Origin of the sequence: uncultured Streptococcus sp., from assembly GCF_901875575.1 — a bacterium.
Taxonomy (GTDB): Bacteria; Bacillota; Bacilli; order Lactobacillales; family Streptococcaceae; genus Streptococcus.
This window is the reverse complement of record NZ_CABFMF010000033.1, coordinates 1-115343: the sequence shown is the minus strand read 5'-3', so window position 1 is coordinate 115343 and position 115343 is coordinate 1. Positions and strand designations below refer to the sequence as shown.

Annotated in this window: 116 protein-coding genes and 6 pseudogenes (1 of these 122 running past the window's edge); 32 read left to right on the top strand and 90 right to left on the bottom strand. The window is 40.0% G+C overall.

Annotated elements, in window-relative coordinates; all coding sequences use genetic code 11:
* The 12 genes from QZ114_RS07570 to QZ114_RS07515 all read right to left on the bottom strand — a co-directional run.
* Positions 1-120 carry the 5' end (the start) of a TrlF family AAA-like ATPase gene (locus QZ114_RS07570; RefSeq protein WP_295501673.1) on the bottom strand. 2433 nt of this gene lie to the left of the window's left edge, so 120 of the gene's 2553 nt are visible here — the first part of the coding sequence; its start codon is at positions 118-120; its stop codon lies beyond the left edge, outside the window.
* Between the two features lie 67 nt (positions 121-187).
* Positions 188-439: an AAA family ATPase gene (locus QZ114_RS07565; protein WP_295501672.1), complete on the bottom strand. Its 252-nt coding sequence runs from the start codon at positions 437-439 to the stop codon at positions 188-190.
* Between the two features lie 451 nt (positions 440-890).
* Complete coding sequence (locus QZ114_RS07560; RefSeq protein ID WP_001284806.1) at positions 891-1070, bottom strand: hypothetical protein; 180 nt, start codon at positions 1068-1070, stop codon at positions 891-893.
* A gap of 1 nt (position 1071) precedes the next feature.
* Entirely contained in the window at positions 1072-1404 is a 333-nt protein-coding gene (locus QZ114_RS07555; RefSeq protein ID WP_295501669.1) for a hypothetical protein, read from the bottom strand.
* 18 nt (positions 1405-1422) lie between these two features.
* Positions 1423-1809, bottom strand: a complete 387-nt coding sequence (locus tag QZ114_RS07550; protein ID WP_295501668.1) for a hypothetical protein — start codon at positions 1807-1809, stop codon at positions 1423-1425.
* A gap of 2 nt (positions 1810-1811) precedes the next feature.
* Positions 1812-2267 (bottom strand): hypothetical protein, encoded by a 456-nt coding sequence (locus QZ114_RS07545; protein ID WP_261048515.1) that lies wholly within the window; start codon positions 2265-2267, stop codon positions 1812-1814.
* A gap of 19 nt (positions 2268-2286) precedes the next feature.
* Complete coding sequence (locus QZ114_RS07540) at positions 2287-2457, bottom strand: hypothetical protein (RefSeq protein ID WP_295501664.1); 171 nt, start codon at positions 2455-2457, stop codon at positions 2287-2289.
* 18 nt (positions 2458-2475) lie between these two features.
* A complete protein-coding gene (locus QZ114_RS07535) occupies positions 2476-2868 on the bottom strand; it encodes a hypothetical protein (protein WP_265477181.1) in 393 nt (130 codons plus the stop codon).
* A 251-nt stretch (positions 2869-3119) separates the two neighbouring features.
* Entirely contained in the window at positions 3120-3761 is a 642-nt protein-coding gene (locus QZ114_RS07530) for a recombinase family protein (RefSeq protein ID WP_295501660.1), read from the bottom strand.
* An 89-nt stretch (positions 3762-3850) separates the two neighbouring features.
* A complete protein-coding gene (locus QZ114_RS07525) occupies positions 3851-4096 on the bottom strand; it encodes a hypothetical protein (protein WP_295501658.1) in 246 nt (81 codons plus the stop codon).
* Between the two features lie 432 nt (positions 4097-4528).
* Positions 4529-4921 (bottom strand): hypothetical protein, encoded by a 393-nt coding sequence (locus QZ114_RS07520; protein ID WP_295501657.1) that lies wholly within the window; start codon positions 4919-4921, stop codon positions 4529-4531.
* Between the two features lie 139 nt (positions 4922-5060).
* Positions 5061-5981: a hypothetical protein gene (locus QZ114_RS07515; protein ID WP_295501656.1), complete on the bottom strand. Its 921-nt coding sequence runs from the start codon at positions 5979-5981 to the stop codon at positions 5061-5063.
* Positions 5982-6295: 314 nt separating this feature from the next.
* On the opposite strand from QZ114_RS07515, the gene QZ114_RS07510 reads away from it, so the two are divergent.
* The 7 genes from QZ114_RS07510 (at position 6296) to QZ114_RS07480 (ending at position 11086) form a co-directional block, all read left to right on the top strand.
* Positions 6296-6556, top strand: a complete 261-nt coding sequence (locus QZ114_RS07510) for a hypothetical protein (protein WP_295501654.1) — start codon at positions 6296-6298, stop codon at positions 6554-6556.
* 10 nt (positions 6557-6566) lie between these two features.
* Complete coding sequence (locus tag QZ114_RS07505; RefSeq protein ID WP_295501652.1) at positions 6567-6812, top strand: hypothetical protein; 246 nt, start codon at positions 6567-6569, stop codon at positions 6810-6812.
* Between the two features lie 155 nt (positions 6813-6967).
* On the top strand, positions 6968-7573 hold the full coding sequence (locus tag QZ114_RS07500; RefSeq protein ID WP_295501650.1) for an MT-A70 family methyltransferase: 606 nt from the start codon (positions 6968-6970) through the stop codon (positions 7571-7573).
* A 161-nt stretch (positions 7574-7734) separates the two neighbouring features.
* Entirely contained in the window at positions 7735-9885 is a 2151-nt protein-coding gene (locus tag QZ114_RS07495; RefSeq protein ID WP_295501648.1) for a type IV secretory system conjugative DNA transfer family protein, read from the top strand.
* Positions 9872-10642, top strand: a complete 771-nt coding sequence (locus QZ114_RS07490) for a replication-relaxation family protein (RefSeq protein ID WP_295501646.1) — start codon at positions 9872-9874, stop codon at positions 10640-10642. The genes QZ114_RS07495 and QZ114_RS07490 overlap by 14 nt, the downstream gene beginning before the upstream one ends.
* Positions 10635-10757, top strand: a complete 123-nt coding sequence (locus QZ114_RS07485) for a hypothetical protein (RefSeq protein ID WP_295501645.1) — start codon at positions 10635-10637, stop codon at positions 10755-10757. The genes QZ114_RS07490 and QZ114_RS07485 overlap by 8 nt, the downstream gene beginning before the upstream one ends.
* Before the next feature lie 134 nt (positions 10758-10891).
* Positions 10892-11086 carry a hypothetical protein gene (locus tag QZ114_RS07480; RefSeq protein ID WP_000511383.1) on the top strand — a complete coding sequence of 65 codons (195 nt, stop codon included), beginning with the start codon at positions 10892-10894 and terminating at the stop codon, positions 11084-11086.
* On the opposite strand, the gene QZ114_RS07475 is transcribed toward QZ114_RS07480, so the two are convergent.
* The gene (locus QZ114_RS07475; RefSeq protein WP_295501641.1) at positions 11081-12010 is read right to left on the bottom strand and encodes a DUF2806 domain-containing protein; all 930 of its coding nucleotides are present in this window, start codon (positions 12008-12010) and stop codon (positions 11081-11083) included. The two genes, QZ114_RS07480 and QZ114_RS07475, sit on opposite strands and share 6 nt — an antisense overlap.
* 125 nt (positions 12011-12135) lie before the next feature.
* Between QZ114_RS07475 and QZ114_RS07470 the strand changes: the two genes are divergently transcribed.
* The 4 genes from QZ114_RS07470 (at position 12136) to QZ114_RS07455 (ending at position 17236) form a co-directional block, all read left to right on the top strand.
* Positions 12136-13821, top strand: a complete 1686-nt coding sequence (locus QZ114_RS07470) for a recombinase family protein (protein ID WP_295501639.1) — start codon at positions 12136-12138, stop codon at positions 13819-13821.
* A gap of 80 nt (positions 13822-13901) precedes the next feature.
* Positions 13902-15245 (top strand): lipid II isoglutaminyl synthase subunit MurT, encoded by a 1344-nt coding sequence (gene murT, locus QZ114_RS07465; protein ID WP_295501636.1) that lies wholly within the window; start codon positions 13902-13904, stop codon positions 15243-15245.
* A complete protein-coding gene (gatD, locus tag QZ114_RS07460; protein WP_295501633.1) occupies positions 15245-16027 on the top strand; it encodes a lipid II isoglutaminyl synthase subunit GatD in 783 nt (260 codons plus the stop codon). The genes murT and gatD overlap by 1 nt, the downstream gene beginning before the upstream one ends.
* A gap of 126 nt (positions 16028-16153) precedes the next feature.
* Entirely contained in the window at positions 16154-17236 is a 1083-nt protein-coding gene (locus QZ114_RS07455; RefSeq protein WP_295501630.1) for a Xaa-Pro peptidase family protein, read from the top strand.
* 36 nt (positions 17237-17272) lie between these two features.
* Here the strand turns inward: QZ114_RS07455 and QZ114_RS07450 are convergent, their stop codons facing one another.
* The 3 genes from QZ114_RS07450 to truA are packed head-to-tail and all read right to left on the bottom strand — an operon-like array spanning position 17273 to position 19224.
* Entirely contained in the window at positions 17273-17734 is a 462-nt protein-coding gene (locus tag QZ114_RS07450) for an ECF transporter S component (RefSeq protein WP_295501626.1), read from the bottom strand.
* On the bottom strand, positions 17712-18485 hold the full coding sequence (locus QZ114_RS07445) for a bifunctional hydroxymethylpyrimidine kinase/phosphomethylpyrimidine kinase (protein ID WP_295501623.1): 774 nt from the start codon (positions 18483-18485) through the stop codon (positions 17712-17714). Before QZ114_RS07445 ends, QZ114_RS07450 begins: the two co-directional genes overlap by 23 nt.
* Complete coding sequence (gene truA / locus QZ114_RS07440; RefSeq protein WP_295501621.1) at positions 18475-19224, bottom strand: tRNA pseudouridine(38-40) synthase TruA; 750 nt, start codon at positions 19222-19224, stop codon at positions 18475-18477. The genes QZ114_RS07445 and truA overlap by 11 nt, the downstream gene beginning before the upstream one ends.
* A gap of 134 nt (positions 19225-19358) precedes the next feature.
* Between truA and QZ114_RS07435 the strand changes: the two genes are divergently transcribed.
* Entirely contained in the window at positions 19359-19523 is a 165-nt protein-coding gene (locus QZ114_RS07435) for a hypothetical protein (protein ID WP_295501619.1), read from the top strand.
* Positions 19524-19608: 85 nt separating this feature from the next.
* Here QZ114_RS07435 and QZ114_RS07430 read toward each other — a convergent pair whose 3' ends face one another.
* Positions 19609-20760: an MFS transporter gene (locus QZ114_RS07430; RefSeq protein WP_295501617.1), complete on the bottom strand. Its 1152-nt coding sequence runs from the start codon at positions 20758-20760 to the stop codon at positions 19609-19611.
* Positions 20761-20890: 130 nt separating this feature from the next.
* Between QZ114_RS07430 and QZ114_RS07425 the strand changes: the two genes are divergently transcribed.
* Entirely contained in the window at positions 20891-21037 is a 147-nt protein-coding gene (locus QZ114_RS07425; RefSeq protein ID WP_295501615.1) for a hypothetical protein, read from the top strand.
* Here QZ114_RS07425 and QZ114_RS07420 read toward each other — a convergent pair.
* From QZ114_RS07420 to QZ114_RS07405, 4 genes are all read right to left on the bottom strand, one after another.
* The gene (locus QZ114_RS07420; RefSeq protein WP_295501613.1) at positions 21034-21663 is read right to left on the bottom strand and encodes a Pr6Pr family membrane protein; all 630 of its coding nucleotides are present in this window, start codon (positions 21661-21663) and stop codon (positions 21034-21036) included. The genes QZ114_RS07425 and QZ114_RS07420 overlap by 4 nt on opposite strands.
* 2 nt (positions 21664-21665) lie before the next feature.
* Positions 21666-22004, bottom strand: coding sequence for a zinc ribbon domain-containing protein YjdM (locus QZ114_RS07415; protein ID WP_295501611.1), 339 nt, complete (start codon positions 22002-22004; stop codon positions 21666-21668).
* A 128-nt stretch (positions 22005-22132) separates the two neighbouring features.
* On the bottom strand, positions 22133-22804 hold the full coding sequence (cmk, locus tag QZ114_RS07410) for a (d)CMP kinase (RefSeq protein WP_295501609.1): 672 nt from the start codon (positions 22802-22804) through the stop codon (positions 22133-22135).
* Positions 22805-22813: 9 nt separating this feature from the next.
* Positions 22814-23278 (bottom strand): SAG1386/EF1546 family surface-associated protein, encoded by a 465-nt coding sequence (locus QZ114_RS07405; protein WP_295501607.1) that lies wholly within the window; start codon positions 23276-23278, stop codon positions 22814-22816.
* A 45-nt stretch (positions 23279-23323) separates the two neighbouring features.
* Between QZ114_RS07405 and QZ114_RS07400 the strand changes: the two genes are divergently transcribed.
* Positions 23324-23527, top strand: coding sequence for a ferredoxin (locus QZ114_RS07400; RefSeq protein WP_295501605.1), 204 nt, complete (start codon positions 23324-23326; stop codon positions 23525-23527).
* A gap of 63 nt (positions 23528-23590) precedes the next feature.
* Here QZ114_RS07400 and QZ114_RS07395 read toward each other — a convergent pair whose 3' ends face one another.
* The 6 genes from QZ114_RS07395 to QZ114_RS07370 all read right to left on the bottom strand — a co-directional run bounded on the left by QZ114_RS07395 (position 23591) and on the right by QZ114_RS07370 (position 30700).
* On the bottom strand, positions 23591-24559 hold the full coding sequence (locus QZ114_RS07395) for a glycosyltransferase family 2 protein (RefSeq protein WP_295501698.1): 969 nt from the start codon (positions 24557-24559) through the stop codon (positions 23591-23593).
* A gap of 1 nt (position 24560) precedes the next feature.
* The gene (gene galE, locus QZ114_RS07390) at positions 24561-25580 is read right to left on the bottom strand and encodes a UDP-glucose 4-epimerase GalE (protein WP_295501603.1); all 1020 of its coding nucleotides are present in this window, start codon (positions 25578-25580) and stop codon (positions 24561-24563) included.
* 87 nt (positions 25581-25667) lie between these two features.
* On the bottom strand, positions 25668-26783 hold the full coding sequence (locus QZ114_RS07385; protein ID WP_295501601.1) for an FAD-binding oxidoreductase: 1116 nt from the start codon (positions 26781-26783) through the stop codon (positions 25668-25670).
* A 16-nt stretch (positions 26784-26799) separates the two neighbouring features.
* Positions 26800-27597, bottom strand: a complete 798-nt coding sequence (locus QZ114_RS07380; RefSeq protein WP_295501599.1) for a Nif3-like dinuclear metal center hexameric protein — start codon at positions 27595-27597, stop codon at positions 26800-26802.
* Positions 27584-28261, bottom strand: coding sequence for a tRNA (adenine(22)-N(1))-methyltransferase TrmK (locus QZ114_RS07375; RefSeq protein WP_295501597.1), 678 nt, complete (start codon positions 28259-28261; stop codon positions 27584-27586). The genes QZ114_RS07380 and QZ114_RS07375 overlap by 14 nt, the downstream gene beginning before the upstream one ends.
* A 102-nt stretch (positions 28262-28363) precedes the next feature.
* Positions 28364-30700, bottom strand: coding sequence for a cation-translocating P-type ATPase (locus QZ114_RS07370; RefSeq protein WP_295501595.1), 2337 nt, complete (start codon positions 30698-30700; stop codon positions 28364-28366).
* A 132-nt stretch (positions 30701-30832) separates the two neighbouring features.
* On the opposite strand from QZ114_RS07370, the gene QZ114_RS07365 reads away from it, so the two are divergent.
* A complete protein-coding gene (locus QZ114_RS07365) occupies positions 30833-31582 on the top strand; it encodes a 1-acyl-sn-glycerol-3-phosphate acyltransferase (protein WP_295501593.1) in 750 nt (249 codons plus the stop codon).
* A 43-nt stretch (positions 31583-31625) separates the two neighbouring features.
* On the opposite strand, the gene QZ114_RS07360 is transcribed toward QZ114_RS07365, so the two are convergent.
* The 6 genes from QZ114_RS07360 to rpsO form a co-directional block, all read right to left on the bottom strand.
* On the bottom strand, positions 31626-32318 hold the full coding sequence (locus tag QZ114_RS07360; RefSeq protein ID WP_295501591.1) for an alpha/beta hydrolase-fold protein: 693 nt from the start codon (positions 32316-32318) through the stop codon (positions 31626-31628).
* Positions 32299-33309 (bottom strand): ABC transporter substrate-binding protein, encoded by a 1011-nt coding sequence (locus tag QZ114_RS07355; protein WP_295501589.1) that lies wholly within the window; start codon positions 33307-33309, stop codon positions 32299-32301. Before QZ114_RS07355 ends, QZ114_RS07360 begins: the two co-directional genes overlap by 20 nt.
* A gap of 19 nt (positions 33310-33328) precedes the next feature.
* Positions 33329-34084, bottom strand: a complete 756-nt coding sequence (locus QZ114_RS07350) for an ABC transporter ATP-binding protein (protein WP_295501587.1) — start codon at positions 34082-34084, stop codon at positions 33329-33331.
* Between the two features lies 1 nt (position 34085).
* The gene (locus tag QZ114_RS07345) at positions 34086-35132 is read right to left on the bottom strand and encodes an iron ABC transporter permease (protein WP_295501584.1); all 1047 of its coding nucleotides are present in this window, start codon (positions 35130-35132) and stop codon (positions 34086-34088) included.
* Between the two features lie 257 nt (positions 35133-35389).
* A complete protein-coding gene (locus tag QZ114_RS07340; protein WP_045611205.1) occupies positions 35390-36010 on the bottom strand; it encodes a CadD family cadmium resistance transporter in 621 nt (206 codons plus the stop codon).
* An 878-nt stretch (positions 36011-36888) separates the two neighbouring features.
* A complete protein-coding gene (gene rpsO, locus QZ114_RS07335; protein WP_001018251.1) occupies positions 36889-37158 on the bottom strand; it encodes a 30S ribosomal protein S15 in 270 nt (89 codons plus the stop codon).
* A 203-nt stretch (positions 37159-37361) separates the two neighbouring features.
* Here rpsO and QZ114_RS07330 point away from each other — a divergent pair, with 203 nt between their 5' ends.
* From QZ114_RS07330 to thrS, 3 genes and pseudogenes are all read left to right on the top strand, one after another.
* Positions 37362-37733 (top strand): hypothetical protein, encoded by a 372-nt coding sequence (locus QZ114_RS07330; RefSeq protein ID WP_295501580.1) that lies wholly within the window; start codon positions 37362-37364, stop codon positions 37731-37733.
* Positions 37734-37806: 73 nt separating this feature from the next.
* Positions 37807-38000 (top strand): annotated as a pseudogene (locus tag QZ114_RS07325) (hypothetical protein).
* A gap of 51 nt (positions 38001-38051) precedes the next feature.
* Positions 38052-39995 (top strand): threonine--tRNA ligase, encoded by a 1944-nt coding sequence (gene thrS, locus QZ114_RS07320; RefSeq protein ID WP_295501577.1) that lies wholly within the window; start codon positions 38052-38054, stop codon positions 39993-39995.
* A gap of 139 nt (positions 39996-40134) precedes the next feature.
* Here the strand turns inward: thrS and QZ114_RS07315 are convergent, their stop codons facing one another.
* Positions 40135-41184 (bottom strand): DUF389 domain-containing protein, encoded by a 1050-nt coding sequence (locus QZ114_RS07315; protein WP_295501575.1) that lies wholly within the window; start codon positions 41182-41184, stop codon positions 40135-40137.
* 330 nt (positions 41185-41514) lie between these two features.
* On the opposite strand from QZ114_RS07315, the pseudogene QZ114_RS07310 reads away from it, so the two are divergent.
* Positions 41515-41902, top strand: a pseudogene (locus QZ114_RS07310) (tyrosine-type recombinase/integrase).
* Between the two features lie 511 nt (positions 41903-42413).
* Here QZ114_RS07310 and QZ114_RS07305 read toward each other — a convergent pair.
* The 3 genes from QZ114_RS07305 to QZ114_RS07295 all read right to left on the bottom strand — a co-directional run bounded on the left by QZ114_RS07305 (position 42414) and on the right by QZ114_RS07295 (position 45519).
* Entirely contained in the window at positions 42414-43847 is a 1434-nt protein-coding gene (locus tag QZ114_RS07305) for an ATP-binding protein (RefSeq protein WP_295501573.1), read from the bottom strand.
* Positions 43848-44033: 186 nt separating this feature from the next.
* Positions 44034-45104 (bottom strand): PD-(D/E)XK nuclease family protein, encoded by a 1071-nt coding sequence (locus tag QZ114_RS07300; protein WP_295501570.1) that lies wholly within the window; start codon positions 45102-45104, stop codon positions 44034-44036.
* A gap of 145 nt (positions 45105-45249) precedes the next feature.
* Entirely contained in the window at positions 45250-45519 is a 270-nt protein-coding gene (locus QZ114_RS07295) for a type ISP restriction/modification enzyme (RefSeq protein ID WP_366926346.1), read from the bottom strand.
* A gap of 311 nt (positions 45520-45830) precedes the next feature.
* Between QZ114_RS07295 and QZ114_RS07290 the strand changes: the two genes are divergently transcribed.
* Complete coding sequence (locus QZ114_RS07290) at positions 45831-46298, top strand: 8-oxo-dGTP diphosphatase (RefSeq protein WP_295501696.1); 468 nt, start codon at positions 45831-45833, stop codon at positions 46296-46298.
* Between the two features lie 397 nt (positions 46299-46695).
* Positions 46696-48153, top strand: a pseudogene (locus tag QZ114_RS07285) (IS1182 family transposase).
* A 305-nt stretch (positions 48154-48458) separates the two neighbouring features.
* Here the strand turns inward: QZ114_RS07285 and QZ114_RS07280 are convergent.
* From QZ114_RS07280 to QZ114_RS07270, 3 genes are all read right to left on the bottom strand, one after another.
* Positions 48459-49970: an ABC transporter ATP-binding protein gene (locus QZ114_RS07280; RefSeq protein WP_295501567.1), complete on the bottom strand. Its 1512-nt coding sequence runs from the start codon at positions 49968-49970 to the stop codon at positions 48459-48461.
* An 800-nt stretch (positions 49971-50770) separates the two neighbouring features.
* The gene (locus tag QZ114_RS07275) at positions 50771-51745 is read right to left on the bottom strand and encodes a sensor histidine kinase (protein WP_295501565.1); all 975 of its coding nucleotides are present in this window, start codon (positions 51743-51745) and stop codon (positions 50771-50773) included.
* Positions 51738-52415: a response regulator transcription factor gene (locus tag QZ114_RS07270; protein WP_295501562.1), complete on the bottom strand. Its 678-nt coding sequence runs from the start codon at positions 52413-52415 to the stop codon at positions 51738-51740. Before QZ114_RS07270 ends, QZ114_RS07275 begins: the two co-directional genes overlap by 8 nt.
* A 155-nt stretch (positions 52416-52570) precedes the next feature.
* On the opposite strand from QZ114_RS07270, the gene QZ114_RS07265 reads away from it, so the two are divergent.
* The gene (locus QZ114_RS07265; protein ID WP_295501559.1) at positions 52571-53644 is read left to right on the top strand and encodes a DUF2974 domain-containing protein; all 1074 of its coding nucleotides are present in this window, start codon (positions 52571-52573) and stop codon (positions 53642-53644) included.
* A gap of 85 nt (positions 53645-53729) precedes the next feature.
* Here QZ114_RS07265 and QZ114_RS07260 read toward each other — a convergent pair whose 3' ends face one another.
* Entirely contained in the window at positions 53730-54167 is a 438-nt protein-coding gene (locus QZ114_RS07260; protein WP_295501557.1) for an Rrf2 family transcriptional regulator, read from the bottom strand.
* A gap of 74 nt (positions 54168-54241) precedes the next feature.
* Entirely contained in the window at positions 54242-55084 is an 843-nt protein-coding gene (locus QZ114_RS07255; protein WP_295501554.1) for a metallophosphoesterase, read from the bottom strand.
* Between the two features lie 111 nt (positions 55085-55195).
* Here QZ114_RS07255 and QZ114_RS07250 point away from each other — a divergent pair, with 111 nt between their 5' ends.
* The 3 genes from QZ114_RS07250 (at position 55196) to QZ114_RS07240 (ending at position 56799) form a co-directional block, all read left to right on the top strand.
* Complete coding sequence (locus QZ114_RS07250) at positions 55196-55846, top strand: metal-dependent transcriptional regulator (RefSeq protein ID WP_295501551.1); 651 nt, start codon at positions 55196-55198, stop codon at positions 55844-55846.
* Between the two features lie 107 nt (positions 55847-55953).
* Complete coding sequence (locus tag QZ114_RS07245) at positions 55954-56367, top strand: hypothetical protein (RefSeq protein WP_295501548.1); 414 nt, start codon at positions 55954-55956, stop codon at positions 56365-56367.
* Positions 56368-56385: 18 nt separating this feature from the next.
* A complete protein-coding gene (locus tag QZ114_RS07240) occupies positions 56386-56799 on the top strand; it encodes a hypothetical protein (RefSeq protein WP_295501545.1) in 414 nt (137 codons plus the stop codon).
* 38 nt (positions 56800-56837) lie between these two features.
* Here the strand turns inward: QZ114_RS07240 and dtd are convergent, their stop codons facing one another.
* The 23 genes and pseudogenes from dtd to QZ114_RS07125 form a co-directional block, all read right to left on the bottom strand.
* Complete coding sequence (dtd, locus tag QZ114_RS07235; RefSeq protein WP_261076834.1) at positions 56838-57281, bottom strand: D-aminoacyl-tRNA deacylase; 444 nt, start codon at positions 57279-57281, stop codon at positions 56838-56840.
* Positions 57282-57311: 30 nt separating this feature from the next.
* Positions 57312-59534 carry a bifunctional (p)ppGpp synthetase/guanosine-3',5'-bis(diphosphate) 3'-pyrophosphohydrolase gene (locus tag QZ114_RS07230; RefSeq protein WP_295501539.1) on the bottom strand — a complete coding sequence of 741 codons (2223 nt, stop codon included), beginning with the start codon at positions 59532-59534 and terminating at the stop codon, positions 57312-57314.
* Between the two features lie 134 nt (positions 59535-59668).
* The gene (ugpC, locus tag QZ114_RS07225) at positions 59669-60799 is read right to left on the bottom strand and encodes an ABC transporter ATP-binding protein (RefSeq protein WP_295501536.1); all 1131 of its coding nucleotides are present in this window, start codon (positions 60797-60799) and stop codon (positions 59669-59671) included.
* Positions 60800-60911: 112 nt separating this feature from the next.
* Entirely contained in the window at positions 60912-61781 is an 870-nt protein-coding gene (locus QZ114_RS07220) for a PucR family transcriptional regulator (protein ID WP_295501534.1), read from the bottom strand.
* Positions 61782-61784: 3 nt separating this feature from the next.
* Entirely contained in the window at positions 61785-62171 is a 387-nt protein-coding gene (locus QZ114_RS07215; protein WP_295501530.1) for a Mini-ribonuclease 3, read from the bottom strand.
* Positions 62164-63507, bottom strand: a complete 1344-nt coding sequence (cysS, locus tag QZ114_RS07210; RefSeq protein ID WP_295501526.1) for a cysteine--tRNA ligase — start codon at positions 63505-63507, stop codon at positions 62164-62166. The genes QZ114_RS07215 and cysS overlap by 8 nt, the downstream gene beginning before the upstream one ends.
* A gap of 236 nt (positions 63508-63743) precedes the next feature.
* The gene (cysE, locus tag QZ114_RS07205) at positions 63744-64361 is read right to left on the bottom strand and encodes a serine O-acetyltransferase (protein WP_000539976.1); all 618 of its coding nucleotides are present in this window, start codon (positions 64359-64361) and stop codon (positions 63744-63746) included.
* A gap of 15 nt (positions 64362-64376) precedes the next feature.
* Entirely contained in the window at positions 64377-66590 is a 2214-nt protein-coding gene (gene pnp, locus QZ114_RS07200; protein ID WP_295501521.1) for a polyribonucleotide nucleotidyltransferase, read from the bottom strand.
* Positions 66591-67069: 479 nt separating this feature from the next.
* Positions 67070-67936 carry a methylenetetrahydrofolate reductase [NAD(P)H] gene (gene metF, locus QZ114_RS07195; protein ID WP_070481880.1) on the bottom strand — a complete coding sequence of 289 codons (867 nt, stop codon included), beginning with the start codon at positions 67934-67936 and terminating at the stop codon, positions 67070-67072.
* 103 nt (positions 67937-68039) lie between these two features.
* Positions 68040-70289 carry a 5-methyltetrahydropteroyltriglutamate--homocysteine S-methyltransferase gene (metE, locus tag QZ114_RS07190; RefSeq protein WP_295501516.1) on the bottom strand — a complete coding sequence of 750 codons (2250 nt, stop codon included), beginning with the start codon at positions 70287-70289 and terminating at the stop codon, positions 68040-68042.
* A gap of 367 nt (positions 70290-70656) precedes the next feature.
* Positions 70657-70950, bottom strand: a complete 294-nt coding sequence (locus QZ114_RS07185) for a helix-turn-helix domain-containing protein (RefSeq protein ID WP_295501513.1) — start codon at positions 70948-70950, stop codon at positions 70657-70659.
* Positions 70940-71224, bottom strand: a pseudogene (locus QZ114_RS07180) (type II toxin-antitoxin system RelE/ParE family toxin); the annotation flags it as partial. The pseudogene QZ114_RS07180 and the gene QZ114_RS07185, both read right to left, overlap by 11 nt.
* A gap of 1 nt (position 71225) precedes the next feature.
* Positions 71226-71591, bottom strand: coding sequence for a TIGR02328 family protein (locus tag QZ114_RS07175; RefSeq protein ID WP_295501510.1), 366 nt, complete (start codon positions 71589-71591; stop codon positions 71226-71228).
* Positions 71575-71979 (bottom strand): YbgA family protein, encoded by a 405-nt coding sequence (locus QZ114_RS07170; RefSeq protein ID WP_295501507.1) that lies wholly within the window; start codon positions 71977-71979, stop codon positions 71575-71577. The genes QZ114_RS07175 and QZ114_RS07170 overlap by 17 nt, the downstream gene beginning before the upstream one ends.
* Before the next feature lie 139 nt (positions 71980-72118).
* A complete protein-coding gene (locus tag QZ114_RS07165) occupies positions 72119-73204 on the bottom strand; it encodes a HigA family addiction module antitoxin (protein ID WP_295501504.1) in 1086 nt (361 codons plus the stop codon).
* On the bottom strand, positions 73197-73535 hold the full coding sequence (locus QZ114_RS07160) for a type II toxin-antitoxin system RelE/ParE family toxin (RefSeq protein WP_077805449.1): 339 nt from the start codon (positions 73533-73535) through the stop codon (positions 73197-73199). The genes QZ114_RS07165 and QZ114_RS07160 overlap by 8 nt, the downstream gene beginning before the upstream one ends.
* Before the next feature lie 130 nt (positions 73536-73665).
* Positions 73666-75267: a type I restriction-modification system subunit M gene (locus QZ114_RS07155; protein ID WP_295501499.1), complete on the bottom strand. Its 1602-nt coding sequence runs from the start codon at positions 75265-75267 to the stop codon at positions 73666-73668.
* 11 nt (positions 75268-75278) lie between these two features.
* Positions 75279-77159: a P-loop NTPase fold protein gene (locus tag QZ114_RS07150; protein WP_295501496.1), complete on the bottom strand. Its 1881-nt coding sequence runs from the start codon at positions 77157-77159 to the stop codon at positions 75279-75281.
* 11 nt (positions 77160-77170) lie between these two features.
* The gene (locus tag QZ114_RS07145) at positions 77171-78391 is read right to left on the bottom strand and encodes a restriction endonuclease subunit S (RefSeq protein WP_295501492.1); all 1221 of its coding nucleotides are present in this window, start codon (positions 78389-78391) and stop codon (positions 77171-77173) included.
* A gap of 125 nt (positions 78392-78516) precedes the next feature.
* Positions 78517-79371 (bottom strand): hypothetical protein, encoded by an 855-nt coding sequence (locus QZ114_RS07140; RefSeq protein ID WP_261074423.1) that lies wholly within the window; start codon positions 79369-79371, stop codon positions 78517-78519.
* Between the two features lie 522 nt (positions 79372-79893).
* The gene (locus tag QZ114_RS07135; RefSeq protein WP_295501487.1) at positions 79894-80655 is read right to left on the bottom strand and encodes a DUF6261 family protein; all 762 of its coding nucleotides are present in this window, start codon (positions 80653-80655) and stop codon (positions 79894-79896) included.
* 25 nt (positions 80656-80680) lie between these two features.
* Positions 80681-80896: a hypothetical protein gene (locus QZ114_RS07130; protein WP_295501485.1), complete on the bottom strand. Its 216-nt coding sequence runs from the start codon at positions 80894-80896 to the stop codon at positions 80681-80683.
* 387 nt (positions 80897-81283) lie between these two features.
* Positions 81284-84274 carry a type I restriction endonuclease subunit R gene (locus QZ114_RS07125; RefSeq protein ID WP_295501483.1) on the bottom strand — a complete coding sequence of 997 codons (2991 nt, stop codon included), beginning with the start codon at positions 84272-84274 and terminating at the stop codon, positions 81284-81286.
* 149 nt (positions 84275-84423) lie between these two features.
* Between QZ114_RS07125 and QZ114_RS07120 the strand changes: the two genes are divergently transcribed.
* Entirely contained in the window at positions 84424-85041 is a 618-nt protein-coding gene (locus QZ114_RS07120) for a TVP38/TMEM64 family protein (RefSeq protein WP_295501481.1), read from the top strand.
* A 42-nt stretch (positions 85042-85083) separates the two neighbouring features.
* Here QZ114_RS07120 and scrK read toward each other — a convergent pair whose 3' ends face one another.
* Positions 85084-85971 carry a fructokinase ScrK gene (gene scrK, locus QZ114_RS07115; protein ID WP_295501479.1) on the bottom strand — a complete coding sequence of 296 codons (888 nt, stop codon included), beginning with the start codon at positions 85969-85971 and terminating at the stop codon, positions 85084-85086.
* A gap of 254 nt (positions 85972-86225) precedes the next feature.
* On the bottom strand, positions 86226-88109 hold the full coding sequence (locus QZ114_RS07110; RefSeq protein ID WP_295501477.1) for a sucrose-specific PTS transporter subunit IIBC: 1884 nt from the start codon (positions 88107-88109) through the stop codon (positions 86226-86228).
* A gap of 379 nt (positions 88110-88488) precedes the next feature.
* Between QZ114_RS07110 and QZ114_RS07105 the strand changes: the two genes are divergently transcribed.
* Together QZ114_RS07105 and QZ114_RS07100 are read left to right on the top strand one after the other, a co-directional pair.
* Positions 88489-89943 carry a glycoside hydrolase family 32 protein gene (locus QZ114_RS07105; protein ID WP_295501475.1) on the top strand — a complete coding sequence of 485 codons (1455 nt, stop codon included), beginning with the start codon at positions 88489-88491 and terminating at the stop codon, positions 89941-89943.
* Positions 89924-90889: a LacI family DNA-binding transcriptional regulator gene (locus QZ114_RS07100; protein WP_295501472.1), complete on the top strand. Its 966-nt coding sequence runs from the start codon at positions 89924-89926 to the stop codon at positions 90887-90889. Before QZ114_RS07105 ends, QZ114_RS07100 begins: the two co-directional genes overlap by 20 nt.
* 34 nt (positions 90890-90923) lie before the next feature.
* Here QZ114_RS07100 and QZ114_RS07095 read toward each other — a convergent pair whose 3' ends face one another.
* From QZ114_RS07095 to QZ114_RS06985, 23 genes and pseudogenes are all read right to left on the bottom strand, one after another.
* On the bottom strand, positions 90924-92198 hold the full coding sequence (locus QZ114_RS07095; RefSeq protein WP_295501469.1) for a hydroxymethylglutaryl-CoA reductase, degradative: 1275 nt from the start codon (positions 92196-92198) through the stop codon (positions 90924-90926).
* Positions 92195-93370, bottom strand: coding sequence for a hydroxymethylglutaryl-CoA synthase (locus QZ114_RS07090; protein ID WP_295501694.1), 1176 nt, complete (start codon positions 93368-93370; stop codon positions 92195-92197). Before QZ114_RS07090 ends, QZ114_RS07095 begins: the two co-directional genes overlap by 4 nt.
* A 124-nt stretch (positions 93371-93494) precedes the next feature.
* Positions 93495-93941, bottom strand: coding sequence for a threonine/serine exporter family protein (locus QZ114_RS07085; RefSeq protein ID WP_295501465.1), 447 nt, complete (start codon positions 93939-93941; stop codon positions 93495-93497).
* Between the two features lies 1 nt (position 93942).
* Positions 93943-94701, bottom strand: a complete 759-nt coding sequence (locus QZ114_RS07080; RefSeq protein ID WP_295501462.1) for a threonine/serine exporter family protein — start codon at positions 94699-94701, stop codon at positions 93943-93945.
* A gap of 93 nt (positions 94702-94794) precedes the next feature.
* Positions 94795-96684: a Stk1 family PASTA domain-containing Ser/Thr kinase gene (pknB, locus tag QZ114_RS07075; protein ID WP_295501458.1), complete on the bottom strand. Its 1890-nt coding sequence runs from the start codon at positions 96682-96684 to the stop codon at positions 94795-94797.
* A complete protein-coding gene (locus QZ114_RS07070; RefSeq protein WP_295501455.1) occupies positions 96681-97421 on the bottom strand; it encodes a Stp1/IreP family PP2C-type Ser/Thr phosphatase in 741 nt (246 codons plus the stop codon). The genes pknB and QZ114_RS07070 overlap by 4 nt, the downstream gene beginning before the upstream one ends.
* Positions 97422-97435: 14 nt before the next feature.
* Positions 97436-98749 (bottom strand): 16S rRNA (cytosine(967)-C(5))-methyltransferase RsmB, encoded by a 1314-nt coding sequence (gene rsmB, locus QZ114_RS07065; RefSeq protein WP_295501453.1) that lies wholly within the window; start codon positions 98747-98749, stop codon positions 97436-97438.
* Entirely contained in the window at positions 98742-99677 is a 936-nt protein-coding gene (gene fmt / locus QZ114_RS07060; protein WP_295501451.1) for a methionyl-tRNA formyltransferase, read from the bottom strand. The genes rsmB and fmt overlap by 8 nt, the downstream gene beginning before the upstream one ends.
* Before the next feature lie 12 nt (positions 99678-99689).
* Positions 99690-102086 carry a primosomal protein N' gene (locus QZ114_RS07055; protein WP_295501692.1) on the bottom strand — a complete coding sequence of 799 codons (2397 nt, stop codon included), beginning with the start codon at positions 102084-102086 and terminating at the stop codon, positions 99690-99692.
* Between the two features lie 64 nt (positions 102087-102150).
* Positions 102151-102465: a DNA-directed RNA polymerase subunit omega gene (gene rpoZ, locus QZ114_RS07050; protein ID WP_000979235.1), complete on the bottom strand. Its 315-nt coding sequence runs from the start codon at positions 102463-102465 to the stop codon at positions 102151-102153.
* 24 nt (positions 102466-102489) lie between these two features.
* Complete coding sequence (gmk, locus tag QZ114_RS07045; protein WP_000775041.1) at positions 102490-103116, bottom strand: guanylate kinase; 627 nt, start codon at positions 103114-103116, stop codon at positions 102490-102492.
* Positions 103117-103254: 138 nt separating this feature from the next.
* Positions 103255-104868, bottom strand: a complete 1614-nt coding sequence (locus tag QZ114_RS07040) for a ribonuclease Y (protein WP_295501432.1) — start codon at positions 104866-104868, stop codon at positions 103255-103257.
* A 200-nt stretch (positions 104869-105068) separates the two neighbouring features.
* Positions 105069-106166: a nucleotidyltransferase gene (locus QZ114_RS07035; RefSeq protein WP_295501430.1), complete on the bottom strand. Its 1098-nt coding sequence runs from the start codon at positions 106164-106166 to the stop codon at positions 105069-105071.
* Between the two features lie 9 nt (positions 106167-106175).
* Positions 106176-106916 (bottom strand): class I SAM-dependent methyltransferase, encoded by a 741-nt coding sequence (locus tag QZ114_RS07030; protein WP_295501427.1) that lies wholly within the window; start codon positions 106914-106916, stop codon positions 106176-106178.
* A 309-nt stretch (positions 106917-107225) separates the two neighbouring features.
* Positions 107226-107576, bottom strand: coding sequence for a ribosome silencing factor (rsfS, locus tag QZ114_RS07025; RefSeq protein WP_050390624.1), 351 nt, complete (start codon positions 107574-107576; stop codon positions 107226-107228).
* Positions 107577-107587: 11 nt separating this feature from the next.
* Positions 107588-108088, bottom strand: coding sequence for a cysteine hydrolase family protein (locus QZ114_RS07020; RefSeq protein WP_295501422.1), 501 nt, complete (start codon positions 108086-108088; stop codon positions 107588-107590).
* Entirely contained in the window at positions 108089-108682 is a 594-nt protein-coding gene (gene yqeK, locus QZ114_RS07015; RefSeq protein WP_295501419.1) for a bis(5'-nucleosyl)-tetraphosphatase (symmetrical) YqeK, read from the bottom strand.
* On the bottom strand, positions 108682-109311 hold the full coding sequence (locus QZ114_RS07010) for a nicotinate-nucleotide adenylyltransferase (RefSeq protein ID WP_295501416.1): 630 nt from the start codon (positions 109309-109311) through the stop codon (positions 108682-108684). Before QZ114_RS07010 ends, yqeK begins: the two co-directional genes overlap by 1 nt.
* Positions 109312-109361: 50 nt before the next feature.
* Positions 109362-109673 (bottom strand): ribosome assembly RNA-binding protein YhbY, encoded by a 312-nt coding sequence (gene yhbY / locus QZ114_RS07005; RefSeq protein ID WP_118833274.1) that lies wholly within the window; start codon positions 109671-109673, stop codon positions 109362-109364.
* A 213-nt stretch (positions 109674-109886) separates the two neighbouring features.
* Positions 109887-110993, bottom strand: coding sequence for a ribosome biogenesis GTPase YqeH (gene yqeH, locus QZ114_RS07000; protein ID WP_295501409.1), 1107 nt, complete (start codon positions 110991-110993; stop codon positions 109887-109889).
* Positions 110994-110995: 2 nt separating this feature from the next.
* Positions 110996-111523, bottom strand: coding sequence for a YqeG family HAD IIIA-type phosphatase (locus tag QZ114_RS06995; RefSeq protein WP_125450862.1), 528 nt, complete (start codon positions 111521-111523; stop codon positions 110996-110998).
* Positions 111513-112010, bottom strand: a pseudogene (locus QZ114_RS06990) (CorA family divalent cation transporter). Before QZ114_RS06990 ends, QZ114_RS06995 begins: the two are co-directional and overlap by 11 nt.
* Positions 112011-112071: 61 nt before the next feature.
* Positions 112072-112632, bottom strand: a complete 561-nt coding sequence (locus QZ114_RS06985; protein WP_295501404.1) for a mechanosensitive ion channel family protein — start codon at positions 112630-112632, stop codon at positions 112072-112074.
* A 151-nt stretch (positions 112633-112783) separates the two neighbouring features.
* Between QZ114_RS06985 and sstT the strand changes: the two genes are divergently transcribed.
* From sstT to QZ114_RS06965, 4 genes and pseudogenes are all read left to right on the top strand, one after another.
* Positions 112784-113989 carry a serine/threonine transporter SstT gene (gene sstT / locus QZ114_RS06980; protein WP_295501400.1) on the top strand — a complete coding sequence of 402 codons (1206 nt, stop codon included), beginning with the start codon at positions 112784-112786 and terminating at the stop codon, positions 113987-113989.
* A 68-nt stretch (positions 113990-114057) separates the two neighbouring features.
* A complete protein-coding gene (locus QZ114_RS06975) occupies positions 114058-115011 on the top strand; it encodes an aromatic acid exporter family protein (protein ID WP_295501397.1) in 954 nt (317 codons plus the stop codon).
* A 126-nt stretch (positions 115012-115137) separates the two neighbouring features.
* Positions 115138-115215, top strand: a pseudogene (locus QZ114_RS06970) (transposase); the annotation flags it as partial.
* Positions 115216-115262: 47 nt separating this feature from the next.
* On the top strand, positions 115263-115343 hold an 81-nt coding region (locus tag QZ114_RS06965; RefSeq protein WP_295501690.1), incomplete at its 3' end, for an IS630 transposase-related protein.

Sequence of the window (115343 nt, the reverse complement as noted above, 5' to 3'; positions counted from 1 at the left end):
AATGAATTTGTCTACATCTGGACTTCCATCGGACAGCTTATCAAACTGATTATTTAACACTGTATAGGGAGAATGAATATGTAAATCCCATTTTCTAAACTCTGAACCTCTTTGAATCATTGAATACAAACCTTTCTACATCAATTATCTTATGCAAATTCCTATAATTACTCGCATTTCCTACAGGCTATGCTAAAATTTCAGATACTATCTCTTCACGCCATCCATTTTCTATCCTATCCTCTTTATTCAAATATCTATCAAGCGATGAAGCTGCACGATTGAAAACAGATTGGTTTAGAGCTATATCCAACGCTAACAATAAGCTGGATTTTCCACTTTTATTTTCTCCTACAATAACCGAAATTTCATCATTGAATTTTACTTCCAATTCTCTAAATTTTTTAAAACCTTTAATTTGAAGAGCTTTTATTATCACGATAAATTACCTCTTTTGTTTAGCTATCTATACATTTATTATACCACTTTAAAGCCTACATTTGCTTCATACCAAAAATTTTCGAAAAAAGTATTGGAAGTCTAAATTTTTTACTATCGTTCGACATCACACCTATTATATCCAAACTTATTCTTTATTAGGGACATTTTTAAACGCAGTTTTTCTTTAGATTTTGAAAAATATTGTGCAAATACAAAATAAGTCGTATACCAAAGTGGAGCTGAAAAACGCCCCACGCACAGAACTCGAAAATAATCTGAGTTCATACATCTTATGAGTGAATTAAAAGACGGTTCAAAAAATGAGCCGTCTTTTTTCTATTATTCGTCAAATATATATTGATTTTTGGGGGATTAGATACCTTAGATTTGAATAAGAGAAGATAATCTTAGTTTTATCTGGCAGTATAACTAGACTGTAACTCCTTAACTTATTTTTCTTCTTTTTCCGCCTTACGTTTTTCTTCATGCTTATCCAGACTTTTTGAAAAGAATTGCTCAGTTAAATCTGTCAGCCAATCCGCAAAACGCTCGCCTGCGAATTGAATAGCGATAAGAATTCCAGTTACTACGATAAAAACCAAAATCAAGTAATTATCCAAATTGGCCATTTTAATTATTTTCTCCTTGTTTTCTTTCTTCTACTAAAATATCTTTAAAATCGTCATCTTGCCAAAGTGTGAAAAAAGTGATTCCACCAACTATAACAGAGACCATCACACCTGTAAGGCTACTTCCACGCTTTTTCGAAACCAGTTTGTTTATCTCTTTGCCTGCGGATTTAAATAGCCCAGCTGAGAGATACGAATCAGGATTAAATACGGAACCTGCTGTATAGCTTTGCCCGTAATAAATCACTGAACCATTATCTCTAAATCCATAAAATAGAAACCCAATTATGGCTATTGTTATAATTGCCAACCGAATTTTAATGCTATTTTTCATATTACTTTACCTTTTACGTTACTTATAATCGATACCTTTTCTTGTAATTGCAACGACCTTTCCTTTACTAAGAAAAGCAATCACTGATTTACCATCTTTTAATTTGTAGACGTAGTAGTCTGTGATGATTCCATTTATTCCCACAGTCCAATTTGATTTATGAGACAGGATTGATTCACTACTAGATAAGTCCATTTTTAGTAATTCTCCATATAACTGGGTAACATCGCTAAGAGAAGAGGACTTCTCGTGTGGTGCTCCAACCGCCTTAAGCAAGTCTTTTTCGGTTAGCTCATTCTGAATACTTGGAAAATCCGATAAAACTAAATCATTTCTCTTATTTGCGCAAGAAACAAGTAACAGAATCATCACTAAACATGTAATCACCATTCCTAATTTTTTCATCATTATTCTACCTTTTTAAATTCAAACTTTAATGAATTTTCTCCAATCATAAAACCATTCTGGTTATCAGAATTATCATTCAATGGCTTATTTTCGAAATATAAAGTCTTTTGGTCATCGGACAGGGTTGCAATTCCGGAAATATTTTTTCCTTCAATTATAATTTTGTCGCCTTTTTGATGCCATTTGGCGGAGAAAGTTTCGCCGTTATCCATTGTTAAAGTTCCGTCTTTTTTTATCTCCATAGTAGCATTCCAGTGAATATATTTAGAGATAATTGAAGCAAGGTCGGCTTGTCCAGTTGCTTTACCTGCAATTTTTGCACCATCTTCTCTAACACTTCCTTGGTCGAAGATATCGGTCTTCCACTTGCCTGTGAAGTTCTTAGGGGAACTACAACCTAAAAGCATAATACATGACAGTAAAATTATAAATGAGAAAAATAGCTTTCTTTTCATCGACACTTTTCCTAATAAATTACCAATATCTATCAAAGGCACTAAGAATATAGCTTAGGTCTTTGGATTGTTCTTTAATCTTCCCACCAACGACTAATTGATATTCAATTCCGCCAAGAAAACCACCTGAGCTTTCAATAATCTCAACCAATTCACCACGAACAACTTTTTGATTTAAACGAGCATTCATTTTAAACCTCTTTCTATTCTATCTAGAACTATATTGCATAATTCGTTCTACAATGGCATCACGGCGTTTAATGCTTTCAGACAGTTTTATCGCGCCATTAAGACCATACCACATTTTCGAAAATCCAGAATCACCCAACGCTATTAGTTGAAGTCCACATTCATCTTCGAGTTGATAAACATAAACCTGAACTGCATAAAATTGCGGAGAGAATAAGCCAGCTTTACCTTTAATGACGATTTCTATATCAGCTCTATCATCAAAATCAGCTAATGCACCCGAACTACTCTGAATAGCTTCTGGGGTTGTTTTCCATTCGGCGCAAATTTCTTGAAGAATCACGCCAATATCAGAAACCGAAAGTTTGGTTGTCACCTCAACTGAGTCGGCTTTTAAGTCGTTAAGTCCCATAAAGAACCTCCATTTTTTATTTTTCACTCAAAAAATCCCTGCCACAATAGGGGTTGAGCTTGTTTTAGTTAACGGTCGTCAACTAAAACAATGAAAAATCAAAAAATGCCAAGTCAACAAGGTAACTAAAACCTTATTAAATCAGCATTTTGAATATTTTTATTGATAACTTTGATTGTTTTAACAAACGACCGTTTACTAAAACTGTTGATAGGTTTAATGTACTATTTTTCTAAGGATTTGTCAATCAATTATAGGTGATTTTTTCTATTTATTTGAATACTATTGCGCCTTAGCACATTATATATGGTTGCCGTGGAAATATTCAGCTGATTAGCAATATTTCGGACGGATATTTCTTTTTGCTGGTATTGTGCAATAATTTGCTTTTCTTTATCTTTCGCTATTCCTTTATTGCCAAGTTTCACACCTTTTTCTTTCGCTTTACGGAGTCCGTCTTTAGTACGCTCAGAAATCGCTTGAAGCTCCCATTCTGCCACATAACCCAACATTAAACAAAAGAATTTTCCAGTTAAAGAATCTGTTTCAATATTTTCATGAATTGATTGAAGATGAATACCATGTTTAGTTAAATCTTCAATAATAGCAGATAGGTGAAGCATCTTTCTTGTAAGCCTATCTAATTTATATACGACAAAATTTGTTTTAACCCCTTGTTTAGCATAATTTTTGGCTAATTTTAATGCCTTATCAAGCTTCGGTCGTTCCTGATTTCCGCCTGAATCTTTTTCGATATAGAGCTTGTCGCAAAAGCTGAGCGCCTCTTTTTGAACAGATAAACCCAATTCTTGCCGATTATCTGTTGAGCTAACGCGAGCATATCCGATAGTAATTGAATCTTTATTTTGATATTGTTCAATATTTTTCTTCACATTTTTCTCCTTACTTTACTATTGTAGCAGGGTAGTTATATTTTAGAGAAAAATTAACGAAATGAAAAAGACCCACGAGGGTCTTGAGATTAAAATATAGGTTCTCCAAAGTTAGCATTATTATATCTAAACATCTTTAGCATTTCATCATATACTTCAATATCCATTCCAATGGTTTGAGAAACAGCATCATCAATTCCACCCACACCAATTAGCATAAGTTCATCTTTTGGGATAGCTTCAAGCTCTTTTTTTAGGTTTATTGCAAAATATTTCATCTTGTTAGATAAAGCTGTATTCATGTTGCGCAATTCTTCTATTCGTTCGATAGGCATATCAAGAACTCTTGAAATTATCTCGTCTTCAACGCATAATATTGCCAATCTTCTTGCAATAGAATCATCTGAATATGGGTCAGAAAGTGTGTCAAGCCAAACAAATGTGCTATTAATTATCTTTTGGTAAATCCATACTTTTCCCTCCTTAAAAAATACTAAACCTACCGTTCACCCACGGTAGGTTTTACCGTAAATGAACGCATAAATTCTTTTTTTTTCAAAGAAGAACGCAAGTTACATAAAACAAAGATGTTTTACTTGCTTATTATACAATACATAAAAATATATGTCGATTCCATTTTTGGTTTTCTTCTATCTCTTCTTCACTACAACTAACAATTTTAATACTATCTTGTTGATTCAGGGGGATATTTTACTATGGATTGAGGGACGAGAAAAGACCTCTCATTCAGAGAGGTCTCAAAAAAATCAAATGTTACTATCTTTCAACCCTTCTTTTAAAATCAAATATTGATCATTCGTCAACCCAAGAATTTCCTGCATAATATGCTCAATAGTATCTTGGAGTTCTTGTTGTTTAACAGATCCACTTTCATACAAAAGTTTAGACGAACCATCTGTTTTAGATATATACCTCATTACATTGTTAATTGTTTTTTCATTCTTTTCAGATAACTTAACTTGTTGTTTTAAAGTATATCCTGTAATTTTTTCAACAATTTCTCGACCATTAGACATAAACGGCATGTAATCAAAGTAAACTAATAATCTTCTTGCCACACTCTCTTTTGAATATGGGTCATTAGCGGTATCGTTCCAGATTATTTGCTTAATTCTGTCAGGAACACGATTTTGAAACATATATTTTACCTCCAAATTTTACCTACCGCTTGCTCGGTAGGTATACTTATTTCCTACCAAGTGCAAGGGCTACAATTCAGAAGTAAAATCCGAAAAGTGCGAAAATATTAAATTTTATAGCTTAATTATACACTAATATTTATGTTTTGTCAATAGAACCTATAAACTCTTGGAATCGAGTGGTGTAAGTATCATTAGTTAATTTACTCATATACTTAATTGCCTGTGTTTTAAAATTATTCTCATATAAAAATTTCAAAATATCAAATAGATACTTATTATTAGCAATTTGATGAATATGCCTGTCGATAAATTGAATCTTATCGTCATTTGATATTTCTTCTTTAGACAAATATGTTTTAAAAATTCTATCTAAATAAACATTATTACTTATTTTAGAAATCATTTTATCAATAAAGTCTTGCATAATTTCATCATTGTGGAATCCACTTTCAACAGCATACTCAATCACTCTACTTATATGAACAGAGTTGGTCATTTTTTCGAAACACAAGTTCATAGCACTTTCGTTTTTCATATCAAAAGCTACCAAACATAATTTTTCAAGTTTAGCGTTATTATCAGTGTTAATAATAGCTTTTTGCAAATCTTCAAGAGTTTTAATTTTTAAGTCAATATTGACAGTATTTTCTACAGCAAAGTAAAATACCTCTTTTAAAAAGTTATATGTAGTGTCATTATCGATAATATTTATTAGTTTATCCTTATCATCCTTGCTGATATTTTCCGAATTATTTATTAAGTTGATTATACTCGCTTTAACTTTTCCACTATCTTCAACTAATCGTTTTTTAGCAAAGTAATTTACATTATCTGTTGAGTTTTCCATTTTTCCAACCTTTAATTTTTTCATTAATATTTTAGACGGATTCCTACTACGGCTCATTAAATAACCAATAACATTTTTCGAATAGTCTCCAAGACTGTCTTCAAAACATACCAAAAATTCTCTTACGAAAGTCGTCCTACCAATATAACTTCTATGGTTTTGATTTAACATGAGCATATCCATAAAAGTCGCAAAACATAGATGATACATGATTTTGTCTCCATTCTGTTGTTTTTGTTGTTTTTAGGTAATAGATTCAAAACATATTTAGCGATATACTAAAACCATCAAAGGAACAAGTCGACTTCCCCTCTGATAAACCTTTTACTTTTATTATACTCTTTTAAGGAGGAAAATTCTCTTGCTAACATTACTTATCTTTTTACCGTATCTTCTAACCTCAGCTGTTGCGATATATTTCACAAAGAAAAGGTCTAGAAAATAATTGACTACAGGTTTATATTAGGTTGTGTAAGCCCCACTAATATAAATCTGCCTCTATGGGGCTATTAGGGAGAAAAACTATGCTTCCACAAAATACTCAAAACCAAACAGATGTAACTCCTCAACTGGCGAATCCATTTCAGCTTGAAGTCGCAAAAACTCTATCCAAAGATATGGCTATTCTTCAGAAGAATCAGCTTCTGACGGCAGACATTCTTAACAAAGTAGGCGACCTTTCGAAGCTCGAGGCGGATATTCTGGCAAAAACTCCCCACGCCAAGGAACGCACAGACTTCATCATTAAGACTTTTACCTTAGTCGCTTCCCAGCAGATAAGATAGGAGGTTCCCTATGAACGAATTTATCTTACCCATAATTTTTGCCGTTTCTCTTGGCTTTGTGGCTGGCGTTATTGCCTTGTTGGTATATCTTGATTCTCAATCTAAAAAACAACCCGTCAAAGAGAAAAATAAAAATCTTCCTCCTATTTACACTGAAGAAGAAATTGAACTAGCTCAATTTCTCGAGAGTAGGCAAGCCGTCAACGAGGCATTCCTCTCAGCTCAGGTGGAACTACTCAAAGAACTTCGAAAGTGAGGTAATTTTTACATCACCGAACAAAACAGCAATATTTTAGCACTTTAACAGATTTAGTCCCATTCGCATCGCTCCCAATCCATAAACTGCTTACGCTCCCTTTTGCCAGCGGTTTCTGGTATGCTCGGAGCGTCACAAACAGAAAGGATTTTAAAATGACACAACCAACTAAACCAAAGAAATTCAAAACCATCCTCGCTGATGTTCCCTATATGAAGAACCAAACAGGTAGCTACGGAGCCTGCAAGCATTACAACCTGATGAGCCACGAAGAAATCCGCAATATGCCCATCAAGGACATCGCTGCAGACAACGCCCATCTCTGGTTTTGGACTTCCAACTCTTATATGGAAGAATCTTACGATATTATTCGGGCGTGGGGCTTTGAGCCAAAAAGCATTTTTACTTGGGTTAAACCAACTCTGGGCTTAGGAACTTATCTTCGAAATTCCACCGAGCATGTCATTTTCGCAACTCGAGGAAAAGCTCCCATCAAGTTCAAGGGGCAGATGAATTGGGGTTTCTTCCCCAAACAAGACCATAGCCACAAGCCCGAGGAACTCTTTGCTATCATCGAACGCTGTTCTGAACCAGATTATTTGGAGCTCTTTGCAAGGCGACCTGTGTCTTCTAATAAAAAATGGGCTATATGGGGTAATGAAGTTGAGAGCGACATTATCATCTCTCACTATCCCGTTCCTCAATATTCTAAAAATCCCATTGACTACAGAAAGGCAGATGATGACTCGTGCGAAAAATAGTTGGCTACACCTTGCTTTTCGTTCTACTGGCATATTTAGTCAATCGGGCGATTTACTGGCTAATCGAAATTGCCCTACCCTTAAGCCTGCTTGCCATATTACTTGGTGGCGGAATGCTTGCTTTTCGCTACTGGAAAAACAAAAGAGATTGGAGGTGACCAATGAAACGCCCAACAAATTTTGAAATTTATGAAATGGATTACACTCGCCCTGTGGAATTTCAAGACATACTAGATTTGATGGTGCGACTCTCAGGCTACACCAGACGCCAACCCTTCGTTTTGGAGATTCGTTTAACGAAAAACGAGGTGCGATATTTGCTTCTCAGTAGCCCACTGGACACGCCCTATTTACACAAAATGATGCAGGTTTCCAATGACATTCAGTTTTCGAAACTTCGCCCTAAAGAGCGAAAAACATCTGAAAAAGCGTGGCGTGTAGCTATCAAACGCAACCATCTTAGTCTCAAAACAGATGGCGTTGAAAACTTCACTCGTTCCTTTTTGGCACTGAGTCATCACCTAAAACCGCAGGAAGAAATTTGTGTACAGGTTGTGGTGGGCAAGTCGCGTCCGCCACAACCGCTGGCTCGTGATTTGTCGCACCTTAACGCCACTTGGTGGCAGTGGATTTCAGGGAATATCCCAAAGCTTTCCAAAGACGCCGACAAGCTAATTCGGGAAAAACTCCGCCACGCCCAGTTTCAAGCAGATGTACGGATTGGTGTGCGAAGTGATAGTCATTTTCGCAAGAATGAGCTATACCATACCGTTTTAGGATCCTTTCGAATGTTAGAATCTAGCGGTGTCGAACTTTTTCTCGACCCGATTTCAAGCGAGAAAGTGAATAAGGTTCAAATTCCGTGGGCTTTTCCGCTCACCCTTTCTTCGCAGGAGCTTGCCAGCTTTTGGCTTGCCCCTATTGGCGAAGGCAAGCTGGCTGGGATTGCCAATATTCACCCCAAAATTCTCCGTCTGCCTTTGGGCTATAAAGTTCCAGATGTACCTGTTCGAAAATTTGGTGAAAGTATCAAAAACGAACCGCTCCAGATTTTGCCTCGAGACGCCACTCAGCATCTCTTGGTGTTAGGCGGAACGGGCGTTGGAAAATCTACCTTGCTTGCCCAGCTCATTTTGGCAGATATTCAAGCAGGCAGAAGCACGCTGTTAATTGACCCCAAAGGCGACTTGGTGCGAGAAGTGTTGGCTCATTTCCCAAAAGAACGGCGAGCAGATTTGGTTATCATTGATCCCAGCTCCAGCAGCAAAATTATCGGTCTCAACCCCTTTGACCTGACTCGCTACACCTCGCCTGAGCTGGTGGCGGATATGTTACTTAATCTTTTTCAAGAACTTTTCAGCGACAACTGGGGTATTCGCACGGTTGATGTGCTCAGCCACGCCTTAACCGTGATGGCACAAGTTGAAAATTCTAATTTACCCCAATTACCTCAGTTTTTAACCAATCCCGTCTTTCGAAATCAACTATTAAGTCAGATTTCCGACCCTTTTCTCTTGGATTTCTGGCAGGGCTACAACCAGCTAAGCGATGCCAACCGTGAGGTGTTAATCTCGCCAGTGTTAAACAAAATCCGTCAGCTTTTGCTTCGAAAAGAACTGCGAGCCATACTTGCCTCTACTTCGAAAAAATTTAACCTGATGGAGCTCTTCACCAGTAAAAAAGTAGTCTTAGTTAACCTCAACCGAGGGCAAATCGGGGGGACAAACGCCAAATTTATCGGTTCGCTTATCACCAACTACATCTACCAGCTAACCCTCCACCAAGCTCATCTCGCCCCTGAAAATCGCCCTTTCCTACCCATTTACATTGATGAGCTGGGGCAATTCCTTAAGCTCCCTGTGGATTTGGAGGATGCCCTCGCAGTGTCTCGTTCGATGAAAGTGGGCTACATTCTCGCCAGCCAGCACCTGACGCAACTGCCATCTACTCTGCGTACCAGCGTTTTGAGTAATTGTCGCAGTAAAATCATTTTCACGCTGGAACACCACGAAGCCAAGGAACTCGCCAGCCAAGCTCCAGAACTCACTTTCGAAGATTTTATGACCCTTGCACCTTTTCACTTTTATGCCCAAATGCCGATTTTTTACAATCACTTCAAGTGGGTCTCAGGGCGAAGTCTACCTCTTTCGAAAAATGCTCAGCCAATTGATGAACTTTATGCCGAAAGTTTGGAATACTATGGCGACGATTTAGCCAATTTCGAAAATACACCACTTCAAAACAAGAAAGATGAAATTCCACCCGAAAATTTAGGACGGAAGAAGCGAGGAGGACAAAATGGAGAAAATTGAACTAACGAAAAAAGAACGAGAGATTTTAACCCTACTCGCCCGGTGTCGTTATGCGACCACCAAGCAGATTGTTGCCCTCTATTTTCAGGATAGCCAGCATTCGCGAACTGCTTTCCGAAGAGCTAACTTGCTTTTAAACCAGATCAAAAATCGCCAACTCATCAATCACCTCGAACGGCGAATCGGTGGCGTACGAGCAGGTTCAGGCAGTTTCGTTTGGCACATCACGATAAAAGGGTTGAAAGCATTACACCGTCCACAACGCTTTAAAAATAAGTATGAACCCACCGCCCACCACTTGGAACACACGCTGGCGGTGACACAAGCGTATGTTTTTCTGAAATTGTTGGAAGAAGCTGGCAAAATCCAGCTGGAACGGTTCAATTTTGAACCCACCTGCTACCGCACCTACGCCACCTTTTCGGGCAAGAAGATTTTTCTCAAGCCCGATGCTTTTGCCCAGCTAGTTTTGGGCGAATATGAGGACAGTTATTTTTATGAAATTGATATGGCGACCGAAAGCCTAAATCGAGTGGCTAACCAGTGTAAAAAATACATCGCCTACTACCAAACAGGCATCGAGCAGCGAGAGCAAGATGGTGTGTTTCCACTGGTTCTATGGATTGTGCCACACGACAAACGAAAAGAAGCGATTGCGAAGAAAATAGAAAGCGAGCTAAACAACTTTCACCCAATGTTTCAGGTGGTGACGCTGGAGGAATTTAGTGAATGGATTGGAGGACGAACAGATGAATAATGAAAAAGAACGAATTGTCAAAATTGGGCGAGCAACTTTTAAGATTGACCGAAAATTTGGTGGTTCGAAAAGTTTGAAAGAGCTGCTGGAAAAGCTGATTTTGCAGGAAAAATAAAGAATTGTTCTACGTATTGACAAAACATTTATTTTATAGTATAATTCGAACATACTTAAAAACGAAGTAGAACTTTACAGACCTGTGGATTGTAATTGTTCTATTTCGTTTTTTCTTTTTGAGGAGGAGGTAAGATGGGAATAATTAAATTTTTTAAAGATAGAGCACTCGAACGCCGAGTTAGGGCTTTCGAGGAACTTCTAATGTTTTCCCGAAGAGCAGATAATGGAGAGATAACACTCCCTAAAGGAGAATACATTCCGATTTTGAAATCAACAAGACAGGTCAAAAAATACAATCGTAAAATTAAAAAATTGAACGGTTTATGATTTATGAGTCCTGTTTGGGACTCTTTTTTTAAGAATATTAATGTCAGTATCTACAATAACATCCCCATCTTCAATTTCTAAAATAGGATGAACTTCAACAACTAAATCTACTTCTAACGATTCCTTAATATTATTCGCTAAATCCAAAACAAATCCTTTACAACTAACATCTTCGATGAGATTATAAATTTGTTGACCAAATCTTGTTAAAGGATAGCTTTCGAATTTAAACACCATCTCATCTGATAAAGTTTCTGAATAAAATCTAACAAATAAATTCCCATTAGAGAATCCGTTGCAAGTTTCGACATCTAATTCAATATCATGGTTTTGGGTCACACCCATATTAATCAGACCGCACTCTTCCATGAGCAAAAAATCATAGTCATTAATTCCATACTTTTCATATATTTCTATTTGTGAATCTGATGGAGCATAAATATATATATCCCCATCGGGTTCTGACAATGCTAATTTTGCCAGTTTTGAAAATGTTTCTGCTTCATATTGGCTAAGTAATTTCATAGATTCAATAAATCGAAAAGAATATTTTCCCTTGTTGTTAGCTTCCTCACTCAGAATTTTCGCCCAAATTGCTTTCATATCATCATCTGATACTCTTGATGCGGCATCAAAAAATCTATCAAACCACTCAAAGGAAAACTCAACGCCTGAACTATTCTCTATTTTTCGATATGTTTGAGCAAGTTTACCAATATCCATAGCATTCTTACATTTAGCTAACTCTAAAGGAGAAAATCTTGGGTTATTTGTATCAATCATTTCATATAGTTTTGCAACACTTCCACTCTTTATGACTTCCTTTATCCCAAGTCTATAACCTATATAAGAAACTACAGCTCCAGAAATAGTAGGAAATATTAAATTTGGAAGAGTTTCATTTAGAATAACAGGCAATTCCATACTAACACCTCAATATTTTTATTAACCTCATTCTACCATAAATTACCTAAAAAATCGCTTACAACCCATAAACCGCTGGACTTCTTCGCCCTTTCGAGGTATCCTGTCCATGGGTTAGAGTGTAATTGAAAGGAGAGACTATGACAAACAGCACATTAACAAGGCAGATTCCAGATTGGACGGAGGTTGAGTTTGAAGGTTTGAGCGAGATTAGCGTTTTGTATTGTAGACTTTCCGCAGAAGACGCAAACGAAGGTGAATCTAACTCAATTTCCAACCAACGCTTGATTTTAAGTAAACTGGTGGAGCGAGAGAATTTGAGCAACCCAATTGTATTTTACGATGATGGCTACTCAGGTTCAAACGCCCAGCGTCCAGCTTTCCAACAAGCTCTGGCATTGGTTAAAAACAACCAAGTTTCGAATTTTGTGGTAAAGGATTTGAGCCGTGTTTCAAGAGATTATCTGCTTTCAGGAAATCTTTTGGAGGTGGTTTTCCCTTCGAAAAACATTCGCTTCATTTCCCTACAAGAAAATATAGATAGCAACAAGAAATCCAGCCAAGATGCCTATCTCACACCGTTAGTTTCCCTGTTTAACAACTGGTATAGTATGCAGTGTAGCGAGAAAATTAAGCTTTCGAAACATACCAAAGCCAAAAATGGCGAAAAAATCGGTTGGATTACCCCTTATGGATATCTCAATAATCCAGAAAATCGTAAGGAGTGGTTGGTAGATGAATATGCTTCAGAAATCGTTAAACGAATATTTTCGGAGTATATTTCAGGCAGAACGCCAACTGAGATAGCTCAAGGTTTAAGGAGTGACAAAATTCTCACTCCTGCTCGCTACAAAATAAATCTGGGCATTGCGAACTATCGGATTTTAGAGAGCGACCCTTGTTATTGGAAAACTCAGATGATTTGGCAAATATTAGAAAAAGAGGAGTATATCGGCTCAACCATTAACTTGAAAACCGCAAAAATTTCCTATAAACAGCGGAATTGTCGCATGCGACCTCGTGAAGATTGGCTAATTTTCCCAGATAGCCACGAAGCGATTATTTCGAAGGAAGATTTTGAAATTGCAAGAAAAATGATGGGACACAAGCGAGTCATTCAAAGGCAGAACTGGAAAAACAAAATAGGACACGAAAATTTGTTTGCAGGCTTGCTTTATTGCGAAAACGAACATAAATTAAGTTTTTGCCCACAAGAAAAAGATGGTGTGAACCTCGACCATTATAAATGTTACCATTTTAAGCGAGCTGGCGATACTTGTTCGGGCGGTCACTATCTTCGTAAAGAAGTACTGGAAAATCTAATTTTAAACGAGCTTCAAGAACTGATAAACTCGTTTCAGATTAACGAAGCAGATTTTTTACAACGCTTGAAAGACAAGTTTGAGATTAAGGAAACTAAAAAGTTTAGTAAATTACAAAAGCAACTTTCAAAAGATGAACAGCGGATAGCGGAGCTCGACACCATTATCCAGAAACTTTACGAAAAGCAACTGTTGGGTGAGATTGCGGATGACCGCTTCAAAAAATTGTGCGACAGCTATGAGGCGGAACAAGCTGAGTTGAAGGAAAAAGTCCAAACTGCCACCACAACTCTTGGGGTAAAAATGAAATCTGCCCACAACATTGAAAAATTTATGACAGCCATTCGAAAATATACTCAGCTTGAGAAGTTGACACCAAAAATTATCAACGAATTGATTGATAAAATTATTGTCCACCAACCGATTGGTAGAGGCAAGAATAGGCAAATTAAACTGGAAATACACTACCGATTTATTGGTGATATTTAAGTATTTAAAAGAGCGAGTTATAGATCGCTGCCCTATATATAATAATAGGACTGCTGAGCGAGTTGTGGTATAATAGAAACATGAATTTAAAAACGATTTTCGGGCTCCTTGCTGGGCGTTCTTCTCACTTGATCTTGAGCCGTCTTGGCCGTGGGAGTACCCTTCCAGGAAAACTCGCCCTTCAATTTGATAAAGATATTTTACAAAACCTAGCTAAGAACTACGAGATTGTCGTGGTAACTGGAACCAACGGAAAAACCTTGACAACTGCCCTCACTGTCGGCATTTTAAAAGAGGTTTATGGTCAAGTTCTGACCAATCCAAGCGGTGCCAACATGATTACAGGGATTGCGACAACCTTCTTAACAGCCAAATCTTCTAAAACTGGGAAAAATATTGCCGTCCTAGAAATTGACGAAGCCAGCCTTTCTCGTATCTGTGACTATATCCAGCCAAGCCTTTTTGTCATCACCAATATCTTCCGTGATCAGATGGATCGCTATGGTGAAATTTACACGACTTATAAGATGATTTTGGATGCCATTCGTAAGGTGCCTACGGCTACTGTTCTCCTTAATGGAGATAGTCCACTTTTCTACAAGCCAGCTATTCCAAATCCTGTAGAGTATTTTGGTTTTGACTTGGAGAAAGGGCCAGCCCAACTGGCTCACTACAATACCGAAGGGATTCTCTGCCCTGACTGTCAAGGTATCCTCAAATATGAACACAATACCTATGCAAACTTGGGTGCCTATATCTGTGAAGGTTGTGGATGTAAACGTCCTGATCTCGACTATCGCTTGACAGAACTAGTTGAGTTGACCAACAATCGCTCTCGCTTTGTCATTGACGGCCAAGAATATGGTATCCAAATCGGTGGACTCTACAATATCTACAACGCCCTAGCTGCGGTTGCCATCGCCCGTTTCCTTGGTGCAGATTCACAACTGATCAAGCAAGGATTTGACAAGAGCCGTGCAGTCTTTGGACGCCAAGAAACCTTCCATATCGGTGACAAGGAATGTACCCTCGTCTTGATTAAAAATCCAGTAGGTGCGACCCAAGCTATCGAAATGATTAAACTAGCTCCTTATCCATTTAGCCTGTCTGTCCTCCTCAATGCCAACTATGCAGACGGTATTGATACCAGCTGGATCTGGGATGCTGATTTTGAACAAATCACTGACATGGACATTCCTGAAATCAACGCTGGAGGTGTTCGCCATTCTGAAATCGCACGTCGCCTTCGAGTGACTGGCTATCCGGCTGAGAAAATCACTGAAACAAGTAGTCTGGAGCAAGTTCTTAAGACCATCGAGAATCAGGACTGCAAGCATGCCTATATCCTGGCTACCTATACTGCTATGCTTGAATTCCGCGAATTGCTGGCTAGTCGTCAGATTGTTAGAAAGGAGATGAACTAATGGTTTATACTTCACTTTCCTCAAAAGCTGGCAATTACCCTTATCAGCTCAACATTGCCCACCTCTACGGAAACCTCATGAATACCTACGGGGACAATGGAAACATCCTCATGCTCAAGTATGTAGCTGAAAAACTAGGAGCCCATGTGACAGTTGACATCGTTTCTCTCCATGATGACTTTGACGAAAAGCACTACGACATTGCCTTTTTCGGTGGGGGTCAAGACTTTGAACAGAGTATCATTGCAGACGACCTACCTGCTAAAAAAGAGAGCATTGACAACTACATTCAAAATGACGGAGTAGTTTTAGCCATCTGCGGTGGTTTCCAACTACTAGGTCAATATTATGTTGAAGCTTCAGGCAAACGCATCGAAGGACTAGGGGTCATGGGTCACTATACCCTCAACCAGACCAATAATCGCTTTATCGGGGACATCAAGATTCACAATAAAGATTTCAATGAAACCTACTATGGATTTGAAAACCACCAGGGCCGTACCTTCCTCTCAGATGACCAAAAACCGCTTGGCCATATTGTTTACGGAAATGGGAATAATGAAGAAAAAGTCGGAGAAGGGGTTCATTATAAAAATGTCTTTGGTTCTTACTTCCACGGGCCTATCCTCTCTCGTAATGCCAATCTGGCTTATAGACTAGTCACTACTGCCCTCAAGAAGAAATATGGTCAGGACATTCAACTCCCTGCTTATGAGGACATTCTCAGCCAAGAAATCGCTGAAGAATACAGCGACGTCAAAAGCAAGGCTGACTTTTCATAAATACAAAGCCATACTCAAAAGAACTCCACTAAAGTATTGGGGTTCTTTTTACCTATTCTTTTACCCTTCTCCCTTGCATTTTCTCTCATTTTTTGCCAAAATAGAGGGGTAGAAAGAAGGTAGCATATGTCTAAATTACAACAAATCGTAACATATCTTGAAACAGAAAAACTAGACGTCGCTGTCGTATCTGACCCCGTCACAATCAATTACCTCACTGGCTTTTACAGTGATCCCCATGAACGCCAAATGTTCCTTTTTGTCCTAGCAGATCAGGAATCTCTCCTCTTTGTCCCAGCCCTTGAAGTGGAGCGTGCAAGTAGCACTGTTTCCTTCCCAGTTGTGGGCTATGTGGACTCTGAAAATCCATGGCAAAAAATGAAACATGCTCTTCCACAACTTGACTTCAAACGTGTCGCTGTCGAGTTTGACAATCTCATCTTAACCAAATATCATGGTTTAAAAACTGTCTTTGAAACTGCTGAGTTTGACAACCTCACTCCCCGTATCCAACGCATGCGCCTTATCAAATCAGCTGATGAAGTGCAAAAAATGATGGTTGCAGGTCTTTATGCTGATAAGGCTGTTAAGGTTGGTTTCGATAATATCTCTCTTGATAAGACGGAGACAGATATTATCGCTCAAATCGACTTTGCCATGAAACGTGAAGGTTATGAAATGAGCTTTGATACCATGGTCTTGACTGGCGATAATGCTGCGAATCCACACGGCATTCCAGCAGCTAATAAGGTTGAAAATAATGCTCTTCTCCTCTTTGACCTAGGGGTTCTGGTCAACGGCTATGCGTCTGACATGACTCGTACAGTCGCTGTCGGTAAACCAGATCAGTTCAAGAAAGATATTTACAACTTGACTCTTGAAGCCCAACAAGCTGCTCTTGACTTTATCAAACCAGGTGTGACTGCCCATGAAGTGGACCGTGCTGCCCGTGAGGTTATCGAAAAAGCTGGTTACGGTGAATACTTCAACCACCGTCTCGGTCATGGTATCGGTATGGATGTCCACGAATTCCCATCTATCATGGAAGGAAACGACTTGGTTATCGAAGAAGGCATGTGCTTCTCTGTTGAACCTGGTATCTATATCCCTGGCAAGGTTGGTGTCCGTATCGAAGACTGCGGTGTTGTTACTAAGAATGGTTTTGACCTCTTTACAAGCACCAGCAAAGACTTGCTTTATTTTGATTAAATTTATACAAAAAAGTTAGCTCGAACAGCTAACTTTTTACTTTATCTTCTTGATGCTTTGGTTCAAAATAAATCCGACAATCATCCCCACTGTATTTTGGAAAAAGTTGGGAAGAATTTCAGGTAGGGCTGCTGCCCAGCCATTCATCAAAGTTGAACCCAAAACATAGCCCCCAACCATGGCAAAAGTTGCTAAGACAAGACCTAGCCACTGGCCTTTTCCTTTGAAACCTGCAAAAAATCCCTGCAAACCATGGTTAATTAAACTAAAGAACATCCACTGAGGATAGCCTGATAAGAGGTCAATGAGGAATCCAGCCAATCCTCCAACAATAGCACCTTCTCGACTACCAAAATAGAAGGCTGCAAAGAAGACACCCGCATCTAAAAGAGTTAGAATACCTGTCGGCGTTGGAATTTTTAAGAAATAACCTAGAACCACAGAAAGGGCGGTTAATAGGGATATAAGGGCAATTTTAGTTGTTTTTGTTTGCTTCATATTGTCTTACTCCATATTGATCTGCTTGTGCAATGGCACGGTAAACGAATGCTTTTGAACTTTCAATTGCTGCTGATAGTTCTTGTCCTTGGACTAGGTGACTGGCAATGCTTGAAGCAAAGGTACATCCTGCACCCGCATTTTGTCCTTGGATAACGGGATTTTCTAACACTGTAAAGGTTTGTCCATCATAAAAGATATCCATAGCCTTATCTTGTCTGAGACGATTGCCTCCCTTAACAACTACTGCTGGCGCACCTAAATCATACAATTTTTGCGCAACTGCTTTCATATCTTCCAAATTCTTAATCTCTTGACCTGCTAGCAATTCTGCTTCAGGAAGATTAGGCGTAATCACACTGACATGAGGGAAAAAGCGAATCAACTCTTGGCAAAGTTCACTTACAGCTACGTCGTGTGTTTCCTTACAGACTAAGACGGGATCCAGTACCACAGGAACTCCTGGGCGTTGTTTGATAAAGTCCAAAGCCTTCTCAGCCACACTGACAGTAGGAAGAAGACCAATCTTAATTCCCCCAAACTCCACATCACGCAAGCTATCCAATTCATGTTGAAAAATGGTATCGTCAGTTGGAAAGACTTCAAATCCTTTTTCTGTCAAGGCTGTCAAACAAGTCACTGCCACAAAGCCATGCAAACCGTTCAAGGTATAGGTAGCCAAATCAGCGGACAAACCACCCCCACTAAAAATATCATTTCCTGAAAGTGCTAAAATACGATTATTCTTCATAAGTAATCTCCTTCAAATATAGACCGTTAGATGCTGCAGTGGGCCCTGCAAGCTGTCTGTCTTTTTTCTCCAAAATCAAGTCAATTTGCTCTACTGGCATGCGATTGTTCCCAATTTTCAGCAGGGTTCCAACCATATTTCTGATTTGTTTATACAGAAAGCCATTTCCAGAAAAGCTAAAGGTTAAAAACTGTCCTGTCTCATCGACTGAAAGACTGGCTTCTGTAATGGTCCTGACCTTATCCTCCACACTGGTACCAGATGCTGTAAACCCTGTGAAATCATGAGTTCCTTTTAATTTTTTTATCGCTTCTTGCATCCTTGCCACATCTAGCGGATAAGGAAAATGCGTTGCATAATAGCGTTTCATAGGATTTTTTGGACGCCCTCTATCTACGATAAACTCATAAGTCTTGCTGTGCTTGGCATAACGACAATGAAAATCATCCGCCACAAGCTCAATCGAAATCACATCGATATCTTCAGGAGACTGAGTGTCCAAAGCAAAACGGAGTTTTTCCTCATCCATTTGATAGGGCAGGTCAAAATGAATGACCTGTCCCAGGGCATGAACCCCACTATCCGTTCTCCCTGCTCCATGAACAGTAATAGCTTGGCCCTTATTCAATCTAGTCAAGGTTTTTTCAAGTTCCTCCTGAACGCTACGCGCATGAGGCTGGCGCTGAAAACCAGCAAAGGCGTAACCATCATAGGAAATAGTTGCTTTATATCTCGTCATAGCTTCTATTTTATCAAGAAAAGGCAGAGTAAACAAGCTAGAGTAGCAAAAATTAATTAGGGACAGATAAAAAGTCTATGAAAACTAAGTTCCCACATCTTAGTCATTTTGGGTTAGCAACTTGTTTATACTCAATGAAAATCAAAAAGCAAACTAGGAAACTAGTCGCAGGTGGCTCAAAACACTGTTTTGAGGTTGCAGATAGAACTGACGAAGTCAGCTCAAAGCACTGCTTTGAGGTTGTAAATAGAACTGACGAAATCAGTCACCATACCTACGGTAAGGCGACGCTGACGTGATTTGAAGAGATTTTCGAAGAGTATTAGTTTTGACCAAAGTTTATTCTTGTAGCTTCATATAGAAAAAAAACTTGGGAAAGAATTCCTAAGCTTTCTTTTGTAGTACATACATGACTAAAATAGAAGTCACAATTAACCATCCACCTAGAAGAGCAAAAACAATCATACTATTTTGTGTTATGAAGCCAATAAGAGCTAAAACAATCGGTGTTGTAAAAGCCCCAAAACTACAACCCAATACTGCAAAAGAGGTTGCTTGGTTCAATAATTTAGATGGAATGCGGACTGATAACAGCTGAAAGACAGTCGTTAAGGCCACGCTATAAGCAAAGCCAGCTACAAGACTTCCTACTACAATCACCCATAAGGATGGAGAAATGGCAATCACAATTTGCCCTAAGCCGAAGGTAATACCAGACCAGAGAAGCAATCTTTCTTTAAAGACTGAGATTAGGAAGGAAAAACTGATACCTGCTACAATACCAATAAGCTGCATAACACTTAAGACAAAGCTAGATAACTGGGCATCTCCTAGTCCTCTTTCCACCATCAAGCTTGGAATCCGAATCGTGATTGCTGTATTGGTACACACTACAACTGCGGCTTCAATGGCTAAAAGGAAAATCAACCCTTTCATTTCACGGCTTAAGCTGTTTGTTCCCATCTCTTTTTGCTTAACTTCTTTCTTTTCCTTGCCATAAGGAACAAAGAGGAGATAGAGAATCAAGACTAAGAATCCAGCACTATAGGCTAGGAAAGTAGCTGTCCAACCAAACACTATAAGTTGGCCAACTGCCAATGTGATAAGAGAAGCTCCAACTACTTCTGCCGATCCTCTTAAGCCCAACATCTGAATTCGGGGTTTTCCATGATAGCGTTCGCTGATAATGGAAATAGCCTTGGCGTTAATCATTCCTACTCCAAGACCAAAAAGAATTCGCATTCCAAAGACAAAAGCATAGCCTTGATACCAGAAAGGTGCGATTCCACTGAGAGATAATATCAGCAGCCCCAAACTAATCTGTAACCTCTCAGCAAACATTTTTTCAAGAACTCCATTCAACAATAGCATGATCATAATGCCAAAAGAAGGAAGACTGACCAGGAGTTCAATTTGTTCCTTAGGATATCCTTGGTAATAGTCAAACATTGCTGGTAAGGCACTCGAAATGGAAAAGGAAGTAATTAAAACGAGGGATAGGGCGAGAATACTAGCCCTTTCTAAAAATTGTTTCATGAAATCTCTTTCTATATTTTCTCTTAATATCTTTCTCTGTTGATAATTCTCAAGCAAGAAAAGAAGAAGTCTCTTTAGTGTACAGACTCCTTCTTAAACTCGAAAATGAATCCCTTGTGTCTTATACTCAATGAAAATCAAAGAGCAAACTAGGAAGCTAGCCGCAGGCTCCTCAAAACACTGTTTTGAGGTTGTAGATGAAACTGACGAAGTCAGTCACATATATACCCTTAAGGCGAAACTGACGTGGTTTGAAGAGATTTTCGAAGAGTATTAGGATGACTTTCTCTTGATTTGCTTAATAAAGTAAAAGACAAATCCTGCCAACATATAAGCTACAAAGATAATGGCACACCACTTGATAACCACGTCCCATCCTTTAGCTACATTCAAAAAGAAATAAGGGAAGGGGCTGACCTTAGAATTTGGGATATCCAGTTTCAATACCAAGCCATTAAAAAGAGCAAAAATCATATAAAGCAGGGGTAAAATTGTCCACACAATGGGATCCCAAATCTTATATTGACCCTGCTTATCAAAGAAAAGAGTATCTGCTAAAAACCAGAGAGGTACAATATAATGGCAAAGGAAATTTTCTAGCGTATAGAAATTGGTTGCGATAGGTGCCAAGAGAAAATGATAAATCACACAGGTAATCATAATACTCATGGTGACACCACCCTTTAAACGTAAAAGAGTTGGACCTTGCCAGTTTTCACCATCCCGCTTCATAACCCTTAACAGATAGAGGGTAAAAATTGCTACTAAAAGGTTAGATAGAACCGTATAATAGAGAAGCATCCCAAAACCACCACGATTGACGATTTCAAGATAGACGCCAGTAAAAGCTGTTAGAAACAAAAAGATACGGCTATAAAAAATAAATTTAAGTTTATTCGACATGATTAAATCTTCTTCACAAATTCTGACTTGAGTTTCATAGCACCAAATCCATCAATCTTACAGTCAATATTATGGTCGCCTTCTACAATGCGGATATTCTTGACGCGCGTACCTTGTTTTAAATCTTTAGGCGCACCTTTAACTTTTAAATCCTTGATCAAAGTGACTGTATCGCCATCTGTCAATTTATTTCCATTGGCATCAATAGCTACAAGACCCTCCTCCACTTCGGCAACTTCAGCAGGATTCCACTCATAAGCACACTCAGGGCAAACTAGCATAGCTCCATCTTCGTAAACATATTCTGAATCGCATTCTTTACAATTTGGTAAATTGTTCATAACATCTCCTTATAAGGTTTCACTATTCTTTGAAAATCAAATTTTCTCGAACAGCAACTATTATACCCTAAAAATAGGTTTTTGACAAATAGAGAAAAAACCGATATCCAAGAATCGGTTTCATCATTCTACATTTTCTTTTTAGCTTCTTCCTTGATTTTATCAACCACTTCTTCAATAGTTAAACCAGTTGTATCGAGGTAGATTGCATCCTCTGCTTGTTTAAGAGGTGAAGTTTCACGATGACTATCTTTATAATCACGTGCAGCAATCTCCTCTTTAAGTTTTTCGAGGTCTGTTTCAATACCTTTGGCCATATTTTCCTCGTAACGTCGTTTTGCTCTTTCATCAACAGAAGCTACAAGAAAAACTTTTAATTCTGCTTGTGGCAATACAACAGTCCCAATATCACGGCCATCCATGACAATGCCACCTTTTTGGGCAATTTCCTGTTGGAGAGCCACCAACTTTTCACGGATAACTGGTATCGCTGCAATGGTAGATACACGATTTGTCACTTCATTTTCACGAATCGGATGAGTGATATCTACATCCCCTACAAAAACAAGCTGTTCCCCTGCTTCTGAACGCCCAAAACTAATGGGATGCTGTTCAAGAAGTCCAAGTAGTTGCTCTACATTGTCTTCGTTCAATTGGTGTTTCAATGCGATGTAAGTAGCAGCTCGATACATAGCACCTGTATCTAAATATGTGTAACCAAACTCCTTAGCAATAATCTTCGCTACTGTACTTTTGCCACTTGAGGCAGGACCATCAATTGCAATTTGAATTGTTTTCATTTCTGACTCCTATCTAGTCTTAACAACATCACCAGGATCAGCATACCATGATCCTGTCGACATGTGAGAAGGATTCAAGGTTTCCAATTGAGCTATCGAAATACCAACACGAGCTGCAATGGCAGCTTCTCCTTCTCCTGGTAAAACTTTCGTAGTCCCTTCTTGATTCTCAGAATTAGATGCTTCTTTTTTGTCTGTAGCAGAAGCTTCTTGTTCAGTACTTGTAGAAGAAGATACCTGTTCGACATTTGTGCTAGAGTCGTGAAAGTCTTTTAAGGCTAGTGTACGATTGCTCCCTCCAGATGAAAGATAAACTAAAACAATAATCATTACTAAAACAATTACAAAGAAAATACTCGCTAGAATTGTCAAAACACGATTAGCTGTTATTTCTCCAAGTTCAGTTCTACGTCGTTCAGATCTTGTTTCTTCTTTTTCTTCATAAATATCTTCTTTCCACGGTTCTTTTCCCATACCTTACTCCTTGTGTTTTTTTGCTTTTCTTATTACAATATAAATATGAAAATCACACTTATACCTGAACGCTGCATTGCCTGTGGGCTCTGTCAAACTTACTCTGATCTTTTTGATTATCACGATAATGGTATCGTGCGCTTTTACGATGATCCAAATCAACTAGAAAAAGAAATTTGTCCCAATCAAGACATTTTAGAAGCAGTCAAAAATTGCCCTACACGTGCCTTGATTAAAGATCAATCTTAAAATAAAATCTTAAATTTAGGATGTCTTTTCATCTCTTCTAGTCTATCATATTTTCAAGTAAAATTATAGTCTTTTAACCTTATTTTTTTCTTTAATAACAACAGGAAGAGCACTTCTTTCTTTGATGAGATAAAGTGGTCTTTTTTTGGTCTCTAAATAAATCTTACTGATATATTTTCCGAGAATCCCAATTGTTAAAAGTTGAATTCCTCCTAGAAATAGAATCACTGCCATAAGTGAAGTCCAACCAGATGTAGGATTCCCTAAAATGAGAGTTCGAACCACCACAAAAAAGGTCATAAGCAAAGAAATAAAACAAGATAGGAGACCCGCTACGAAGGCTATAATTAGGGGAAAATCTGAAAAATTAACAATCCCTTCAAGAGAGTAGAAAAAGAGTTGCCTAAAACTCCAACTGGTCTTGCCAGCCTGTCTTTCAATATTTGGATAGTCCAGATAGTGGGTTTTAAAGCCGACCCAGGCAAAGAGCCCCTTAGAAAAACGATTGGACTCCGTCAAGCTTAAAATGGCATCAACTACGGATCTTCTCATCATGCGAAAATCACGGACACCTGACGGCAGGGCTACTGGACTAATTTTTTTCATGAGGCGATAAAAGAGATTAGCACAGAGACTACGTAAAACTGGTTCTCCCCCTCGACTAGTTCTCCGTGTTCCTACACAATCCAAATCTGCATTTTGCTCTAGTAAATTTTTCATCTCTAACAACATACTAGGAGGATCTTGGAGATCTGCATCCATCACCACCACCAGATTTCCTGTCGCATACTGCAAACCTGCATAAAGAGCAGCTTCTTTGCCAAAATTTCGCGAGAACGAAATATAATGTACTGCTGAATTTTGCTCCCGATAGGACTTTAAGAGTTCCAAGGTTCCATCACTTGATCCATCATCGACAAAGAGATACTCGATTTCTGCTTCCAAGTCAGGAACTATAGCTTCTACAGACTGATAAAAAAGAGGAAGTACTTCCTCTTCGTTTAAACAGGGGACAATGATTGACATCACCATCTTAATCGTCAAATCCATTTGGATGTTTACTTTGCCAACGCCATGCGTCTTCACACATTTGGGTGATGCCTAGTTCTGCTTCCCAACCGAGTTCTGCTTTGGCTTTTGCAGGGTCTGAATAGCAGGCTGCGATATCACCTGGGCGACGTTCTACGATACGGTAAGGAATTGGACGTCCCACCGCTTTTTCCATATTTTGGATAATCTCAAGAACAGAGTAGCCTTTACCTGTTCCAAGGTTGTAAACGTTCAGTCCTGAACCTTTTTGGATTTTTTTAAGGGCTGCGACGTGACCTTTAGCCAAATCGACAACGTGGATATAGTCACGAACACCAGTTCCGTCTTCTGTTTCATAGTCATCACCGAAAACCTGAACTTGCTCCAGTTTTCCAACTGCAACTTGAGTCACATATGGCAAGAGGTTGTTTGGAATACCGTTTGGATTTTCACCCAAATCGCCACTTTCATGAGCTCCGATTGGGTTAAAGTAACGAAGTAAGACCACATTCCATTCTGAGTCTGCCTTGTAAATATCCGTCAAAATTTCCTCTAACATGAGTTTAGTACGACCGTATGGATTGGTCACTGAAAGTGGGAAATCTTCCAAGATTGGTACTGTATGAGGATCTCCGTAAACTGTCGCAGAAGAACTGAAGATGATGTTTTTACAGTTGTTTTCTTCCATAACTTTCAAAAGGCTGACAGTTCCAGCAATATTGTTGTCATAGTAGGCCAGAGGGATACGTGTTGATTCTCCTACAGCCTTCAAACCAGCAAAGTGAATAACACCTGTCGGTTCTTCCTGCTTGAAAATATCTCTGAGAGTATCAGTGTCACGGATATCTGCCTCATAGAAAGGCACTTCAACTCCTGTAATTCTCTCAACAACTTCTAAACTTTTTCTATTACTATTAACAAGGTTATCCACCACAACAACCTGATGGCCTGCTTGGATTAACTCAATTACAGTGTGGGTTCCGATAAAACCGGCACCGCCGGTTACCAAGATCTTTTCTTGCATCTGTTTTCCTCGATTCTCAGATTTTTTCTTATTTTACCATTTTTGATAGGGAATGTCATTTACCATACTAAAGCCTTTAGTGAAAATTTAGTAAAAAAATGATTCATTTTCTATTTGCTTTACATACTTCTCAATTGGATAATCAGAACTTTCTAATGTTACAGTTTTTCCTTGAAGTAATCGAGCTAAATGGTAGCCAATAATAGGTCCAGTTGTGAGACCTGAAGAACCCAATCCACTAGCCGCATAGACACCTGTTAAATCTGGCACTTGCCCAAAAAAGGAAGAGAAATCACTAGTATAGGCGCGAATTCCCACACGTTCACCAGCTCTGGTAGCTTCTACTAAACTAGGATAGCAAGGCAGGGCTGCATCTTCCATTTGTTGGAGCAAGATTTCATCTACCGTCAAATCAAATCCCATGTCATTTTCATGGGTAGCACCTAATGATAATTTCCCACCTGCAAAGGGAATCAAATCCCACTCCCCTTCTGGCATAACAACAGGATAGTTTACCATGTCTTGCTCTACGTGATAATCTCGGAGTTGCCCCTTTTGGGGACGAACATCCACCTGATAACCTAGCGGTTCCAATATTTGTCCCAACCAAGCACCTGTCGCTAAAATAACCTGATCAAAAATGCGGTCTCCAATCTGGTAGCCTGCTGATAAAGGATTTAGACCCACCTCTTCTCTCACCACTTCAACCTTACTAGCTTCTAGTAAACGAGTGACCAAGAGCTGACCATCTACTCTCGCTCCACCAGAAGCATAGAGTAGGCGGTCAAATCCCTGTAACCCAGGAAAGAACTCACTAGCAGAGACTTTATCTAAAATAGCCAAGTCTCCTATCAAGGGAGACTCATCTCTACGCTCTAAGGCTAGTTGATAGAGTTCTTCTAGCTTTGTTTCATCCTTTTTCAAGAGAAAGACTCCCGAGCGCTGATAAAAGTCGATTTCTTGCCCTGATTTCTCTAAATCAGCTAATAAATCCACATAAAAGTCAGCCCCCAAGCGCGCCATTTTGTACCAGGCTTTATTACGGCGTTTGGAAAACCAAGGACTGATAATTCCCGCCGCCGCCTTGGTGGCTTGACCTTTTCCATAGTCAAAAACGGTCACCTCTAGGTCACTTTCTTTCGAGAGGTAGTAGGCAGCTGTTGCTCCCACAATTCCTGCTCCAATAATGGCAACTTTTTTCATTGTTTTCACTTTCTAACTAGATATGGTGGAAAGGGTTGGTCGATGCTTGACTAGGTACAATATCAATAGTCCAGTCTTTTTCCTTTTTCCATTGATTAAGAAGTTCTGCGATTTTTTCCACAAAGAGCACTTCGATATAGTGACCAGGGTCCAGTGCTAGCAACCCATCTGACAGCATGTCCTGGGCTGTGTGGTAATAGATATCACCAGTGATGTAGACATGGGCTCCCTTAGTTAGGGCATCCTTATAGAATGACTGCCCACTTCCACCACAGATGGCCACTCTTGAAATAGGCTTCTGCAAATCACTTTCTTGATAATGCACCATTCGAAGGCTATCTAGGCCAAAGACTTGCTTGACATGTTGGGCAAAATCTCCAAAGGTCTGAGGTTGAATATTCCCAATACGACCAATTCCACGTTCTGGACCTGTCTCCTGTAGATAAGTCGTTTCCTCGATGCCCAGCATCTGACAGAACCAGTCATTGAGGCCATTTTCAACAATGTCAATATTGGTATGGCTAACATAAACTGCGATGTCATGTTTGATGAGATCGATATAAATCTGATTTTGCGGACGGCTAGCTACCAAATCCTTGATAGGACGGAAAATCGGTGCATGCTTGACAATAATCAAATCCACACCCTTTTCAATAGCTTCAGCCACCGTTTCTTCACGAATATCGAGAGCAATCATGACTCTTTGGATATCCTTGTCCAAAGTGCCAATTTGCAAGCCGCGACTGTCTCCTTCCATAGAAAATTCCTGAGGGCAAAAGGCTTCATACGCTTTAATCACTTCACTTGCTAGCATGGAGAACCTCCTTGATGGCTTGAATTTTATCTACTAGAACTTGACGTTCCTCCAGATTTTTTTCTGGAATTTGTCTGAGGGCGAACTCTAGCTTCTCAGCTTCTTTTTGCCATTTTTGTACAAAAACCGGACTGACTTCTTTGGACAAGAAAGGTCCAAAGCGAACATCACTGGCTGATAGCTTCATTTTGCCTGCTTCCACCACCAAAATCTCGTAAAACTTGCCAGCCTCTTCTACGATGCTTTCAGCTACAATCTGAAATCCGTTCTCTTGTAGCCAGATACGCAAGTCGTCTTCACGATTATTGGGCTGGAGAATCAAACGCTCTACATGAGCTAACTTGTCCAAGCCTTCTTCTAAAATCCTAGCAATCAAACGACCACCCATACCAGCAATGGTAATGACAGATACTTGGTCTGCCTCTTCAAAAGCTGCCAAGCCATTGGCTAAACGAACCTGGATTTTCTCCTTTAGGTCGTGAGCCTCAACATTTTTGACTGCAGATTGGTATGGACCTTCCACCACCTCACCCGCAATGGCACTTTTGATTTGTCCTCTTTCGACCAAGTTGATAGGCAGATAAGCATGGTCACTTCCCACATCTAGTAAAATGGCTCCCTGTGGCACAAAGGAAGCTACCAATTCTAATCTCTTTGAAATCATCTTCTCTCACTTTCCAAAACTCTATTCCCTCTTATTATACCACATTTCAGCTAACTATCTTGCAGCTAAAAAAGACCACAATCCACAGATTGCAGTCTGTCTTTATTTTCTAGCTTGATAGCGATTGGTCAGGATGAAAATCACCGTAAAGACCAACATCATGACACCATAAACAGGTAGCGTTTGTCCTGTCAAGGTCGAAATTTCAAGTAGTTTTTGAATCCTTGGGAAGAGAGCTGTAGCTAGGAAGCCTCCTACTGACCAGACAATCAAGAGGACACGCCAAAGAGTGAATGGCATGCAGGCTCTAAATACAGATAAGAAGCCAATTGACCCCAAGAGATAATAGAGGAGGGTTGAGATTTCTATTTCAGACCAACCTTGGCTACTTCCAAATAGTTTCACAAAGAGAACGCTGAAGACGACCATGAGAGCACTTGGTAGGGCACGAAGCATGGATTTTCTGAGGAAGTTTGGCTCAACAGGTTTGATATTTCGCTCAAAAGTTAGAACAAATGGCGGGAAACCTTCCACGAATTGGTCGATTATGGTAATTTGAATCGGAATGAAAGGGAAAATCAAAATCCATTCAGACCGACCTAGTAAAGCACTGGCAATACAGATGACTGCTAACAGGAAAGAATAGATGGTCTTTATCAAGAAAATCGGTGCAATGTGAGCAATGTTATTGACCACGCGACGACCTTCAAAGAGAATCTCAGGAACATCATTAAAGTCAGAGTTCAAGAGAACCAGATTGGCAATCTGACGTGTTGCCGGGTCTCCCTCCGCCATTACGATAGAGCAATCCGCCTCACGAAGGGCCAGAATATCATTGACCCCGTCCCCTGTCATAGCTGTTGTATGACCCGCTTTTTTCAACGTTTGGATAATGAGTTTCTTTTGATGGGGAGAAACACGTCCAAAAATCGCAGTCTCCTCCGCCATAGCAACCAATTCCTCATCCGTGATTTTCGAACAATCTACATAACTGTCATAGTCCGCAAAACCAGCCTTCTGGGCAATGCTGGATACCGTAACTGGATTGTCACCAGAGATAATCTTGAGTCCTACTTCCTGAGAACGGAGATAGTCCAGCGTCTCAGCTGCTCCCTCTCGAATGGGGTCCAAGATTTCCAGCAAGGCTAGAGCCTGAATATCAGATGGTTTCTGTGGCTTGTGATGGTCTAATTTCTCCTGACTGAGAGCTAAGACCAAGACACGTGAACCTCTCTCCAAGGCCTCTCTGGCTTCTGGTACCTCAGAATCCAGCAACATCTCAGGCGCCCCTAAGAAAACTGTTCCCAAACCTTCTAACTCCATGGCTCCCCACTTGCGGTCGCTTGAGAAAGGAAGATTGGAAATCATAGGATAAGTAACTTCTCCCACAAAACGCTTTCGAATAGCTTGGGCAGTTGGATTTTTATCCTCACTATGGGCCATATAGCTTGTCAGGATGCTGGCAATAGCCTCTTCACCGTAAGTTTCCGTCAGTGGAAGAACAGCCTCCACTTGCATCTTTCCTTGGGTGATGGTGCCCGTCTTGTCCAAACAGAGCATATCCACGCGCGCCAAGGTCTCAACAGAATACATCTCCTGCACCAAGACCTTTTTCAAGCCCAACTTAATCACCGCAGTCAAGAGCGAAGTAATGGTCAAAAGGGCAATTCCCTTAGGCAACATCCCCAAAAGGGCTGTTGACGAATTTACAACGGATGACTTAAGAGGCAAGCCTTTTAAAAGCAAGGCTTCTAGCAAGAGAGCCAGACCAAAAGGAATGATAATCTTTCCAGTAAAACCTGCTAACTTGTCCAGCGATTTCATGATACGAGAGTTGATTGGTTTCACAGTCTTGGCTTCCAGCATGAGTTTGGCAGCATAGTTGTCTGCACCGACATGGTGAACTTGAGCTAAAACTGACCCACTAGCTAGGAAACTTCCTGACAAAAGCAAGGCGTCCACTTCCTTTTGCACCAAATCACTTTCTCCCGTTAGCATGGCTTCATTGACTTCCGCAAAGCCTTCCAAAACCAAGGCATCACTGGGAATCTGCTCCCCTGCAGACAAACGAATGACATCTCCTAAAACCAATTCTTCAGGATTAAGAGCAACTTCCTGGCCATCACGAATAGTCTTGACCTTTTCCTTGGTCATGAGATTGAGCTTGTCCACCATGTGTTTAGCTCGCAGCTCGGTCACAATTCCAGAAAAAGCGTTAAAGCAGATAACGGCAAAGAAGACCAGATTGCTCCAAGCCTGCACAAAGGCTAGTGCCAAAGCAATGGCAAAGTTCAAAGCGTTAAAAAGGGTAAAGACATTTCGTTTAACGATTTGCCAAGTGCTAGTACTGGCCGATGCAGTAAAATCATTGACCAAGCCCTTAGCCTGTCTTTCCTTGACTTCTCTTTGGGTTAATCCCATAATCTTATTTTTATCCATAAATTCTATCATATCATTTTTTTTAACAGAATTCTAATCTCACCCCAAATATGCACCTAGTCAAGGGAAAAGTTTGCCAGCCCTCCTTTGATAAGGTATAATAATAACAAGAAAATAATTGAAGGAGATCGCATGTTTTATACTTATTTACGTGGATTGGTTGTCTTGCTCCTATGGTCCATCAATGGCAATGCCCACTATCATAATACTGATAAAATTCCTAATCAAGATGAAAATTATATTTTAGTTGCGCCTCACCGTACCTGGTGGGATCCTGTTTACATGGCCTTTGCGACCAAGCCAAAACAATTTATCTTTATGGCAAAAAAAGAACTCTTTACCAACCGTATCTTTGGTTGGTGGATCCGTATGTGTGGCGCCTTTCCTATCGACCGTGAAAATCCTAGCGCTTCTGCCATCAAATACCCTATCAATGTTCTTAAAAAAAGTGAGCGCTCTCTCATCATGTTTCCAAGTGGGAGCCGTCACTCAAACGATGTCAAGGGTGGAGTTGCTCTGATTGCCAAAATGGCCAAGGTCCGTATTATGCCGGTTACCTACACAGGTCCTATGACCTTGAAAGGCTTGGTTAGCCGTGAGCGTGTCGATATGAACTTTGGAAATCCAATCGATATCTCAGATATCAAGAAAATGAATGATGAAGGCATTGAAACAGTCGCCAATCGTATCCAAACAGAATTCCAACGTCTGGACCAAGAAACGAAACAATGGCACAATGATAAAAAACCAAACCCACTCTGGTGGTTTATCCGCATTCCTGCCCTCATCCTTGCCATTATCCTCGCTATCCTAACTATCATCTTTAGCTTTATCGCAAGCTTCATCTGGAATCCAGATAAGAAAAGAGAAAAACTTGGTTAAATAAATACAACAATCCCTTGGCTTCTGCCAAGGGATAATTCTTTTATTCGATTTTCCATTTTTGGACCAACCAGCTGGAAAAGGCCAGAAAGCGTTCAGCCACTTGTTCATGATGCCCATAAGAATCAAAGACAAACTGACCGGTCGGATAGCTTTTCTGAAGACTAGTATGAATCTTCTCGGCATAGACTGGTGCTTGAGCCAAGCGATTAGTATGATAGGCTCCTTCTGTTTGACCATTCTGTAAATACAGCAAACAGTTTAGATTTTTCACTGACTCTTCCTTGCAGTAAGCCACAAAATCAGGATACCAAAAGGAACCGCAGATCGAAAAGACATAGGAAACCTTGTCAAAGCTGAAAAGACTGTAGACTGCCGCCAAACCACCTAGTGAATAACCTCCGTAGGCAAGGCGTGCTTCATCCAGTCGATAAAGCGACTGCAACTTATCTAAAAGACCTCTAAATAAATGATCATGATAGACGTTGGCCTGACCCCCAAAATCTGGAGCTCCATCTCTCAGAGCAGCTGCCCTCCAGGGAGTGTAGTCGTCTAGGCGATTTTTAGAGATCAAGCCCACTAAAATCACAGATTCGGAAAGGGACGATAGGAAATCCAAGTTTCCATCATTCAATAAAATAGCCGGATAGGTTTGATTGGGGTCGTAGTTAGAAGGAAGGCTGATTTTGACTTGAATTCCTTCCCAATCAAACTCATTATTTATTGATAAAGTCATTGATTTTCTCAAGAGAATCAATCACTGCTGGACCATAGTCCATCAACTCATCGTAAGAGATGGTCATGATTTTTTGATTCTTAATAGCAGGAACGCTTTCCAAAACAGCATTTGCCTTCATCAACTCTACTGCTTTTTCATCCAATTTTTTATTACGATCGCTGGTTACATAGATAATCAATTCAGGATCCATTGACACGAGATTTTCCAAGGTCAAGCCTGATGTCCCCGTAGCAACGTTTGTATAACCAAGTTGGTTCAGCAAACTTTCTTGCAAAGCAGACTTGTAGGCACCGAAGGTTTCATCATTATAAGCAACCATAATCAAAGCCTTTTTCTTTTCACCTTGGCTTGCTGGATTTGCTTTCTTAACAGCGTCAATTTTAGCTTGTAATTGGGCTGCGTATTCATTAGCTTTATCCTGAACATTAAAAATCATTCCAAGATTTTTGACATCTTCTACGATATTCCCCAAATCTTGCTGAATTGTTGAGAGAGAAGCTTTTTGCGTATAAACTGGGATTTTGTTTTCATTCCAAGTGCTAACTGTCCCCAAGGATTTTTCAGAAAACATCATGTTTCGACCCATCACAGAGTCTGGCTCATAAGAAAGGACTGTCTCTTGTGAGGCTGTTTTTTTATCCCCAATTTGAGGAATAGTCGCAATCGCGTCCTTGTATTTGTCCGTCACAGCATTGTCTGGATTGAGCATGCCAACAATTTTATCCTTCAAGCCTAACTCCAATAAGATTTCAGTGGTTGAAAGATTGTTTGTAATAACTTTTTCAGGTGCCTTGTCAAAAACTTGTTCGACTTCATTTCCTTTCGCGTCATAGGTTTTGACCGTTAGTGGATAAGTCGTCTCTGCGTTTGCCTTTTGACTTGTCTCTGTGCTAGATTGTGTGGTAGCTTTTTCTGTAGTAGTATTGCCACAAGCTGCCATGGTTAGGGTAGCTACTGTTACGAGTAAAATGCTTAGTGTTTTTTTCATCTTGTTTTCCTTTTCATTCTTATAAATAGTGAATCATAGCTTGCTGATCCTCGGTCCAATTCACCTGACTTTGAACTCCGTATACAGTTTGCAATGACTCAGGGGTGATGGTCTCCTTTGGAGTCCCTTGGTAAAGGATTTCCCCCTCTTTCATCAGATAGAGATAATCCGAATAGCGACAAGCAAGTTGAATATCATGTAGGACAGCTAGAACATTGACCTTGAGATTTTTCACAATGGCCAACAAGTCTAGCTGATACTTGATATCCAAGTGATTGGTTGGTTCGTCCAGGAGCAAGAGAGTCGGTTCTTGCGCCAAGGCTCGGGCTAATAAGACTCGTTGTTTCTCTCCCCCTGACAGAGACGAATAGAGACGAGTTTTCTTCTCAAGCATATCCACCTTAACAAGGGCATCTTGAACGAGTGTAAAATCTCTTTCCCTTTCCTTCTGTAAAAAAGAGAGGTGGGGAGTTCTTCCCAGCAAGACGATTTCCTCAACTGTACAATCAAACTGCAGCTGATTAAACTGGGTGACAACTGCCATTTGCTTGGCTGTTTCTTTGATTGTCCATTGTTCAAGAGGTTTCCCATCTAGACTTATCAAGCCTTTGTCCGCCTTTTCCTGACGATAGAGAAGTTTAAGTAGACTGGTTTTCCCGCTTCCATTTGGTCCTAATATCGTGTGAAATTGATTCCCTTCAACCTTAAGAGAGACTCCTTTGAGGATTTTTTTCTCCCCTAGTCCAAAATGGATGTCCTGACAAATCAAGTCCATATCAGACCCTCACCTCCCTTCGCCTACCTCCAACAATGTAGATAAAGAAGGGAGCACCTACTAAGGCTGTGAAAATACCAATAGGCAACTCAGCATTTGGAATGATGATACGAGAGAGTACGTCTGCCCAGACGACAAAAAGGGCACCTAGCAAGGTTGCAACAGGAAAAAGCCTCTTGTAATTCGTTCCTACTAACCCTCGAGCTAAATGTGGAGTAATCAGGCCGACAAATCCAATAATCCCACAGGTTGCCACTAATACTGCTGTCAGCACAGCCACCATTGTCACATAAAGATACCAATAAAAGCGTAAGGGAATCCCCAAAGTTAAAGCAGCCTCATCTCCCATCATCATCGCATTGAAAACACGATACTGGGTAGAGAAAAATAGAAAGGCCATTCCTACTACTATAGTTGGCAGGACCAAGTCTGCCCAGGAAGTCCCCGCGAGCGAGCCCATGGTCCAAAACTTAATGGTCATCACACTATCCGCATTAGCGCCGACTGAGATAATAAAGTTGGAAAAAGCCAGAAAGAGAGCGTTGACCACCGTTCCTGATAAAATCAGACTGGAAGTCGTCATCCTTCCCTGCATAGAGGCAATGATGAGAACAGCAATTGTTGCCAAAATAGCTCCAAGAAAAGCTCCAAGGCTAATCATCACTTTTAAACCAAGAATGATGCTTAGAGTTGCTCCTAGAGTTGCACCCGCAGATATTCCTAAGACATAAGGCTCTGCGATGGGATTGTTCACTGTAGACTGCATCACGCTACCACACATAGAAAGACCAGCCCCCACTATCAGACCTAACAATACTCGGGGGAATCTCATGTTCCATACAATGGCAAGAGTCGACTTGGAAACCTCTCCTATCTCAAGAGGAAATCCCAACCTACTCAAAATAATCCGATAGGTATCTCCTAGATCAATCGCAACAGATCCCATTGAAACTGCTAGAAAGAGAGAAATCCCTAAAATACCTAGCAAAATAACTAAAAGTAACACAAATTGCTGGTCTTGTCGGCTTCCAGAAAATTTGGAAAGCATGAAAACCTCCTTTGATAGAATCTTAAAAATTTAGAAAATTCTCATGAAAAGTATACCATATTTTCAACTGTGTAACAAGCTATGGAAAAAATACAATTAAAACCAGAAAAATTATGGTTGATTTTTCCATACAGTGCCAGAAAGCATAAGCAAAGATAATGCTTGAGCATAGCAAGGTAAGATAACAATGTAAAAAGCCCTCTGAAGTCAGAGAGCTGATTTGAGCTCGGGCTAAAATCCTAGTGAAACAAAAAAAACTACACGATCAGAAAAGTCTCTATCGTGCCATTTTCATACATGATGTATAGTCCAAGTAGAATGAATACTAAGGGCACAATGATTCGCTCGTATTTTTCAATTGTCTCGAATATTAACGGAATAGAGGATAACACCCGACTAATCTCGCATAAGATAATTATGCCGATTACAAACACAAGCAACGCCACGAGGGTCTGTGACCAATCTAACGAAGCAAAATAAGGTATATAGATACCTAAATTATCTCCGCCAGACGCAATTGTCAGCAATGTAACTGTCCAAAACAGTTGATTGGCCTTGCTTTGTTCTAATCTTTCAATAATTTCTTCCTCTTCTTCCTCTTCTTCCTCACCTTCTCCAACAATTGCAAAGCGAATCCCTAAATAGATAGGGATTAAACCAAGCAATCCAACCATCCATTCTTCAGGCACGAAATTAACGACATAAGCAGCAACTAAACTCGCCCCTACAAGTAAGCCTGTGCCTAGATATTGCCCCGCATAAATATGCCATTTTTGTTTATTCTGTGATAGCTGTGCAAATAAAATAAATAAAATAATTAAATAATCGATACTGGTGGAAATATAAACACCAATAGCAGATATGATTGTCTGTCCCATAAAAAACCTCCTGTATTGGTCAGTAATAAATCAGCAGATTTTAGGAGAGCACAGACACATTAATTTAGCTATCGCTAGTGGGTAATGTCGAACATAGGAAAGCATTTTACTCCTCCTCAAAACGTAGTTACAAAGTAATTTCTAACTGGAATTCGGTGACTACTTCCATGTAAAGTATAACATACTATACTTTACTTCGTAAAGTGTGGGCTTTCCGAAGGGGCTTGCAGACAGCTACTCGGCTTGAAAAGCCGAGTAGCTACGCACCTTTATGGTGTCATTAGCTGATACCATTTGAGGTTTTTGTAGTCTCCAAAATTGTGACCGATAAAACAAGCACAACTAATAGCTAACAAAGTGATTGGTTTTTGCAGTCTCCAAAATTGTGACCGATAAAACCTTAATGAAAAAGCCCTCTGAAAATCAGAGAGCTGATTTGAGCCCGGGCTAAAATCCTAGTGAAAAAGATGAAACTCCTTGTGTTCATCGAACACGGTATCCTTTCCCTATTTTCATACGGATTTTTGACGCCCTTAGCATCATGATTCTTGCTGGATAAAACGTTTATAGACTAGGCAACGAGGCGAAGGTTGTACAAAATTTTTAGTGAAACAAAAAAATCTCCCCGAAGGGAGATCATTCTGGTTTATTTTACCTTACAGTGCTAGGAACCGTAACCGAAGATAATACTTGAGTATATCGAGGTAAGGTGACAATGTAAAAAAGCTACCCAATTTAGAGTAGCTTCATTATCAAGATATGCTCAATTGAACACGGCCTAAGTACTTGGCAAAAAAGATAAAATCTCCTAGAAACTGAAGTTTCTAGGAGATTTTATCTTTTTTGCTTTGTGCTTTTGACGGCCTTTGTATCTTGAATTAGCGACGAAGTCCTAGAGAGTTGATCAACTCACGGTAACGGTTAACGTCGTTTTTACGCAAGTATGCAAGCAAGTTACGACGGCGACCGATTTTCTTCATCAATCCACGGTAAGTAGCGTGGTCTTTTTTGTGTTGTTTGATGTGTTCGTTAAGGTGGTTGATTTCCCAAGTAAGGACAGCAACTTGAACCTCTACTGAACCTGTATCACCTTCGTGACGTGCATATTGTGCGATGATTTCATTTTTTTTCTCTTTTGAGATTGCCATGATTTTTCTCCTTTTTATTTGGCTTCATCCGAGTGACAGGTCGGCATGCCTGTAACCAAGAAGAAGTTATTTGTCTTTACGACAATCCTTATTCTACCAATAACTAACTTCTTTGTCAACAAATTTACTTTCTTGTTTTAAATATGCTATAATAATTATAGCAATAGACCTAAGTTGTCTGTTTTTTAAACGAGGTGATTATCATGCGTCGATTCTATTCCCATCTCCCCTACTATCTGGTCATATTTTTCTTTTATTGGCCACTTTATGAGTTATTTTCATTACTCTCATCCGACTCCAATCTCCTAGGACTCTATATTCTAAATATCTTTATTTTTTCTCCTTTAGTAACCTTCATCGTTTCTCTGCTTTACGGCTACCATTTTCATTTTTCCCTTCGGTGGTTACTCAATATTTTATTACTCTTTTGTTTTACTATCATTCCTTTCCAAGATTTTAGCATTATCTACTTTCTAGCCTATGAAATCTTTGCCATAATAGGTATGGCTTCCGGTATTGGTATCAAGCGTATTCTACAAAAAATGAAAAACAAAAAACTTTCACAAAATCCTTGAAAAATCTCACAATCATGCTATAATAATCCATAGAGACAAGTCACTTAGCCCCTTTCTACTAGAGAGTGCGTGGTTGCTGAAAACGCATAGAAAGTCTAAATTGATACTACTCTACTTACTTTTATGAAAACATAAAACGGTGGCTACGTTAGAGCCAATCAGAGGTGTCAACAGTTTTTGTTGTACATAAATGAAGGTGGAACCACGTTGCGACGTCCTTTCGAGGATGTCGCTTTTTGTTTTTCTTTATTTAAGACTGCGAAATAGGGAAACACTTCTGCTTTAGAAATAATGGATAACCAATATAAGGAGAAAATCATGATTAACATTACTTTCCCAGATGGCGCTATTCGTGAATTCGAATCTGGCGTAACAACTTTTGAAATTGCCCAATCTATCAGCAATTCCCTAGCTAAAAAGGCCTTGGCTGGTAAATTCAACGGCAAACTCATCGACACTACTCGTGCTATCACTGAAGATGGTAGCCTTGAAATCGTGACACCTGACCACGAAGATGCCCTTCCAATCTTGCGTCACTCCGCTGCCCACTTGTTTGCCCAAGCAGCTCGTCGTCTTTTCCCAGACATTCACTTGGGAGTTGGTCCAGCCATCGAAGACGGCTTCTATTACGATACAGATAATACTGCTGGTCAAATCTCTAACGAAGACCTTCCACGTATCGAAGAAGAAATGCAAAAAATCGTCAAAGAAAACTTCACATCTATTCGTGAAGAAGTGACTAAAGATGAGGCACGTGAAATCTTCAAGAACGACCCTTACAAGTTGGAATTGATTGAAGAACACTCAGAAGACGAAGGCGGTTTGACTATCTATCGTCAGGGTGAGTATGTAGACCTCTGCCGTGGCCCTCACGTCCCATCAACAGGTCGCATCCAAATCTTCCACCTTCTCCATGTAGCAGGTGCATACTGGCGTGGAAATAGCGACAACGCTATGATGCAACGTATCTACGGTACAGCTTGGTTTGACAAGAAAGACTTGAAAAACTACCTTCAAATGCGTGAAGAAGCTAAGGAACGTGACCACCGTAAACTTGGTAAAGAGCTTGACCTCTTCATGATTTCTCAAGAGGTTGGTCAAGGACTTCCATTCTGGTTGCCAAATGGTGCAACTATCCGTCGTGAATTGGAACGCTACATCGTAGACAAAGAGTTGGCTTCTGGTTACCAACACGTCTACACTCCACCACTTGCTTCTGTTGAACTTTACAAGACTTCTGGTCACTGGGATCATTACCAAGAAGACATGTTCCCAACTATGGACATGGGTGACGGGGAAGAATTTGTCCTTCGTCCAATGAACTGCCCGCACCACATCCAAGTCTTCAAACACCATGTTCACTCTTACCGTGAATTGCCAATCCGTATCGCTGAAATCGGTATGATGCACCGTTATGAAAAATCTGGTGCCCTCACTGGTCTTCAACGTGTACGTGAAATGTCACTCAACGACGGTCACCTCTTCGTTACTCCAGAACAAATCCAAGAAGAATTTCAACGTGCCCTTCAGTTGATTATCGATGTTTATGAAGATTTCAACTTGAATGAATACCGCTTCCGCCTCTCTCTTCGTGACCCAGAGGACAAAGAAAAATACTTCGACAACGACCAAATGTGGGAAAATGCCCAAACCATGCTTCGTGCAGCCCTTGATGAAATGGGTGTTGACTACTTTGAAGCCGAAGGTGAAGCAGCCTTCTACGGACCAAAATTGGATATCCAGGTTAAGACTGCCCTTGGCAAAGAAGAAACCCTTTCTACTATCCAGCTTGACTTCTTGCTTCCAGAACGCTTCGACCTCAAATACATCGGAGCTGATGGCGAAGAGCACCGTCCAGTTATGATTCACCGTGGGGTTATCTCAACTATGGAACGCTTCACTGCTATCTTGATTGAAAACTACAAGGGTGCCTTCCCAACATGGCTTGCACCACACCAAGTAACCCTCATCCCAGTATCTAACGAAAAACACGTGGACTACGCATGGGAAGTGGCTAAGAAACTCCGCGACCGTAGTGTCCGTGCAGATGTCGATGAGCGCAATGAAAAAATGCAGTTCAAGATCCGTGCTTCACAAACCAGCAAGATTCCTTACCAATTAATCGTTGGGGACAAGGAAATGGAAGACGGAACTGTTAACGTTCGCCGCTATGGCCAAAAAGAAACACAAACTGTCTCAGTAGATGATTTTGTTCAAGCTATCCTAGCTGATATCGCTAACAAATCACGAGTTGAGAAATAAGAGATAAAATCCTAGCTACCTAAAAAGCAACAACTAAAACAGCTGTTGCTTTTTTATATTTTATTTAATCTGAGCTAGTAGTGATTGGTCAAACCACCACACAAGATTTGCTTTCATGGGTTTGATAAGGTCAATATCCTCATTCCTTGTCTGCTTCATTTTCTTTTACGAGATCTTTTTGTGAATCTTTTTCGGAGAGTTTTTGATCGATATACTTGTTAATGGTTTCATAAAATTCTTTGGTCGTATCACTGTCTAATTTTGTCGAATTATGGACTTGATTGACTTTCAATTGAACAGATTGAATACCGTAAGAGGCTTGTTTTTGGTGGAGCGTTTCTAATTCTTCTTCTGAAATCGGATCTCCAACAACCGTTAAGACCAATTCATTGTTCCTTGACTTGTAGACTTGATTAATAACCGTGTGATTGGCGAACTCTTTTCCTACAAACTGTTTAATTCCTTCTTTTCGCGCTTGCTCTATCGTCAGAGTAACTGCTGAATAGCTGGCTGGAAGAATCAATAATACAATCAAGGATGTCAACCCAATTCTCATTTTAATATTTAGCTCTTTAAATGAACTTAAGGGAGATTTTCTCATCAAAATTCTTGTTCCAACAATGTTGATTAGCATGATAAATACACAGTTGATCAAGAAAAGATAGAGAGCTCCAAATAAAAATCGTACATTTCCATTAGCTAAACCATAGCCTGCAGTACAGATAGGTGGCATCAGAGCTGTTGCAATGGCTACTCCTGGCACGATATTATTTGCTTCTTTTTTCCTTGAACCAATGACACCTGCTATTCCACCAGCAATAGCAATGAGAACATCCCAAATGGTTGGAGAGGTTCGTGCAATCAATTCGCTACTTGCATAAGATAAGGGAGAAATCCAGAAATACAGAGTCGACACAAGCAAGCTGACCAATACTTGGGTGAATAAAACCTCTAGAGATTGCTTGATTAAACGCGTATCAAAAATAGCTAAACCAAATCCGAGTCCAACAATCGGTGTCATAAGAGGGGAAATCAGCATGGCTCCAATAATGACAGCTGTTGAATTCATATTTAGGCCGATAGAGGCAATAAAAATCGCACACATCAAAATCACTGTATCTCTTAATCGAACATGAAGATCATCATATAATTTCTCACGGTATTCACGTGTTGAATAGTTTCCGGTCATTGGTTACTTCCTTTATTTCATATAATCTTGTTTCTGCATGGATGATGGTAGAGAGACTTCTATCCAATCTTACATATTTTTCTTCTCACCTGTTATTCTTTTGAAAATTATCCTTTAAATATCCGTCAGTCCATCCTTAACATTATATCAAAAATGTTACAGTCTTTCTCTGAAGAAATCTATCAATTGAACAGATAGAGAAAGCAAGAAATTTTAGATTCCTTATTAGAAAAAGAAAAACCGGTATCTCCTCTGAAAGATTGCGTTTTATTATAGAAATATTTGCTTCATTTTCTCCTGAAATAGAGCTTTTTCTATCCTATTTTCTCTATTTCTAATGACTTACTTCAGCTTCTTATCTCTTGGAAAGAACAACAAAGATATGAACTAGCAAAGTTTGGCATCATCAGTAATCCAGAACAATTTGTTTTTACATATATCGACACAAAAGGAAACATCAACAAGCCTTTACATGCTAACTATCTAAACAATAAAATGAAAAGCATCAGGAAGCGACATAAAGAGCTGACACACGCTACACCTCATTAAACTGCGACATACGGGAGCGACACTTGCAAAACAAGCAGGAATGAGTTTAGAAGCCATTTCTGAAGCATTGACTCATAGCGATACAGGTACAACTCAGACTTATGTCAACACTTCTAATGTAGTTCCTATGACAGTAGGTGAATTTGCTTTAAAGTCTCTAAAACAATAAGGTGAACTTTGAGGTAAACTTTTCAAAAAAACACGAAAAAAGCACCCATAAGGTAAACTTTTGAGTGCTTTGAAACGTTGATATAATCGTATTGATTAACGTTTTGAGAACTGGCTAGCTTTACGAGCTTTCTTAAGACCTGGTTTTTTCTACATCATGATATTTATGGTAAATTATCACTAAAATCAAGTAATTTTGAGAGATAAATCCTCAATTTTTACATATATAATTCTTTTGAAAATCAAGAGGTTATCAAAGGGTTATCACTTTTTAGTTCTCGGAGCTTATGTAGTTGAGAAATAACGATTTATTTTTCTTCGTTTTTCTTCGTTTTTCTTCGTTTTTCTTCGTTTCGTTACTTGTTGTGAAACGATGGATAATACAAATCACATTCCCATACAAACAACTGAATTGCAAATCTATAAAGCGAATAAATTTCATGAATTTAAAAGTGAGCTTACTTTATAAATTCACTAATTAGTAACTATGTTTTCTTCGTTTTTCTTCGTTTTTATTTCATTTCTAATTTATAGTATTGACTGCGATCTTTCGTACTTGTCCCATACCATGTTAAAATGCCTTTTGCTCTCAACGTTTTCAATAATTTTGACGAGTAAGAAACACTCCTACCTAAGAACTCTGCTACTTTTTTAGTTGTCATAGGTTCTGCTGTATTGTACATATACTGTATCAATAGTTTTTCATCAACACTTAAATCACTATAATCTCTAAGTTTACTTTCCAAAGAATCACGCGTTCTCAATGTTCTACTTGTAATACTGTTTTCTAATATTAAAACTACTTTGTTACCTGGTTCAGAGTAACACGGTTCATGGAGAAAAGCAGATTCCATTTCAGAATAGATTCGTTTTACTCCCTCATTCATTTCTCGGACCCATCCAAATTCAGTTAAGGTACGAGCTATACGCGGATTTCTAGAAAAACGTTCATGTCTTATATTCTCAACAGTTACAATATTCGGTAGTTTTCCTGGGCTATGAATCTCTAAACGATTATCAAACATCAATACCCTGATATGATCTCCGTATACTGAATAATTCCTGTGGGTTACTGCATTTACAATTCCTTCAAACCAAGCAAATTCAGGATATTCTGGAAGTATCTGAAATCTACCATCACTATCTAGATACTGAAACTCTCGTAGCTGGGTTCGAATAAAATCTCTAACTTTAACAATTAATTTAGGCAATGCATCATCAAATGTTACTTCCTTAATAACATTAAATTCACTTCCTGTACCTACATCTACCCCATCAAATCGTTGAAAACGAACACGTGCTTGAGGGAAAAATGCTGAAGGATACTTACCAAAGATAAGAATAGCTGCCTTTGTTAATTTACCATTGATAAGAAACCGTCTTGCCTTTAATATCTCCTCAGTTGAACGTTCTGAAATATCAAAATGGTCCTTAAAATCCTGAACCAATAGTTCATCAATATCATCTAATGTGGCATCTTCAATGATTTCATCTTCAAAGAAACGCTGTCCCTTATCATAACTAAGTTGTATACGTTGCTCATAACTCAACCTGACTGATTCATCTCCCTGTCGTAGATAAACTTCATCATTTGGAGCAGCAATCACTCGGTTCGATGATAATTCAACTGAGATAACCAAAATCAGGTCGTCTTCTCCCTTATGATTAACCACAGGTATTTCCTCAAAAGATAAGTCCAACGGTGTATCCCGCATCTCTCGGTCTATCTTTTTGAAATCATCAATTGGATAGGCTTTCCCATCCTTGAAACCAGTGATAATATTATCCTGCTTTTCATCTTCAATCCCGATAATCAACTGACCTCCGTCAGCATTAGCAAAGGCAATCAGATGCTTTAACAATTCCGATGGTTTTTTCCTAGCTGATTTCCTATCCAAATATTGATTTTCTGGCGAAAATTGCCAGTAATTAAAATCATATTTCATTTATTTTCTCCTAATTTTTGGTTAAATAATGATGATTATTCTGTATTACTTACTGAATCTGTTTTTCTTAAAATAATAGGCTAGGTGTTTCATTATGATGAGGGCGAGCACACTTTTCAACCTTAATATATAAATCCTTTAGAAGATTGATACTTATCAATACTGCTTCACCAGCATTTAATTTTTTTATTTAGTTGTTGATTTAATATTTTCTAAAATAATATCTTTAACAATTTTCAGATCCGCTTCAATTTTCTTGATATCCGTTCTTATATAATTAATCAACTCTTTACTAGATACATGTTTTTTTATATGAGCATAATCATAATAATCTTTTTTACCATATGTTTTCCATTTTTTTATTGAAGATGATTTTTCTAAAATTGGATTATCCTCTAGATTGAAATTATACAAACAAGTTTTCTCTTTTATACTATCACATATTCTTTCTAAATCACCTAATTTTGCTTTATCTTCAAGAGAAAAATTAACCTTATGTCTATACTGTTTTCCTTGTATCTGAATATCAAATGATGACGTAGTACCTTCGATAGGAAGATAAATCCCAAAATGATGAGCTCCTCTTATCCTACCAGAGTATGTTTTATATTCTAAATCAGAAATCTTATTCTCTAAATTCGCATAATGAATCTTCTCGACAACCGACCTTAATCTCATACCTTCAAGTACTTTATTATTACACTCTTCTAAAAAGTATGATTCGCCATAACTTATCTTTTCAATAAACTCTTTCACATTCTTCATATATTCAACATAATCTGTTAAGAATAATCTAAAACTCTCATCTACTTTATCAAGTAAATCACTATAATACTCAATTAGCTCACCATAACTTCTTCTAAACCAACTATCAGGTAGTTCAAATTCAGGTTTAACTAAACTAAGAAGTATCCCTTTAGCATTAGAATCTTTTTCAGAATAACGAATTAATTGACTTTTGTCTGGTAAAGACTTAACCTTATTTTCTATAAAAATAACATGAGTCCTTCTATCCTCATCAATAACCTCGATAGTTAAATCAATCGAATTTTTTTCTCTGTAAACCTTTAAATCTGTATATTTTTTATTAATATCAATAACATTACTAAAAAACTTATGATTAATAAATTCAGACTTCTCCAGAACAACAGCAAATAGATTGCTGTGATATAATTCTAAATTGCTTAGTGACAGTTGATAATTCAGTGTATTTTCTATTTTATTCCTAAGTGTTAGTAACTCATTATAATTTTCCATTTAACAACTCCTTTACTATGATAATTAATGTAATGTACTTGTTTTTATTATATCATAAGATAAATTAATCAGTTTATTGAAAATTAAATTTAAATAAAAGAAGACAAATACACTTTAGACAACGTATTCATCTCCTTATTAAAAGCTATTCAACAACTTCGAATTTAGGTAAACTATTTATTAAATCAACCGTTTGGATAGTTACATTAATAATTCTCAATAGCAACTTGAAGATATACTTTTCATCATCACTATAATCATTTGAATCATCAGTGATTACAGATTTTTTATCAGTTTTAACTTGATACCGATCTATAATCCATCCAATAGCAAAGCTCCCATTTACAACATATTCATAGGCTTTTTCAGGAATGTTACTAATTCTGATATAAATTACATAACCTATACCATCCATTTCTTAAAATCCTTCAGATATCTTGATTTTATTATCAACTTTTCTTAAAGGTAAAACAAGACCCACATATATCCCATTTGAATCAATAGAAAATATATACAGAAAATCAATGAAATTCTATTTTTTGCCACAGTATAATAAGGTTAACTAGTCTTGTAAAAATTATTTTATCGTCATATCTGAGAGTTAATCAGCTATTTCATAAAAATCATCAATCTTTGGCTGAGACACATTTGTCACAATCATAAATAGCATATAGTTCTTGACATATAGTATAATATATGAAAAAATACTTATTGAAGGTTGATAATATGACTGAAAAAATCAAAAACTGGGTTAATATTTGCGTTTTGAAAAATCAAGAAATTTTATTACTTAATAGACAGCACGATAATTTTCCTGGCTGGATTCCACCAGGGGGAAAAGTTGAATTCCCTGAAAGTTTTTTTGAAGCTGCACTACGGGAGCTTAAGGAAGAAACTGGACTCACTGCATTAAATCTTGAATTAAAGGGAATTTCAGGCTTTACTAATTCAATTGGTAATGAGAGATTTGTCTTCTATGACTTTTTATGTACTCAGTTTACTGGTGAACTAAGCACATCTGATGAAGGTGAGCCAAAATGGTGGAATCTAAAAGATATTGATAAAATACCAATGCAAAATGATATAAGAAAAAGGATACCGCTTTATTTAAGAAAAGGAAGCTTTGAAAGTATTAACTACTGGGATAATAATAAGAAATGCATTAGTGAAAACAAAACAATTTTATTTGACTAATATTCTCTACGGTATAATCAAATACAAAAGTCTCAATCCATTAGTAATTTTTGTATACTTTAGTACTCAATTTTATTGGTACTGAAGTATCGTTCAATTGATAACTTTTTCTCCCCTTTCCCTTTAGCCCAGTTCAACAACACTAATATAATTTTCGTTTCTCATATTTATAACTAATTAGTGTGTGTACATATATTCATAAAATATCATTAATGTACTCTTACTTTTCAGCAATTCTAATTTTTCCAAATTAGAAGCTTTCAAAAAGCTCAGCATTTATTTTATAATGATAAATTGTAAAATATAGTGCAACAAAAAACTCATAGCGTTTCATGAGCCCACTGAAAAAGTCATCAAATTGATGGCTTTTTTGTTAAACTAGAGATGAGGTGAAATGATGCTTGATAATCAGTTAACTATGGATGTCAGTCCTTATTCTAGTTTGTATGATATCGTGGTTCCTAAAATCCACTTTTTTCGTCAGCTAACTGAACTCTGTGATTTTAGCTTTATTCATGATGAACTAGAAAAGAATTATCGTCCCTATTTTGGGTGTAAAGCTTATTCACCGATTATGATGTTCAAATATCTCTTGTTAGAAGATATTTATAAGTTATCAGATGTCGATGTGGGGGGACGTTCCTTGTCAGATATGACCTTTAAATTTTTTCTTGGTCTAGCTCCTGAGGATTCTGTTATCGAGCCATCCTCACTGACAAGATTTAGAAAGCTAAGAATTAAAGATTACAAACTGCTTGATGTATTGATTCAGAAGTCTGTTCAAATTGCACTCGAACACAACTTGATTAAGAGTAAAATCCTCATTGTGGATGCCACTCACACCAAATCTCATTATAATCCTAAGAAACCCCAAGAAATTCTTAGGAAGCGTTCAAAAGCTTTACGTAAAACGATTTATCAACATTCAGAAGATATCAAAATAGAATTTCCAAAGAAACCTCAAGAAGATAAACTCGAAGCAGAATTGACATATACAGAGGAGTCAATGGCTATGGTTAAAAAACATGAGGAACTCTTAGCCCTACCGGCTGTCTCTCAAAAGTTCAATTACCTAAAAGAGGCTGTTGAGGACGACTTAGAATACTTGGAAGCTTCTGTTAAGGAGGATACTAGGCTCGGACATAAGACAGCCGACAGCTCTTTCTATGGATATAAAAGTCATATCGCTATAACGGATGAACGGATTATTACTGCTTGTGTGGTCACTTCTGGCGAACAAAGTGATAGGAAATATTTACCTGAGTTATATGCTAAAACAAAGGAAAATAGTCTGGACATCGAGACTATTATTGGTGATGCGGCTTATTCAGGAAAGGACAATATTCAACTAGCTCGCAAAGAAAAGATTCATTTGGTGTCAAAACTGAACCCTTCTGTTTCAAAAGGTTACCGTAAAGAAGAGGATGCGTTTGAATTTAATAAAGATGCAGAGCTATTTGTCTGTCCAGAATAACACATGGCTATTCGCAAAGCAAGGACAGGGAAAAAATATCAAAATAAGAATTAAGTTGTCACTCATTACTTTGACAAAGATAAGTGCAAGAGTTGCCTTTCCAAGGAAGGTTATTATAAGAAGGGGACAAAGTCTAAGACTTATTCATTAGCTATTAAGAGTAACGACCATCTTTTCCAGAAGAAATTTCAGGAAACACCTTATTTTAAAGAAATTACCAGACATCGCTATAAAATCGAAGCGAAGAATACCGAACTAAAACAGAGACATGTCTTTGATGTCGCAAGGGCATCGGGTCTTTTCAGCATGGAGTTACAGACAGCCACAATCATCTTCTTGGTCAATATGAAACGAATTATGACCTTTATAAATACAAAATAACTGAGGAATTCGCTCAAATTGATGAGAGATTCCTCGATTTTCCTTTCATTAAAAGTAAGCTCCTTATTTTTTCAGTGTGCTCGTCCTTCTACAACTGTATTATCCTCAACTTTTTACCTAAAAGCTCTGATAGAGGCTGGGAAGAAACTCAATTTAAGGAGAAAATGAAGTAAATCTTCCCACAATAAAACGCATAGTACCAAGGTTTTGAACTGCACCCCAAAAGTTAGACAGAAAAAATCTAACTTTTGGGGTGCGGTTCAGATGAACTCCTGATAATATGCGTTTTATTCTTTATAATTTAGCTATTTCAAAATTACAAGTTCTCCATTCTTAATTTCCCAAACTTGGTCAAACTTACTTAATAATTCGTTTTGGCGATGTAAAGTAACAATGACGGCACTTGGTAGTTCCAGAACTCTTTCCAATTCCATTTTAAACTGATTAGTATCCAAGGCAGAGAAAGGTTCGTCTAGGATAAGCAATGGATTTTTACGATTTTTCTCACGATTTAAATACATTCGTTGTTGCTGACCACCTGACAGGGTTTGTGGTGGAATTTTTTCAAAATCTTCTTCTCTGAATTTTTCATTGAAACTATTGAATAGCGTTACATTATTTTCATAACTCGAAATAAATGTATGTTCTTGTTGCAGAATCATACCGAATCTTCCCCAAAGATGATCCAAAACAAGCCCATCTAGCACAATTTGTCCTTCAAAATCTTCATCTGTTCCATTTAAAATGTTGAGAAGACTACTTTTTCCAGACCCATTCTTACCAATAAGCGCAATTTTATCCCCTTTTTGAATCGTAGCGGAAGTAATTATCAATTTTGATTCTCCCAGTTGTTTGGAAATGTTTTTCAAAGTAATCGTATCAAAAGAATGTTGAGGTGCTTGAACTGAAACGGGTCTCCCAACAATGTTTTGAAAACTCTTGATTACAGGCTTTACGGACTCTAACATTTGTAAATCATAAAGGATTTCCTGTATTGGTTCAGAAAAAGCATTAATATATCCGAAACTCGCCACCACCTCAGGAATACCGAGTTGCTGGTGAGATAGAGAGTAGGCTAAATAAATAAACAGAACAAGACTAATGAATTCAAAAGAAACACCTGTCAATAAGATGCCTGTAATTTTTGTCAAACCATACTTAAAATACTTATCCTGCAAATTCTTTAGAGAACTCTTTTGTTGATTCAAAAAATGCGACATAGTTAGTTTATTTACCAAATGATGTCCCATGAGCAAATCCTCCAAAGTTCGATAGTAATCTCCTTGTTTTTTCAAGTAAACCTGTCTACGATTAGCGGTCAACTTCCCAACGATTTTAGGAATTTGAATACTAATTCCAGTAGAAAAGATTAAAATCAGTGATACAATAGGATTAATTGTTCTGCTAATAATGAAAGCGTAAATGATGATACGTAAAATTTGTTTGATAAAACTCATCAATGGAGGAAGGTAATCCTTTTCCAACGAATCTAGGTCATTAGATTGATAGGAAATATACTCTGCTACTGTTTTCTGCTTGAAATCGTAGTGACTGAGTCCCAGAAGTGAACGAAACCACTCATTTTTCAAAGTAGTCGAAAAGATAATCCCCTGCTTCCAATCAAGTATCATTTGGATATAGTTACAACTCAAATAACCTGCCACTGACATAGAGTAACCATATAGAGCTACTTGATAATCCCCTTTGATTAATGCCTGCGTGAAATACGGTAACAAAGCTGTGCAGATATTCGATACTACACCAAAAAGAAAATTAAAAAAGAGATACCATCTAATAGTTTTAAGATATGGTAGCATATACGATACTCCTTGCTAATGCGTTTTTTTTTACATATCGCAGAACAATCTCTACTATTCCTTATTTCAGATAGTGCGATACTCGGACATTGAGTGCAATAATTGTAAATCACACAAGTACTGCAGTTTTTACTATCATTCAAAATATAATTTGCTATTTTGTAAAATATAGGTCTATCCCATGTTTCTTTGATAGATGTAAAATGAATATTTCCAATACTTCTATTGAAAGTAAGCTTTTTCAGTTTTTCTAACGATTTAGGCTATTTCGTGACACACCCACAATCCGTGAAAATTCTGGTTATATCAGATTATGTGATTTTCGTAAGAATTTTATATTGTCTCCAATCATGGCAGTCTCCTTTTACTTGATAAAACTATTACAACATTTAGAAATTAAAAACTGGTTCAAAATCAATAGAATGTGTGTATTCGATACATTCAATAATTCTTTGGAAACAGTTCTACACCAGTTACACAAATCTATATACACCTATCTCATTCAAAATAAAAAGAAAGCTGCAGTTCTTTTAATCCAGTATCAACGATTCATTCTGAAATCGAATAGGAGACATTCCCCAAGTCTACAATTCACTTCATCTCAAATTAATTTTTGTAATTCACCCTTAGTTTATAGATTTTATACTCAACAAAAGTATAAAGCATACAAAACTTCACTTTGAACCAGTATTTATACTATATTCCGTATTAAAAATTCTATTATTGGTTTTGTAAAAAACAGTCTTCAAATATCCTGAAATATAGCAAAAAGAGATTGGGTAAAAACTCATTGTCTCTTCTCACTCAAGGACTAAGTTCACTTGAGCAAACTGAATCCGCACTATCGTTCCTTTTCCAACCTCAGACTCGATGCGAATCTGGTGACCCAGTTCTTCAGAAATTTTCTTAGATAGATAGAGGCCAAGTCCAGATGACTGCTGAGTTAGGCGGCCATTATATCCTGAAAAGCCACGTTCAAAGACTCGGAGGACGTCACTGTTTTTTATCCCGATTCCTGTATCCTTGATACAAAGCTCTTGCCCGTCCATATAAATCTCCAGGCCACCTTCCTTAGTGTACTTGAGACTGTTTGAGATAATTTGTTCAATAACCACTAGCAACCACTTTTTATCCGTCACGATTTCTTTATCAAGGTCATGTAGATTGACATTTAAGCCTTTTTGAATAAAGAAAAGAGCGTATTTACGAATTATTTCCTTGACCAAGTCCTCAATTTGCACCTGCTTTAAGACCAAATCATCATGGAAACTTTCTAAACGCAGGTACTGTAAAACTAGATTGGTATAGGAGTCGATTTTGAAAATTTCCTGTTCCAGTTGCTGCTTTAGTTGGCGATCAGCTACTTCTGCAACTAAGAGTTGACTAGCTGCAATGGGGGTCTTAATCTGATGGACCCACAAGGTATAGTAATCCAGCAAATCCGTCAGTTTTCTTTCTGAATCTGACTTCTGCTGATAAAGTGCCATCTCACGCGCTTCTAATTTCTCAGCCAAGGCTATTTCCAAGGGAGATTGGGCTTCCCTCTCTCCATAGAGAAGTTCCTGACGATAGACCTGCATTTCCACCAATATGTCCCAAGTGAAAAATAAGATGGTTACAAAGCAACATAGCAGGAAAAAGTAGAGAAAGTAAATTCCCAAACTGGCAAATAAAAACTGAAAGAGCAAGACCAGAAATGCCAAAGAAAGCAGATAGATGAAAAGACGACTACGGGAGCGCAGATAGGCTAGAAAAAATGGTTTCCAATCAAGCATGCTTTAATCCGTACCCTATCCCTTTCTTGGTCTCGATAAATCCTACCAAACCCTGCTCTTCCAATTTTTTACGCAAGCGAGCCACATTAACTGAGAGGGTATTGTCATCAATGAAAAAGTCACTGTTCCAAAGTTCCCGCATCAGGTCGTCACGCGCTACGATATTTCCTGCGTGTTCAAATAAAACGCGTAAAATCTGGAATTCATTCTTGGTCAAATTCAAGACTTGCCCTTGATAATGTAAATCCATGGATTTGGTATTGAGGATAACACCAGCATATTCTAGTAAACTCTCGTCACGCCCAAACTCATAGGAACGGCGCAATAAACCCTGAACCTTGGCTAAAAGAACCTGCTGGTCAAACGGCTTGGTCACAAAGTCATCCGCCCCCATATTGATTGCCATGACGATGTCCATAGCCTGATCCCTCGAAGAGAGAAACATGATAGGTACCTGGGAAATCTTGCGAATCTCCTGACACCAGTGATAGCCATTAAACAAGGGCAGGCCAATATCCATGAGGACTAGATGAGGCTCCGACTGGACAAAAAGGCTCAAAACTTCCATAAAGTCTTCTACCAAGACAACTTCAAATCCCCATTCAGAGAGCATTTTCCCGACTTGTTGACGAATGACCAAATCATCTTCCACTAGTAAAATCTTGTGCATGCGCTCCTCCTTTTCTATTATTATAACAGATTTTTCCATGCTAGAAAATCTGAAACTGAATTTGAAATAGCTTGTTTTCAGCCAACAGAGTGAGGCAACCCTACTAGCTAATTTGAGGGAAATTTGATAAGATAAATAAAAAGAAAGGAGCTCTTATGGCCAATATTTTTGACTATCTGAAAGATGTCGCACACGATTCCTTTTACGACTTACCTTTGAATGAGTTAGACGTTCTAGCCTTAACAGAAGCTACCTACCTCACCTTTGATAATCTGGTCTCCACAGCTCCTCAGCGACTTTTAGACCTGACACCTCAGGTTCCAAGGGAGCCTAACATGTTGACCAGTAAAAATCGCCTCCAGTTATTGGATGAATTAGCTCGACACAAACGCTTCAAAAATTGCAAACTCTCCCATTTTATCAACGACATCGACCCTGAACTGCAAAAGCAATTTGCGGCTATGACCTACCGCCTCACTCTCGATACCTATCTGATTGTCTTTCGTGGGACTGATGACAGTATCATTGGCTGGAAGGAAGATTTCCACCTGACCTATATGAAGGAAATTCCTGCTCAAAAGCACGCCCTTCGCTATTTAAAGAACTTTTTTGCCCACCATCCTAAGCAAAAGGTCATTCTGGCTGGGCATTCCAAGGGAGGAAATCTAGCCATCTATGCGGCTAGTCAAATTGAGCAAAGCTTGCAAAATCAAATTACAGCAGTTTATACCTTTGATGCGCCTGGTCTCCACAAAGAATTGACACAAACCGAGGGCTATCAAAGGATAATGGATAGAACCAAGGTCTTCATCCCACAAGGTTCCATTATCGGTATGATGCTGGAAATCCCTAACCACCAAATCATCGTGCACAGTACTGCCTTAGGTGGTATCGCCCAGCACGATACCTTTAGTTGGCAGATTGAGGACAAGCACTTCGTCCAACTGGATGATACCAACAGTGATAGCCGACAAGTCGACACAACCTTCAAGGAGTGGGTGGCCACAGTTCCTGATGAGGAACTCCAGCTCTACTTCGACCTCTTCTTTGGCACCATTCTTGATTCTGGTATTACTTCTATCAATGACTTGGCTTCCTTCAAGGCTATCGAACACATCCATCATCTCTTCGTCCAAGCGCAATTCCTCACTCCAGAAGAAAGAGAAATCTTGGGACGCCTTACCCAGTTATTGATTGATACCCGTTACCAAACCTGGAAGAATAGATAAAGAAAAAGCTTATGATAATATTCTTAATCATAAGCTTTTTTCTGTTTTGAAAGTTGTTAATGAATAGAAAAAAGTCTTGCTTTTTTTAACTTCTCATACTTTCTTCTGCATCAGCCACGACTTGCTCTAAACTGGTCTGACCAAGTTCAACCTCCATAGCCAGCTGGATTCTCTCCAATTTTTGATCCAAAACATCATGAATATGAGCTCCAACTGGGCAATTTGGATTGGGATTGTCATGAAAACTAAAGAGTTGACCTGTCTTACCAAGACACTCAACTGCCTGATAAACATCTAAGAGACTAATGTCCTTAAGGTCCTTGACAATCTCTGTTCCCCCTGTTCCACGCGCTACTGAAATCAGCTCTGCTTTCTTCAACTGGGACAAGGTTTTTCTGATAATGACAGGATTGACCCCGACACTAGCAGCTAAAAAATCACTGGTCACCTTGCTTTCCTTCCCCTTGAGGGCAATGATTATCAGCATATGAGTCGCAATGGTAAATCTACTTGGAATTTGCATCCTTTTCTCCTTTTACGAGGCTACCCTACCTCTACTCTTCTTTTTCTTTTATTATACCCTATTTAGTTGTAATGTCAATCATTACCACCTTTTAACCAGGCATCTAACTCCCTATCATAGCCCTCTTTCTGGGCCAATTCTCTCAGAAATTCTTGATTGTGGGTATGGTGAATACCATTAACCAGACTTTCATAGTAAACCTCAAAATAGGGAAGTTTCAGGTCTTTAGCCAACTGCAATTCAGCTGCCACATCGTAGTCTACCCGTCGGAAGTCCATGTCTACCAAGCCCTTGTTATCAAACTCCAAAATCATATACTGAGCTCGCAAGTCCTTCCGCAACTGGGCATCTAGAAAGAATGGTTGCCCAATCGAACCCGGATTGACAATCAATTGCCCACCAGTCCCGTAACGAAGCAACTGCTGGTGAATATGACCATAAACAGCAATATCACAAGGCGGATTGGTCACCAAGCGGTCAAAATCCTCTTGTGCTCCCGTATGAATCAACTCTCGACCCCAGTTCTTATCAGGCAGATGATGGCTAATTCCCACCGTCAAATCCCCAAACTGACGATGGAGCTGGAGAGGTTGATTGTGGAGTGTTTCAATTTCTTCTAGGGAAATTTCCTCTAAAACATACTGGCACTGGCGCAAGAGATAGCGTTGACTAGGACGAGTCTTATCCAATTCCTTGCGGACACCATGCCACAGACTGTCTTCCCAGTTTCCCAAAACTCTAGCTGTAATCGGTAGTTCATTCAACAAGTCCAAAATCCTTCTACGACCAGTTCCCGGCATAAGAATATCTCCCAAAAGCCAGTATTCATCCACTCCTAGCTGCCGAGTATCTGCCAAAACAGCTTCCAAGGCTGTAGTATTTCCGTGAATATCAGAAAGAAGAGCAATTTTCGTCATATCCATCTCCTCGTTTTTTCTCTTGCAATAAGTATAACATAAAAAGTCACAGCTAGAGAAATCTAGCTTTTTTTGATATACTAGATAAAGAGATTAGACAAGGGGAAATCAATGACTCCAAATAAAGAAGATTATCTAAAATGTATATATGAAATCGGCACAGACCTGCATAAAATCACCAACAAGGAAATTGCGGCTCGCATGCAAGTTTCTCCACCTGCCGTAACAGAAATGATCAAACGGATGAAAAGTGAGAACCTCATCCTGAAAGACAAAGAACGTGGCTATCAATTAACCGAAATTGGACTCCAGTTGGTCTCTGAACTCTATCGCAAACACCGCTTGATTGAGGTCTTCCTAGTCCATCATTTAGACTATACGAGTGACCAGATTCACGAGGAAGCTGAGGTTTTGGAGCATACAGTGTCTGATTTATTTGTAGAGAGACTAGATAAATTGCTAGGCTTCCCCAAAACCTGCCCACATGGAGGGACCATCCCAGCCAAGGGAAAACTCTTGGTTGAAATCAATAACCTGCCACTAGCAGATATTAAAGAAAGTGGTAACTACCGTCTGACCCGAGTTCATGATAGCTTTGACATTCTCAATTATCTAGACAAACATGAACTTGCGATAGGCGACCAACTGCAAGTCAAACAATACGATGGTTTTAGTAATACATTTACCATCATGAGTAAAGATAAAGACCTCCAAGTTAGTATGGAGATCGCCAAACAACTTTATGTAGAAAAAATAAGCTAAGAAATTACCCCTAAAAGAACTCTCTTTTAGGGGGTTTTTATCATTTTACTTGTAACTCCCATTCTTTTGGAGTAGAATGAAGCTAGATAAAAGAGGGAGGTCATCTTATGAAAAAACTCTTTAGAATCCATTATACAGCAATTGCAGTCATCGATTTGCTACTACTTGCATTTTTTAGTACTAGACCCGAGACAGCTTTCGACTGGCTCTTGCTCTCTGGTTTTATTTTCCTCCTTACTCAGGTACTCCTGCTATTTCGCTTGGTTGTCCGACTCAAACATCAATTCGCTGAGATTTATCCTCAAATCAATAAAATGATTCGCTTCTACTATTTAGGGGTGCTCATCAGCGACTTTCTATTATTTGTCCTCTTAGCCTTCACTAGTTCTCAGCGTTTTTTCTCTCTTATGCCAATCATCACTGCTTGTCATTATACTTTATATTATATGACGACTGACTACCTAAGAGAAAACTATCCAGACTTTTACGACAAACACATCTCTTTATGGGAGTGTCTCTAAGGAAAAGGAGGTTTTAGCATGAAAAAAATCATCTACATCAAAACCATTGAGCTCCTTGTCATTGATGGAATCATGATTGGATTTTTGGAATTTAAAGAAGGGCTTACTTGGGATTGGATTTTAATTTATAGCGGTTGGCTCATTTTCTTTCATCCTGTGCTATTGACCTATCTGTCTAACCAACTTTGTGACCACTTTAGCCAACTCTATTCCCAGATTAGACCGATATTCTGGCGTTTTGCCTTACAAATTCTCCTATGGAATAGCCTGATCATTCTCTCCTTGATATGTTTGAGTGGTATGCCACTTCTCCTTCAGGGAACTCTCCTCATCCTAGGACACCTTATCCCTTCCTATCGCACTTGCCAAAGCCTGAAACAAGACTTCCCAAAAGCCTATCAAGAACCGATTTCTTTTTGGAGTATTTTATGATAGATAAGAAAAACCAAGCCGGCTGGGCTTGGTCTTTCTTATCTATTTTTAGTATCAAGGATAATGGTGACTGGTCCGTCATTGACCAGCTCAACCTGCATATCCGCTCCAAAAATGCCTGTCTGAACGGGCACTTCTTGTGCTAATTTTTGATTGAAAGCATCATAGAAGTCTGATGCCATATCTGGTTTGGCTGCCCCTGTAAAGGCTGGACGATTGCCTTTCTTGGTATCCGCAAAGAGGGTAAACTGAGAAATAGAGAGGATTTCTCCTTCAATATCTTTGACAGACAGGTTCATCTTGCCTTCTGCGTCTGAAAAAATCCGCATATTGACAAGCTTTCTCACAGCATAGTCCAAATCTTCCTCTTGGTCCTCTGGCCCAACACCAACCAGCAATAAGAGCCCCTGATTTATTTTTCCATGAACCTGACCTTCGATACTCACTTGGGCTTTTGTAACCCGTTGGATAATGATTTTCATAATAGCCTTTCTAGTAAAGAGCTAGGACAATTAACCGTTGGTCCGTTTGACCGAATAGACCTCTGGCACACTCTTAATCTTGTCCACAACCGTGGTTAGCGTCGAGAGATTGGCAATACCAAAGGACACATGGATATTGGCAAATTTCATATCCTTGGTTGGCTGAGCGTTGACTGTTGAGATATTCTTGGTTGTATTTGAGAGGACTTGCAGCACATCGTTTAAGAGACCTGTACGGTTGAGACCATAAATATCGATATGGGCCATATACTCCTTATTTGAGTTTGCATACTGGTCTTCCCATTCTACATCTAGAAGACGTTGCTCATAGTTTTCTTGGGCACGCAGGTTCATACAGTCCACACGGTGAATAGCCACACCACGACCCTTAGTGATATAGCCGACAATAGCGTCACCAGGAACTGGATTACAACACTTGGCAATCCGCACTAGGAGGCCTGAGGCACCTTCAATGACCACACCACCCTCATGCTTGACCTTGAGGGTTTCTTTGTTTTCAACCTTGACTTCGCCACCTTTTACAAGTTCTTCTGCCTCCGCCTTGGCCTTGGCACGTTCTTCCTCACGGCGTTCCTTTTCAGTCAGACGGTTAAAGACGGTAATAGCACCGATTTCGCCAAAACCAATGGCCGCAAAGAGGGATTCTTCTGTCTTGTAGCTGGTCTTTTGCAGAACTTGGTCCATATGACGCTTGTCCATGAATTTATTGGCCACATAGCCGTTTTCTTGGAACTGGGCCATCAGCATTTCACGACCCTTGTTGACAGACAATTCCTTATCTTGGTTTTTAAAGAACTGGCGAATCTTATTACGTGCCTTGCTGGTTTTGACCATATTGAGCCAATCACGGCTAGGTCCAAAGGAGTTGGGGTTGGTGACAATTTCAACCTGATCCCCTGTCTTGAGCTTGGTTGTCAATGGAACCATACGGCCATTGACCTTGGCACCAGTTGCTTTTTCACCAACCTTGGTATGGATTTCATAGGCAAAGTCAATCGGTCCTGAATCTTTTGGAAGAGAGCGGACAGCTCCATCCGGAGTAAAGACGTAAATCTCCTCAGCCAGGTAATTTTCTTTAACAGAATCCACAAATTCCTTAGCATCATCTGCCTGGTCTTGGAGCTCCATCATCTCCTTAATCCAGTTCATTCCAATAGCAGATTCCTTGCTGTTAACCTGACCTTTGATACCTTTTTTATAGGCCCAGTGAGCCGCAACCCCGTACTCAGCTACCTCGTGCATTTCCTTAGTTCGAATCTGGAACTCAATCGGTCCTTTTGGTCCATAAACTGTTGTATGGATAGACTGATACCCATTGGCCTTACGGTTAGCGATATAGTCCTTAAAACGACCTGGCATAGGTTTCCAAAGTTCATGAACATAACCAAGCATAGCATAAACATCACTCTGGGTATCCAAAATACAACGAATGGCAATCAAGTCATAAATTTCCTCAAAACGCTTCTTTTTATCCTGCATTTTACGGAAAATCGAGTAGATATGCTTGGGACGACCATAAATCTTCCCTTTCAAGTGACGATCCGTCGTATAGTCTTCTAATTTTGTAACTACCTCATCCACCAAGGCCTCACGCTCTCTGCGCTTTTCCTTCATCATATGGGTAATCTTGTAAAACTCCGTTGGGTTGAGATAACGGAAAGATAAATCTTCTAATTCCCATTTAACACTAGAAATCCCCAAACGATGAGCTAGTGGAGCATAGATTTCCATAGTTTCTTTGGAAATGCGCTCCTGCTTATCTTTTCGAAGATGTTTGAGAGTCCGCATATTGTGGAGGCGGTCAGATAGCTTAACCAAGATAACACGGATATCTTCTGACATGGCCATGAGCATCTTGCGATGGTTTTCAGCCAATTGCTCTTCAAGAGACTTGTATTCAACCTTACCTAGTTTCGTCACTCCATCAACGATAACACGAACATCATGACCAAATACACGCTCAAGGTCATCTAATGAAGCATCCGTATCTTCAACAACATCATGCAAGAAACCACAAGCAACCGTAACAGCATCTAGCTTAAGTTTGGCCAAGATTCCAGCTACTTGGATAGGATGAATAATATAGGGTTCTCCAGATTTCCGATACTGGCCACTGTGACATTCAACAGCATAGACCAAGGCCTTATGAACAAAAGCTACATCTTCTTCTGATAAATATTTTTGTGTTAAAGCGACGACTTCATCGCCTCTCAAATTTTCTTCTTTTGGCATGTGTATTCTCCAATTCTTCCTACCATTTTATCACTTTTTTACTAATAAGAAAACTAGAACATCCTATTCCCATGCATACTGAAACAGTAAAACACACTGTCAGAAACACTGACAGTGTGTTGAAATATTTAATCCTAGTAAACTGTTCTTTCAGTTTCTACATCGAAGAAGTGTGCTTTGTTCAAGTCAAATCCAAGTTCAACTGTTGCACCTGTTTGCAAGTAGTCACGAGCATCAACTTTAGCAACAAATTCGTCTTTCCCAACTTGGCAGTATAGGTGAGATTCTGAACCAAGCAATTCTGATACAGAGATAGTAGCTTTTACTACTGAATCTGGGAATGTTTCAAGGAATGCTTCTTCTGCATTCACATCCTCTGGACGGATACCAAAGATCAATTCTTTGCCTTCATATCCTTTTTCACGAAGAACTTTCAAAGCTCCTTCTGGAACTTTCAAGCGGAAACCATCTGAAACAATTTCGCTACCAACCAATTTCACATTGATGAAGTTCATTGCTGGACTTCCTATGAATCCTGCAACGAATTTGTTCACTGGGTTTTTGTAAACTTCTTGAGGAGAACCAATTTGTTCTACACGTCCGATAGTACCTGTGCCAGCAGGGTTCTTAGTTGCTGACATGATAACGATACGGTCTGCAAGTGTCATCGCTTCTGTTTGGTCGTGAGTTACGTAGATAGTTGTAGCCCCGATACGACGGTGAATTTTAGCGATTTCAGCACGCATTGATACACGAAGTTTAGCATCCAAGTTTGACAAAGGTTCGTCCATCAAGAATACTTTTGCATCACGGACAATCGCACGACCCATGGCAACACGTTGACGTTGACCACCTGAAAGGTCAGCAGGCTTACGTTCCAAGAATTCTTTCAATCCAAGGATTTCAGCTGCTTCTTGCACACGTTTGTCGATGTCTTCTTTGCTGTATTTACGCAATTTCAAACCGAAAGCCATGTTGTCATAAACAGTCATGTGTGGATAAAGAGCGTAGTTTTGGAATACCATGGCGATATCACGGTCTTTTGGAGCTACGTCGTTGACAACCACGCCATCAATAGATGCAGTACCTTCTGTGATGTCTTCAAGACCTGCAATCATACGAAGAGTAGTTGATTTACCACATCCTGAAGGACCTACGAAAACGATAAATTCTTTGTCTTTAATGTCCAAGTTGAAGTCTTCAACTGAGTAGTGTTCGCTGTTTGGATATTTTTTGTAAATATTTTTAAGATTTAATTCTACCATGAGGTGAACTCCTTTTGTATTTTGATAGTTTCATTATAAATGAAAACGCTTAACTTTTCTATGGCAAGATGACCAAAAAAACAAAAAAGTTCTGTGCAACTTGCACAAAACTTTAGAGAATATCTGGTAAAATCAATTGATAACACAGAGTCAGGTCGGTCAATTCCTTCAACTGAAGCCCAGTCAATTCTTCCCATTTATCAATCTTGTATTGGAGAGAATTGCGGTGTAGATAGAGTTGCTGGGCTGTTTTTGTTAGGACAGCACTATTTTCCCAAAGAGAGAGAATGATTTCCTGAATCTGGTCTTGATCCAAGATCATCTGGTGCAAGCATTCCTTGATTGCTCTCAGGTTCACAAGTCTTTCTCCCATACTCCAAAGATAGAGTTGTGAAAAAGTGTGAACACCTTGGTGACCCTGACGCCACCAAGTCTTAAACAAATCCCGCTCTGCTTTGATCAAGTCTGATAGGGCTTGATGCCCCGTCTGAGACCAAACCTGACCTAACATAATAGATAGACGCAGTCCAAAGTCATACTCAACTGCTTCAATCGTATCACTTAAAATAGCTCGTACAGAGGTGTATTTATCTTGTTGAAGCACGAAAACATAATCCTGAGCTCCAACCTGAAGCACCGTCTGACAATTCGGAAAAAGAGTCCGCATCATATCTAGCCAAGAAGCTAGATTTTCCTGCTGAAAATAGGACAGATGACAATAAACCAACTGAATCTTTTTAAAAGCTTGCGGTGCCTGTCCCTTGCCCTCAATCAAATAGGAATACCAAGGATTGAGCGAACTAGCTTGCTCCTGCTGGGTCAAAAGGGCAACCAACTGCTTTTCACGCTCGCTGAGCCCAGCTTTCTCCAGCAAAATCCACTGCTGAGAAACTAAAGGGAGAGTGAGATAGCCTTCTTTCTCTACTGGTTGATCTAAAATCTGAGCCTCAGGAAACCAGTCTTGTAGTTCTTTTGCAATCATGCCCTAACCCTCCACTTTTTGGATGCACCATGAAATCAAGCTCTCAAGACGTTCCAGATTTTCAGTCATATGGAGATAGCCTATCACGGCTTCAAAACCTGTGGACATACGGTAAGTCACTACATCAGTATTTTTAGCCTTAGTGTGACTATTGGTATTACGACCACGTTTATAGATTTCTTCCTCTTTTTCCGTAAGGACTTGCTCTTCCAACATGAGGGCAATCAGGCGAGCTTGTGCCTTGGCTGACACATACTTGGTCGCTTCTTGATGAAGTTTATTGGGTTTGGTCATACCTTTGAGGATGAGGTGACGGCGAATATACATGGAATATACCGCATCCCCTTCAAAAGCTAGAGCAATCCCGTTAATGAGATTGACATCAATCACGAGTCCACCTCACTCCATCCTTGGTGTCAAGGAGCTTAATTCCTTGAGCAGCCAATTGGTCACGGATCTGGTCTGCTGTCGCAAAGTCACGATTGGCACGCGCTTCTTGGCGTTTTTGGATTAAGGCTTCAATCTCAGCGTCCAAAACTTCCTCAACAAAGACAATTCCAAAGACTTCCAACATATCTGCAAGAGCTTGCTTAACACTTGTATCATAGTTGCCTGAGTTGATCCATTTGGCCATTTCAAAGACTACTGTGATTCCGTTGGCAGCGTTGAAATCTTCGTCCATAGCCGCTACAAACTTATCTTTAAAGATTTGTAACTCTTGGGCGTCCACATTTCCTGTAAATGGTTGCTCATAAGTGTTCTTTAGATACTTGAGATTAGTCTCCGCATCCCGCACTGCCTTTTCCGTAAAGTTGATAGGTTTGCGATAGTGTTGTGTTGCAAAGAAGAAACGAAGCACTTGCCCATCAAGAGTTTTGAGGGCATCATGAACAGTGATAAAGTTCCCCAAGGACTTGGACATCTTGACATTATCGATATTGACAAAGCCATTGTGCATCCAGTAGTTGGCAAAAATCTTGCCTGTTTTAGCTTCAGACTGGGCAATCTCGTTGGTATGGTGAGGAAACTCAAGATCGGCTCCACCACCATGAATATCAATGGTATCGCCCAAAATCTCTGTCGACATGACCGAACACTCGATATGCCAGCCTGGACGACCAGAACCCCAAGGACTATCCCAAGAAATCTCTCCTGGTTTGGCAGATTTCCATAGGGCAAAGTCCACAGGATTTTCCTTGCGAGCCGTTTCTTCATCAGTACGACCTGAAGCACCTAGCTCCAAATCTTCCAAGGTTTTATTGGCTAACTTGGCATAGTTATGGGATTTTTCCACACGGAAATAGACATCCCCTTGACTCTCGTAGGCAAAGCCTTTTTCAATCAAGTCTTCCACAAAGCGGATGATATCAGCCATAAACTCCACCACACGAGGATGGCGGGTCGCAGGTTTGACACCCAAGGCCGTCACATCCTCACGAAAGGCAGCGATGTACTTGTCCGCAACCTCCTGAGGCGTGATACCTTCTTCCTTGGCACGGTTGATAATCTTATCATCCACATCTGTAAAATTGGAAATATAGGCAACCTCATAACCACGATACTCAAAATAGCGACGAATGGTATCAAAAGCCACCGTCGAACGGGCATTCCCCACGTGGATATAGTTATACACTGTTGGCCCACAAACATACATCTTAACCTTGCCGTCCTCTATTGGGACAAATTCTCGCAAATCACGAGACATGGTGTCGTAAATTTTAATCATAATCAAATTAGTCAGGAAAACTAAAATCCAAGAACAATTAGTTTCATCACTAAGAGTTCAATTGAATTTCAGTCCGAGTATCTCTACACTTCGGAATCCCTTGCTCCTTTCTAAAAAGTAAAAGAAGAATCAAATAAATGCAAGAAAAGGGCTGACAGTCGCCCTTTTGCTTTACGACCTACTCAGTCGAATATCGTCTTTTAAAAAATGTTAATAGATAAAAGAATCATCATAAATTAGAGCCCCGACGATCTGTGACTGGCTTCTTTAGCCTGCTCGAGTTTATTAACGTAGTACTCTCGTTTTTCTTCGACTTCGTGAATAACAGGCTCATCCTTCTTACCATGAAGGCGGACAATCTTGGCTGGAATACCGACAACCGTCACATCACTAGGTACGTCTGCCACAACGACTGCTGCTGCACCAACCTTGGCATTTTCACCGATTTCCACTGGACCGATAACTTGGGCATGAGCGGATATCAGAGCTCCCTTTCGTACAGTCGGATGGCGTTTGCCAACATCCTTACCAGTCCCACCAAGAGTCACCCCGTGATAAAGGAGAACACCTTTTTCAACAATCGCTGTCTCCCCAATCACCAGACCAGAGCCGTGGTCGATGAAAACACCTGAATCAATCTGAGCTCCTGGATGAATCTCAATCTGAGTCCAAAAGCGCCAAAACTGACTGTGCATACGAGCCAGGAGTTTGAAGCCGTGCTTCCAGAGAAAATGTGAGAGACGGTGGGCCGCCAAGGCCTTGACACCTGGATAAGTCAGCAAAACCTCCAAAGTGGTGCGGGCCGCTGGATCATTTTCTTTTACGATATCAATGGTTTCGCGCCACCATCCCATACATTTCTCCTTTTCTTATTCTGAATCTTTTGGTGTTTCTGTAAATTCTTTCTTAGGTTTGTGGTCCTTGTGATGACGTGGTCGGTGAGGACGTTCTGATTTTTCACCTTTTTCATCACGTTCAGGTTTTGGAGGACGAGGAAGAAGGGCTTTCATAGAAGCATCCACACGTCCTTTTTCATCAATCTTGATAACCTTAACATCAACTTCATCCCCGATTGCTACCAAGTCTTCGACATTATTGGTACGCGTCCATGCCATCTCAGAGATATGAACAAGGGCATCTGTCTTATCAAAGAGGTTAACAAAGGCACCAAATTTCTCGATACGAACGACTTTAGCACGATAAACTTCGTCCACCTTAGCTTCACGAACCAAACCAGCAATGATTTCTTTGGCACGGTTGATAGCATCTTGGTCGCTAGAGTAGATAGACACATTTCCTTCTTCGTCAATATCAATCTTAACGCCTGTTTCAGCGATAATCTTGTCGATGGTTTCTCCACCCTTACCGATAACAATCTTAATCTTGTCCACATCAATCTTGATGGTATCGATTTTCGGAGCAGTTGGAGCCAATTCTGGACGAACTTCTGGAATGGTTGCTTCAATCACATCAAGGATTTCAAAACGCGCTTTCTTGGCTTGAGCAAGAGCTTCTGTCAAGATTTCTGCAGTAATCCCTTGGATCTTGATATCCATTTGTAGGGCTGTAATCCCGTCACGAGTACCTGCAACCTTAAAGTCCATGTCACCAAAGTGGTCTTCCAAACCTTGAATATCTGTCAAGACTGTGTAGTTATTCCCATCTGAGATAAGTCCCATAGCAATACCAGCTACTGGCGCCTTGATTGGCACACCACCAGCCATAAGGGCAAGAGTTCCCGCACAGATAGAAGCCTGAGATGAAGAACCGTTTGATTCCAAAACTTCTGCTACCAAACGGATAGCATATGGGAATTCCTCCAAACTTGGCAAGACTTGAGCCAGGGCACGCTCACCGAGAGCACCGTGACCAATCTCACGACGACCTGGCGCACCGTAACGACCAGTTTCCCCTACAGAGTATTGAGGGAAGTTATAGTGATGCATAAAGCGTTTCTTGTACTCTGGATCCAAACCATCGATGATTTGAGTTTCCCCCATCGGAGCCAAGGTCAAGACTGAAAGAGCCTGAGTTTGTCCACGAGTGAAGAGACCAGAGCCGTGCACACGAGGAAGGAAGTCAACAACCGCATCCAAAGGACGGATTTCATCGACCTTACGACCGTCAGGACGCACCTTGTCTTCTGTAATCAAGCGGCGCACTTCAGCGTGTTCCATTTGTTCCAAGATTTCAGCCACATCACGCATGATGCGGTCAAATTCTTCATGATCTGCATATTTTTCTTCGTAAACAGCAGTTACTTGATCCTTAACTGCTTGTGTTGCAGCTTCACGTGCCAATTTTTCTTCTACTTGAACTGCCTTTTGAAGGTCGCTGTTGTAGGCTGCGATGATTTCAGCTTGCAATTCAGCGTCCACATGAAGCAATTCTACTTCTGCTTTTTCCTTACCAACTGCTGCAACGATTTCTTCTTGGAAGGCAATCAATTCTTTGACAGCTTCGTGCCCTTTAAGAAGGGCTTCCAACATGATTTCTTCTGACAATTCTTTGGCACCAGATTCTACCATGTTGATGGCGTGCTTGGTACCTGCTACTGTCAATTCAAGGAGAGATTGCTCTGCTTGTTCTTGACTTGGATTGATGATGATTTGACCATCTACATAGCCCACTTGCACCCCAGCGATTGGTCCGTCGAATGGAATATCCGAGATAGAAAGTGCCACGGATGAACCAAACATAGCTGCCATCGGTGCAGAAGCATTTTCATCATAAGAAAGCACAGTGTTAATCACTTGTACTTCATTACGGAAACCTTCCGCAAACATAGGACGAATTGGACGGTCAATCAAACGCGCTGTCAAAGTCGCATCCGTTGAAGGACGTCCTTCACGTTTCATAAAACCACCAGGAAACTTCCCAGCTGCATACATTTTTTCTTCGTAGTTGACTTGGAGTGGGAAGAAATCCCCAGTTGCCATTTTCTTAGACATAACGGCAGCAGTCAATACAGTTGACTCACCGTAACGCACGACAACAGAGCCATTGGCTTGCTTAGCAACCTGACCAGTCTCTACAATTAACTCACGACCCGCAAAAGTCGTTTGAAACACTTGTTTTGTCATTTTAATCCCCTTTGGATTGATAATATTATACGTCTTGCCTACAAAAATCAAGATACTAAGCCGTTAAGCAACTCAAAGGAAAATAGGAAATCGGACGATGGAGCGACTGCTCCTAGGCAGATTTATCTTTTTCCACAGAGTTGTAGGCGAGTTCAGTTACACAAGATACTAAGGACGTGAAGAATCCCGTATGAAAATAGGAGATTGACGCAGTGTGCGATGCACACTAGGAAATCTATCTTTTTCACTAGGGATTTAGCCCGTGTTCAACTATTAGATACTTTGAAAAGTTTAAAAATATTATTCTTTAGTATTTTTCCTTTTTATAGCAGATTTGAATAGTTAAAAATCTGTTTATACCCTCATCTTTGTATCAAGTACGTACAGAGTCTATTTTATCATATTTTTCTTAAAAAGTGCGGTCTTTACCATTAAAAAGGAACCATTCCCCTCACTTGAGAAGAATGGTTTGCTTTTTATTATCCTAAAGACTGATGATTAAACAAGGCATGGGTTGCTTGGTGGATATATTTTGCTGTTTCAGCATTGTTCATAGTGTAGAGATGCACACCTGCAACATCCTGAGTTACCAAGTCCACGATTTGGTCCACTGCATAGGCAAGTCCTGCTGCTCTGAGCGACTCAGGGTCATGCTCATACTTGTCTAAGATGGCTTTAAATTTGCGTGGAAGATGGATATTCTCACAAGTTTTCAAGAGGCGGAGAGCCTGATTTCGGTTCAGAATTGGCATAATCCCTGCATGAATAGGAACATCAATCCCAGCCAAGATGCACTTGTCTTGGAAATCGTAGAAGCGCTCATTGTCAAAGAAAAGCTGAGTTACAAGGCTCGAACAACCTGCATCCACTTTCTTCTTAAGATTTTGAATATCTGAAATCTGATTTGGTGAATCTGGATGGCCTTCTGGATAACAAGCACCAACAATATCAAAGTGAGGGGCTTGTTCCTTGATGAACTCAATCAAGTCAGTTGCGTAGCGGAAATCCTTTTGTGGTTCCACATCTGGAATAATATCCCCACGAAGAGCCAAGATTTTCTGCACCCCAACCTTGTCCAAGTCTGCAATAGTTTCAGCAACCTTGTTCTTAGTCAAATAGATGGCTGGCAAGTGAGCAATGGTCGGAATCGCCAAATCATTTTGGATAAAGTCAGCCAAACGAACCGTCGTTTCCTTGATATTAAATTTATTATTGCTGGCAGTCACACTGATAAAGTGGGGAGCCAACTCCTGCATATCTTGAAGAGCAGAAATAATTTTATCATTACCCACGGCTGGGTTTGGAGGGAACACTTCAAATGAGAGTGACGGTGTTTGGCGTGACATAGTCCTTATCCTTTTCTAGTTGATTTTTTTCGTTAGCTGAATTCCTAGAATCCAAGTGAAACAGGCAGATTGACCAAACAGCGCTTCTTGAGAAATCCTTATCTTACAATTTCTCACGCGCAGCTTTAGCTGCTTCAACAAGGCGGATCAAGCTTTCTTTTGTTTCTGGAATACCACGTGTTTTCAAACCACAGTCAGGGTTGATCCAAACTTTCTTGCTTGGCACTTTAGCAAGGATGGCTTCGATTGTATTGTCGATTTCGCCTTCATTTGGCACACGAGGAGAGTGGATATCGTAAACCCCAGGTCCCACTTCTGTTTGGAAGTTTTTCGCTTTGAGTTCGTCCAAGATTTCAAGGTTTGAACGGCTAGCTTCAAAGGAAATAACGTCTGCATCCATGTTATCGATAGCTGGGATGATATCTGTAAATTCTGAGTAACACATGTGAGTGTGGATTTGTGTGTCTGATGCTACTGTTGAGTGTACCAAGCGGAAGGCAGGAATAGCCCAGTCAAGGTAGTCTTCGTACCAGTCGCTACGACGGAGTGGCAATTTTTCACGAAGAGCAGCCTCGTCGATTTGGATGATTTTCACACCAGCAGCTTCAAGGTCAAGCACTTCATCCTTGATAGCAAGGGCGATTTGAAGAGTTGAATCCTTGATAGAGATGTCTTCACGTGGGAATGACCAGTTGAGGATGGTAACAGGCCCAGTCAACATACCTTTAACAGGTTTGTTTGTACGACTTTGTGCATAGCTAGACCATTTAACAGTGATAGGGTTGAGACGAGTGACATCACCCCAGATGATTGGCGGTTTCACCCCACGCATACCGTATGATTGTACCCAACCATTTTTAGAGAAGAGGTAACCTGACAAGTTTTGACCGAAGTACTCAACCATGTCATTACGCTCAAATTCACCGTGAACAAGGACATCAAAGTCGATGTCTTCTTGCCATTTGATCCATTCATCGATCGTTTCAGCAAGGAAAGCGTCGTACTCTTCTTGAGACAATTCACCTTTACGGTAAGCCAAACGCTTCGCACGAACTTCTTTTGTTTGAGGGAATGAACCGATAGTTGTTGTTGGAAGAGCTGGAAGTTTGAAAGCTTCTTCTTGGATAGCTTCACGTTCTGCAAAGGCTGGCAGACGAGTGTAGTCTGCGTCTGTCAAACCAGCGATACGCGCACGAAGTTCAGCATTAACACCAACACGCTCAGTCGCAAAGAGTTCTTTGTTGGCTGCAAGTGCTTCTTCACCTTGACCATTGCGGATAGCATCCAAATCACGAATCTCATCTAATTTTTCAACTGCAAAGGCAAAGTGGTTCAAGATAGCTGGTTCAAATTCTTCATTAGCTGTTGTAAATGGCACATGAAGAAGTGAGCATGAGCTTGTCAAGACAATGTTTTCAGCTGGAATTTGCTCAAGAACAGCCAAGCTCTTTTCGTAGTTGTTGCGCCAGATGTTTTTACCATTGACAATACCTGCATAAAGAGTCTTATCAGCTGGGAAACCACCTTTAACCAATTCAAGAGTTTTCTTACCTTCAACGAAGTCAAGACCGATAGCATCTACTGGCAAGTTTACAAGGTCAGCGTAAACGTCACGAACATCTCCGAAGTAAGTTTGAAGCAAGACTTCAAGACCTTTTTTGTCAGCCAAGAGTTTGTTGTAGAGATTCAAGAAGAGAGCTTTTTCTTCAGCTGTCAAATCTTTTACAAGAGCAGCTTCATCTAATTGGATGCGAGTCGCACCAAGTTCTGCCAATTTAGCAAAAACTTCTTGGTAAGTAGCCACTAAGCTATCTACGAAGTCTTCTGCTTTCACACCTTCTTCAAAATCTGACAATTGAAGGAAAGTGAATGGACCTACAAGAACTGGGCGAGTGTTCAATCCAAGTTCTTTTGCTTCTTGGAACTCATCGAAGATTTTGTGACCAGCCAATTTTACTTGAGTTTCTTTTTCAAACTTAGGAACGATGTAGTGGTAGTTAGTGTTGAACCATTTCTTCATTGGAAGGGCGCGAACGTCTCCTTTTTCTCCTTGGTAACCACGTCCCAAAGCGAAGTAGCGCTCAAGATCAGACAAGTCCAAGTTTTGAACGGAAGCAGGTACCACGTTGAAAAGGAAAGCTGCATCTAGGAAGTTGTCATAGTGAGAAAAGTCATTTGATGGAATTTCAGTAATGCCTTTTTCTTTAACGATGTTCCAGTGTTTAGCACGCAAGTCTTTTGCGGCAGCCAAGAGTTCTTCTTCTGAGATTTCTTTTCTAAAGTATTTTTCAGTTGTAAATTTTAATTCGCGGAATTCGCCCAAACGAGGGAAACCGATGATTGTAGTTGACATGATGTGTCCTCCAAAATTTGTTGTTGAAACTATCTTAACAGAAAAGAAATCATCTGTATAATTGTAAAAAATTAGGCTTTGATATAGTTTGAAACTATATCTCTATTTTAAACAAAAGAAAAAGACCTGAGACAAATGCCTCAAATCCTTTGTGTAGCTTGTTTTTTAACTATATTTCAGTTAGACGGTTTAAACGCCTTATTAGTAATTCTTATAAGCGACTATGACTTGTTATTAGAAAAGACTATAATACTCTTCGAAAATCAAATTCAAACCGCGTCAACGTCGCCTTGCCGTACTCAAGTACAGCCTGCGGCTAGTTTCCTAGTTTGCTCTTTGATTTTCATTGAGTATGAGTCTACTCTAATCAACTCTTTCTCTGTTCAAGTGGAACGACTGCTAGTGTCTTTCCTAAACTGGCTAAAACTTTCAAGACTGTATCCAACTGAGGACTAGTCTTTCCTGTTTCCATTCTAGCTATGACAGGCTGGCTTACTCCACTCAGTTCTTCTAGCTTTTTCTGGCTGATTCCTTGCTTATGTCTGGCTTCAATCAACTCGCTCATGATAGCTACTCGCATATCACTTTCAAGTATTTCCTCCTTCGTAAAGAGTTCAGATCGGACATCCTCCCAGTTACTCCCAATAGCACTATTCTTCATCACTTAACCCTCTTTCTTTTAAGTCCTTCAGTTCACGCTTGGCTTTTTCAATTTCTCTTCTAGGAGTTTTCTGAGTCTTTTTGACAAAATGATGTAAAAGAACAAAACTACCATCAACCCATGCTACAAATAAAATTCGATCTCTCAAAGGTCTTAGTTCCCATATTTCATCTTCCAAGTGTTTGATATAGGGTTCCCCAGCTCTCGTCCCATGCTGACTAAGCAACTCGATATAGTCATTTAGTTTATTGAGTTTGATGCGGCTATCCTTACTATTATTCCAGCTCAATCCCCTTCTCTCGTAGATTATCCAGACACTCCTTATAGTAGGTAGCATCGTGTTCCTTGTAAATAGGGCTTGTCAAAGTCTCCTCAGGTAAATCCTCATAAGAAGGACAAATCTTACCACGATAGTTTTTATCCAACCACTCTGGACTGATATTATAGCCACGGTCAGCCATTTCCTTCATGATCAAGTCATGATAGGCATAGAGACGATAGGGCGAGTGGGTAAAGACATAGTCCACCGTTGCATGCTTTCTGCCCCAGCCATTGCCACGCAGGGCGCAACACTCTCGATGTTGCCCCAAGAGTTGAGGACGAGGAAGCTGTGAAATCAAAGCCTCATGCCAAAGTCTCATGGGAATCTCCTTTCAGTAACGTTGAATGTTGCAAATAGGTATTTGGATAGCGTTCAAGCAAATCTCGGGTTTTAGCAATCACATCTTCCTTGGAATCCTGACCAAAGCGGTAGCGATCAAGCAAGAGCATATAGTCCTTGCGCTCAGCATCTGTCGCTTTCTTTTTGAAATAGCCCCAAATATGCTGAAAGGCATTGCAAACCTGACCCCTGTGTTCTGGAATCTGGCAGGCACGGTCAATCATTTCCTGAACATGAGTCACTTCCACCTCTTCATTCTTGAGATACTGACGAATCTCATTGTAAATATTACTAGAATGACTCAAGACTAGGTATTTGTTTTGAGCCCAGAGTTGCTGGCAAAGGGCACGTTGGTTGTTCGTTTCCATCTTTCTCCTTACTTTCTATCAGTTTCCAGGAAATACGGAAACAAAGTTGTATCTTAAAAATGAGCGGAATATGAGCAAAAAAGAAATAATAATTACTAACTGTATGAAACTTTTTCTTCTTCTAAAAATTTCCTGACTCTTAGGAAACAAAGTAATAATTTTCTTTTAGTTCTCGGAAACGGTCAAAACCAAGAATACCCTCATTTTGTAATCTGCCTAAAACAACGCTCGGATGAATATCTATTTCCTCTGCAAAATCTAGAATATCCGACTTATCAAAATTTCCTTTTTTGATAAAAGTCTGGTAATCTTCTGGTCTAATCAAGAAATCTTTTGCAAACTGATCTGCCTGTTCCTCAGAACGAAGATAGGATTCGCTATTCCCATCATCAGATGAAAAATCATTTTCCAGAATATGTCCTATCTCATGAAAGAGTGAGAACCAGAAAATATCAGATGCTTTGTTTCTATCCGTGAGTAAAAGCAAGGCACTGCCATTATTGAATTTTTTAGTCGCTCCATTCAGATTGGCATTTGGTAAGGCAGGTAGACCGACTAGGACAACACCACAGTCTAACAAAATATCAGACAAACGTTGAGTAAATTCTTCTGGATCTTGTCTGCTCAACTTTCTCAAAGCAGGCAAGCTTCTTTCTAGCTTTCTACGATTGAGCTTGATAGTTGTTGTATCACGTGCTTTTTTAGACGCCAACTCCAACATAATATTGGAATTCACTATACTTTTAGTCGTGAACTTACGCGTATTCCGATAGCTGACTAGATGATTAAAAGATGTAAGATTTTCTAAACTTGCCACACCTAGAATCTTGCGAAGCTCGACAATCTTTTCCTTCAAGCTATAGCGTTTGTCTGGAACGTAGCCTTTTTCCTTAAAATACTTGAAATCAATCATCTCACAGATTTCTTTCTCGCTACCTTCTTCAAGCTCTCTTTTCTCTGCAATCTCAGCCACTTTTATATCATAAGCATTCTGAAGATTGAGCCAAGTTTGCATGGAAACTCCGCTTAGCTTAGCTAACTTATGAGCCGTTTCTTTACTGATGGACTCCTCAGCATTGACGAGCTTGCTGACAGTCTTTGCCGAAACTCCCAAACGCTTCGCAAATTCCTTCTGCGTTACATTATAATCTTCGATTAACTCACTGACATACTGACCTGGATGAAAAGCAATCAGGTCTTTGTATTCAACAATTTTATTACTCATAGTGATTGCTGACCTCCTCTATTTTTAAGATTTCGATCTCAACAGGATTTGGAAACACTTTTTCTAAATCCTCGTCACGAAATTCTACAATCAACCGATAGGAACTCCTTCGACCATCTATATCCAAAGCAAACTGCCCCTGTCTCTTTCCCTTTAGTTGATGAAAGTGATATTTAGGAAAAGCTGTCACACTAGCTAAAGAATCCGCCGCTTCCAAAAAGTTAATCAAGAGATGCAACTTTACAGCAACCTTATCCGAAAAATCCTTTTTCGCTCTCCTCAGCTCTGTGCACTGCTTTTCAACAGTTTTGTTTGTATAGATAAGCTTCATATGTCCCTTTCTGTTAAATTAAATTACCTTTTAGGTAATTTAATTATATCATTTTTAGAAAACAAATACCAACCAAAAGTTAATTTGGCTGGTATTTCAAATCTGATAGATGTATCTAACTATTTCTCCATCACCCTTCAAACTCTTTCAAAAACTCTTTAAGCTCAGCATCGGCTTCTGGTGTAGTTCCGTGTAGTTGACCGAGCATTTCAAGTAGAGAAGCTGTTTGGTTTTGGATTGCTTGATTTGTCGTGTTAATCTTGCTGACGATATCTGTCAGTGGTTCGACTTCTTCTTCCTCAAAAGTATCTACATAGCGAGGGATATTGAGGTTATAGTCATTTTCAACGATTTCTTCATAACTTGCCAGATGGGCAAACTTGTCAATCTCCTCACGAGACTTGTAGGCTTCCAAAATCTTCTCGATATGAGTATCCGTCATGATATTCTGGTTTTTCCCCTTATCAAACTCCTTAGAAGCATCGATAAAGTAGACATCACGGTTGGTACGGTTCTTTTTGAGAATGATAACCGTGGTCGGAATGCTGGTGTTAAAGAAGATATTAGCAGGTAGACCGATTACTGTATCAATAGCCCCTTCTTCTAACAAGGCCTTACGAATGGTCCCTTCCGCATTTCCACGGAAAAGAACACCGTGGGGAAGGACGATAGCCATGACTCCATTATCCTGCTTAAGATGGTAGTAACCATGCAAGAGAAAGGCAAAGTCAGCCTTGGACTGGGGTGCTAGTTTCCCAAATGGAGAGAAACGAGGGTCATTCAGGAAGCCAGAGCTAGCAGACCACTTGGCAGAGTAGGGAGGGTTCATGAGAACACCGTCAAAGTTGGTTGGTTCCTGGGTTGGCCAGTCTTCATCTAGTGTATCAGCATTGTGGAGAAATTGATTTTCAACTGGAACACCGTGTAGGATCATGTTCATCCGAGCCAAGTTATAGGTCGAGGTATTGAGCTCCTGCCCAAAGTAGACCACTGTCTGCGGTTTATGAGAGTATTTCTTGGCATTGAGCAAGAGAGAGCCAGACCCCATGGTCGCATCATAGATGGTAAAGCCTAGCTGGTCCTCACGACCCAAAAAGGCAATCTGAGTCATAAGTTTGGCAACAGGCTGAGGTGTATAGAACTCACCAGCCTTCTTACCCGAGTCAGTCGCAAACTGACCGATCAGATACTCATAAGCATCCCCCAGCATATCACCAGCATGGCCAGCCACATCTAGCACAGCCAACTCCTTCATGACTGCCGCCACCGTTTGGTTTTGCTTTTGCGGAGTCGCCCCTAGCTTTTTGGAATAGAGGTCAATATCTTCAAAGAGGTTTTCATAGAGTTCATCACTCTGCTCAATATCACGAAAACCCTGAGCCAAATCTTCCAACTGGAAAGTCCCCTCATTGACACGTGCTACTAGAGCCGTAAAGGTCAACTCAGGCTTGATACTATAGTTGAGTTCGTTCTTCATCACTGCAAGAAGATCCTCGTGGGTGTCCGCATCCTCATAGTAGTTACGATAGACCTCAAGGGCAGCCTCTAGACTCCCACTCCCCTCCTCCATAGTCTCCGCCACGAAAAAGAGCATCTTATCTGACAGGTACTTATAAAAGACCATACCCAAAAGATAGGACTTGTAGTCATTAGCATCCATCTTAGAGCGGAGAACATCCGCTGAGTTCCACAGGGCTTGGTAAAGCGACTGGGACGTTTGTGTTGTTTCCATAATGTTTCTTTCTAAGTTTTCATTGATAATGGTTTCTTTAGTTCATCAATTTTGGCTTCAAATACGAATCCATTTGACTCCATTTGATTTAGTTTTTCCCGAATATTTAAAATTACTGTCTTTTCATAACTTACATAGTCATTTGGCGGAGCAAACATATATCTCCCTGTCCAAAGAATATATTTCTTATTTTCAGGAATAATATCAAATCCATCAAAGCCATATTCATTCGATAGAATAGACTGAAATGTCCAGAATGATAGAAATTCTGTATCGTTGAAATGATTTATAAAATCCCATATACTGCTATCCCAACTATCAAATTTGCTAAATTTTTCCACTGAAGCTAAATAAGTCAATAGAAGAAAATCTTTTCTACGATACTTTGTAAAGGTTTGACAACCAATATCTAAATCATGAAAATGGCACCCTAAATCATGGAAGCTCAATACTCTATGCTTTTCTAAAAAATATATAATCTCAGATTGATCTAATCCTGCAGGTTTTAAAATATTTTCCCACATTTCAACAATTTTAGAAATCACATCTTTTGTTAGGGGATAATTTCTTTCATATGGAGGCACTATCTCATTATACATTTCTTGGACAATAAGAGTCATAGAGGGACTATTTTTAAACTTCATAGATTCATTAATAACAATATTTAGTAAACTTTTTTTCTGAATATCAGAAAAATCTGCAAATTGATTATTCAAATATTGATAAAAATCAGTCTTTTGATCCGAATTTAATAACTCTTGTATAAATTTATCTGACTGTTCCACGAACAAGGTATCTAATTCATCTTTTGTACGATTCATAGGCACTTCATAAAGAAAATATTCCATACTATTCTTATTAAAACTTAGTGGATATTGCTCATTATCAACTTTTTGGATTTCAGATAACAGCTCTTTTATTGTGTGGCCTTTACGGAGGAAATCTTCTAGCTTTGTTTTCTCATTCTCTTCTATGACTATTTGTATATTGTTGAGCATTTTCTTATAGAGTTCTGGATAAAACAAGTAAGCATAGATAATTAATAACTGTTGTTCCACTTGAACACGACCAAATTTCCTTCTTGTAAAAAATTCTTTATTTACATAATCATTAAAATGTTCCCTATCACGTAAATTTCTCTGGTCACTTTTAACTCTTTTTTTAAAGTTCTCTGATAAATAAACGCCAAACTTTTTTTCTAATAAATGAAAATAACTATCCCAAATATTTGAAGAATGTAGTACAAAAGGTAACTCAACTTGCCTATCAATTATCTTTGATAGATAGTTATCTCCTCTCTTATAAAGTAGTGTCATATCACCAACAAAAATAATAGGTAGCTTTCCATTTATCAAACTAAAAAGCTTATAACAGTCTTCTTGCTGCTTTTCCAACATTCTATCAAAATCATCAATAACTAAAATCTTAGAAAATTTATGTAGTCTAGTTAATAAGAAGCTATACAACTCATCAGATTTATATTTAAAAACATTCCAAACTGCAACTCCTAGAGATACCAATCCTCCAATTTTCAAAATCACTGATTTCTCAGAACCAAAATACTCACCCAATCCTATGTCAACAACATTCGTCATCAAAATAGAAACTATCACAAATACAACAAGACTTAACCTCATCAAAACTAAGTAAAAAATTGGGTGGAGTTTTGAAAATGTTACTTCAATCATTGAACGATTATCTGTTAATCTCCAAAAATCCATAGTAATTAGTTTTATCTTTTTATTCTTATTTACATCCTGTAAAAATGTTGATTTCCCTGATCCCCAGTTTCCATTAAGAAAATATGTTTTATCTTCTTGCAGTAGTTCAGCAAAATTTTTTGCTGCTTCTGAAGTGTCAATCTTCTCCAATTCTATAAAAATATCGCTCATACTTCAAATCCTTAAATAAACATATCCTGCAAGAGTTTCTTTTTCAGTATTTCTAGCTGAGAAATTTTTTCTTGGTTAGAGCTGATGAGGTTATCGAGATTTAAGAAGTAAGTGCCGATGGCACGTTGCTCCTCCATAGAAGGGATAAGTATTTTTTGATTTTTTACAATATCACTATTGAGATTTACTTGACTTCCTGGTTGACCATATCGATTCCATTTTTCTCTAAACATCTCTAACCATTGAAACATAAATTCTCTATCAAATTTTGGATTCATAAAAATTAAAAATCCATCATGTACCCCCGTTTTAACATAGTTGACCACAGGTTTACCAACAGTTGCAGCAATACTAAGTAATAAATGAGGTTCTGTTAGAACTCTTGTTTTTTCTTGACCTAATTTTGAAATTTTTTGCTCTAAACTATGAATTCTACCATTCTGATTTGTCACATCTGAAATTCTTAACCAACCAATTTCTGAATTAGAATCAAACCATTTTGGATCTTGTATTGGTCTAGGAGAAGCACCACGAACAATATCAGCCAACTCCCCTATACACCTTTCTTCCCATCTATCTTCAAATCCATCCAAACGAATCTCTGGAACAGACTGATCATCCTTGGGAAACATTTTTGAGAGCATGGTCGCCTTGAGAGCTTGGTAGTTGGTGAGATTATCCTTGTAGCTAGACAGAAGGTCGTCAAGGGTGCATAAAAGATAACCAATGGCGGATTGTTCTTCTATTGAGTCTGGAATATAAAATTCAAAGGAATCAATTTCTTTGGAAGATATATTTGGTTGTGCACCTGCTACTAATACAGCATTTAGTTGGTTAGTAAATGCTTTCGTCTGCAAAACAGAAGAGAGAAAATCATAGTCTACTTCCCCAGTATTTTGGAAATAGCCGACTCGTTGATTTTGATAGTATTCTTCCTCAGAATCTAGCATCGCTATTTTCCCAGTAGTTGCTCCTGACATAGCCAATAGAATTGAACGCCCTCTAAGAACAAATTTTTCATCTGAAATTATCTTAGAATAATATTCAAACTCCCCTCCAATAGTTCCGTCAAATTTGATATTTGATATTCTAACAATTGGAATCCCAGTATTTTGAAATTTTTCACTTTTGAAAGCAAAGCCTCCACGCAGGGGCGCAATACTATGTAATTTTTTTCTATTCCATTTCTCATCAAAATTTTTAAATTTTATTTTAGGTAGTAAAGCTTTCAAACTCTTCTCCTTACCTTATTTCTCATTTTTTATATTATATCATGAATCATAATAACAAATGCTGATAACAAAGAAAAAAGAGAAGAAATTACTTCTTCCCTAATAGCACTATTCCAAATCTAACCTTATCTATCCTTTGTAAGGCACTCTATTAACTCTTCATCTGTCATAGATTTATTATCACTAAACCTAATTGCATTATCATAGTATACATCATAGTATTCAGGCGATGTCAATGTCATATCTAAAATATAGCTTTTATCTTTATCCTTTTGATATTTTGCTACTATCTCTGATTCCCGTAATTCTTTTTTAGATTTTGGTGTACCATTAGTCCTTTGGTACTTTTCCATCAACTGCAAGTGTTGAAAAATTACTGAAATATATCTAGAAGGATTTACTAAAAATCTTTTACTTACAACAAACTTCGGAACTAAGATAAGAAGTTCCTCTACACCATTTTCATTAGGAGCAAGAACATACTGGCTTTCAAAGGTAGCCCACTCATGACTCTCGGAATCCCAATAATCAAAACGTTGTACTTCATTACTGATTTTTAAACCGTGTAATCGAGCTTGTTCTAAAGAATATAAAATCAATTCTTTTTTTAATAAACTTACTAACAAATCAGACATCCTATCTTCTGAAAAACTCTTTACAAAAATCGGCATTGCTATAGGTGTCAGTAATTTTTCTTTGATTTTATCTACCGATTTATAGACATACCCAAAAAATTGATCAAGCATCTTCATTGAAACACCTGTCCCTTTGGAGTTACTCTCAGAATATCCAAAGTGGATAGCATTACATTCTTTAGAGTGTGAAAATAGTTGTAATGCATCTGCTTTATTACCCAGAATATACATTTTATAGACTGTATTTACAAAATCGTTAACAATATTTCTAAAACCATCTGATAGCAACAATGGGTCTAAAAATAATTTAACATCCTTTGATGTATCTACATCAACAAAATCCAATCCTACTTGGATTGATTCTCTATTTAATAAGTTTGATATTCTAATAATATGTACCTCTTTTTTCTATATTTTGTAGAAAAAAGAAAATTATCAAAATGAGATTTACATTTCTTTTATTTAGTGTTAGAATAAAAGAGAATTTTTGAAATAGTGCTCATATCGCATTTTGAAATTCACCATCTCTAACTAGTCGTCAGCCCCCACTGACGTCTTTTTTCTACAATTCATATTATACCAAACAAAAACAAAAAAACAATATTGTTTTTCTATATATAGTGTTCATTTTTTTAAAAAATAGAATAAACCACAATATTTAGTGCAATGTTTTTAAAAAGACTATAAAAACTAATCTTTTTATTTTTAACTTTCAACATTTAGGTATTAAATAAACTATTGATTCTATCCAGAATTTAAACAACTTATTTATTAACTATTATTTATTTCTCTACAATTTTGTTAATATATAAATTATCCACGAATCCACAAAAGTCCCCTTAGAAATCCGCTTCTAAGGGGTTGTCTTTATCCTGCTGCTTGGGCTGGTTCTGCTGGTTTGGTCTTTTTATCTTTCTTGCTACTAGTGATGAGACGGCGCTTGCTATCTCGGATGCTATTGAGTTCCTTGAGGAGTTGAGTCAAATGTTCCTTTTCAGGATAGGCTTCTGCACTGGCTGCGGTATAGCGCATAAAGAGGTCGTAGCTGGTTGAAAGTTCGGTACGAAGTTGTCTAGTCTTTCCAACTTCCTTGGCAGACTTAGAAGCACGCGCCTTACTCTCCACTTGGTCATATTCCTCTTGAGCATTGACCACCGCCGTCAGCATAGGTGTCAGTCCTAAACTGGTCACTGCCTCATGATAGGGTGTTTCACTAAGCGTTTTGAGCAGGCTCTTGATTTCTGCCGTTTCTACATCGTTGCCATGCTTAGTGATGTCCTTATACTTGGCAAAGACTGGTTTCAGAGTCTCATGAGCTTCTTTGAGCTTGGCATCCTTAATCTTCGCAAATCCTCTATGAAGAGTAAAGAGTCCGACCAAGGCACTATCACGATTGCGATCGACTTCTGTTAGATTACTAGACTCTTTCGTCTCCACAGCCGCAAGTTGAGCTTGAAAATCATCTAGCTTGGTCTTGAAGGGTTCCAAATGTTTGGCATACATTGCTTCATCCTTGTTTGCCTTAGAAAAAGTTGCCAAACTTTGATGAGTATCCATCATCAGGCTTTCAAACTCACGGTTGGTAAAGTTACTGTAACTAAGTGGGCGAATAGCGTATGTTTTTGTCATGATGATATCCTTTCTATTTAACAAATCATTTATTGTCTTCTTTATCAAATAAAGAGTGGAGTAGCTCTGGAAGATAGACCTGTTTTTGATCTATTTTTACAATGCTTCCTTGTCTACCATGTTGAATCAAAGGTCTATCCTTAAATACAAAGACTTGAAACAATACAAAGACCAACAATACAATTCCAAATACAGGAAGTGACCATAGTAGACTCTCCTCATCATCTCTAACTGTCTTCATCAATTTTTCTCCTTTAAGTTGATACATTCATTCTAACAGTTTCCAAAACCATTTTAGCTCCCATCCGCTCAACTGTCATTATTTCCATCCAAAATGTACTTTTCAGAACAAATCAGACATTTCCAAAATCAAAAATCCCTATCTGACTGGACATACACCCCGTCCATCAGATAGAGACTCTTACTATTTTTAGATTTTACCTTTTCGAGCTTTAGAATATATATAAACTTTAGGGAAGACGACTATTCGAAAGCTAGAAAACCTCAAAACTTTCTCAGATAAGCTATTCGAAACGTAGATTGCTTATAAATTTATGGAATTGCAATCATTCGAGACTTAGAATACATGTAAACTTTAGGAAGTGGAACTATTCTAAGTCTCGAAGACCTATCTTCCAACCCTCAACGGCTCAATGACTTCCTCTACTAGCTGGGTATAGGCTTCCTTGATTTGTTTTTTATAGAGGAGAGGATTGAGGGCGTCCGCCACCTCTAGTTTATAGTCCTGATAGCGCTGACTCTTGGTCAGCTGGCTTTCTCCTAGTTGTTTTTTAGCTCCCTTACGGTAGTGTTCGACATAGTAACGGAGTTCATCCTCGCCGACATACCAGCGCTTGCTAAAGACTTGGATATGTTGCTGGATAACCGCCTCGATCATCTGATCCAAGATATTTGCGATAGACTGACCACGATAGCTTTCTGGATGTTCTTGTACCTCTCTCCAAAGTTCAGTGATGATCTGGGCAAGATTTGGATTGGTCTTCTCAAGGCTCTGAATATAGTTATCCACCGCTTCCTTATCTTGAGCGCTTAGGTTCTTTTCTTGACTTTGACCTTGTTCAATCAGGCTTTGGATCAAGGTTAGGATATAAGCATAGTTAATTTCGTCCACTTGGATAGACTCCAGTTCATAGTGGATATCAAGTGGCTCTCCATCGTCATCATCCTCTACTCGGCTTTTTAATTCTGCAAGGACATTTCGATAAAGTCCCAGATACCTTTCCAACTTTTCTCCATCAAGTCCCGTCTGATTGTAAAGCTCTTCCTCATCATACTCTTTGTACACTCGGATAGAGGCTAGGTATTTATCAAAGGCTTGATAGGTTTTAGCGAGTTTCCTTAACTCAGGTGTAGAGACTTGCTCGAAATCTAGACCATTCACATAGTCATCAATAGCAAGATTTTTGAAATCACTGCAACTCCTCAAAAAGTTCCTCTTTTCCTCTTTCCAACTAGGTGCTAGGACCTCGTTTTCACCACCATTTGAGTAGAGCTTGAGGGCATTATCTACTGCTTCCTTAAAGGCTAGAGGCTTTTGGAAGGTGATGATATGACCATAGGTCTTACTGCTATCAAAAATACGGTTGGTTCGGCTAAAAGCCTGAATCAAGTCCTGCGGTTGCATGGGTTTGCGGTCGATAAAAAGAGTTGACAGACAAGGGGCATCAAATCCCGTTAAGAGACGATTGACCACGATGACTAAGTCCAACTGTTCCTTGCGATAGAGGTATTTGTCCTGCTTTCGAGCTAGACGATTATTGACATCCGTATTAAAGCCACGAAGATCCGCCATGGTAAAGTGGGTATCAAACTCTTGGTTATAGTCTTCTAAAACTTGCTTCATGTGGTCTTGATTGGCTCTTGAGTCTTCTTCATTTTCTGTGACCGAGTAGGTGATAGTCGCCTTTGGAAAGTCAGGAAGGACCTGCTTGACCCTTTCCGATACCTTAACCCTCGTCTCCCCAGCCTTGACTCGTTTGAGCAGGTCATAGTAGGCTTGGGCTTGAGGGATGGATTTGACGGTTAGGATGGCATTATAGGTCTTACCTACTCCTTTTTGGAAGCCTAGCTGTTGACGGGATTTATTGATAATGGCATCCAAGACTTCCAGCATATGCTCCTCATTCTCATACACGGTATCTGGTATGTCATTTTCGGATTTATCCGTGATGAGGGTATTGCGATAATCCACCTTAAAGCCCAAAACTGCTCCATCATGGATGGCTTCCTTGACTGTATACTCATGGAGACGGTCACCGTATTGCTGTTGGGTGGTTTGGGCTAGATCGCCGACTTGCTTGCGTTTATTTTCCTTAAAGATAGGTGTGCCTGTAAAACCATACCAGAGAGACTGTGGGAAAAAGGCCTTAATGTCTTTTTGTGTTTGAGGTGTTACGGCACGGTGGCATTCATCCACGACAAAGGCCACTCGGAGACCCTTGATTTTGTCCGCATCACGCTGGTAAAATCCTTGCTCAAACTTGCGCATCATGGTGGTGATTTTCTGAATGGTCGTTACCACCACACGCTTATCATTACTTCCTAGTCGCTTGACCAAATCATGGGTATTATCCGTCTCATCAATATCAATGACATCATTGGTCGCATAAGAGAGGAAGGATGATGTGGTCTGTTGATCCAAGTCCCTGCGGTCAACGACAAAAATCGTCTTTTGGATGGATGGAATTTGAAGGAGATTTCTCGCCACCTTATAAGAAGTCAAGGTCTTCCCTGAACCTGTCGTATGCCAGACATAGCCAGACTCCTGACGGCGAGAAGCTTCTTGCACTGCTTCGATTGCATGGATCTGGTAGGGACGCAAGAGGATAAGAGCCTTCTTGCTATCATCAAGGACAGAGTACTGCATGACCATCTGATGCGCACGAGGGATAGAAAGAACTTCGTGGGCAAAACTGGTCAAGCTCGTTATGGGTTGGTTGTCCTTATCCACCCACTTGGTTAGAAATTGCTTGTTGAGTTTATTTTCTCTGGCAGCAGCGATATAGCGTGTATCTACTTTATTGGTCACAACAAACATCTGTAAGCTAGAGTAGATGCCACGGAACTTGCCTTCCCTATCATACTTCTTGATTTGATGAAAGGCATCTAGAAAAGCAACTCTGGGACTTTTAAGCTCGATTTGAATCATAGGAAGGCCATTGATCAAGAGGGTCACATCTAGCCTGCGGTCTTGATCCTGAGGATTTATCTTATCTCTCTCGACTTGGTTGACAATCTCATAACTAGACTTGCCAGCTGCGATATTGTCTCGCCAGATGACGGACAAACGGATAGTCCCCAAACTAGCATCCTCTCTTTGAACCTCAACCTTGGCAATACCATTTTCGCCGACCAACCACTTGGCAGCATCATAGTAGCTAACAAAGTTTAGTTGATTCTTTATTTGGCGTTTTTCCTGTTCTGTCAGAGGATGATCTGCCAATAGAGCCACATTGTTCTGGGCTAGCTTTTCAAAGAAGTTTTCCCATAATTGCTCTTCTGTTTTAAGGTCATCTCTATAAGTCCATTGACTTTCCCCAGTCACCAGTTGGTTGATCAGTTGTTTTTCTATCTCCAGTTCTGGTTTTACCTGTATCATACTCTCTCCTTTGCTACATGTCTGCTCCCTTTATTATAGCATGTTTAGGCTCAAAATCCATCACTCTCCCCCTCCCCAAAAACGATCCATTCCCCCTTTCTCCTCCAAAATATGGTATAGTAGAGTTATACTATCCATGAGGAGTTTACATGTCACAGGATAAACAAATGAAAGCTGTATCTCCCCTTCTACAGCAGATTATCAATATTTCATCAATTGCTGGGGGAATTGGGACTCTGATTTTTTTAATCTGGGCTTATCAGGCTGGGATTTTACAGTCTAAGGAAACCCTCTCTGCCTTTATCCAGCAGGCAGGTATTTGGGGGCCACCTCTCTTTATTTTTTTACAGATTTTACAGACGGTCGTTCCTATCATTCCTGGAGCCTTGACCTCGGTGGCTGGTGTCTTTATCTACGGTCACATCATCGGGACAATCTACAACTATATCGGCATCGTGATTGGCTGTGCCATTATCTTTTATCTGGTGCGTCTCTATGGGGCTGCCTTTGTTCAATCTGTCGTCAGCAAGCGCACCTATGACAAGTATATCGGCTGGTTGGATAAGGGCAATCGTTTTGACCGTTTCTTTATCTTTATGATGATTTGGCCCATTAGTCCAGCTGACTTTCTCTGTATGCTAGCTGCCCTGACCAAGATGAGCTTCAAGCGCTATATGACCATCATCATTCTGACCAAGCCCTTTACCCTCGTGGTTTATACCTACGGTCTGACCTATATTATCGACTTTTTCTGGCAAATGCTTTGACACATAAAAAATCCGTTTGGTTTCCCAAGCGGATTTTGTGCTTTATTTTGAAACTTCTTTTGCAAGAACAAAGTTCCCAAGTGTGGCAGAACCATTTTCTGCGACTGCTGGCGTCACGATATAGTCACGCACATCTGGTACTGGTAGGTAACCATTAAGAAGAGCTGTAAATTTCTCACGGACACGGTCCAGCATGTGTTGTTGGGCCATGACCCCTCCACCAAAGACAATCACATCTGGGCGGAAAGTCACTGTCGCATTAACCGCAGCTTGAGCGATATAGTAGGCTTGAACATCCCAAACAGGGTTGTTGAGTTCAATGTTTTCCCCACGAACACCTGTACGAGCTTCCAAACTTGGACCTGCTGCATAGCCTTCCAGACATCCCTTATGGAAAGGACAAACACCGTTAAATTCTTTTTCAAGATCCATTGGGTGTCTAGCGACATAATAGTGACCCATCTCAGGGTGACCAACACCACCGATAAACTCACCACGTTGGATGACACCTGCACCGATACCTGTACCGATTGTGTAGTAAACCAAGTTTTCGATACGGCCACCAGCATTGTTACGGGCAACCACTTCCCCGTAAGCAGAGCTGTTTACGTCTGTCGTGAAGTACATTGGCACATTGAGTGCGCGACGAAGGGCACCAAGCAAGTCCACATTTGCCCAGTTTGGTTTTGGAGTCGTTGTGATAAAGCCATAAGTTTTTGAGTTTTTATCAATATCAATCGGACCAAATGAACCAACTGCAAGACCAGCAAGGTTGTCGAATTTTGAGAAGAACTCGATGGTTTTATCGATTGTTTCGATTGGAGTTGTTGTTGGAAATTGTGTTTTTTCAACAACGTTAAAGTTTTCATCACCGACAGCACAGACAAACTTTGTACCGCCCGCTTCCAAGCTTCCATATAATTTTGTCATGATAAACCTCTTGTTTTTATTTTCTTAATTATAGCATACTTCAAAAAGTTACTTTTCTCTATATTTTAGTTTTTCCTCTGTAAATCTTACCATTCAAGCAAAAACGAACAAACAGGTCATTTGTTCGTTTTCATTGCGAGAGGGAATATTGTACTCAATGAAAATCAAAGAGCAAACTAGGAAGCTAGTCGAAGGCTGTACTTGAGTACGGCAAGGCGAAGCTGACGTGGTTTGAATTTGATTTTCGAAGAGTATTAGATTTTCACTTCGATCACAGCATCCCCCTTCACAACTGAACCTGTTGCGACTGGAGCTACTGAAGCGTAGTCAGCTGTGTTTGTAACGATAACCATTGTTGTATCATCAAGACCAGCTGCAGCAATTTTGTTTGAGTCAAATGTTCCAAGAACATCGCCAGCTTTAACCTTGTCACCTTGAGCAACTTTTGCTTCAAAACCGTCACCGTTCATAGATACAGTGTCAATACCAACGTGAATCAAAACTTCAGCACCATCAGTTGTTTTCAAACCAAAGGCGTGCCCTGTTGGAAAGGCAATTGAAACTTCAGCATCAGCTGGTGCATAGACCACACCTTGGCTTGGTTTCACAGCGATACCTTGTCCCATAGCTCCACTTGAGAAGACTGGGTCATTGACATCAGCAAGTGCGACAACATCACCAATGATAGGAGTTACAAGTGTTTCATTTTGAAGAGCTGCTGGCGCAACTTCTTCTTTTTCTGCAACAACTTCAGATTGTTTTGCAGATGTAGTTGCCTCTACTTCATCTTCGTAACCAAACATGTAAGTAAGAGCAAAACCAAGTGCAAATGATACAGCTACCATAAGAAGGTATTGGGCAAGTTGTCCGTTACCGATGTAAAGCATTGTACCAGGGATGATAGTGATACCATTACCAGTACCTGCAAGTCCAAGAATAGAAGCCAATCCACCACCGATTGCACCAGCAATCAATGAAAGGAAGAATGGTTTACGGAAGCGCAAGTTTACCCCGAAGATAGCAGGCTCTGTAATACCTAGGAAGGCAGAAAGAGCAGCTGGGAAAGCAAGTGTTTTTAGTTTTGGATTTTTAGTTTTAACACCAACCGCAACAGTCGCAGCACCTTGAGCTGTCATAGCAGCTGTGATGATAGCGTTGAATGGGTTAGCATGGTCAGCAGCAAGCAATTGAACTTCAAGCAAGTTGAAGATGTGGTGCACACCTGACACGACGATCAATTGGTGAACCCCACCAATCAAGAAACCACCAAGACCAAATGGCATGCTGAGGATCGCTTTTGTAGCGATAAGGATGTAGTTTTCAACAACGTGGAAGACTGGTCCAATGACAAAGAGTCCAAGGATAGACATAACCAAAAGGGTCACGAATGGTGTTACCAAAAGATCAATGACATCTGGAACAACCTTGCGGACAGCTTTTTCAAATTTAGCTCCGACAACCCCGATGATGAAGGCTGGAAGAACGGAACCTTGCAAACCAACAACAGGAATGAAACCAAAGAAGTTCATAGCTGTTACTTCACCACCTGAAGCAACTGCCCAAGCGTTTGGAAGTGAGCCAGAAACAAGCATCATACCAAGCACGATACCAACGGCAGGATTTCCACCGAATACACGGAAGGTTGACCACACAACCAAACCTGGCAGGATAATAAAGGCTGTATCTGTCAAGATTTGAGTATAAGTTGTCACGTCAGCTGGAAGTGTCATCCCAAGAGCAGTCAAGAGACCACGCACACCCATAAAGAGACCTGTCGCTACGATAACTGGGATGATTGGAACGAAAACATCACCGAAAGTACGGATAGCACGTTGGAACCAGTTCCCTTGTTTAGCTGCTTCTGCTTTCATATCATCTTTAGATGATGTTGGCAAACCAAGCGCAACAACTTCATCGTACATTTTGTTAACTGTACCAGTACCAAAGATGATTTGGTATTGACCTGAGTTAAAGAAAGCACCTTGAACTTTTTCCAAGTTCTCAATCACTTCTTTATTGATTTTTCCTTCATCTTTGACCATAACACGAAGACGAGTCGCACAGTGAGCTACACTGTTGACATTTTCACGTCCGCCCAAGGCATCGATGACTTTTTTTGCAATTTCCTGATTGTTCATTTGCAAAAATCTCCTTATATAAATTTTTGTTCTTCTTTGAAAGCGATTTTATCCGCCCTACGACTTTTATTTTATCATGTTTTAGAAATATGTCAAGCGTTTTGCAGAAATTTGTTTTTACTTTTCTATTTTTATTTTAAACTGATATTTTTATGAGTATTCTTTAATTTGAATTCTAAAATCAAAAGATATAATCTTGATTTCAAAGGGGTATTTCTAACTTATTTATTCAAAACAATATCTACCAGTGATTCTAAGTTCTATTTTTATTTATGTCATACGTTTGACAGTTTTTTCTCTTTTTTAACATAAAAAACTTGATTTTTTAGTCGAAAACGGTTACTATTAAAAGTGATAAGATTTTCGGAGGAATGAATGAATGGAATGGACAACCGAGCGTCGTTACAGACGCTACGAAGATTGGACACAAGAAGAAATCAAGACAATTACGGAAAATATGACACAATCTCCCTGGCATACTCATTACCATGTTGAGCCAAAAACAGGACTTCTCAACGATCCAAATGGCTTTTCCTACTTTGATGGGAAGTGGATTGTTTTTTATCAAAACTTTCCTTTTGGTGCAGCCCACGGTTTAAAATCTTGGGTGCAATTGGAAAGTGATGATTTGGTTCACTTTAGAGAAACTGGAGTCAAAATTTTGCCTGATACTCCATTAGATAGCCACGGTGCCTACTCTGGTTCTGCTATGCAGTTTGGCGATAACTTGTTCCTATTTTATACGGGAAATGTTCGTGATGAAAACTGGATACGTCACCCTTACCAGATTGGAGCTTTGATGGACAAGGATGGCAAGATTACCAAGATTGACAAGATCTTGATTGACCAGCCAGCTGACTCTACCGACCACTTCCGCGATCCGCAAATTTTTAACTTTAAAGGTCAATACTATGCTATCGTCGGTGGACAGGACTTGGAGAAAAAAGGATTTGTCCGTCTCTATAAGGCTGTAAATAACGACTACACAAACTGGCAAGCAGTTGGCGACCTTGACTTTGCTAACGACCGTACTGCCTACATGATGGAATGTCCAAATCTGGTCTTTGTAGGGGAGCAACCTGTCCTTCTCTACTGTCCACAAGGATTGGATAAGAAAGTTCTAGACTACGATAATATCTATCCAAATATGTATAAGATTGGGGCTTCCTTTGATCCTGAAAGTGCCAAAATGGTAGATGTGTCTCAACTTCAAAACATGGACTATGGTTTCGAAGCCTATGCAACTCAGGCCTTCAACGCTCCTGATGGACGTGCTCTAGCTGTTAGCTGGCTTGGTTTGCCAGATGTTTCATATCCATCTGACCGTTTTGACCACCAAGGAACCTTCTCTTTGGTCAAAGAACTCACTATCAAAGACGGCAAGCTCTACCAATATCCCGTCGCAGCTATCAAGGACCTTCGTGCTACTGAAGAAGCCTTCTCAAACCGTGCCCAAACCAATAACACCTACGAACTCGAACTCAACTTAGAAGCCAATAGCCAGAGCGAGATTGTCCTACTTGCTGATCAAGAAGGTCAGGGACTTTCCATCAACTTTGACCTTGTAAATGGTCAAGTGACAGTAGATCGTAGCCAGGCTGGAGAACAGTATGCCCAAGAATTTGGTACGGCTCGCTCTTGCCCTATCGATAATCAAGCTACTACTGCTACGATTTTTATCGACAAGTCTGTCTTTGAAATTTTCATCAATAAAGGAGAAAAAGTATTTTCTGGTCGTGTCTTTCCACATGCGGACCAAAATGGTATCCTGATCAAATCTGGGAACCCAACTGGAAGATACTATGAATTAGATTATGGTCGCAAAACTAACTGATGTCGCCAAACTTGCAGGCGTTAGCCCTACTACCGTTTCTCGGGTTATCAATAAAAAAGGTTATCTCTCTGAAAAAACCATTCAAAAGGTTAATGAAGCCATGCGGGAATTGGGCTATAAACCCAACAACCTAGCTCGTAGTTTGCAAGGAAAATCAGCCAAGTTAATCGGTTTGATTTTCCCCAATATTTCCAATGTTTTCTATGCAGAATTGATTGACAAATTGGAACACCAACTCTTTAAAAATGGTTACAAGACCATCATCTGTAACAGCGAGCATGATTCTGAGAAGGAACGTGAATATATCGAAATGCTGGAAGCCAATCAGGTAGACGGCATCATTTCGGGTAGTCACAACTTGGGAATCGAAGACTACAATCGCGTGACCGCGCCGATTATTTCCTTTGACCGAAATCTGTCACCAGATATTCCTGTCGTTTCCTCTGACAACTATGCTGGTGGTGTTCTTGCTGCCCAGACCTTGGTCAAGACAGGAGCCCAGTCTATCATCATGATTACAGGGAATGACAATTCCAATTCGCCAACCGGGCTGCGCCACGCTGGTTTTGCATCTATTCTGCCAAATGCCCCTATTATCAATGTTTCCAGTGACTTTTCTCCAGTCAGAAAGGAAATGGAAATCAAAAATATCTTGACTCGACAAAAGCCAGAGGCCATTTTTGCTTCGGATGATTTGACAGCTATTCTGGTCATTAAAATCGCTCAAGAACTGGGCATTTCTGTCCCTGAAGAGCTTAAAATCATCGGCTATGATGGTACCTACTTTATCGAGAATTACTACCCTCAACTGGCTACTATCAAACAACCTATGGAAGAAATTGCCTGCCTAACGGTTGATCTCCTATTACAGAAGATCGAAGGCAAGGAAGTCGCCACAACAGGCTACTTCTTACCAGTTACCCTATTGCCAGGAAAAAGTATATAAGTACAAAAAACTCAGACCAATTCGTCTGAGTTTTTTATAATCTTAATTTTTCTAGATGGCCCTTAGCTGTCTCTAGATTAAAGGTCTTATCTGCGATAAGGCGCTCAACTAGGGGAGCTACCTCGGATTCACTGGCACCTGCGAGGAGAGCTAAGGATTTGGCCTGTAGCTTCATGTGACCTTGTTGGATTCCTGTGCTAACCAAGGCTTTTAGGGCTGCAAAGTTTTGTGCAAGCCCGATAGAGACAATGATCTGGGCTAATTCTTTAGCAGATGGATTTCCCAGTAGTTCGTGACTGAGGGCTACACGAGGGTTGAGACCGATAGAGCCGCCCTTGGTCGCCACAGGCATAGGAAGAGTCATCTTACCAACCAATTCTTCTGTCTCCAAGTCCAGACGCCAAGAGCTGAGACCTTGATAACGTCCATCTCGACTCGCAAAGGCGTGTGCACCCGCTTCGATGGCACGCCAGTCATTACCAGTGGCAATTAAAATCGCATCTAGACCGTTAAAAATTCCTTTATTGTGGGTAGCTGCTCTATAGGGATCTTCTTGGGCAAACTGGCTAGCCAAGGCCATTTTCTCCGCAATCTCTCTTCCTTCATCCTTTTGAGAACTTAAGTAACGAAAGGCAACACGACAAGTTGCAGTTACCAGAGAATCCGTAGCATAATTTGATAAAATCCCCATGAGGCTCTGTCCCTGACTGAGTTCTTCTAAGACTGGTTTCAAGGCCTCCAGCATTGTATTGAGCATATTAGCACCCATAGCTTCTTGGGTATCAACATGGAGATAGGTGACTAGAAAGTCTGTTTCGCCTTTAATCTGTTCTACATGCAAATCACGCGCCCCACCTCCACGTTTGACGATAGAAGGATAGGCCTGATTAGCAAGTTCCAGTAGTTGCTCTTTCTGACTGTTAATTTGAAGCTGAGCATTATCCATATCAGGCACTTGATAAAGAGCAACTTGACCAATCATCTGACGCTCATGTACCTGGGCGGTAAAGCCTCCAGCTCGCTTGATGATTTTGCTGGCATAACTAGCTGCAGCAACCACCGAAGGCTCCTCAGTCACATATGGAACTGTGTAGTCCTTACCATTCACTAAAATTTCAGGAATAATGGAATAAGGAAGGGAAAAAGTTCCCACTACATTTTCACTCATTTGGTCTGCAACAACCAAGCTGACTTGTTCATCCTGCTCTAAACTAGTTTGCTTATCGGCACTAAGGAGCGCCTGAGCTTTTAACAACTCAAGGCGCTCATGGTATGATTTCTTAGAAAATCCATTCCAACTTATCTTCATGATTTTTCTACCTTACTATAACGACGTTGGTGTTCAAAAATCTCAACTAAGGCATAATCTTGATTTTCGTATCCTGTGAATTGGGTAGAGCCTGTCTCATCCAACTGAACTTCTTCAAAAAAGACTTTCTCGTAATCAGCTACAGATAGAGCTGTACGTTGATTCAGTTTTTTCAAACGGTCTTTATCAAGATAAGCTTCATAACCTTCAACCAATTCCACACTAAAGAATTCAGAAACTGCACCACTTCCGTAACTATAAAGAGCTAGTTTATCTCCAGCCTTCAAGTTTTCGGCATTTTCTAGAAGGGACAGTAGACCCAAGAAAAGAGAACCAGTGTATATATTCCCAATCATTTGACTATAAAGAATTGATTTATCAAAATTTTCTTGGAGGCTATTTTGTTTCTCCTCAGATAAAGTCTGATCCATCATACTGCGTAAGCCTTTTAAGGCCAATTTAGGATAAGGCAAGTGGAAACAGATAGCAGCAAAGTCATCCAAAGTCCAGTTATAACGCTTCTGGTATTCTTCCCAAGTCGTTATCAAACAATCCAGATACTGTTGTGTCGAATACAAGCCATTTACATAAGGTGTACTTGAATAGTTTGGACGCCAAAAATCCATGATATCACGGGTTTGAGCTACATTATCATTGTTAAATGACAGAATGCGTGGATTTTGAGTAATCAACATAGCGACACTACCAGCACCCTGGGTTGGTTCACCAGGAGTGGCTGCACCATACTTAGCAATATCACTGGCAATTACCAAGACCTTAGACTGCGGAGAACTTTCCACATGCAATTTGGCATAATGAAGGGCAGCTGTCGCGCCATAGCAGGCTTCTTTTACTTCAAAACTACGAGCAAAGGGCTGAATTCCTAATAAACCGTGAACAAAGACTGCAGCAGCCTTACTCTGATCAATCCCTGACTCAGTTGCCACGATAACCATGTCAATTTCTTCTTTTTCTTTTTCTGTCAAAATAGACGCGCTTGCACTAGCTGCCAAGGTTACAATATCCTCAGTCATTGGTGCAATAGCAATCTCATTTAAAAGGAGACCCTTACTATATTTTTCAGGATCAACTCCTCTTGCTTCTGCTAAATCTTGTAATTTCAAGACATATTGACTGGTCGCAAAACCAATCTTATCAATACCGATTGTCATATTTACCTCTGTATGTTCATTCATGTAAAAAATCGTTCAATACCATTCTACCATATTTAGCAACAAAATAGAGAAAAATACTTGGTTCACCATACCAAGCATTCCTTCTCTATAAATTTACTATTTATTTTTGTTGCTTAACTAGATAAGAATAAAGTTTAAGAATAATAGTTCCACTAGCCATTCCTATAGAAATAACTAGAGCTAACATAACAACCAAAGTAGCACTAGCAATGGCTTGACTATAATCACCTATAACGAAAAACGCAGTTGTACGATAAGTTAAATAACCTGGTACTAAAGGGGCTAAAATAGCTAAGATAAAGACAACAGCCGGGGTTTTATAAAGAATACTTAAGATCTGGCTAATACAAGATCCAATAATAGCTGCAATGAAGGTTGCTACAATGACATTTGTCGGATCCTTTAGCAGGAAATAAATCAACCACACAACCATACCCAAAAACCCAGCTGGCAAGAGCATAGAACGTTGCACATTTAGTACAATTAAAAACGGAATAATGGCCAGTAAACTGGCAATAGCCTGGAGTAAAATACTTGTTAGTGTCATATTAGGTCATCAATACTAGGGCGACTGAGGTGCCTGCCCCTAAAGCCAGAGTAATAAGCAAAGATTCAAACATCTTGCTCATACCAGAGTTGATATGGTTGGTCATAATATCCCGAACAGCATTTGTCAGGGCTATACCTGGTACAAAGGGCATGACCGCACCTGCAATAATCAGATCTGCCGTAGCAGGAAATCCAGTATAACGAGCCCAAAATTGGGAAATTAACCCAAATACAAAGGCACCCGCAAATGCAGTAACAAAAGGAATTCTGATAAATTTTTCCACATAAAGAGAGAAAGCAAAACCAAAAAAGGTAGCAATGGCTGCTCCCACAGCATCATAGATATTTCCTCCAAACATAACTGAGAAAAAAGGAGCACTAAAGGTTGCTGCTAAAGTTACTTGAACTTTGGTGTAGGGGAGAGCTTGTTTTTGCAAATTACATAATTCCCTGAAAGCTGTATCTAAATCTATCTGTCCCTCAACTAATTGACGAGAAACACGATTGACATCACAAACTTTTTCAATGTTATACGATGAGGATGTCACCCGCTTCATACGTGAAATATTGGTGTTTTCAATCGAGAAGAAAATAGCTGCTGGCATAGCAAGAACATTGCAATCAATAATTCCTTGCGAATGAGCAATACGAATCATGCTATCTTCTACACGATAAATCTCTGACCCACTTTTCAAAAGAAGAGTGCCAACCAGCATAATGACATCAATAACTGCATTTAATTCTTTAGATTCTTCCACGCTTCCCTCCTTGTATTCACTCCTTCTATTTTATCACAAATCCTGAATCAAAAAAATCTTTGTCACGAAATTATGACAAAGATTGGATTAGTTTTATGGATTCTCTTGGTTTCCATCTCCATTTGGTTGAATAAGAACAGAATTAGTCCCTTGTTGGTTTTCTCGATTGACACCTCCAGTAGTAGAACTTTGATTTCTACGTTGTGAAGGATTGGATGATGAATTTCCAACAGGAGTTTTTGGTTTATAAATTGAGATCTTGATCCGTGTCTTGTTCAGATCAACTTTTTCACCTACTTTTGGATTTTGTTCCAGAACTGTACCTTCAGCTGTACCTAGAGGTGCTGTCGAAACCTCTACTACTTCAATATTAGCTTCTTTAACACCCACAATTTGGATAAGATTATTCTTAGTGAACTCTAGGCTTGAGCCTATATAACTTGGCATAGGCACACTTGTTACCTTCTTAGCAACCGTCAAAGTAATTGCTGAAGCCTTTGTTAAATCATAAGTTGTTCCAGCTGGCGGAGTTTGTCTGAGAACTGTTCCAACCTCACTATCATTCGATTCTTCTTCCTCAATCTTAATCAGATTTTCAGGAACTTTCTGCTGCTTAAGGTCAGCTATGACATCTGTTGATTTTTTCCCAATGTAATTACCTATTTGGAAAGATTGTTTACCTGAGGAGACAATCAAATTAATTTTCGTACCTTCTTTTCGACCTGCTCCTGCATCAGGATCTGTTCGAATTATTTTTCCCTCTTCGACTGTTTCACTGCCCTCTGTTTTCTCCTCACCAATTTCAAAATTGGCCTTTTTTAGTGTTTCCTTTGCTTCTGCAACAGTCTTACCTACTACATTTGGAATCTCTACTGTAGCTGGAGTTCTAGATAAAATCCACATCAGAGAAGCTGCAATCAGTCCGATCGTTGCTAAAAGTATCAAATAACGAAATCTAAACTTGCGTTTTTTTACAGGTTTTTCTACATATTCTTCAGCAGGGGTCTGCTGTGGTGGTACCTTATTAGGTTGTGGTTTCGAATTTTGAATTTGAGGTTTTGGAATAGCAGTCAAAGTACTTTGTGGAACCTTAGGTAAGGACTTAGTATCAGACTTGTTAGTGTCATTAAATACTAGTTTAGGTTCACTTCGACGATTATAAGACAAACTACTAGACAAGTCCACATACATTTCTGCTGCAGACTGGTAACGATCTGTCAATTTTTTAGCCGTTGCCTTGATAACTACATTTTCTAAAGCCTGAGGCACCGATGGATTTTCTTCAATTACCGACGGAAGTGGTTTTTGGAAATGCTGAAGAGCGATGGTAACCGCACTATCCCCATCATAAGGGATATGGCCAGTCAGCATTTCATAGAAAATAATCCCCATGGCATAAATATCACTCTGCACAGTCGCTTTTGAACCACGCGCCTGCTCAGGTGACAAATAATGCACAGATCCAAGCATTGAATTGGTTTGCGTCAAGCTTGTTTCTGCAAAGGCTACTGCAATACCAAAGTCAGTAACCTTAGCAGTTCCATCTGGTGTCAATAGGATATTTTGAGGTTTCAAATCACGGTGTACAATTCCTCTAGTATGAGCCAAACGCATGGCTAATAGAATTTGTCCCATAATTCGAACAGCTTCTTGATTTGAAAGAGGATGATGTTCTTTTATATAACGCTTGAGGTCAAGTCCTGCTACATACTCCATTGTTAGGTACTGTTGACCATCTTCCTCACCGATATCTGTTATCCGAACGATATGAGGATGGTCTAGATCTGCCATAGCTTTTGCTTCCCGCTGAAAACGAGCTACAGCTATCGGGTCTGTCTGGTAATTGGTCCTAAGGACCTTAACTGCCACTTCTTCCCCATCTAGAATTAAATCCTTGGCCAAATAGACATCTGCCATGCCTCCTCGACCAATTTGTTTCACAATCCTGTACCGCCCGGCAAAAATCTTGCCGATTTGGATCATTCTGTCGCCTCCTCGTTCATAGAAACAAGGGCAACCGTAATGTTGTCTAAACCTCCTGCCTTGTTAGCAAAACGGATAAGTGTCGCCGTTTTATCTGCCAAAGAAATATCGCTCGTCACAATATCACTAATTTCGCTTCCTGAGATCATATTAGTCAAACCATCACTGTTAAGCAAGAGATAATCACCCATTTCCAGAGTCACTATACCAAAGTCAGGTTGAATTTCATCTTTTTGTCCGATAGACTGAGTAATGATATTTTTCTGTGGATGACTTGCTGCTTCTTCTGGCGTCAATTGTCCAGCTTTTAGCAGTTCATTCACAAGAGAATGATCACTAGTCAACTGTTTGTATTCTTCTCCACGAACTAAACCAATACGAGAGTCTCCAATATGAGCATAGATTGCCTGGTTATCAATAATGGCAAGCGCTTCAAGCGTCGTTCCCATTCCTCTATAGGCTTCGTCTTGTCCCATCTGGTGAATCTTTTGGTTTTCTACTTCTAGGAAATGAGCAAACCATTCACGAACTTCGTTGATAGTATCAATTTGCGTATCTACCCAAGCAATGCCTAAATCTGTAACCGTCATTTCACTAGCGATATTTCCAGCACGGTGTCCTCCCATGCCGTCAGCCAGTATAATCATAGTACGACCTGCTCTGTTGACGTAATGGTTGACATAGTCTTGGTTATTTGTTCGTTTTTGACCAACATCCGTTAATATTGAAATTTCCATATGTCAGTTCCTTCCTAATCCGATATCTTACGAAATTGGCTGATGAAGAATCCATCACTTCCATACAATTCTGGTGTAATGAGAATACAACCATCCTTCAAGATATCCTTGCATTCATGTTCTAGTTTTACCTGCTCAAAGTCGGGGTGTTTTTCTAAAAATGCCTGAACGACTTGAAAGTTCTCTTCAGAGACGATAGTACAGGTACTATAAGTTATTATACCACCTTTACGTAGTGTTTGACAAACACTACCTAATATTTCCAGCTGAATTTCCTGTAAGGACGCGAAATCTGCTGTTTCTTTGTTATATTTGATGTCTGGTTTGCGGCGCAGAAGACCGATTCCTGAACAGGGAGCATCCACCAAAATCTTATCAAATGAATCCTGACCAAAAAACTCATGCACCTTTCTGGCATCAAGCTTTTGGGTTTGGACACAGTTTGCCACACCTAAACGCTCTGCATTTTTTTGGATTAATTCCAACTTATGGTCGTACAAGTCCAGAGCAGTAACCTGACCTGTCGTGAGATAAGAGGCTATATGGGCTGTTTTCCCACCCGGAGCTGCACAAGCATCTAGAACCATTTCATCACCCTGTAAGTCAAGAGTTGGTGCCACTAATTGACTAGACTCATCTTGGATAGTGATGACTCCCTCTGCAAACAAATCACTCGCAGCAAAATTCCCTTGCTCCTTAACCAGACCAGAAGGAGACAAGGATGAAGTACTGGCCTCCAACAAGGCTTGGATTTCCTCTTTTCGTCCTAGATCTGTTACACGAATGCTGGCTTTGTTACGCACCAAGAGGCTTTCAAAAATAGCCTGCGCTCGCTCCTCTCCGTATTCTTCCTTTAGTTTAGAAATTAGCCAAACCGGAAGGGAATAGGCGATGGAGTCACGCTTGTTTTTACGTTTGATGCTGGCAATATCTGGCCATCCTTCTCGTAGAATACGACGTAAAACAGCATTGACTAGCTTTTCACTACCTTTTTTACGAGATTTTGCTAATTCTACTGCTTCATTTACGACGGCATGATCAGGAACCTTGTCCAAATATTTGAGTTGATAAGCACTTAGGAGGAGCAAAAAGTAAATCCAGCTATCCAATTTATCCCTGTCTTCGATGAAATGGGATAGGTACCATTCTAAAGTAAGCTTGCGAGCTACTGTTCCATAGACTAGTTCTGTTATCAATCCCTTATCTGTAGGTGAGAGTTGGCTCCCTTTGAGGTGTTTATTTAAAGCAATATTTGAGTAGGCTTGGTGGATAAAGACATCTTCGAGCACCTCAAGAGCAACACTTCTTGCCGTTTCTATTTTAGTCACCAAATTTTTCTCCTACTGTCAATGTGCGCCCAACACCGTTTAGGAAAGAAGCAATATCCATCTTAGGTTTTCCTGCTGGTTGAACTTGTTTGAGAGAAAGGGCCCCTTCTCCGGTAGCTAGAATCAATTCCTTCTTGCCGATTGAAAGGATTTCCCCTGGAAAACCTTTACCTTCTACTGCTTGAGCTTCATAAATTTTAAAGCGTTCACCCTTCAAAAATGTATGGGCAACAGGCCACGGGTTCATACCACGAATTTGGTTGAAAAGTTGACGATTGCTTTTAGTCCAATCTAACTTTTCTTCCTCTGGCTTGATGTTTGGCGAGAAAGTAACCTGACTTGGATCCTGCGGTTCAGGTTTGATGTCACCAGCAATGTAGGCAGGCAAAGTGTCCAAAAGCAAATCACGACCAACAAGAGCTAATTTCTCAAACAAGGTGCCGACATTATCCTCATCTGTGATAGAAATACTGCGACGAGAAATCATATCCCCTGCATCCATTTCCTTCACCATTTCCATAATGGTCACACCAGCTTCCTCATCCCCTTGAATCAAGGCATAATGGATAGGCGCACCACCACGGTGTTTAGGAAGGAGTGACGCGTGAACGTTGACCGCAAAGTCCATGCTATCAAGGAGTTTACTTGGAAGAAACTGGCCAAAAGCAGCAGTCACAATTCCATCTGCTCCTAGCTTCATAATAGTTTCCATCTCTGGACTTCCAGATAGTTTTTCAGGTTGGTAGATAGGAAGACCAGCTTCTTTAGCAGCCTGCTTGACTGGGGTTTCTTGAATAACTTTTTTACGACCAACAGCACGGTCTGGCTGGGTCACAACGGCTAGAATTTCGTAACGGTCATCTGTCAAAAGCCCTTTTAAAACTGTTGCTGAAAAGTCGGGGGTCCCCATAAAGATTAATTTTGTCATATCTTCTCCTTCTTATAAAAATTGCTGTGGCTCATGGTCAATGCTGAGACGGAGCTCACTATTTTCCCGTTCTTGAGTCAAGGTCAAGACCTGATTTAGAGTCGGCCCCAGCTCATCTTCTAAACGGTATTTAATTAAAATCTGATAATGATAGAGGTTGTGGGTACGAGCAATAGGTTTTGGCGTTGGCCCGAGAATGTGACTGGTATCTGACAAGCCTGAGCGCAAAATGTTCATAACTTCATAGGCTCGTTTGACCACCTCTTCTTCTTTCTTGTGAGAAAGGGTAATGCCAATGGTGAAATAGTAAGGCGGATAGCCGAGTTGTCGTCTAATTCCCATTTCATAGGCATAAAAACCTTCGTAGTTCTGATCCTTGGCAAATCGTATAGCATAGTGCTGCGGATTATAGGACTGGATTAAAACCTGACCAGCTTTTTCAGCTCGACCTGCACGACCTGCCACCTGAGTCAAGAGCTGGAAGGTTCTCTCAGAAGAACGGAAATCAGGCAGATTCAAGGCTGTATCCGCATTGAGCACTCCGACTAAGGTCACATTTGGAAAATCCAATCCCTTGGCAATCATCTGAGTACCTAGCAAGATATCCGCTTCCCCTTGACCAAACTGGTCAAGAAGAGATTGGTGACTACCTTTCTTACGAGTCGTGTCCACATCCATCCGCAAAATACGAGCCTGGGGAAAGAATTCTGCCAGCTCATCATAAGCCTTCTGAGTTCCCGTCCCATAGTAACGAATGCTTCGGCTCTTACAGTTAGGACAGGCTTGAGGAATGTCCTTCGAAAAACCACAATAATGGCAATTCATGTTCTTTGTATCCATGTGTAAGGTCAGGGAAATGTCACAGTTGGGACAGGTATCCACAGTTCCACACTCCCGACACATGACAAAGCTAGAATAACCACGACGATTGAGCATGAGAACCACCTGCTCTTTTTTAGCCAAACGGTCCTGAATAGCTTCTAACAAAGGTGGCGTAAAGTTTGACGTCTCATTTTGTCCTATATAGTCTCGAAAGTCAATTACTTGAACCTCAGGGATCCTAGCCAAAGGATTGGCACGTTGGGTCAGACATAAGTGTTGATAGACACCTTTGCCAGCGCGAGCACGGCTTTCCAGACTAGGAGTTGCTGAACCAAGTACCAAAGCTGCTTGATTATACTGGGACCTTAGAATAGCAACCTCTCTGGCATGGTAACGGGGATTACTGTCCTGCTTATAAGTCGCTTCATGCTCCTCATCGATAATTATGACACCCAGATTTTTTAGCGGAGCAAAGATGGCCGATCTGGCGCCAACAACAACCTGAGCATCACCACGTTCCACCTTGCGCCATTCATCATACTTTTCACCATTAGACAGGCCTGAGTGAAGAATGGCCACCTTGTCTCCAAAACGAGCGATAAAACGCTCCGTCATCTGAGGTGTCAGGGAAATCTCAGGTACCAGCAAAATAGCTGTCTTGCCCTTTTCCAAGGCTCCTTGGATAGTCTGCAAGTAAACCTCGGTCTTCCCACTTCCTGTAATCCCTTGAAGGAGGAAGGGAGGCTGATGACTGCCAATAGCACTCACAACCGCATCACGCGCCTGTATTTGTTCTGGATTCAGTTCCAAAGGTCTACTTGCCTCAATGCCTTCAAAATAAGCAGCCGAGCGTTGAACTTCCTTTTGGACTATAGTAACAGCACCTTGTTCTACAAAGAAGTTGACTTGCTCCCGCGAGTAGGACTCTAACAAACTAGCCAAGGAAGCACTCTCAGGATGAGAAAGCAAGTGATCTCTCAATTCCAACTTTTTCTTGGCACGCGCAGATATTTCAACACCTTCTAATTGAGCAAGATTCACCTCATACCAAGACTGGGTCTTGACCTTCTTTTGATCAATCGCCTGATATTCCAGACCAAGCAGGCCTTTTCTAGTCAAACGCATCATTTCAGCTTGCTTACCTAAATCTAGAGAAGAAAAGGCTAGCGAATTTTCTGAACCAAACAAACGATCTCGGTCTTCCTGACTCAGACCTTCCAGAGGATAGAGAATCTTGTCATAGCTGGAGTTCAGAAATCCTGGTAGCATGGCCTTGAGGATGGAAATTTTGTAGGAGAAGACAGACTTGCGTAATTCCTCAGCCAGCCAGAGTTGTTCTTGCGTGAGAACAGGAGAAAAATCCAACACCTCAGCAACATCTTTTAAATCTTGATTTGCCTCTTCCTCATCTGATTGAGACTCCAAACTAAGAACAATCCCTTGAATCAGGCGATTTCCCTTACCAAAGGGAACATGAACCCGCATCCCTACTTCCAGCATTCCCTCAAATTCCTCAGGAATCCTATAACTATAGGGCTGGTCCGTCTGCATCAAGGGTACATCTACGATAATCTTGGCTATAGCCATCTTCTCACCTCCTCCTGTCAGTCCATTCTTGCAATAGAAAAAATAAGATTGAGTCCCCCCAACCTTAAATTTTTTCACCATCTTCTTTTTCTTTAGCGATTTGCTCTTTGATTTTCTTTTCTTCTTCTTCTTTGCGGCGTTTTTCTTCTTCGATACGGCGACGCACTGCTTCACGTTTTCCTTCTGGATCTGGGTGAATTGTAACGTTTCCTGATTCGATTTCTTCTAAAGCGCGAAGAGTTGATTTTTCAGACTTAAAACCTTGAGTTGCTGGCGCACCTGCTTCCAATTCGTGGGCACGTTTTGCTTCCAAGATTACGAGTGAATATTTTGAAGGAACCTTGTCGAGCAAGGTATCAATAGAGGGTTTTAACATCATTTGCTTGTACCTATTTTCTAAATTTTATCGGGTAGTTGGAGATTTCGGTAACATCTCCTGATAGTGACCAATGACACGATCTACACGGAAGTGCTCTGCTTCGATCACACGTTTGACACGCTCAGCAGCTAGGGGCACCTGATCGTTAACAATCGCATAATCATACTCACGCATAAGGGCAATTTCTTCCTTGGCTTTTTCGATTCGTTGGGCAATCACTTCTGCACTGTCAGTTCCTCGTCCTACCAAACGATCTTGCAATTCATCCAAATCTGGTGGTGTCAGGAAGATAAAGACCGCATCTGGAACCTTTTTCTTAACCTGAAGAGCACCCTGAACTTCAATTTCAAGGAAAACATCAATTCCCTTGTCCAAGGTTTCATTGACATAGGTCAGAGGAGTTCCATAGTAGTTGCCGACGTATTCTGCGTATTCCAACATCTGTCCTTGACGAATCAGCTCTTCAAACTCTTCACGAGTACGGAAGAAATAGTCAACACCATCCACTTCTCCAGGACGTTGCGCGCGTGTCGTCATCGATACAGAGTATTGAAATTGGTTTTCAGAACTCTCAAAAATCTCTCTTCTAACCGTTCCTTTTCCAACCCCTGAAGGACCAGAAAAAACGATTAGTAAGCCTCGGTCTGCCATTGTGTCTCCTTTTAGTCAGTCTGTAAAAATAAAATAAAATTTTCCTTCAGATAGTAGCATTTTACACAAACTATCCTTCTACAGTCTTTCTATCTAGTGTAACAAAAAAGCAGTAATTTTTCAACTGCTCTTTCTTATTTATTTAGCATAATCTACTGCACGAAGTTCACGAATCACGGTTACCTTGATATTCCCTGGATAATCGAGATTGTTTTCAATTTTCTCACGAACTTTGTGAGCCAAGATTGTGACTTTGTCGTCCTTGATTTGTCCTGGATTGACCATGATGCGGATTTCACGTCCTGCTTGAAGGGCAAAGCTAGTTTGTACTCCTTCAAAGCCGTTAGCAATTTCTTCCAAATCATGGAGACGCTTGATATAGCTTTCAAGAGATTCACTACGAGCACCTGGACGAGCCGCACTCAAGGCATCTGCTGCAGCAACAATCACTGCAATGACACTTTCTGCTTCGACATCACCGTGGTGGCTAGCAATCGTATTGACCACAACTGGGTGTTCCTTATACTTGCGAGCCAATTCCATACCGATTTCAACGTGGCTACCTTCAACCTCGCGGTCAATGGCTTTTCCGATATCGTGAAGGAATCCAGCACGACGGGCAAGAGCCGCATTCTCACCAAGCTCGCTGGCCATAATACCAGCCAGCTTAGCAACTTCAATCGAATGGCGCAAGACATTTTGTCCATAAGAAGTACGGAACTGCAAACGTCCCATAATCTTCATCAAGTCTGGATGAAGGTTTGGCGCCCCAATTTCATAGGCGGCAGCCTCACCGTATTCACGGATCTTATTGTCAATCTCTTGACGGTTTTTCTCAACCAACTCTTCGATACGAGCTGGGTGAATACGACCATCCTTGAGCAACATTTCCATAGTCATACGGGCAATCTCGCGACGAATCGGATCAAATCCTGACAAGGTCACTACTTCTGGTGTATCGTCGATAATCACATCAACCCCTGTCAAACTTTCAAAGGTACGAATGTTACGACCTTCACGACCAATAATGCGTCCCTTCATAGTATCATCTGGCAGATGAACTGTTGAGTTTGTTGACTCCGCTACATATTCACCAGCAATACGTTGCATAGCTTGAACAAGAATGTCCTTGGCCATTTTATCAGAACGTTCCTTGACCTCTTGCTCAGCCTCACGAATACGACTGGCAATCTCCTTGGTCAAGTTTTCCTCTGTCTGAGCTAGGATAATATCTCGTGCTTCTGCCTGAGACAGGGCACCAATACGCTCTAGTTCAGCTTCTTTTTGTCTTTCGACTTCCTCTAATTGCTCTTCACGTTCATCAAGGTTTTTTGCTCTATCAGAAATACTTTGTTCTTTTTGTTCAAGTGTTTGTTCTTTACTCGTCAAATTATCGTCTTTACGGTCAAGGCTGGTAGCTCGCTCCGTCAAACGACTTTCGATTTGTTTCAGTTCTTGACGCTCTGATTTGAATTCGGCGTCCACTTCTTCGCGGTATTTTCTGGCTTCCTCTTTGGCCTCCAATAGTGCTTCTTTTTTAAGAGACTTGCTTTCACGTTTAGCTTCATTAACCAATAAATCCGCTTCTCGTTCAGCTTGCCCACGTAAATTAGTTGCTTCTTGTTCAGCATTTAAAAGCATCAACTCTGCAGCTTCTTTAGATGATTTCATCTTAGCTGAGATGCTGACATACCCAATTACTAAACCAATGATGACGGCAAAAACAGCAATCGCAATCGACATGATTTCCATGTTTTTACCTCATTTAATTTTTATTATGAATGACATACATTCTTTAATATTCTACCATAAAAAAGTGATTTTCACAAACCTAAAATAGAATATGTTTTGGAGAAAATTGGAGTTTAGGCACCTAAATTTATTAGAATAATATTTATTGGTTAGAATCCGTAATGACAGCAAAAATTAAAAAAGCCTACTTTTCAGTAGACTTAGTTTGTTTCTATTCTAATCGGTACTCTTCCAAAATTCTGCTCTACTACACCTGAATTTCCCAGTTGGTAAATCTGGTCTGCCTTTTGAGTCATAGCATCCCAAGGTTCTTTGCCAATTCGGCTGACTAGATCGACCTGCCCTTTCAGAGACTTGAGGTGTTGTCTACCTTTTTCGGTAAAGCCAAGAACATGAATCCCTTCTGGCAAGTCATTTTCTCTAGCCTGCACCAAGATATAGGTCAATAGGCGTCTGACACGCGCTTTGGTGTAACGCTTGGTAGTCACTAACTCGACCAATTCTTCCACAGACTGGGCTGTCTTGATGGCATCCTTGATGCGCACTGCCATTTCCTGATTGACCTGATAAATGGTGGTTAGGTCGGGATTGGACAAGATTTGATAGCGGAGCAAAGGAAAATAGTCTTCCCAGGTCACCTTACTTGCCTGCTCAAATAGGGCAACAGAAGGCATAAAGCGTTCTAAAAAATCTTGGTCCTTCTGGTGCTGACGGAGGGCTGTTGCCGAAGCAAAGTCCACATCCTTATCCACAGAATGGTAACCTGCTCCCTGACGTTGAATTGGCTGCAGTTTGATGTTGCGTCCCGCAACGGCTTTGGCATAGGCAAGAGCAAGAACATGATTGGGCGTATTGCCAGAAAAATCAAGACCTGCAAATTCCTTCCACATGGCTTGGGTTTTCTGGGGATAAGAGAGGGAATCAGGCAGATTTTCCACAAATTTCTCCATCTCAGTACCTTGCTCTGTGTATAAGTCAGCAATTTTTTGATAATCCAGAACTTCCTCTGTCCCAAAGGCTAGGGTATCAATACCCAACCGAGCCAAGATATCCACAGCCCCTTGACCGAAAAAATCTGCTGCCTGAACACTGACTAAAAAGGGCAATTCCACTACCAGATCCGCTCCATTCCCCAGCGCCATCTGGGCCCGTGTCCACCTGTCTACAATAGCAGGTTCTCCTCGCTGCATGAAATTACCAGACATGGCAACGATTTTCAGCCCCTCTGCCTGATTCAGCAGGTATTTATGCCCATTATGAAAAGGATTAAACTCCGCAATTATACCTGTGATGGTCATAGTAATCTCCTACTTCTGCGCGACAAAAAACCAACGGGTGCTGGTTTCTGTAGGATCCTTGTCCTCAAAGTCCGCATAGAGTTTGAAGGACTTGAAACCAGCCTGTTCCAGCAAAATGTCATAGGTCAAGACTTCATAGGTTCGCTCCTCATGAACTTCATCGTGACGACTAAATGAACCGTCAGCCTCCTTGACAAAGAAAGTCAGCTCATGGACGATGGAGTGAGGTGCTTCATCCTCATAAGTATCCCAGAGCATTGCAAAATCTTCCGCATTTTCATGGTAAGAATAACCCGGGAAGACCTCGTCTGTCTGGTAGGTCGAATGCACATCAAAGATGAAAACTCCATCTTCATTAAGGGCATTATACACTTCCTTAAAAACATCCCCTACTTCCACTTCATCCTGCATGTAGCAGACAGAGTCCGAGTAACACGTGACAAAATCATATTGACCTGCCTTGGACAAATCCAGCATATTGCCTTCAATAAAATCAATCTTTTGCTTGGCTGAAGCCGCTCTCTTTTCAGCAATCTTCAACATATCCGCGCTCAAATCAACCCCAGTCACATCAAAACCAGCCTGAGAAAATCGGACAGACTGGATACCTGTCCCGCAAGCCAATTCCAAGAGTTTCTTTCTCTCCTTGGTCTTAGGCAAATGGCGAAGAGAAAAAGCCGTCCATTTATCATATAAACTATCATCCATGACCGCATCATAGACCGCCGCAAAGGTTTCATAAGTTGCCATAATTAAGATACAAAGAGCGTTAAAAGCAAGGAGAAAATAGGAAACTTTCTGCTGTATCGTCAGATACAAAGGAAGTTTATCTTTTTCTCGCAGCTTTTAGCTCGTGTTCAGTTTCGAGATGAACAAAACACGACGCCCTCACCTTTCCATCAATTTTCTAAAATAAGCAAAGAAACCCAGTTGACTACAACTGAGTTCAATTGTACACTATAGTCTTTTCGTTTGCTTTTAGTACTAGGCAACGAGTTGCAGGCATAACTGGAGTTAGGCAAAACGAGTTAACGCCGTAATAAAAGATAAAGGAAAAGACTATAAAGTTTCAGATAAATCTACAGAATGCGCCTCATGCCATAGTTTTTCTAGGTTATAGTGGGCACGCATTTCTTCTGAAAAGACATGCACAACGACAGCGCCGAGGTCTAGTAAGACCCAACCTCCAGCTGCATCGCCTTCGATATGGCTACCTTTAAAGCCTGCATCAGCTACTTTTTCACGGATGTTATCAGCGATAGCGTCCAACTGACGGCTATTCATTGAACTAGTAATAACAAAGTAATCCGTCACGCTGGTCAAATCTTGTACGTCAAGTGCGAGGATATCCTCCGCACGTTTCTCATCAGCCGCTTTCACGACTAGTTCTAGTAATTCTTTTTCGTTCATTTAGTCCTCTTTTAAAAAATATTTTTATAATCTAGGACATCTGCAAAGCAATCCTCCCAAATGTCCTCATAAAATTCATTTATCGTTTCTGCTGGAATGTCATCCCCATCAAAGGTTGTGACAGCACCTTCTGGAATAATCAGCTTATAGCCATATTCAAAGGCAACCTTGACAGAGGTATCCACACAATATTCTGTCTGCATACCACATAAAACTAATTTCCCAATCCCCTGTTTATCCAAATATTCTTTTAAGCCAGTTTCTTTGAAAATACTGTTATACTTCTTCTGAAAGACCTTTTCATCAGGTTTTCGATTTAAAAGCGCAGATAACTGCCAATCTTCTGATGTTTGAGCTTCAGAGTTCTCAATATGTTGAACATAGATAATTTCAATATTCTTGCTTCTAGCATGGTTTTGTAAATAAGAAATTTTTTCCAATAGTCTCTCTGTCTTAAAACCTGTTTCCACTAAAATATTTTGTACATCAATAATGATAAAAGCCGTCTTCATTTAGTCCTCTTTCAAATAGTGCACAAAGGCGTTATAGGTTTCAAGGGTTTGGGGATAGATGGGGAATCCCTGATGAGCTAGATGCTCCATTGTACGAGCTGTTTCATAGGCCACTGCCTTATTGAGCGATAAACTTGCAATCTCACGCGCCACATCTACTCCAGGAAAGGCTCGATTGTGCTCAATATAGTCTGCTACATAGATAACCTTGTCTAAGTCTGTCATCTGACCAGCACCGACTGTATGGATTTCAATGGCTCGCAGGATTTCTGAATCATGCAAATCCAAATCTTCCTGAATCTTGTAGATGCCAACCATGCCATGCCAGACATTATTGCCCCAGTTTTTGAGGTCAGGGTCTAGCTGATAACGGTCAATCAAATCTAAAAATTCCTGATCTGACAGCTTTTTAGCATAGTCATGAAGAAGGCCTGCTAGACCTGCCTTCTCACCATCTACTCCAAAGCGCTGGGCCAGTTCTATGGCTGCACGCTCTACTCCCAAGCAATGGGTTAAGCGTTTTTCAGGTAAAAGCTCTGCCATTTTTTCCAACAAAGCCTCGCGAGAGCAATTGATATAGTCTTGATAGGCCATCAGTAAAGCCCCTCCTTCTCGATGTAATCTAGCACAGGCTGAGGCAGGAGAAAGTTGGGTTTCCGTCCCTGGGCAAGGAAGTCACGCACCATGCTGGACGAGATATCCATGAGAGGCACATCCACCCAGATAACTGGATAGGAAGTTCCAGCCTTGTAGCGTGGACGCTGAACCCCCACAAACTGAACCATATCTACCAGTTCATCAATTCGGTACCACTTAGGCAGATAGTCCACCATATCGGCACCGATGATAAAGTAATAATCCGTATCTGGATGTTGCTCTGTCAAGATTTTCATGGTGTCGTAGGTATAGGAAATGCCCTTACGTTCCAATTCAATGGTTTCAATGGCTAAGCCGTCAATCCCCTCAATCGCCAACTCAAGCATCTTGAGACGATGGTGTTCAGAGATTGTTTCCTTTTTATCTACATGAGGAGGTTGGTATTCAGGCATGAGCAAAACCTGGTCCAATCCCAACTGTTGCCGTACTTGGTCCGCAACGATAAGATGGGCATTGTGAACAGGGTTAAAATTTCCCCCTAAAATCCCGACTTGTTTGCGTTTTTTCTCCTTGATTTCTGGCTCCAACTCTACCTTGGTAAAGGGAGTCAATAGTTCGATTGCCATAGGCTAGTCTCCTTTATTTCTCTGTAAAAACAGTTGTTTGGAGTAGGTTTTTAGATTTCTTTGACTTTTTTAGAAATCTTGCGATTTTCTTTCTTGCTAGACTGTTTAAACAAAATCAAGATGCGTCCGATTTTTTGGACAGTATCCACACCAATTTCTTCTTCCAAGATTTCAGCTACTTCGTGGATGTTTTCATCAGTGTTTTGTAAGAGCGTTACTTTAATCAATTCGCGGACATCAAGAGCTTGACGGACGCTGGTTTTGATTTGGTCGTTAAGTCCATTTTTTCCGATTTGGATGATGGGTTTGAGGGTGTGTGCCTGACTGTTGAGGAAGGCACGTTGTTTTGATGTTAATGACATAATTTCTTTAAAAGAGTTTCTTTTTATACTCTTCTGAAGTGGTGACGGACGTCAGCAAAGTCCTTTGGACTTTCATGACTAAAATTTGAGCCTAAGGTCTCAAATTTTCCGCAGTTGGTACAATCACTTGTACCAACTGACACCACAGTGAAAAGTATTCGCTGTGGGCTCGCAGGGCTCGCACGAATTTAGATAACCCTTTCCTTTCTGTGTTTAAATAATTGCTTTTCGTGTGACGACGGCGACGCCTTCTGGTGCCCAGACGGCGACTTTGGCTGTGCCTGTTACACGGATCCATCCGAGTCCTGAAATGACGAGGTCTGTTTTATCCTTGATTGTAAAAACATGCTCAATCAGTTTTGGAAAATCTTCTTTTTCCTTGCTATTTGGTGGTGTTAGAAGGGTTCCGAGGTGCTTGTCGTAAAAGGCACTAGCTCCCTCTAGCTTGGTACGATGAAGTTTGAGTTCATTGTCAAAGAAGGCTGTGAATCCTTGCTTTTCACCCGCAATGAAGTCAAATCTGCCGAGACCACCTAGAAACAGGGTTTGTTCAGGATTGAGCTGATAGGTCTTAGGCTTGATTTCCTTTTTGGGGCTGACATACTTGAGGTTTTTAGCCGTCAAGTAGTGAGCCATCTGGTGACGGTGGATGATTCCCGGCGTATCGTAGATATAAGATCCGTCATCAAGCGGAATCTCGATTTTGTCCAAGGTTGTACCTGGAAAACGAGAAGTCGTGATGACATTCTGATCACCCGTAATTTCCTGGATAATAGCATTGATAAGAGTTGATTTTCCAACGTTGGTTACACCGACCACATAGACATCACGGCCCTTACGGTAGTGTTCAATCTTGTCAATGACTTCCTTAATTGCATGTTTATTTTGCGCTGAAGTCAGGACTACATCGACAGGACGAAGTCCTTCTTCGTGGGCACGTTCCATCAGCCACTGGCTAATCTTGCCCGGTTTAACAGACTTGGGCAGAATATCTTTTTTATTTCCAACCAAGAGGACATCATTGCCCGAGACAAAACGTGATAATCCTGGGATGACAGAGCCATTGAAATCAAAGATATCAATGACATTGACCACCAAGGCATCACTGTCTCCTACCTCGTGCAAGAGCTTGAGGAAATCATCGTCCGTTAACTGGACATCTGTGATCTCATTATAATGGCGAAGACGGAAACAGCGTTGACAATAAACTTCGCCAGTCTCCAAGCCTTTTTCAAGTGCCGACTGGGGAGTGAAACCAAGACCAGCCTTGTCTGTCGTCTGAATGGTTGCTCCACAACCAATACAGAGAATTTCTTCCATAGTTAAATTCCTTTTTTATATGTAATCGGTCCGTACTTTTCAGTGATTTTTCGCATCACACGACGCTCACGAGCTCGGTTAATCTGCGTTTTGATCGAGTCATGTTGGACCAAGGGTTTGACTAAAATCGAGCGAATGCCGGCACGGTGGGCTGCTCGTATATCCGTCATGAGCTGGTCGCCAACCATGACCACTTCGCTTTTATCATAGTGGAATTCCTTCATTGCACGATCAATCCCAAATGTGAAGGGCTTCAGAGCCCAATAAACGTAATCAATACCAAACTTCTCAACTGCACGTTGAACCCGTTTTTTTGTGTTATTTGAGACTACGATAATGCGAATGCCCGCGTCCCGAAGATCATGTAGCCATTGCTTCATCTCTGGCGTCCCGTCAGGATTATTCCAAGCAATTAGGGTATTGTCCAAATCGACCAAAACAGCCTTGATTCCCTGCGCCTGCAGACTTGGGACTGTCAGATCATAAACTGCTTCCACAGCAAAATCTGGCATGTAATTTTCAATCGCCATTCTGGCTCCTTTTCTTAACTTTTTTCTCAATTTTCCTTAGTAACAATGACAAAACAATCCACAAACCTGCACTAGCCAAACTGATGTAGAGCCAAGCATGGGGCTCATCTGTTAAAGGTAGGGGAACATTCATTCCGAAAAAGCCTGTCACTACTGCCAAAACCGCTAGCAAGACTGAAATGATGGTCAGAGTTGTCAAATTATCATTCAAATTATTATTTAGGATATTGTTGTAAGATGCTGATAGTTGTTGGAGGACTTGAGAAATCAAATCCATCATGGACACCGACTGATGGCCTCAATCAAAGGTCACTGTGCCATTTTCTCTATGATAATCCATTTGGGCACATTTATTTCTATCTAGCGCATATTTGATGGTTTCCTTGTCCATTCCGTATACTTTCGATAAGTCTTCCAGATTTTTGATTTTCTCAATATCTAGATTTATCCAAGTAAGATTATTTACTAATTGCTTTTCTACAAACATTCGCTCTACTTACTTTACCAAACTCTTTCTATTGTATCATAAATCCACTAAAATTACAGGCCTAGTCTATTCGGGAAAAATTGCTGACAACCGTTATATTACGGTTGGGCACAAAATGAAGAACCTGGTCTTCTCCCCTTAACTGGGTTGTTCTGATACCCACACTAACAACCTTTCCTGAAACAGTAATGGGGCCGTTTGTCAGAACAACTTCATCTCCTACATCCAATTGACGCTCAAAAAGAATGAAAAAGCCATTGATAACATCAGATAGAAAGCCTTGGGCCCCCATACCGATGGCGACACCTGCAATCCCAGCACCTGCAAGTAAGCTAGAAACCGGAAGCCCCAAAATAGACAAAATGCAATAAAGTAAAAAGAAATAAAGAGTATAATTAAACACATTCTCTAATAAACGTGAAATAGTCTTCTGCCGTCCTACGTCATGGCGAGACATTTTTAAAGAAGGTTTAATAATTCTCTGCACCATGGTGTGGAGTATTTTTTTAGCCATATAAAAGAGTAAAAACAGAAACAAAAGAGAAAGTATCTTGGTCAAGATATTCTCGATAATCGCTGTAACATCAAGCTTATTGAGATAGGTTTGAATAAATTCTTGCATAGAAAACTCCTTTTATTTATTATACCATACTTTCACAGAGTGTCATTCTCCATAAATATTCAAAAATAATTTCAAAAATAGACAGAAAATTCTTGATTTTAATTCATATTTATACTATAATCATAAACATTACACAACTAAGGAGATTATTATGAAAAAACTCATTCATGCTTGGAATAAGGCAAGCCTAATCAAACGTATTTTGATTGGTATGCTTTTTGGAGGAATCCTAGGACTAACACTCCCTACTGTATCTGGAATCGGCCTACTCGGAGATCTCTTTGTTGGTGGTCTAAAAGCCATCGCACCGATTCTAGTCTTTGCCCTCGTTGCCAATGCTCTTTCCAAACACCAAAAGGGACAGGATAGCAATATGAAAACCGTTATCTTCCTTTATCTAGTGGGAACCTTTGCAGCGGCACTTGTAGCCGTTTTTGCTAGTTTCATCGTTCCAGTTGAAATTACCTTAAATAGTGCTAATACAGAAATTACACCCCCTGATGGTATAGGTCAGGTTCTTAGCAATCTCTTGCTTAAACTCGTAGACAATCCTGTTAATGCCCTCGTCACAGCCAACTACATTGGAATCCTATCTTGGGCAGTTATTTTCGGAATTGCTATGAGAGAAGCCAGCAAAAATAGTAAAGAATTGTTGAACACCATAGCTGATGTGACTTCTAAGATTGTCGAATGGATCATTAACCTGGCACCATTTGGAATTCTAGGCCTTGTCTTTAAAACTATCTCTGATAAAGGAATCGGCAGTCTCGCAAACTACGGTATTTTACTAGGACTATTGGTTACAACCATGATCTTTGTCACTCTGATTGTCAATCCTTCGATTGCCTTTCTCTTTATGAAGAGAAATCCTTATCCCCTCGTTTGGAAATGTTTGCGTGTCAGCGGTGTGACAGCCTTCTTCACTCGTAGTTCTGCGGCTAACATCCCTGTCAACATGAAACTTTGCCACGATCTTGGACTGGATCCAGACACCTATTCTGTTTCTATTCCACTTGGATCTACTATCAACATGGCAGGAGCAGCGATTACCATTAACATTCTGACCCTTGCAGCAGTAAATACTCTCGGAATCCCTGTTGATTTTGCGACAGCCTTTGTCCTTAGTGTGGTAGCTGCTATTTCAGCCTGTGGAGCTTCTGGTATCGCTGGCGGTTCCCTCCTCCTTATCCCAGTTGCTTGTAGTCTTTTCGGCATTTCTAACGACATTGCCATGCAAGTCGTAGGTGTAGGTTTTGTCATCGGTGTCATCCAAGACTCATGTGAAACAGCCCTCAACTCTTCTACAGACGTCCTCTTTACTGCCGTTGCTGAGTATGCAAAAACCAGTAGAAAATAATAACTAAAGACAAGCCTTCTCAGGTCTTGTCTTTTCCACTTTTGTTCTAGTCTTTTTAGGAAATTCTTATGTCTATTAGCCAACGTACCATAAAGCTAATCTTAGCTACCTGTCTTGCCTGTCTTGTTGCTTCTTTTCTAGATCTTTCTTCAGCAGTTTCAGCAGGAATTATTGCCCTTCTCAGCTTGTCTGACACTCGAAGAAGTACCTTAAAACTTGCTCATAACCGATTTTTTTCTATGATTCTAGCTCTGACTATCGGCGTCTTAGCCTTTCAGTTACTTGGATTTCATCTCTGGAGCCTGGGGCTTTATCTAGCCCTCTATATCCCTATCGCATATAAAATGGGCTTGGAAATCGGCATTACTCCAAGCAGTGTTCTGGTAGGTCACCTCTTGGTTCAAGAGTCAATCTCACTAACACTTCTTATCAATGAATTCCTGCTTTTTGCTATCGGTACAGGGTTTGCCCTATTGGTCAATCTCTACATGCCTTCTAGAGAAGAGGAAATAAGTCATTATTATACTCTTGTTGAAGAAAAATTAAAGAATATTCTCCTTCGATTTAATTATTACTTATCTAGAGGAGATGGCCGTAACAAAGCACAATTAGTTGATGAATTGGATAGTCTTCTTGAAGAGGCACTGAGACTTGTATACTTAGAACATTCCAACCATCTCTTTCACCAAACAGATTACCATATCCACTACTTTGAAATGAGACAAAGTCAGAGTCGAATCCTAAGAAACATGGCCCAACAAATCAACACTTGCCAACTTGCAGCAAGTGAGACCTTAATCCTAGCTCAACTATTTTCAAAAATTGCAGGGCAACTCAGCCAGACCAATCCCGCCTCTAGTCTACTAGATGATATCGAACGTTTTCTGGAAGTCTTTCGTAATAGAAGTTTACCGAAAACACGTGAAGAATTTGAAACCCGCGCCACCCTTCTTCAACTCCTACGTGAAGCCAAAACCTTCATCCAAGTCAAAGTTGATTTCTATAAAAAATATGGAAATTAAAGGGAAATCGGTCATACTAAATCAGATAGAAAAATGTAAATAAGAAAAACGCATATTGCAAAGTGTTGAATGAACTGCACCCCAAAAGTTAGACAGAAAAAATCTAACTTTTGGGGTGTTTTTATTATGAAATTAACTTATGATAATAAAGTTCAGATCTATGAACTTAGAAAACAAGGATATAGCTTAGAGAAGTTTTCAAATATAGTAAACTGAAGCAAAAACAGTACATAATATGGTATAATCTTCTTATGGCATATTCAATAGATTTTCGTAAAAAAGTTCTCTCTTATTGTGAGCGAACAGGTAGTATAACAGAAGCATCACACCTT

Coding starts and splice junctions, on each gene's coding strand:
- pnp (WP_295501521.1), bottom strand. CDS start 66,590: ATGACAAAACAAGTGTTTCAAACGACTTTTGCGGGTCGTGAGTTAATT.
- QZ114_RS07415 (WP_295501611.1), bottom strand. CDS start 22,004: ATGAACAATTTACCAAATTGTAAAGAATGCGATTCAGAATATGTTTAC.
- QZ114_RS07490 (WP_295501646.1), top strand. CDS start 9,872: ATGGAGAAAATTGAACTAACGAAAAAAGAACGAGAGATTTTAACCCTA.
- QZ114_RS07430 (WP_295501617.1), bottom strand. CDS start 20,760: ATGAAACAATTTTTAGAAAGGGCTAGTATTCTCGCCCTATCCCTCGTT.
- metF (WP_070481880.1), bottom strand. CDS start 67,936: ATGTCACGCCAAACACCGTCACTCTCATTTGAAGTGTTCCCTCCAAAC.
- QZ114_RS07435 (WP_295501619.1), top strand. CDS start 19,359: ATGAAAATCAAAAAGCAAACTAGGAAACTAGTCGCAGGTGGCTCAAAA.
- QZ114_RS07100 (WP_295501472.1), top strand. CDS start 89,924: ATGGTCGCAAAACTAACTGATGTCGCCAAACTTGCAGGCGTTAGCCCT.
- QZ114_RS07480 (WP_000511383.1), top strand. CDS start 10,892: ATGGGAATAATTAAATTTTTTAAAGATAGAGCACTCGAACGCCGAGTT.
- QZ114_RS07230 (WP_295501539.1), bottom strand. CDS start 59,534: ATGCCAAAAGAAGAAAATTTGAGAGGCGATGAAGTCGTCGCTTTAACA.
- QZ114_RS07110 (WP_295501477.1), bottom strand. CDS start 88,109: ATGAACAATCAGGAAATTGCAAAAAAAGTCATCGATGCCTTGGGCGGA.
- QZ114_RS07170 (WP_295501507.1), bottom strand. CDS start 71,979: ATGGAAACGAACAACCAACGTGCCCTTTGCCAGCAACTCTGGGCTCAA.
- ugpC (WP_295501536.1), bottom strand. CDS start 60,799: ATGGTAGAATTAAATCTTAAAAATATTTACAAAAAATATCCAAACAGC.
- QZ114_RS07155 (WP_295501499.1), bottom strand. CDS start 75,267: ATGGAAACAACACAAACGTCCCAGTCGCTTTACCAAGCCCTGTGGAAC.
- dtd (WP_261076834.1), bottom strand. CDS start 57,281: ATGAAAATCATTATCCAACGGGTTACAAAAGCCCAAGTGAGTATCGAA.
- pknB (WP_295501458.1), bottom strand. CDS start 96,684: ATGATCCAAATCGGCAAGATTTTTGCCGGGCGGTACAGGATTGTGAAA.
- sstT (WP_295501400.1), top strand. CDS start 112,784: ATGAAAAAACTCATTCATGCTTGGAATAAGGCAAGCCTAATCAAACGT.
- QZ114_RS07560 (WP_001284806.1), bottom strand. CDS start 1,070: ATGGCCAATTTGGATAATTACTTGATTTTGGTTTTTATCGTAGTAACT.
- QZ114_RS06985 (WP_295501404.1), bottom strand. CDS start 112,632: ATGCAAGAATTTATTCAAACCTATCTCAATAAGCTTGATGTTACAGCG.
- metE (WP_295501516.1), bottom strand. CDS start 70,289: ATGTCAACTACAATCATCGGTTTCCCTCGTTTGGGCGAATTCCGCGAA.
- thrS (WP_295501577.1), top strand. CDS start 38,052: ATGATTAACATTACTTTCCCAGATGGCGCTATTCGTGAATTCGAATCT.
- murT (WP_295501636.1), top strand. CDS start 13,902: ATGAATTTAAAAACGATTTTCGGGCTCCTTGCTGGGCGTTCTTCTCAC.
- QZ114_RS07305 (WP_295501573.1), bottom strand. CDS start 43,847: ATGAAATATGATTTTAATTACTGGCAATTTTCGCCAGAAAATCAATAT.
- QZ114_RS07520 (WP_295501657.1), bottom strand. CDS start 4,921: ATGTTTCAAAATCGTGTTCCTGACAGAATTAAGCAAATAATCTGGAAC.
- QZ114_RS07485 (WP_295501645.1), top strand. CDS start 10,635: ATGAATAATGAAAAAGAACGAATTGTCAAAATTGGGCGAGCAACTTTT.
- QZ114_RS07405 (WP_295501607.1), bottom strand. CDS start 23,278: ATGGGAAAAGAACCGTGGAAAGAAGATATTTATGAAGAAAAAGAAGAA.
- QZ114_RS07350 (WP_295501587.1), bottom strand. CDS start 34,084: ATGGACTTGATTTGTCAGGACATCCATTTTGGACTAGGGGAGAAAAAA.
- QZ114_RS07345 (WP_295501584.1), bottom strand. CDS start 35,132: ATGCTTTCCAAATTTTCTGGAAGCCGACAAGACCAGCAATTTGTGTTA.
- QZ114_RS07495 (WP_295501648.1), top strand. CDS start 7,735: ATGAAACGCCCAACAAATTTTGAAATTTATGAAATGGATTACACTCGC.
- scrK (WP_295501479.1), bottom strand. CDS start 85,971: ATGACAAAATTATATGGAAGCTTGGAAGCGGGCGGTACAAAGTTTGTC.
- QZ114_RS07260 (WP_295501557.1), bottom strand. CDS start 54,167: ATGCAAATTCCAAGTAGATTTACCATTGCGACTCATATGCTGATAATC.
- QZ114_RS07220 (WP_295501534.1), bottom strand. CDS start 61,781: ATGATTGCAAAAGAACTACAAGACTGGTTTCCTGAGGCTCAGATTTTA.
- QZ114_RS07010 (WP_295501416.1), bottom strand. CDS start 109,311: ATGGCAATCGAACTATTGACTCCCTTTACCAAGGTAGAGTTGGAGCCA.
- QZ114_RS07395 (WP_295501698.1), bottom strand. CDS start 24,559: ATGGTGATGTCAATCATTGTCCCCTGTTTAAACGAAGAGGAAGTACTT.
- QZ114_RS07375 (WP_295501597.1), bottom strand. CDS start 28,261: ATGATTTCAAAGAGATTAGAATTGGTAGCTTCCTTTGTGCCACAGGGA.
- QZ114_RS07085 (WP_295501465.1), bottom strand. CDS start 93,941: ATGACACTAACAAGTATTTTACTCCAGGCTATTGCCAGTTTACTGGCC.
- cmk (WP_295501609.1), bottom strand. CDS start 22,804: ATGAAAACAATTCAAATTGCAATTGATGGTCCTGCCTCAAGTGGCAAA.
- QZ114_RS07330 (WP_295501580.1), top strand. CDS start 37,362: ATGCGTCGATTCTATTCCCATCTCCCCTACTATCTGGTCATATTTTTC.
- QZ114_RS07475 (WP_295501641.1), bottom strand. CDS start 12,010: ATGGAATTGCCTGTTATTCTAAATGAAACTCTTCCAAATTTAATATTT.
- QZ114_RS07385 (WP_295501601.1), bottom strand. CDS start 26,783: ATGAAAAAAGTTGCCATTATTGGAGCAGGAATTGTGGGAGCAACAGCT.
- truA (WP_295501621.1), bottom strand. CDS start 19,224: ATGACGAGATATAAAGCAACTATTTCCTATGATGGTTACGCCTTTGCT.
- yqeH (WP_295501409.1), bottom strand. CDS start 110,993: ATGGAAGAAATTCTCTGTATTGGTTGTGGAGCAACCATTCAGACGACA.
- QZ114_RS07500 (WP_295501650.1), top strand. CDS start 6,968: ATGACACAACCAACTAAACCAAAGAAATTCAAAACCATCCTCGCTGAT.
- yhbY (WP_118833274.1), bottom strand. CDS start 109,673: ATGTCATTAACATCAAAACAACGTGCCTTCCTCAACAGTCAGGCACAC.
- QZ114_RS07425 (WP_295501615.1), top strand. CDS start 20,891: ATGAAAATCAAAGAGCAAACTAGGAAGCTAGCCGCAGGCTCCTCAAAA.
- QZ114_RS07535 (WP_265477181.1), bottom strand. CDS start 2,868: ATGGGACTTAACGACTTAAAAGCCGACTCAGTTGAGGTGACAACCAAA.
- QZ114_RS07380 (WP_295501599.1), bottom strand. CDS start 27,597: ATGCTAGCAAGTGAAGTGATTAAAGCGTATGAAGCCTTTTGCCCTCAG.
- QZ114_RS07020 (WP_295501422.1), bottom strand. CDS start 108,088: ATGAAGACGGCTTTTATCATTATTGATGTACAAAATATTTTAGTGGAA.
- QZ114_RS07450 (WP_295501626.1), bottom strand. CDS start 17,734: ATGAAGCAAACAAAAACAACTAAAATTGCCCTTATATCCCTATTAACC.
- fmt (WP_295501451.1), bottom strand. CDS start 99,677: ATGACAAAATTAATCTTTATGGGGACCCCCGACTTTTCAGCAACAGTT.
- QZ114_RS07070 (WP_295501455.1), bottom strand. CDS start 97,421: ATGGAAATTTCAATATTAACGGATGTTGGTCAAAAACGAACAAATAAC.
- yqeK (WP_295501419.1), bottom strand. CDS start 108,682: ATGGCCTATCAAGACTATATCAATTGCTCTCGCGAGGCTTTGTTGGAA.
- QZ114_RS07550 (WP_295501668.1), bottom strand. CDS start 1,809: ATGAAAAAATTAGGAATGGTGATTACATGTTTAGTGATGATTCTGTTA.
- QZ114_RS07030 (WP_295501427.1), bottom strand. CDS start 106,916: ATGGCAACTTATGAAACCTTTGCGGCGGTCTATGATGCGGTCATGGAT.
- QZ114_RS07555 (WP_295501669.1), bottom strand. CDS start 1,404: ATGAAAAATAGCATTAAAATTCGGTTGGCAATTATAACAATAGCCATA.
- QZ114_RS07365 (WP_295501593.1), top strand. CDS start 30,833: ATGTTTTATACTTATTTACGTGGATTGGTTGTCTTGCTCCTATGGTCC.
- QZ114_RS07525 (WP_295501658.1), bottom strand. CDS start 4,096: ATGCCTATCGAACGAATAGAAGAATTGCGCAACATGAATACAGCTTTA.
- QZ114_RS07300 (WP_295501570.1), bottom strand. CDS start 45,104: ATGGAAAATTATAATGAGTTACTAACACTTAGGAATAAAATAGAAAAT.
- QZ114_RS07445 (WP_295501623.1), bottom strand. CDS start 18,485: ATGAAGAATAATCGTATTTTAGCACTTTCAGGAAATGATATTTTTAGT.
- QZ114_RS06995 (WP_125450862.1), bottom strand. CDS start 111,523: ATGGCGATTGAAAATTACATGCCAGATTTTGCTGTGGAAGCAGTTTAT.
- QZ114_RS07370 (WP_295501595.1), bottom strand. CDS start 30,700: ATGGATAAAAATAAGATTATGGGATTAACCCAAAGAGAAGTCAAGGAA.
- QZ114_RS07160 (WP_077805449.1), bottom strand. CDS start 73,535: ATGAAGCTTATCTATACAAACAAAACTGTTGAAAAGCAGTGCACAGAG.
- QZ114_RS07055 (WP_295501692.1), bottom strand. CDS start 102,086: ATGGCTATAGCCAAGATTATCGTAGATGTACCCTTGATGCAGACGGAC.
- rpsO (WP_001018251.1), bottom strand. CDS start 37,158: ATGGCAATCTCAAAAGAGAAAAAAAATGAAATCATCGCACAATATGCA.
- cysE (WP_000539976.1), bottom strand. CDS start 64,361: ATGGGATGGTGGCGCGAAACCATTGATATCGTAAAAGAAAATGATCCA.
- galE (WP_295501603.1), bottom strand. CDS start 25,580: ATGCAAGAAAAGATCTTGGTAACCGGCGGTGCCGGTTTTATCGGAACC.
- QZ114_RS07240 (WP_295501545.1), top strand. CDS start 56,386: ATGAAAAAAATCATCTACATCAAAACCATTGAGCTCCTTGTCATTGAT.
- gatD (WP_295501633.1), top strand. CDS start 15,245: ATGGTTTATACTTCACTTTCCTCAAAAGCTGGCAATTACCCTTATCAG.
- QZ114_RS07515 (WP_295501656.1), bottom strand. CDS start 5,981: ATGTATCATCTATGTTTTGCGACTTTTATGGATATGCTCATGTTAAAT.
- QZ114_RS07150 (WP_295501496.1), bottom strand. CDS start 77,159: ATGAGCGATATTTTTATAGAATTGGAGAAGATTGACACTTCAGAAGCA.
- QZ114_RS07360 (WP_295501591.1), bottom strand. CDS start 32,318: ATGACTTTATCAATAAATAATGAGTTTGATTGGGAAGGAATTCAAGTC.
- QZ114_RS07090 (WP_295501694.1), bottom strand. CDS start 93,370: ATGACAATCGGTATTGATAAGATTGGTTTTGCGACCAGTCAATATGTC.
- QZ114_RS07510 (WP_295501654.1), top strand. CDS start 6,296: ATGCTTCCACAAAATACTCAAAACCAAACAGATGTAACTCCTCAACTG.
- rpoZ (WP_000979235.1), bottom strand. CDS start 102,465: ATGATGTTAAAACCCTCTATTGATACCTTGCTCGACAAGGTTCCTTCA.
- QZ114_RS07130 (WP_295501485.1), bottom strand. CDS start 80,896: ATGAAGACAGTTAGAGATGATGAGGAGAGTCTACTATGGTCACTTCCT.
- QZ114_RS07540 (WP_295501664.1), bottom strand. CDS start 2,457: ATGAATGCTCGTTTAAATCAAAAAGTTGTTCGTGGTGAATTGGTTGAG.
- QZ114_RS07135 (WP_295501487.1), bottom strand. CDS start 80,655: ATGACAAAAACATACGCTATTCGCCCACTTAGTTACAGTAACTTTACC.
- QZ114_RS07120 (WP_295501481.1), top strand. CDS start 84,424: ATGTCACAGGATAAACAAATGAAAGCTGTATCTCCCCTTCTACAGCAG.
- QZ114_RS07340 (WP_045611205.1), bottom strand. CDS start 36,010: ATGGGACAGACAATCATATCTGCTATTGGTGTTTATATTTCCACCAGT.
- QZ114_RS07255 (WP_295501554.1), bottom strand. CDS start 55,084: ATGACGAAAATTGCTCTTCTTTCTGATATTCACGGAAATACTACAGCC.
- QZ114_RS07265 (WP_295501559.1), top strand. CDS start 52,571: ATGGCCAATATTTTTGACTATCTGAAAGATGTCGCACACGATTCCTTT.
- QZ114_RS07175 (WP_295501510.1), bottom strand. CDS start 71,591: ATGAGACTTTGGCATGAGGCTTTGATTTCACAGCTTCCTCGTCCTCAA.
- QZ114_RS07270 (WP_295501562.1), bottom strand. CDS start 52,415: ATGCACAAGATTTTACTAGTGGAAGATGATTTGGTCATTCGTCAACAA.
- QZ114_RS07280 (WP_295501567.1), bottom strand. CDS start 49,970: ATGCTACCATATCTTAAAACTATTAGATGGTATCTCTTTTTTAATTTT.
- QZ114_RS07185 (WP_295501513.1), bottom strand. CDS start 70,950: ATGAAGAATAGTGCTATTGGGAGTAACTGGGAGGATGTCCGATCTGAA.
- QZ114_RS07295 (WP_366926346.1), bottom strand. CDS start 45,519: ATGGATGGTATAGGTTATGTAATTTATATCAGAATTAGTAACATTCCT.
- cysS (WP_295501526.1), bottom strand. CDS start 63,507: ATGATTAAAATTTACGACACCATGTCTCGTGATTTGCGAGAATTTGTC.
- QZ114_RS07125 (WP_295501483.1), bottom strand. CDS start 84,274: ATGATACAGGTAAAACCAGAACTGGAGATAGAAAAACAACTGATCAAC.
- QZ114_RS07250 (WP_295501551.1), top strand. CDS start 55,196: ATGACTCCAAATAAAGAAGATTATCTAAAATGTATATATGAAATCGGC.
- QZ114_RS07105 (WP_295501475.1), top strand. CDS start 88,489: ATGGAATGGACAACCGAGCGTCGTTACAGACGCTACGAAGATTGGACA.
- QZ114_RS07290 (WP_295501696.1), top strand. CDS start 45,831: ATGACTGAAAAAATCAAAAACTGGGTTAATATTTGCGTTTTGAAAAAT.
- QZ114_RS06975 (WP_295501397.1), top strand. CDS start 114,058: ATGTCTATTAGCCAACGTACCATAAAGCTAATCTTAGCTACCTGTCTT.
- QZ114_RS07505 (WP_295501652.1), top strand. CDS start 6,567: ATGAACGAATTTATCTTACCCATAATTTTTGCCGTTTCTCTTGGCTTT.
- QZ114_RS07355 (WP_295501589.1), bottom strand. CDS start 33,309: ATGAAAAAAACACTAAGCATTTTACTCGTAACAGTAGCTACCCTAACC.
- rsfS (WP_050390624.1), bottom strand. CDS start 107,576: ATGAACGAAAAAGAATTACTAGAACTAGTCGTGAAAGCGGCTGATGAG.
- QZ114_RS07545 (WP_261048515.1), bottom strand. CDS start 2,267: ATGAAAAGAAAGCTATTTTTCTCATTTATAATTTTACTGTCATGTATT.
- QZ114_RS07275 (WP_295501565.1), bottom strand. CDS start 51,745: ATGCTTGATTGGAAACCATTTTTTCTAGCCTATCTGCGCTCCCGTAGT.
- QZ114_RS07095 (WP_295501469.1), bottom strand. CDS start 92,198: ATGAAGATAAGTTGGAATGGATTTTCTAAGAAATCATACCATGAGCGC.
- QZ114_RS07165 (WP_295501504.1), bottom strand. CDS start 73,204: ATGAGTAATAAAATTGTTGAATACAAAGACCTGATTGCTTTTCATCCA.
- QZ114_RS07455 (WP_295501630.1), top strand. CDS start 16,154: ATGTCTAAATTACAACAAATCGTAACATATCTTGAAACAGAAAAACTA.
- gmk (WP_000775041.1), bottom strand. CDS start 103,116: ATGGCAGACCGAGGCTTACTAATCGTTTTTTCTGGTCCTTCAGGGGTT.
- QZ114_RS07245 (WP_295501548.1), top strand. CDS start 55,954: ATGAAAAAACTCTTTAGAATCCATTATACAGCAATTGCAGTCATCGAT.
- QZ114_RS07315 (WP_295501575.1), bottom strand. CDS start 41,184: ATGACCGGAAACTATTCAACACGTGAATACCGTGAGAAATTATATGAT.
- QZ114_RS07420 (WP_295501613.1), bottom strand. CDS start 21,663: ATGTCGAATAAACTTAAATTTATTTTTTATAGCCGTATCTTTTTGTTT.
- QZ114_RS07040 (WP_295501432.1), bottom strand. CDS start 104,868: ATGGAAATCATGTCGATTGCGATTGCTGTTTTTGCCGTCATCATTGGT.
- QZ114_RS07400 (WP_295501605.1), top strand. CDS start 23,324: ATGAAAATCACACTTATACCTGAACGCTGCATTGCCTGTGGGCTCTGT.
- QZ114_RS07035 (WP_295501430.1), bottom strand. CDS start 106,166: ATGACCATCACAGGTATAATTGCGGAGTTTAATCCTTTTCATAATGGG.